This window comes from Streptomyces sp. NPDC048483, from assembly GCF_040651455.1.
In the GTDB taxonomy this organism is placed as follows: domain Bacteria; phylum Actinomycetota; class Actinomycetes; order Streptomycetales; family Streptomycetaceae; genus Streptomyces.
On the sequence record NZ_JBEZJZ010000003.1, the window covers coordinates 18,691 to 132,726 of the forward strand.

103 protein-coding genes, 2 tRNA genes and 1 riboswitch are annotated in these 114,036 nt (G+C 69.2%); of the genes, 53 read left to right on the forward strand and 52 right to left on the reverse strand.

Going from position 1 to position 114,036, the window contains the following annotated elements; all coding sequences use genetic code 11:
• Positions 1–213 (forward strand): hypothetical protein (locus AB0D04_RS02185; RefSeq protein ID WP_362698339.1); only part of this gene is annotated, 213 nt, incomplete at its 5' end.
• On the opposite strand, the gene AB0D04_RS02190 is transcribed toward AB0D04_RS02185, so the two are convergent.
• Together AB0D04_RS02190 and AB0D04_RS02195 are read right to left on the reverse strand one after the other, a co-directional pair.
• The gene (locus tag AB0D04_RS02190; RefSeq protein WP_362698341.1) at positions 158–1,069 is read right to left on the reverse strand and encodes an ABC transporter permease subunit; all 912 of its coding nucleotides are present in this window, start codon (positions 1,067–1,069) and stop codon (positions 158–160) included. The two genes, AB0D04_RS02185 and AB0D04_RS02190, sit on opposite strands and share 56 nt — an antisense overlap.
• On the reverse strand, positions 1,059–2,102 hold the full coding sequence (locus AB0D04_RS02195) for an ABC transporter ATP-binding protein (protein WP_362698343.1): 1,044 nt from the start codon (positions 2,100–2,102) through the stop codon (positions 1,059–1,061). Before AB0D04_RS02195 ends, AB0D04_RS02190 begins: the two co-directional genes overlap by 11 nt.
• A gap of 308 nt (positions 2,103–2,410) precedes the next feature.
• On the opposite strand from AB0D04_RS02195, the gene AB0D04_RS02200 reads away from it, so the two are divergent.
• The 4 genes from AB0D04_RS02200 (at position 2,411) to AB0D04_RS02215 (ending at position 7,232) form a co-directional block, all read left to right on the forward strand.
• Positions 2,411–3,277 (forward strand): M24 family metallopeptidase, encoded by an 867-nt coding sequence (locus tag AB0D04_RS02200; RefSeq protein ID WP_362698345.1) that lies wholly within the window; start codon positions 2,411–2,413, stop codon positions 3,275–3,277.
• Positions 3,274–5,082: an SDR family oxidoreductase gene (locus tag AB0D04_RS02205; RefSeq protein ID WP_362698348.1), complete on the forward strand. Its 1,809-nt coding sequence runs from the start codon at positions 3,274–3,276 to the stop codon at positions 5,080–5,082. Before AB0D04_RS02200 ends, AB0D04_RS02205 begins: the two co-directional genes overlap by 4 nt.
• A gap of 45 nt (positions 5,083–5,127) precedes the next feature.
• Positions 5,128–6,063, forward strand: a complete 936-nt coding sequence (locus AB0D04_RS02210; RefSeq protein ID WP_362698351.1) for a metal-dependent hydrolase — start codon at positions 5,128–5,130, stop codon at positions 6,061–6,063.
• A gap of 77 nt (positions 6,064–6,140) precedes the next feature.
• Positions 6,141–7,232: a MerR family transcriptional regulator gene (locus AB0D04_RS02215; RefSeq protein WP_362698354.1), complete on the forward strand. Its 1,092-nt coding sequence runs from the start codon at positions 6,141–6,143 to the stop codon at positions 7,230–7,232.
• Between the two features lie 32 nt (positions 7,233–7,264).
• On the opposite strand, the gene AB0D04_RS02220 is transcribed toward AB0D04_RS02215, so the two are convergent.
• Both AB0D04_RS02220 and AB0D04_RS02225 read right to left on the reverse strand, forming a co-directional pair.
• Positions 7,265–8,605, reverse strand: a complete 1,341-nt coding sequence (locus AB0D04_RS02220; protein WP_362698357.1) for a carotenoid oxygenase family protein — start codon at positions 8,603–8,605, stop codon at positions 7,265–7,267.
• A 4-nt stretch (positions 8,606–8,609) separates the two neighbouring features.
• On the reverse strand, positions 8,610–9,194 hold the full coding sequence (locus AB0D04_RS02225) for a hypothetical protein (protein WP_362698360.1): 585 nt from the start codon (positions 9,192–9,194) through the stop codon (positions 8,610–8,612).
• A 354-nt stretch (positions 9,195–9,548) separates the two neighbouring features.
• Here AB0D04_RS02225 and AB0D04_RS02230 point away from each other — a divergent pair, with 354 nt between their 5' ends.
• A complete protein-coding gene (locus tag AB0D04_RS02230) occupies positions 9,549–10,091 on the forward strand; it encodes an RNA 2'-phosphotransferase (protein WP_362698769.1) in 543 nt (180 codons plus the stop codon).
• Between the two features lie 79 nt (positions 10,092–10,170).
• On the opposite strand, the gene AB0D04_RS02235 is transcribed toward AB0D04_RS02230, so the two are convergent.
• Together AB0D04_RS02235 and htpX are read right to left on the reverse strand one after the other, a co-directional pair.
• Positions 10,171–10,734: a hypothetical protein gene (locus AB0D04_RS02235; RefSeq protein ID WP_362698363.1), complete on the reverse strand. Its 564-nt coding sequence runs from the start codon at positions 10,732–10,734 to the stop codon at positions 10,171–10,173.
• 84 nt (positions 10,735–10,818) lie between these two features.
• Positions 10,819–11,718, reverse strand: a complete 900-nt coding sequence (gene htpX / locus AB0D04_RS02240) for a zinc metalloprotease HtpX (RefSeq protein WP_362698366.1) — start codon at positions 11,716–11,718, stop codon at positions 10,819–10,821.
• A gap of 238 nt (positions 11,719–11,956) precedes the next feature.
• Here htpX and AB0D04_RS02245 point away from each other — a divergent pair, with 238 nt between their 5' ends.
• The gene (locus AB0D04_RS02245; protein ID WP_362698369.1) at positions 11,957–12,865 is read left to right on the forward strand and encodes an LLM class flavin-dependent oxidoreductase; all 909 of its coding nucleotides are present in this window, start codon (positions 11,957–11,959) and stop codon (positions 12,863–12,865) included.
• Between the two features lie 86 nt (positions 12,866–12,951).
• The gene (locus AB0D04_RS02250; RefSeq protein ID WP_362698771.1) at positions 12,952–13,821 is read left to right on the forward strand and encodes an HAD hydrolase family protein; all 870 of its coding nucleotides are present in this window, start codon (positions 12,952–12,954) and stop codon (positions 13,819–13,821) included.
• Positions 13,822–13,825: 4 nt separating this feature from the next.
• On the opposite strand, the gene AB0D04_RS02255 is transcribed toward AB0D04_RS02250, so the two are convergent.
• The 5 genes from AB0D04_RS02255 to AB0D04_RS02275 form a co-directional block, all read right to left on the reverse strand.
• Positions 13,826–14,941 carry a M23 family metallopeptidase gene (locus AB0D04_RS02255; protein ID WP_362698372.1) on the reverse strand — a complete coding sequence of 372 codons (1,116 nt, stop codon included), beginning with the start codon at positions 14,939–14,941 and terminating at the stop codon, positions 13,826–13,828.
• A gap of 147 nt (positions 14,942–15,088) precedes the next feature.
• Positions 15,089–16,768: a GAF domain-containing protein gene (locus AB0D04_RS02260; RefSeq protein WP_362698773.1), complete on the reverse strand. Its 1,680-nt coding sequence runs from the start codon at positions 16,766–16,768 to the stop codon at positions 15,089–15,091.
• A gap of 205 nt (positions 16,769–16,973) precedes the next feature.
• Positions 16,974–20,612 carry a thiol reductant ABC exporter subunit CydD gene (cydD, locus tag AB0D04_RS02265; RefSeq protein WP_362698375.1) on the reverse strand — a complete coding sequence of 1,213 codons (3,639 nt, stop codon included), beginning with the start codon at positions 20,610–20,612 and terminating at the stop codon, positions 16,974–16,976.
• A gap of 12 nt (positions 20,613–20,624) precedes the next feature.
• Positions 20,625–21,665 (reverse strand): cytochrome d ubiquinol oxidase subunit II, encoded by a 1,041-nt coding sequence (gene cydB / locus AB0D04_RS02270; RefSeq protein WP_362698378.1) that lies wholly within the window; start codon positions 21,663–21,665, stop codon positions 20,625–20,627.
• A 9-nt stretch (positions 21,666–21,674) separates the two neighbouring features.
• Complete coding sequence (locus AB0D04_RS02275; protein ID WP_362698381.1) at positions 21,675–23,183, reverse strand: cytochrome ubiquinol oxidase subunit I; 1,509 nt, start codon at positions 23,181–23,183, stop codon at positions 21,675–21,677.
• A 247-nt stretch (positions 23,184–23,430) separates the two neighbouring features.
• Here AB0D04_RS02275 and AB0D04_RS02280 point away from each other — a divergent pair, with 247 nt between their 5' ends.
• On the forward strand, positions 23,431–23,799 hold the full coding sequence (locus AB0D04_RS02280; protein ID WP_362698384.1) for a cyclophilin-like fold protein: 369 nt from the start codon (positions 23,431–23,433) through the stop codon (positions 23,797–23,799).
• A 69-nt stretch (positions 23,800–23,868) separates the two neighbouring features.
• Here the strand turns inward: AB0D04_RS02280 and hisC are convergent, their stop codons facing one another.
• Positions 23,869–24,948 carry a histidinol-phosphate transaminase gene (gene hisC / locus AB0D04_RS02285; RefSeq protein WP_362698387.1) on the reverse strand — a complete coding sequence of 360 codons (1,080 nt, stop codon included), beginning with the start codon at positions 24,946–24,948 and terminating at the stop codon, positions 23,869–23,871.
• 408 nt (positions 24,949–25,356) lie between these two features.
• Between hisC and AB0D04_RS02290 the strand changes: the two genes are divergently transcribed.
• The 3 genes from AB0D04_RS02290 to AB0D04_RS02300 all read left to right on the forward strand — a co-directional run bounded on the left by AB0D04_RS02290 (position 25,357) and on the right by AB0D04_RS02300 (position 28,985).
• Complete coding sequence (locus tag AB0D04_RS02290) at positions 25,357–26,457, forward strand: LacI family DNA-binding transcriptional regulator (RefSeq protein ID WP_362698390.1); 1,101 nt, start codon at positions 25,357–25,359, stop codon at positions 26,455–26,457.
• A 353-nt stretch (positions 26,458–26,810) separates the two neighbouring features.
• A complete protein-coding gene (locus AB0D04_RS02295) occupies positions 26,811–27,851 on the forward strand; it encodes a metallophosphoesterase (RefSeq protein ID WP_362698393.1) in 1,041 nt (346 codons plus the stop codon).
• Between the two features lie 213 nt (positions 27,852–28,064).
• Complete coding sequence (locus AB0D04_RS02300; RefSeq protein WP_362698396.1) at positions 28,065–28,985, forward strand: hypothetical protein; 921 nt, start codon at positions 28,065–28,067, stop codon at positions 28,983–28,985.
• Between the two features lie 114 nt (positions 28,986–29,099).
• On the opposite strand, the gene thiC is transcribed toward AB0D04_RS02300, so the two are convergent.
• On the reverse strand, positions 29,100–30,902 hold the full coding sequence (gene thiC, locus AB0D04_RS02305; RefSeq protein WP_362698399.1) for a phosphomethylpyrimidine synthase ThiC: 1,803 nt from the start codon (positions 30,900–30,902) through the stop codon (positions 29,100–29,102).
• Positions 30,897–31,053, reverse strand: a riboswitch (TPP riboswitch). It overlaps the preceding gene by 6 nt.
• Positions 31,054–31,123: 70 nt before the next feature.
• On the opposite strand from thiC, the gene AB0D04_RS02310 reads away from it, so the two are divergent.
• On the forward strand, positions 31,124–32,488 hold the full coding sequence (locus AB0D04_RS02310) for a YibE/F family protein (protein ID WP_362698402.1): 1,365 nt from the start codon (positions 31,124–31,126) through the stop codon (positions 32,486–32,488).
• A gap of 44 nt (positions 32,489–32,532) precedes the next feature.
• Here AB0D04_RS02310 and AB0D04_RS02315 read toward each other — a convergent pair whose 3' ends face one another.
• The 4 genes from AB0D04_RS02315 to AB0D04_RS02330 all read right to left on the reverse strand — a co-directional run bounded on the left by AB0D04_RS02315 (position 32,533) and on the right by AB0D04_RS02330 (position 34,888).
• Entirely contained in the window at positions 32,533–32,955 is a 423-nt protein-coding gene (locus AB0D04_RS02315; RefSeq protein ID WP_362698405.1) for an SsgA family sporulation/cell division regulator, read from the reverse strand.
• A gap of 104 nt (positions 32,956–33,059) precedes the next feature.
• Entirely contained in the window at positions 33,060–33,878 is an 819-nt protein-coding gene (locus AB0D04_RS02320) for an IclR family transcriptional regulator C-terminal domain-containing protein (RefSeq protein ID WP_362698775.1), read from the reverse strand.
• Positions 33,879–34,138: 260 nt separating this feature from the next.
• The gene (locus tag AB0D04_RS02325) at positions 34,139–34,363 is read right to left on the reverse strand and encodes a DUF5326 family protein (RefSeq protein WP_362698408.1); all 225 of its coding nucleotides are present in this window, start codon (positions 34,361–34,363) and stop codon (positions 34,139–34,141) included.
• 207 nt (positions 34,364–34,570) lie between these two features.
• Positions 34,571–34,888: a cupin domain-containing protein gene (locus AB0D04_RS02330; RefSeq protein ID WP_362698411.1), complete on the reverse strand. Its 318-nt coding sequence runs from the start codon at positions 34,886–34,888 to the stop codon at positions 34,571–34,573.
• Between the two features lie 50 nt (positions 34,889–34,938).
• Between AB0D04_RS02330 and AB0D04_RS02335 the strand changes: the two genes are divergently transcribed.
• The 5 genes from AB0D04_RS02335 to AB0D04_RS02355 all read left to right on the forward strand — a co-directional run bounded on the left by AB0D04_RS02335 (position 34,939) and on the right by AB0D04_RS02355 (position 38,765).
• Entirely contained in the window at positions 34,939–35,316 is a 378-nt protein-coding gene (locus tag AB0D04_RS02335; protein WP_362698414.1) for a phage holin family protein, read from the forward strand.
• Positions 35,317–35,419: 103 nt separating this feature from the next.
• The gene (locus AB0D04_RS02340; protein WP_362698417.1) at positions 35,420–35,965 is read left to right on the forward strand and encodes a low molecular weight protein-tyrosine-phosphatase; all 546 of its coding nucleotides are present in this window, start codon (positions 35,420–35,422) and stop codon (positions 35,963–35,965) included.
• Complete coding sequence (locus AB0D04_RS02345) at positions 35,962–37,092, forward strand: cystathionine gamma-lyase (protein ID WP_362698420.1); 1,131 nt, start codon at positions 35,962–35,964, stop codon at positions 37,090–37,092. Before AB0D04_RS02340 ends, AB0D04_RS02345 begins: the two co-directional genes overlap by 4 nt.
• Before the next feature lie 220 nt (positions 37,093–37,312).
• Entirely contained in the window at positions 37,313–38,212 is a 900-nt protein-coding gene (locus AB0D04_RS02350; protein WP_362698423.1) for a LysR family transcriptional regulator, read from the forward strand.
• Between the two features lie 73 nt (positions 38,213–38,285).
• Positions 38,286–38,765, forward strand: a complete 480-nt coding sequence (locus AB0D04_RS02355) for an NUDIX hydrolase (RefSeq protein ID WP_362698426.1) — start codon at positions 38,286–38,288, stop codon at positions 38,763–38,765.
• Between the two features lie 51 nt (positions 38,766–38,816).
• Here AB0D04_RS02355 and AB0D04_RS02360 read toward each other — a convergent pair whose 3' ends face one another.
• From AB0D04_RS02360 to AB0D04_RS02370, 3 genes are all read right to left on the reverse strand, one after another.
• Complete coding sequence (locus AB0D04_RS02360; RefSeq protein WP_362698429.1) at positions 38,817–39,707, reverse strand: pyridoxamine 5'-phosphate oxidase family protein; 891 nt, start codon at positions 39,705–39,707, stop codon at positions 38,817–38,819.
• 49 nt (positions 39,708–39,756) lie between these two features.
• Positions 39,757–41,610, reverse strand: coding sequence for a globin domain-containing protein (locus AB0D04_RS02365; RefSeq protein ID WP_362698432.1), 1,854 nt, complete (start codon positions 41,608–41,610; stop codon positions 39,757–39,759).
• 449 nt (positions 41,611–42,059) lie between these two features.
• Positions 42,060–42,695, reverse strand: coding sequence for an HAD-IB family phosphatase (locus AB0D04_RS02370; protein ID WP_362698435.1), 636 nt, complete (start codon positions 42,693–42,695; stop codon positions 42,060–42,062).
• A gap of 139 nt (positions 42,696–42,834) precedes the next feature.
• Here AB0D04_RS02370 and AB0D04_RS02375 point away from each other — a divergent pair, with 139 nt between their 5' ends.
• Positions 42,835–43,341: a DUF2269 domain-containing protein gene (locus tag AB0D04_RS02375; RefSeq protein ID WP_362698438.1), complete on the forward strand. Its 507-nt coding sequence runs from the start codon at positions 42,835–42,837 to the stop codon at positions 43,339–43,341.
• A 16-nt stretch (positions 43,342–43,357) separates the two neighbouring features.
• On the opposite strand, the gene AB0D04_RS02380 is transcribed toward AB0D04_RS02375, so the two are convergent.
• Together AB0D04_RS02380 and AB0D04_RS02385 are read right to left on the reverse strand one after the other, a co-directional pair.
• The gene (locus AB0D04_RS02380; RefSeq protein WP_362698441.1) at positions 43,358–43,804 is read right to left on the reverse strand and encodes a heme-binding protein; all 447 of its coding nucleotides are present in this window, start codon (positions 43,802–43,804) and stop codon (positions 43,358–43,360) included.
• A gap of 139 nt (positions 43,805–43,943) precedes the next feature.
• Positions 43,944–45,164, reverse strand: coding sequence for an MFS transporter (locus AB0D04_RS02385; protein ID WP_362698443.1), 1,221 nt, complete (start codon positions 45,162–45,164; stop codon positions 43,944–43,946).
• A gap of 133 nt (positions 45,165–45,297) precedes the next feature.
• On the opposite strand from AB0D04_RS02385, the gene AB0D04_RS02390 reads away from it, so the two are divergent.
• Both AB0D04_RS02390 and AB0D04_RS02395 read left to right on the forward strand, forming a co-directional pair.
• Positions 45,298–45,786 (forward strand): MarR family transcriptional regulator, encoded by a 489-nt coding sequence (locus AB0D04_RS02390; RefSeq protein WP_362698446.1) that lies wholly within the window; start codon positions 45,298–45,300, stop codon positions 45,784–45,786.
• A gap of 46 nt (positions 45,787–45,832) precedes the next feature.
• Positions 45,833–46,285, forward strand: a complete 453-nt coding sequence (locus AB0D04_RS02395) for a GNAT family N-acetyltransferase (protein ID WP_362698449.1) — start codon at positions 45,833–45,835, stop codon at positions 46,283–46,285.
• Between the two features lie 152 nt (positions 46,286–46,437).
• Here AB0D04_RS02395 and AB0D04_RS02400 read toward each other — a convergent pair whose 3' ends face one another.
• The 7 genes from AB0D04_RS02400 to AB0D04_RS02430 all read right to left on the reverse strand — a co-directional run bounded on the left by AB0D04_RS02400 (position 46,438) and on the right by AB0D04_RS02430 (position 54,477).
• Positions 46,438–47,193, reverse strand: coding sequence for a helix-turn-helix domain-containing protein (locus AB0D04_RS02400; protein WP_362698452.1), 756 nt, complete (start codon positions 47,191–47,193; stop codon positions 46,438–46,440).
• 312 nt (positions 47,194–47,505) lie between these two features.
• Positions 47,506–48,645 carry an aminotransferase class V-fold PLP-dependent enzyme gene (locus AB0D04_RS02405; protein WP_362698777.1) on the reverse strand — a complete coding sequence of 380 codons (1,140 nt, stop codon included), beginning with the start codon at positions 48,643–48,645 and terminating at the stop codon, positions 47,506–47,508.
• A gap of 138 nt (positions 48,646–48,783) precedes the next feature.
• Positions 48,784–50,343, reverse strand: coding sequence for a serine hydrolase domain-containing protein (locus AB0D04_RS02410; RefSeq protein ID WP_362698455.1), 1,560 nt, complete (start codon positions 50,341–50,343; stop codon positions 48,784–48,786).
• A gap of 112 nt (positions 50,344–50,455) precedes the next feature.
• Positions 50,456–51,175, reverse strand: a complete 720-nt coding sequence (locus tag AB0D04_RS02415) for a hypothetical protein (protein WP_362698458.1) — start codon at positions 51,173–51,175, stop codon at positions 50,456–50,458.
• A complete protein-coding gene (locus tag AB0D04_RS02420; protein ID WP_362698461.1) occupies positions 51,168–52,373 on the reverse strand; it encodes a MerR family transcriptional regulator in 1,206 nt (401 codons plus the stop codon). Before AB0D04_RS02420 ends, AB0D04_RS02415 begins: the two co-directional genes overlap by 8 nt.
• A gap of 143 nt (positions 52,374–52,516) precedes the next feature.
• A complete protein-coding gene (locus AB0D04_RS02425) occupies positions 52,517–53,233 on the reverse strand; it encodes a response regulator transcription factor (protein WP_362698464.1) in 717 nt (238 codons plus the stop codon).
• On the reverse strand, positions 53,230–54,477 hold the full coding sequence (locus tag AB0D04_RS02430; RefSeq protein ID WP_362698467.1) for a histidine kinase: 1,248 nt from the start codon (positions 54,475–54,477) through the stop codon (positions 53,230–53,232). The genes AB0D04_RS02425 and AB0D04_RS02430 overlap by 4 nt, the downstream gene beginning before the upstream one ends.
• Before the next feature lie 661 nt (positions 54,478–55,138).
• On the opposite strand from AB0D04_RS02430, the gene AB0D04_RS02435 reads away from it, so the two are divergent.
• The gene (locus tag AB0D04_RS02435) at positions 55,139–55,381 is read left to right on the forward strand and encodes a hypothetical protein (RefSeq protein WP_362698470.1); all 243 of its coding nucleotides are present in this window, start codon (positions 55,139–55,141) and stop codon (positions 55,379–55,381) included.
• Between the two features lie 266 nt (positions 55,382–55,647).
• The gene (locus AB0D04_RS02440) at positions 55,648–56,019 is read left to right on the forward strand and encodes a VOC family protein (RefSeq protein ID WP_362698473.1); all 372 of its coding nucleotides are present in this window, start codon (positions 55,648–55,650) and stop codon (positions 56,017–56,019) included.
• Here AB0D04_RS02440 and AB0D04_RS02445 read toward each other — a convergent pair.
• The 3 genes from AB0D04_RS02445 to AB0D04_RS02455 all read right to left on the reverse strand — a co-directional run bounded on the left by AB0D04_RS02445 (position 56,009) and on the right by AB0D04_RS02455 (position 57,238).
• Positions 56,009–56,140, reverse strand: a complete 132-nt coding sequence (locus tag AB0D04_RS02445) for a hypothetical protein (RefSeq protein WP_362698475.1) — start codon at positions 56,138–56,140, stop codon at positions 56,009–56,011. The genes AB0D04_RS02440 and AB0D04_RS02445 overlap by 11 nt on opposite strands.
• Positions 56,141–56,242: 102 nt before the next feature.
• The gene (locus AB0D04_RS02450; protein ID WP_362698477.1) at positions 56,243–56,581 is read right to left on the reverse strand and encodes a hypothetical protein; all 339 of its coding nucleotides are present in this window, start codon (positions 56,579–56,581) and stop codon (positions 56,243–56,245) included.
• Between the two features lie 78 nt (positions 56,582–56,659).
• Positions 56,660–57,238 carry a winged helix-turn-helix domain-containing protein gene (locus AB0D04_RS02455; protein WP_362698480.1) on the reverse strand — a complete coding sequence of 193 codons (579 nt, stop codon included), beginning with the start codon at positions 57,236–57,238 and terminating at the stop codon, positions 56,660–56,662.
• Between the two features lie 111 nt (positions 57,239–57,349).
• Here AB0D04_RS02455 and def point away from each other — a divergent pair, with 111 nt between their 5' ends.
• The gene (def, locus tag AB0D04_RS02460) at positions 57,350–58,045 is read left to right on the forward strand and encodes a peptide deformylase (RefSeq protein WP_362698483.1); all 696 of its coding nucleotides are present in this window, start codon (positions 57,350–57,352) and stop codon (positions 58,043–58,045) included.
• A 137-nt stretch (positions 58,046–58,182) separates the two neighbouring features.
• On the opposite strand, the gene dnaB is transcribed toward def, so the two are convergent.
• Positions 58,183–59,655 carry a replicative DNA helicase gene (gene dnaB / locus AB0D04_RS02465; RefSeq protein WP_362698779.1) on the reverse strand — a complete coding sequence of 491 codons (1,473 nt, stop codon included), beginning with the start codon at positions 59,653–59,655 and terminating at the stop codon, positions 58,183–58,185.
• A gap of 465 nt (positions 59,656–60,120) precedes the next feature.
• Between dnaB and AB0D04_RS02470 the strand changes: the two genes are divergently transcribed.
• Entirely contained in the window at positions 60,121–61,458 is a 1,338-nt protein-coding gene (locus tag AB0D04_RS02470; protein ID WP_362698486.1) for an MATE family efflux transporter, read from the forward strand.
• Between the two features lie 39 nt (positions 61,459–61,497).
• On the forward strand, positions 61,498–62,364 hold the full coding sequence (locus AB0D04_RS02475; RefSeq protein ID WP_362698489.1) for a trypsin-like serine protease: 867 nt from the start codon (positions 61,498–61,500) through the stop codon (positions 62,362–62,364).
• A gap of 88 nt (positions 62,365–62,452) precedes the next feature.
• On the opposite strand, the gene rplI is transcribed toward AB0D04_RS02475, so the two are convergent.
• The 4 genes from rplI to rpsF all read right to left on the reverse strand — a co-directional run bounded on the left by rplI (position 62,453) and on the right by rpsF (position 64,241).
• Entirely contained in the window at positions 62,453–62,899 is a 447-nt protein-coding gene (rplI, locus tag AB0D04_RS02480) for a 50S ribosomal protein L9 (protein WP_362698492.1), read from the reverse strand.
• Between the two features lie 18 nt (positions 62,900–62,917).
• Entirely contained in the window at positions 62,918–63,154 is a 237-nt protein-coding gene (gene rpsR / locus AB0D04_RS02485; RefSeq protein ID WP_003978893.1) for a 30S ribosomal protein S18, read from the reverse strand.
• A gap of 111 nt (positions 63,155–63,265) precedes the next feature.
• Positions 63,266–63,868 carry a single-stranded DNA-binding protein gene (locus AB0D04_RS02490; protein WP_362698495.1) on the reverse strand — a complete coding sequence of 201 codons (603 nt, stop codon included), beginning with the start codon at positions 63,866–63,868 and terminating at the stop codon, positions 63,266–63,268.
• Positions 63,869–63,950: 82 nt separating this feature from the next.
• Positions 63,951–64,241 carry a 30S ribosomal protein S6 gene (gene rpsF / locus AB0D04_RS02495; RefSeq protein ID WP_003978891.1) on the reverse strand — a complete coding sequence of 97 codons (291 nt, stop codon included), beginning with the start codon at positions 64,239–64,241 and terminating at the stop codon, positions 63,951–63,953.
• 230 nt (positions 64,242–64,471) lie between these two features.
• On the opposite strand from rpsF, the gene AB0D04_RS02500 reads away from it, so the two are divergent.
• From AB0D04_RS02500 to AB0D04_RS02510, 3 genes are all read left to right on the forward strand, one after another.
• The gene (locus tag AB0D04_RS02500) at positions 64,472–64,789 is read left to right on the forward strand and encodes a hypothetical protein (protein ID WP_362698498.1); all 318 of its coding nucleotides are present in this window, start codon (positions 64,472–64,474) and stop codon (positions 64,787–64,789) included.
• 130 nt (positions 64,790–64,919) lie between these two features.
• Positions 64,920–66,041, forward strand: a complete 1,122-nt coding sequence (locus AB0D04_RS02505) for a peptidoglycan bridge formation glycyltransferase FemA/FemB family protein (protein WP_362698501.1) — start codon at positions 64,920–64,922, stop codon at positions 66,039–66,041.
• A 78-nt stretch (positions 66,042–66,119) separates the two neighbouring features.
• Positions 66,120–67,151: an alanine racemase gene (locus tag AB0D04_RS02510; protein WP_362698504.1), complete on the forward strand. Its 1,032-nt coding sequence runs from the start codon at positions 66,120–66,122 to the stop codon at positions 67,149–67,151.
• Positions 67,152–67,233: 82 nt separating this feature from the next.
• Here the strand turns inward: AB0D04_RS02510 and AB0D04_RS02515 are convergent, their stop codons facing one another.
• Positions 67,234–68,724 carry a glycosyltransferase 87 family protein gene (locus tag AB0D04_RS02515; RefSeq protein ID WP_362698506.1) on the reverse strand — a complete coding sequence of 497 codons (1,491 nt, stop codon included), beginning with the start codon at positions 68,722–68,724 and terminating at the stop codon, positions 67,234–67,236.
• Between the two features lie 139 nt (positions 68,725–68,863).
• Positions 68,864–71,524 carry a transglycosylase domain-containing protein gene (locus AB0D04_RS02520; protein WP_362698509.1) on the reverse strand — a complete coding sequence of 887 codons (2,661 nt, stop codon included), beginning with the start codon at positions 71,522–71,524 and terminating at the stop codon, positions 68,864–68,866.
• 361 nt (positions 71,525–71,885) lie between these two features.
• Between AB0D04_RS02520 and AB0D04_RS02525 the strand changes: the two genes are divergently transcribed.
• The 4 genes from AB0D04_RS02525 (at position 71,886) to AB0D04_RS02540 (ending at position 75,638) form a co-directional block, all read left to right on the forward strand.
• Positions 71,886–72,560 (forward strand): PadR family transcriptional regulator, encoded by a 675-nt coding sequence (locus AB0D04_RS02525; RefSeq protein WP_362698512.1) that lies wholly within the window; start codon positions 71,886–71,888, stop codon positions 72,558–72,560.
• Positions 72,561–72,607: 47 nt separating this feature from the next.
• On the forward strand, positions 72,608–73,690 hold the full coding sequence (locus AB0D04_RS02530) for an inositol-3-phosphate synthase (protein ID WP_362698515.1): 1,083 nt from the start codon (positions 72,608–72,610) through the stop codon (positions 73,688–73,690).
• A gap of 77 nt (positions 73,691–73,767) precedes the next feature.
• A complete protein-coding gene (locus AB0D04_RS02535; RefSeq protein WP_362698518.1) occupies positions 73,768–75,027 on the forward strand; it encodes an MFS transporter in 1,260 nt (419 codons plus the stop codon).
• 434 nt (positions 75,028–75,461) lie between these two features.
• Positions 75,462–75,638: a hypothetical protein gene (locus AB0D04_RS02540; RefSeq protein WP_362698521.1), complete on the forward strand. Its 177-nt coding sequence runs from the start codon at positions 75,462–75,464 to the stop codon at positions 75,636–75,638.
• Between the two features lie 100 nt (positions 75,639–75,738).
• On the opposite strand, the gene AB0D04_RS02545 is transcribed toward AB0D04_RS02540, so the two are convergent.
• Positions 75,739–77,214 (reverse strand): CCA tRNA nucleotidyltransferase, encoded by a 1,476-nt coding sequence (locus tag AB0D04_RS02545; protein WP_362698524.1) that lies wholly within the window; start codon positions 77,212–77,214, stop codon positions 75,739–75,741.
• 183 nt (positions 77,215–77,397) lie between these two features.
• Here AB0D04_RS02545 and AB0D04_RS02550 point away from each other — a divergent pair, with 183 nt between their 5' ends.
• From AB0D04_RS02550 to trxA, 7 genes are all read left to right on the forward strand, one after another.
• Positions 77,398–79,716: a DUF6049 family protein gene (locus AB0D04_RS02550; RefSeq protein ID WP_362698527.1), complete on the forward strand. Its 2,319-nt coding sequence runs from the start codon at positions 77,398–77,400 to the stop codon at positions 79,714–79,716.
• A gap of 46 nt (positions 79,717–79,762) precedes the next feature.
• The gene (gene murJ, locus AB0D04_RS02555; RefSeq protein WP_362698530.1) at positions 79,763–81,997 is read left to right on the forward strand and encodes a murein biosynthesis integral membrane protein MurJ; all 2,235 of its coding nucleotides are present in this window, start codon (positions 79,763–79,765) and stop codon (positions 81,995–81,997) included.
• 107 nt (positions 81,998–82,104) lie between these two features.
• Positions 82,105–83,829, forward strand: coding sequence for a protein kinase family protein (locus tag AB0D04_RS02560; protein WP_362698533.1), 1,725 nt, complete (start codon positions 82,105–82,107; stop codon positions 83,827–83,829).
• Between the two features lie 147 nt (positions 83,830–83,976).
• On the forward strand, positions 83,977–84,672 hold the full coding sequence (sigM, locus tag AB0D04_RS02565; RefSeq protein WP_362698536.1) for an RNA polymerase sigma factor SigM: 696 nt from the start codon (positions 83,977–83,979) through the stop codon (positions 84,670–84,672).
• Positions 84,669–85,598, forward strand: a complete 930-nt coding sequence (locus AB0D04_RS02570; protein ID WP_362698539.1) for a zf-HC2 domain-containing protein — start codon at positions 84,669–84,671, stop codon at positions 85,596–85,598. The genes sigM and AB0D04_RS02570 overlap by 4 nt, the downstream gene beginning before the upstream one ends.
• A 113-nt stretch (positions 85,599–85,711) precedes the next feature.
• Positions 85,712–86,686 (forward strand): thioredoxin-disulfide reductase, encoded by a 975-nt coding sequence (gene trxB, locus AB0D04_RS02575; RefSeq protein ID WP_362698542.1) that lies wholly within the window; start codon positions 85,712–85,714, stop codon positions 86,684–86,686.
• A 49-nt stretch (positions 86,687–86,735) separates the two neighbouring features.
• The gene (gene trxA / locus AB0D04_RS02580; protein WP_362698545.1) at positions 86,736–87,062 is read left to right on the forward strand and encodes a thioredoxin; all 327 of its coding nucleotides are present in this window, start codon (positions 86,736–86,738) and stop codon (positions 87,060–87,062) included.
• 74 nt (positions 87,063–87,136) lie between these two features.
• Here the strand turns inward: trxA and AB0D04_RS02585 are convergent, their stop codons facing one another.
• From AB0D04_RS02585 to rpmH, 9 genes are all read right to left on the reverse strand, one after another.
• Positions 87,137–87,754, reverse strand: a complete 618-nt coding sequence (locus tag AB0D04_RS02585) for a GNAT family N-acetyltransferase (protein ID WP_362698548.1) — start codon at positions 87,752–87,754, stop codon at positions 87,137–87,139.
• Between the two features lie 307 nt (positions 87,755–88,061).
• Complete coding sequence (locus tag AB0D04_RS02590; RefSeq protein WP_362698551.1) at positions 88,062–89,162, reverse strand: ParB/RepB/Spo0J family partition protein; 1,101 nt, start codon at positions 89,160–89,162, stop codon at positions 88,062–88,064.
• Entirely contained in the window at positions 89,159–90,229 is a 1,071-nt protein-coding gene (locus AB0D04_RS02595) for a ParA family protein (protein ID WP_362698781.1), read from the reverse strand. Before AB0D04_RS02595 ends, AB0D04_RS02590 begins: the two co-directional genes overlap by 4 nt.
• Before the next feature lie 305 nt (positions 90,230–90,534).
• A complete protein-coding gene (gene rsmG / locus AB0D04_RS02600; RefSeq protein ID WP_362698554.1) occupies positions 90,535–91,260 on the reverse strand; it encodes a 16S rRNA (guanine(527)-N(7))-methyltransferase RsmG in 726 nt (241 codons plus the stop codon).
• A gap of 136 nt (positions 91,261–91,396) precedes the next feature.
• Positions 91,397–91,903 (reverse strand): R3H domain-containing nucleic acid-binding protein, encoded by a 507-nt coding sequence (locus AB0D04_RS02605; RefSeq protein ID WP_362698557.1) that lies wholly within the window; start codon positions 91,901–91,903, stop codon positions 91,397–91,399.
• A 14-nt stretch (positions 91,904–91,917) separates the two neighbouring features.
• Positions 91,918–93,084, reverse strand: a complete 1,167-nt coding sequence (yidC, locus tag AB0D04_RS02610; protein ID WP_362698560.1) for a membrane protein insertase YidC — start codon at positions 93,082–93,084, stop codon at positions 91,918–91,920.
• Positions 93,085–93,087: 3 nt separating this feature from the next.
• Positions 93,088–93,405 carry a membrane protein insertion efficiency factor YidD gene (gene yidD, locus AB0D04_RS02615; protein ID WP_006604423.1) on the reverse strand — a complete coding sequence of 106 codons (318 nt, stop codon included), beginning with the start codon at positions 93,403–93,405 and terminating at the stop codon, positions 93,088–93,090.
• Positions 93,402–93,860 (reverse strand): ribonuclease P protein component, encoded by a 459-nt coding sequence (rnpA, locus tag AB0D04_RS02620; protein ID WP_362698562.1) that lies wholly within the window; start codon positions 93,858–93,860, stop codon positions 93,402–93,404. Before rnpA ends, yidD begins: the two co-directional genes overlap by 4 nt.
• A gap of 24 nt (positions 93,861–93,884) precedes the next feature.
• Positions 93,885–94,022, reverse strand: a complete 138-nt coding sequence (gene rpmH / locus AB0D04_RS02625) for a 50S ribosomal protein L34 (RefSeq protein ID WP_030354375.1) — start codon at positions 94,020–94,022, stop codon at positions 93,885–93,887.
• Between the two features lie 376 nt (positions 94,023–94,398).
• Between rpmH and dnaA the strand changes: the two genes are divergently transcribed.
• From dnaA to AB0D04_RS02685, 12 genes are all read left to right on the forward strand, one after another.
• Positions 94,399–96,204 carry a chromosomal replication initiator protein DnaA gene (gene dnaA, locus AB0D04_RS02630; RefSeq protein ID WP_362698566.1) on the forward strand — a complete coding sequence of 602 codons (1,806 nt, stop codon included), beginning with the start codon at positions 94,399–94,401 and terminating at the stop codon, positions 96,202–96,204.
• A gap of 960 nt (positions 96,205–97,164) precedes the next feature.
• The gene (dnaN, locus tag AB0D04_RS02635) at positions 97,165–98,295 is read left to right on the forward strand and encodes a DNA polymerase III subunit beta (RefSeq protein WP_362698569.1); all 1,131 of its coding nucleotides are present in this window, start codon (positions 97,165–97,167) and stop codon (positions 98,293–98,295) included.
• 113 nt (positions 98,296–98,408) lie between these two features.
• Entirely contained in the window at positions 98,409–99,287 is an 879-nt protein-coding gene (gnd, locus tag AB0D04_RS02640; protein WP_362698572.1) for a phosphogluconate dehydrogenase (NAD(+)-dependent, decarboxylating), read from the forward strand.
• 43 nt (positions 99,288–99,330) lie between these two features.
• Complete coding sequence (gene recF, locus AB0D04_RS02645) at positions 99,331–100,503, forward strand: DNA replication/repair protein RecF (RefSeq protein WP_362698575.1); 1,173 nt, start codon at positions 99,331–99,333, stop codon at positions 100,501–100,503.
• On the forward strand, positions 100,500–101,033 hold the full coding sequence (locus AB0D04_RS02650) for a DciA family protein (RefSeq protein WP_362698578.1): 534 nt from the start codon (positions 100,500–100,502) through the stop codon (positions 101,031–101,033). The genes recF and AB0D04_RS02650 overlap by 4 nt, the downstream gene beginning before the upstream one ends.
• A gap of 381 nt (positions 101,034–101,414) precedes the next feature.
• A complete protein-coding gene (gene gyrB, locus AB0D04_RS02655) occupies positions 101,415–103,469 on the forward strand; it encodes a DNA topoisomerase (ATP-hydrolyzing) subunit B (protein WP_362698783.1) in 2,055 nt (684 codons plus the stop codon).
• Positions 103,470–103,519: 50 nt separating this feature from the next.
• Positions 103,520–106,147, forward strand: a complete 2,628-nt coding sequence (gene gyrA / locus AB0D04_RS02660; protein ID WP_362698581.1) for a DNA gyrase subunit A — start codon at positions 103,520–103,522, stop codon at positions 106,145–106,147.
• A gap of 87 nt (positions 106,148–106,234) precedes the next feature.
• A complete protein-coding gene (locus tag AB0D04_RS02665; RefSeq protein ID WP_362698584.1) occupies positions 106,235–106,861 on the forward strand; it encodes a DUF3566 domain-containing protein in 627 nt (208 codons plus the stop codon).
• An 89-nt stretch (positions 106,862–106,950) separates the two neighbouring features.
• Positions 106,951–107,024: transfer RNA gene (locus AB0D04_RS02670), tRNA-Ile, on the forward strand.
• A gap of 245 nt (positions 107,025–107,269) precedes the next feature.
• Positions 107,270–107,404: a DLW-39 family protein gene (locus AB0D04_RS02675; RefSeq protein ID WP_003958712.1), complete on the forward strand. Its 135-nt coding sequence runs from the start codon at positions 107,270–107,272 to the stop codon at positions 107,402–107,404.
• Between the two features lie 227 nt (positions 107,405–107,631).
• Positions 107,632–109,566 (forward strand): VWA domain-containing protein, encoded by a 1,935-nt coding sequence (locus tag AB0D04_RS02680; protein ID WP_362698587.1) that lies wholly within the window; start codon positions 107,632–107,634, stop codon positions 109,564–109,566.
• The gene (locus AB0D04_RS02685; RefSeq protein WP_362698784.1) at positions 109,566–110,969 is read left to right on the forward strand and encodes a hypothetical protein; all 1,404 of its coding nucleotides are present in this window, start codon (positions 109,566–109,568) and stop codon (positions 110,967–110,969) included. Before AB0D04_RS02680 ends, AB0D04_RS02685 begins: the two co-directional genes overlap by 1 nt.
• 28 nt (positions 110,970–110,997) lie before the next feature.
• On the opposite strand, the gene AB0D04_RS02690 is transcribed toward AB0D04_RS02685, so the two are convergent.
• Complete coding sequence (locus AB0D04_RS02690) at positions 110,998–112,368, reverse strand: serine/threonine-protein kinase (RefSeq protein WP_362698590.1); 1,371 nt, start codon at positions 112,366–112,368, stop codon at positions 110,998–111,000.
• A 42-nt stretch (positions 112,369–112,410) separates the two neighbouring features.
• Positions 112,411–112,959, reverse strand: coding sequence for a DNA-binding protein (locus AB0D04_RS02695; RefSeq protein WP_362698593.1), 549 nt, complete (start codon positions 112,957–112,959; stop codon positions 112,411–112,413).
• Positions 112,960–113,087: 128 nt separating this feature from the next.
• On the opposite strand from AB0D04_RS02695, the gene AB0D04_RS02700 reads away from it, so the two are divergent.
• Positions 113,088–113,163 (forward strand) — tRNA-Ala (locus tag AB0D04_RS02700).
• Positions 113,164–113,262: 99 nt separating this feature from the next.
• Here AB0D04_RS02700 and AB0D04_RS02705 read toward each other — a convergent pair.
• Positions 113,263–113,946: a transglycosylase family protein gene (locus tag AB0D04_RS02705; protein ID WP_362698596.1), complete on the reverse strand. Its 684-nt coding sequence runs from the start codon at positions 113,944–113,946 to the stop codon at positions 113,263–113,265.
• Between the last annotated feature and the right edge of the window lie 90 nt (positions 113,947–114,036).

The following is a 114,036-nucleotide window of genomic DNA, read 5'->3' on the forward strand; positions in this document are numbered from 1 at the left end:
CAGCGCGAAGCGATTCCTGCCGGGGTGGTGGCGGGCGACGGCGACAAGAAGGAGCAGCGCGAAGCGATTCCTGCCGGGGTGGTGGCGGGCGACGGCGACAAGAAGGAGCAGCGCGAAGCGATTCCTGCCGGGGTGGTGGCGGGCGACGGGCGGGCGGTCACAGGCCGGCCTTCCGGTAGCGGCGCATCAGCAGGGCGTAGGAGCCGGCGATGACCATCAGCGTGACGAGGAGATAGACGCATCCGGCGGCGGTCGTCGGCGGCAATTCGCCGGGGAAGGAGCTGCTTCCGCCGAGGAAGACCGACTGCACGCCGTCGATGAGCGTGATGGGGGAGAACAGCCCCAGCCAGCCGACGGCGGCTTCGCTGCCCTGGACCGAGGCGATGCCCTGGACGGCGGTCACGGCACCGTACGGAATGGTGAGGACGGCGATCACGGCGGCGACGCCGAAGCCGCGGCGCGGGGTGAGCGCGGAGACGACCAGGCCGATCCCGGCGAAGAGAAGGGAGAGCAGCGCGACGGAGACCAGCCCCTGGCCCAGCCCCCTGGTCTGGTCGACGAAGTCCAGCTTTGCCAGCAGCGCACCGACATAGAGCACCAGGAGAGGTGCGCCGGTGAGGATGAACAGGGCGCTCGCCATGGCCGCGAACTTCGCCACCACATAGTCGACGCGCTCGATGGGGCGGGAGAAGTACAGCGGCACCGACTTGAAGCGCAGATCGCGGGAGACGGACTGCGGTGCCTGGGCGGCGAGGTAGAGACCGATGACGGCCTGGAGGTAGACGGCGTATTGGGTGTACCCCACCTGGAGACTGGAGGCCTTGGTGAACACCGCCACCGCGACCATGATCGCGGCGGGCAGGCACATCACCGCGAATAGCAGCATCGGCAGCACCTTGGACTTGGCCGAGCGGCCGAGCCCGTAGGCGCCACGCAGGCTCTGCGAGAAGAGCGACCGGCGGGCGTAGGCGCGGCCCAGGCGGGGGCCGTCGTAGTGGCGGTAGCCGATGTTGTGGATGAAGGCCCCGCCAGGCGTGGCGGAGACGGGCGTCGTGGCGTCAGTGGGCATCGGAGGCGCCTCCGTCCTGGATGGCATGCGGGGCGCCAGGGGCGCCTGCGGTGGCGGGGGTGACGGGCCGCGCGGCGGCGGCCGAAGCCGCGTCCGCGTCGCGGAAGACCTCGGCTATGTGGTGCCGGCGCTGTTCCAGCCGGACCAGGCCGAGGCCCAGACCCGCGACGGTGTCCCGCACCAGGTCGTAGGTCTCCTCACCGGACGCCTCGACGTACAGCACATGGCCCGAGGCGGCCAGGCCCTCGGCGCCCGCGGCGTCGGTCACCACGGCGCCGGCCGCGACCAGCGCCGAGCGCAGCGCCGCCGTGCCGTCCGGGCAGCGGTCGGTGTCCGTGACCTCGACCGCCAGCGAGGCCGTGGCCTGCGTGAACTCGTCCGTGGAGGAGGAGCGCAGCAGCTTGCCGCCGTCGATGACGACGACATGGTCGCAGGTGCGCTCCAGCTCTCCCAGGAGGTGGGAGGTCACCAGGACGGAGATCCCGAAGTCGGTGTGGACGCGACGGATCAGGCCGAGCATCTCGTCCCGGCCGACCGGGTCCAGGCCGTTCGTGGGCTCGTCCAGGAACACCAGCTCCGGGTCGTGGACCAGCGCCTGGGCCAGCTTCACGCGCTGCTTCATACCCGTCGAATAGCCGCCGATGGGGCGGTAGCGCTCCTCGTAGAGGCCGACATGGCGCAGCGTGTCGGCGGTGCGCTCGCGCGCGGCGGTCGGCGGCAGGCCGGACATCCGGGCCATGTGCACCACAAACTCGGTGGCCGAGACATCCGGCGGCAGGCAGTCGTGTTCGGGCATATAGCCGACCCGCTCACGGATGGCGCCGCCGTCCTTGGTCACGTCCAGGCCGAGGACATGGGCGGTCCCTTCGGTGGCCGGGGCCAGGCCGAGAAGGATCTTGATCAGGGTGGACTTTCCGGCGCCGTTGGCACCCACCAGGCCGGTCACGCCGGGGGCGATGTCAACGGAGAGCCGGTCCAAGGCGGTCACCCGCGGGAACCGCTTGCTCAGGCTTTCGGTCACGATCACAGTCACGTCTACGACGGTAGAGGCGGCCCGCGCGCCGGTCGTCAACCCACGTAATGGTCTCTGCCCACCCCCCGCGTACCTCTCCGGTATTACGGACCCGTAGGGGACGTCATGCCTGAAGCGGACCTGATCTCAGGGTCCCTCGCCGCGGAGGCCGACCCGCACGGAGCCGGGCGGCAGTGCAGCGCGGTGCCGTGCGGTGTGCCACGCCGTTATGCACACCCCTTGACGCAGCCGCCGGTCATTGTCACATTCATCAGTGTCAAGTTACGAGCGCGTACCGCGATGAACCGCTTACGGACGGACGGTTGGCGATGGCCTCAGTCACCTCAGCGACCTCAGCAGGACCCGCAGAACTCACCGCCGAACTACGGGGATTCAGAGAGGTCCAGCGGCTCGCGTACGACTGCGCGGAGGCGGTGGCCGCCCAGCTCAAGCCCGGGGTCACCGAGCGCGCGGCGGCGCGGATGCAGCGGGAGTGGCTGCGCGAGCGCGGCGTGCGGGACTGGTTCCATCTGCCGTTCGCGTGGTTCGGCGACCGCACGGCCTTCGTCAATTTCCGCATTCCGCTCCAGTTCTTCCCCACCAACCGCGAGCTGGAACCGGGCATGGCCTTCATCCTCGACATGGCGCCGGTCCACAAAGGCTTCACCGCCGACATCGGCTACTCCGGCTGCCTCGGGCTCAACCCCGTGCACGACCGACTGCTCGCCGACCTCGAAGCGCACCGCGAGCTGATCCTGCGCGAGGTGCGTGAGCGCCGCTCGCTGCGCGAGATATACGAGGACGTGGAGCGGCTGATGGTGCGGCAGGGCTACGCCAACCGCCACCGCGCCTATCCCTTCGGCGTCATCGCCCACAAGATCGACCGGGTCAGGGAACGCCGCTGGTCCCCCACCCTCTTCGGCTTCGGCACCCAGTCCCTCAAGGGCCTCGCCTCCGATGCACTGCACGGCCACCGGGACGGCTGGTCGCCGCTGTGGAGCCCGTACACCTTCTCCGACCATCCGCCGCAGCCGGGGCTGTGGGCGGTCGAACCCCACCTCGGCTTCCGGGGTACGGGCGCCAAGTTCGAGGAGATCCTGGTCGTCACCGACTCCAAGGACCCCGAGGAAAGCGCCTTTTGGCTGGACGACGATCTGCCGCATGTGCGGCGCTGGCAGGAGGAGAAGGCCGCGTGAACACGGGACAGAGCCAGGGGCGGGGTCAGGGTCAGAGTCAGGGCGAGGGGCTCCAGGGTGCTCGGGAGCGCCGGGTGCGTACCGGCGGTGTCGAACTGTGCGTCGCCGAGCTGGGGGACACCGCGCGGCCCACGGTGATGCTGGTGCACGGCTATCCGGACAGCAAGGAGGTGTGGTCCGAGGTCGCCCGGCGGCTGGCCGAGCGGTTCCATGTGGTGCTCTACGACGTCCGGGGCTGCGGCCGGTCGACGGCGCCGAAGCCGCTGCGCGGCGGGTTCACCCTGGAGAAGCTGACCGACGACTTCCTGGCCGTCGCGGACGCCGTCAGCCCCGACCGGCCGGTCCACCTGGTGGGCCACGACTGGGGCTCCGTACAGGCCTGGGAATTCGCCACGGTCCGGCGTACGGAGGGGCGGATCGCGTCCTTCACCTCCATGTCGGGCCCGTCCCTGGACCACTTCGGGCACTGGATCAAGAAGCGGATGACGCGGCCCACCCCACGGCGCGCCGCCCAGCTCATCAACCAGGGCGCCAAGTCCTGGTACGTCTACATCCTGCATACGCCCATGCTGCCCGAGCTGGCCTGGAAGGGCCCGCTCGGCAAGCGCTGGCCAAAAATTCTGCAGCGGGTGGAGAAGGTGCCCGCCGGCGGCTATCCGACCCCCTCGCTGCCGACCGACGCCTCCCACGGTGCCTGGCTCTACCGCGACAACGTCCTCCCCCGGCTGCGCCGCCCGCGCGCCGACGCCTATGCACACTGCCCCGTCCAGCTGATCACCCCGACCGGCGACGCATTCCTGTCCCAGCGGCTCTACGACGACCTCGAGCAGTGGGCGCCCCAGCTGGTACGTCGCACCCTCCCGGCCAAGCACTGGGTTCCGCGCACCCGGCCCGACCAGCTGACCTCCTGGATCACCGAGTTCGTCGACGCCAAGGAGGAAGGCGACCCGGCGAAGAAGGTGGTGGCCACCGGCCCGTATGCCGACCGCTTCGGCGGCCAGCTGGTGCTGGTGACCGGCGCTGCCAGCGGCATAGGGCGGGCCACGGCATTCGCCTTCGCCGAGGCCGGCGCGCGGATCATCGCCGTCGACCGGGACGCCGAGGGCGCGGCGCGGACCGCCGACATGGCGCGGCTGATCGGCGCCCCGCAGGCCTGGGGCGAGACCGTCGACGTGTCGGACGAGGCGGCCATGGAGAAGCTCGCCGACACGGTGGATGCCGCTTACGGCACCGTCGACGTCCTGGTGAACAACGCCGGCATCGGCCTGTCCGGCTCCTTTCTCGACACCACCACCGAGGACTGGAAGAAGGTCCTGGACGTCAATCTGTGGGGCGTCATCCACGGCTGCCGGATCTTCGGCAAGCGGATGGCGGACCGCGGGCAGGGCGGCCACATCGTCAACACCGCCTCGGCCGCCGCGTTCCAACCGTCCAAGATCCTGCCCGCCTACAGCACATCCAAGGCGGCCGTCCTGATGCTCAGCGAGTGCCTGCGCGCCGAGCTGGCGGGCCAGGGCATCGGCGTCTCGGCCATCTGTCCGGGGCTGGTCAACACCAGCATCACCACCACCTCGCGCTTTGCCGGCGTCTCGGCGGACGAGGAGAAGCGCCGCCAGGCCAAGGCCGCGCGGATGTACGGGCTGCGCAACTACCCGCCGGAGAAGGTCGCCGACGCCGTGCTGCGCGCGGTGGCCCGCAACCAGGCGGTGGTTCCCGTCACCCCCGAGGCGCGCGGCGCCCATCTGATGTCCCGCTTCGCCCCGCGCGCCCTGCGCGCCATCGCCCGTATCGAGCCGCCGCTGTAGCCACCGATCCCCCTGGGAGAGAACTGCGCACGTCAGGAGCCGCGCATGAGCACATCACGCACGCCACGTACGCCACATCCGCAGGAGCGCCACCCGATCACGCCGCGGCGGGTCTCGTTCGACTGGCGCGAGACGCCGCTGCACTGGATCCCGGACGAGCCCACCGCCACGCACGTCATCAATGTGCTGCATCTGCTGCTGCCGGCGGGCGAGCGGTGGTTCGTCAAGGTCTTCAAGGAGGCCCTGCCGCTGGTACGGGACGAGCAACTCCTCAAGGACATCAAGGGCTTCATGGGCCAGGAGGCGACGCACAGCGTCCAGCACGCCTACGTACTGGAGCACCTGGCCCACCAGGGCCTCGACACCGGCCCCTACACCCGGCATGTCGATTTCCTCTTCGAGTACCTCCTGGGCGTGAAGCCACCGTTCGGCATACCCCTTCCCGAACAGGAATGGCTGCGCTTCCGCCTCTCCCTCATCGCCGCGATCGAGCAGTTCACCGCGGTGCTCGGCAACTGGGTGCTGGCCGCCGACGGCCTGGACCGCGCCGCCCCCGACCCGGTCATGCTCGACCTGCTGCGCTGGCACGGCGCGGAGGAGGTCGAGCACCGCGCCGTCGCCTTCGACATGTACCAGCACACCGGCGGCGAGGAACCCGCCCGCTATCTCCGCCGCGTCCTCGGCATGTCCGTAACGGCCCCCGTCCTGCTGTACCTCTGGGGCTGGGGCGCGGCCTACCTTCTCCGGCACGACCCCCGGCTCACCGTCCGCTCCCGCTACTCGCTGCGCGAGCACAACCGCGCCGTGGGCAAAGGCCTGCTGCCCACCTGGCGCGAGCTGGGAGCGGCGATACCGCGCTATCTGCGGCGGTCGTACCATCCCTCGCAGGAAGGGTCGCTGCGCACGGCCGTCGCCTACCTGGCGTCCTCCCCGGCCGCGCGGGCCGCGGCGGGTGCGGTGGGCCGCGCGGCCCTCTCGTAACGCGCGGCCGGGAACGCCCGGCCGGGAACGCACAGCCATCTTGTGAACCGGGCGGCCATCTTGTGAGGAGCACCGCAGTGACCGAGCAGCCGCCGGCGGCCGAATACCGCATCGAGGACCTGGCCCATCTCAGCGGCGCCACGGTCCGTACGATCCGCGCCTATCAGGACCGCGGGCTGCTCCCGCGCCCCGAGCGCCGCGGCCGGGCCAATGTCTACGGCGATGCCCACCTGGCCCGGCTGCGCCAGATCGCCGACCTCCTCGACCGCGGCTACACCCTGGCCAGCATCAAGGAACTCCTCGAGGCCTGGGACGCGGGACTCGATCTCGGCGGGGTCCTCGGCCTGGTCGCCGAGATCGACGGGCCATGGACCGACGAGAAGGCCTCCCGCATCAGCCGCGCCGAGCTGGACACCACCTTCGGCGGCACCTCCGACGAGGCGGCGGTGGCCGAGGCCGTCGAACTCGGTGTCCTGGAACGCATCCCCGGCCACGACGACGAGTTCCTCGTCCCCAGCCCTCAGGAACTCGCCGTCGCCGCCGAACTCCATTCCGCAGGCGTCCCGCTTCTGGCCATCTCCGGGCATCTGCGAGAGGTACGCGGCCAGGTCGAGCACATCGCCGCCCGCTTCGTCGACTTCACCTCCGAGCACATCTTCCAGCCGTTCCTCGACCACCCGCCCACCGAATCCGAAGCCGCCGAGGCCGCCGCCCTCGTACGACGCCTCCGCCCACTGGCCCAACAGACCATCGACGCCGAACTCGCCCGCGCCATGCGCACCCTGGCCACGCGATACCTCCGACGGCACCTTGCCGAGGCCCTACCGGGGGAGCCCCGCAGGACGGGCGAGGAGCCGGGGCCGCTCCCCCCCTCTGCCCCTGGCCCCGCGCAAGGCCCCGCACCCGAGGCCGTCGCGGCTCCCGCGCCTGGTTCCGCCCCCCGGCCGGTCGCAGACCCCCATACCGCGACCGGGCCGGAGACGGTGACGGTGACGGTGACGCTCCCCGCCGACACCGTCCAGGCCGTACGAGACCTTGTCGGCCCGGACAACACGGCCGCCTTCATCGCCGCCGCAGCCCACCGCGAGGTCCAGGCCCGCACCATGGATGCGCTGGCCGCCTCGGGCATACGGGATGGCTCGGCCGGCGACAGGGCACCCCGGCGCTGACCGACGGAGACCCCGGAGCCCTCAACCCGTCCTCACCTCTCGGGATCCGGCAGCCAGTTGCCGTGGAAGCCGTACGGCACACGCTGCGGAAGATGCACCGTCGCCACCGGGCCGGTGGATATGTCCTCCGCGTCCAGGATGACGAGGTCGCTGGTGTCGGTGGACGCGTCATAGACGTAGGTGAGCAGCCAGCCCGGCCCGCCGGGGCGGTCGTCCGCGGGGGCGAAGGCCGCCTCGGACGGGGTGCGGCCGGGGCCGAAGTCGTGCCGGGTCACCGCGCCGGAGCGCAGGTCGTAACGGAGCAGCGCACCGGGTATCGGCCCCGAGCCGGGAAGCTCGCCGGCTATGGCGTGGCCGAAGCGGGCGGGCAGTCCGGCGAGTCGGTCGTCGATGCGGGGAAACTCGCAGAACTGGTCGTCGAGCTGCTCCTCCGTCACGGTGCCGGACACGAGGTCGATGGTCCAACGCCACAGATGGGACGGGCTGCTGGTGCCGAATTCGGCGTAGCGGGCGACATGGAGGACGATGCGCTGCTCGCCGTCGTCATGAGCGTTGAGGCTGTGGAAGACATAGCAGGGATCGATGGGCAGCCAGCGCACCTCGCCGTACGGGTCGTCGCGGCGCAGTACACCCAGCCGGGCGCCGTACTCCGGGTCCCAGGCATACGGCATGCCGGGGTGGCTGCGGTCGAAGACGGCCGGGAGGTCCATGAAGACGACATGGCCAGCGGTCAGATGGAAGTCATGCATCATCGTCTGCGCAGGTACGTCGATGGGGCGGCTGACCACCAACTCCCCTGCCGCATCGGCACGGTGGTAGGTGAGATAGGGCGGGTTGGGGCCGCCGTACCCGAAGAAGTGGAGCTCGCCCGTGGTGGGGCAGGTCTTGGGGTGGGCGGTCATGGCGGTGGTGAGCCGGCCGCCGAAGTCATGGGCGCCGATGGTCTCCAGCTCATGTCCGGGACGGCAGTCGACCTCGTACGGGAAGGACGACTCGACCAGCGCCAGGGTGCGGCCGGCGTGCCGGACGATGTGGGTGTTGGCGGCTCCCGCCCGGAAGTTGCGGCGCCCCTGCTCGTCCACGGCGCGCGTGCCGTCGGTGAAGGAGTCGGTACGCACCCAGCGGTTGCGGTACGAGACGGCGCGGCCGCCCTCCAGGCGCAGCCCGTGCACCATGCCGTCACCGAAGAACCAGTGCCGGGAGGCGGCGTCGCGGGGGTTGGGGCCGTTGCGCAGAAACCAGCCGGTCAGCTCCGGGGGGACCGTGCCCGTGACCGGCAGGTCGTACGCGGTCAGCTCGTCCGTCACCGGCGCGAAGTTGCCTGCCATGTGAGGCGCGGACGCCGAGGATTCGGATGCGGTACTGGCGATCATGGCGTCATGCCTCCTGGAGACCGGGCCGCACACCGGACTGCTCCCGCAGGAACCGGGCGCGGGCCCGGTCCGGGTAGAAGGCGGTGAAGCGGGCAGGAAGGACGAATCCAGCGATCTGTACGGGTATCGAGATGAACAGGCTGAGATCGTTGGCCGTGATGACCGCCTGCGCGGCCGCACCGAGGGTGAAGGACAGCGCCCACGCGGCGGTGAGGACGACATTGATGCGCCGGAACAGCGGGGTGTGCCAGACCTCCGGCGGGGCCACCCGGCGCGCTATGACCATCGTGAAGGGGCGGCGGACGGCGATGGACAGCCAGGAGAAGAGCGCCAGCCAGCCCATCGAAAGGGACCCGCCGTAGAACCGGAGGCCACTGTCGGGCCGGGCGAAGGCCAGGATCGTCATGGCCACGAAGAACAGGATGGTTCCGTATTCCAGCAGCCGGGACTCCAGGGAAAGGCCCGCGGCGCGGTCGGCGACGAGCAGCCCCGCCGAGACCAGCAGCGCCGCCAGCGCCCCCCACTGCCAGCCGAGCGCCCCCACGCCTGCGAACACCAGCCACGGAATGAAACTCCGCAGATAGCCCATGATCCCCCTCGTTCCCGACGATCCCGTGCCGACTGATGGCGCCGGGATTACACTCCTACTTCGACATGTCAAAAATAGAAGATCCTGTCTTGACGTGTCAATAGTGGAAGGTAATTTGTGGGTCATGAGCCTGAGACACGCTGTGCCGGGTCTGCTCGCCGAGGCCCGGCCAGAGGCTACGACCCGATGAAGACGTTCAACGCCTCACTCGCGAACGTCCGGCCCGCCACACAGAGCCAGGTCTACGGAGAGCTGGGCAAGCTGACCACCAAATGGGGCCGGGGAGGCGGGCGACGCCAACGCCTGACCCGGAAATCAGGTGCCTTCGGGCGCGCCGGGCGGGACCCTGGAGCCATGAACAGTCAGCGCGCCGTGCGCATTTCCAAGTATCTGGCGAAACATCTCCGGCATGAGCCGGAACGGATCGGCATCACGCTCGACGCGCAGGGCTGGGTTGCGGTGCCGGCGTTGATCGATGCGGCCACGCGGCACGGATTCCGCTTCTCCCGGGCCGAGTTGGAGACGGTGGTCGCGGAGAGCGACAAACGGCGGTACGCCATCGAGGGCGACCGGATCCGCGCCAACCAGGGCCATTCGATCCGCGTCGACCTCGATCTGCCGCCGGCCGAACCGCCCGCGTATCTCTTCCACGGCACGGTGGCCCGCAGCATTGCTGCCATCCGGCGCGAGGGACTGCGGCCGATGTCCCGGCACGCCGTCCATCTCTCCCCCGACCGCGAGACCGCGACCCGGGTGGGTGCCCGGCGCGGCAAGGCCGTCGTGCTGACGGTCGATGCGGCCGCGATGCACCGGACCGGCCATGTCTTCCAGGTCAGCGCCAACGGGGTCTGGCTCACCGCCCACGTACCGCCGGAATACCTCCGCTTCCCCGGCTGAGCGGCGCCGCACCGTAAGGCCCACAGGCCACAGAAATCAATAGGCCCGCGCCCCCAAGCCCCCCCCCGCAAGCCCCGGCTCAAAGCCCCGGCGCCCCCCACACCGGGAACCACCGCGCCAGATCCGTCTCGATCTTCAGATCGTCCGCGAGCATCGCCCGCACCTGAAGCTCCAGTGGGTTGTCCCGCTTCTCGCCACCGCCCGGCTGCGGGGCGAACGGATAGAACGTGCCGCGTTTGTAGAGGTAGACCAGCGCCATCGGCCGGTCCCGCCCGTCGCGGAAGGCGACCAGCGAGCACAGCAGCTGCGGGCCGAAACCCGCCTCCTCCAGGGACGTATTGACCGCGTGCAGGTCGTTGACCAGGCCCGCCACATCATCTGGCGCCTGCCGTGCCATCAGCCAGGTATAGCCGTACATATCCTGCGTGAACTCCACCGAGCCGCCCAGGAGTCCCTGCGCCTCCTCCTGAATCCGCGAGAACGCTCCGCCCTCGACGCTCGCGAAGCACACCGATCCCTGGCCGGTGGGCCGAAAACCGGCCGCGGCCTGCAGCGTCACTGCCGCGGACGGCAGCGCGAAGAGCTGGTCGAGATCGGGGCGTACCGGCTTGCTGCGGCCCAGAATGGCGTCCAGAAATCCCATGCGTGACCTACTCTCCTTCACCTGACGATGACATTCCGGCGGCCGATGCCGTACGCCGGCCGATGCCTTCCGCTACGGAGCCCCTCACGACCGCCCCAGCTGCGCCGCGATCCGGCCGAGCTGGTCCAGCCGCTGTTCCAGCGTCGGGTGCGAGGACAGCAGCCGGCTGAAGCTCTCCTTGTTGAAGGCCGGGGCGAAGTAGAAGGCGTTGAACGGCTGGGCCTTGCGCAGATCCTCGGTCGGGATCCGCGCAATCTGCCCGGTGACCTTGGTCAGCGCGGAGGCCAGCGCCGACGGCCGGCCGGTCAGCATCGCGGCGGCGCGGTCCGCGGACAGCTCCCGGTAGCGGGACAGCAGCCGGGTCAGCAGGAAGCTGACGGCATAGACGGCTGCGCTGACAGCGGTGACGATCAGTACGGCGATGGCCGCGTTCTGGTCGCGGTTGTCGCGCCCGACGCCGCTCCACAGGGCGGCCCGGGTGATGATTCCGGCCAGTACGCCGAGGAACGACGCGATGGTCATCACGGCGACGTCGCGGTGCGCGACATGCGAGAGCTCGTGCGCGAGCACGCCCTCCAGCTCCTCCGGCTCCAGCCGCCGCAGCAGCCCCGTCGTGGCGCAGACCATCGAGTTCTTCTGATTACGGCCGGTCGCGAACGCATTCGGCACATCCGAATTCGCGATGGCGACCCGCGGCTTGGGCATATCGGCCAGCGCACACAGCCGGTCGACGGCGCCGTGCAGCTCGGGTGCCTGCTCCGGTGTGACCTCGTGGGCGCCCATGCTGAACGCCGCGATCCGGTCGCTGAACCAGAACTGTGCGACGAACAGGCCCCCGGCGATGATCAGCACCACCACCCAGGCGCCCTTCAGCAGCACCACCAGAACGCCGACGACCACGACGTACAGCAGTCCGATGAAGAACATCGTCGTGACCATGCGCGAGGTCAGCCCGCGGTCGGGGGCGAATCGGGTCTGTGCCATGGCTCCTCCAACGCACCGCGCTTCGCGCAGCCGCCGGATCGATTCCCGCGTCACCTCGCGCGCCGCGCCCTGCACTCTGCGCCGCTGCACTAATTCTCCCTCTTTGCAGCTCTATGCGGAGTAAGCGCAGGGCGGTCTGTTTCACGTGAAACAGACCTCCCGCGGACCGCCATCCGCCGAACGGCCCCGTAACCGGCATCACACCGGGCTTCACGGGCCTCCCCGTACCCTTTACGCCATGAGCGCTTCCCTCCGCCTGAGCACCCTGATCCTTCCCGTCCGCCGCTGGCACGAGGGCGGTCGCGAGCAGTGGCAGCGCGCCGAAGCGCTCGGATTCCACGCCGCGTACACCTATGACCATCTGGCCTGGCGGTCCTTCCGCGACCAGACGTGGTACGGCGCCGTGCCAACGCTGACCGCCGCCGCGACGGCCACCTCCCGGCTGCGCCTGGGCACGCTGGTGACCTCGCCCAATTTCCGGCACCCGGTCACCCTCGCCAAGGAACTGATCACCCTCGACGACATCTCCGGCGGCCGGATCACCCTCGGCATCGGTGCCGGCACCAACGGCTTCGACTCGAGCACGCTCGCCCAGGAGCCCTGGTCCCAGCGCGAGCGGACGGACCGCTTCGGCGAGTTCGTGCCGCTGCTCGACCGCCTGCTCACCGAGGACTCGGTCTCCCACCAGGGCACCTACTACTCGGCCGAGGAGGCCCGCAACATACCCGGCTGTGTGCAGCGGCCCCGTATCCCCTTCGCGGTCGCCGCCACCGGTCCGCGCGGGCTCAAGCTCGCCGCGCGCCATGGCCAGGCGTGGGTGACGACCGGCGACCCCAAGGTCTACGCGACGGGCACCCCCGAGGACTCCCTCGAAGCCGTCCGGGGCCAGGTGGAGAAGCTGGAGAAGGCATGCACGGAGGTCGGCCGGGACATCGCCGAGCTGGACAAGGTCTTCCTCACCGGCTTCACCCCGGACCGCGGCCGTCCGCTGGAGTCCCTCGACGCGTTCGTCGACTTCGCGGGCCGGCACATCGAGCTCGGCTTCAACGAGATCGTTCTCCACGCGCCGGTACCGGACTCCGATTTCGCCGCCGACCAGAAGGTGTTCGAGCAGATCGCCACCGAGGCGGTCGCACAGCTCGGGTGATCGGGCCGCAGAGCTCAAGTGCACGCCCCAGCGCACGCCTGTGCGGCGCGGTACGCGAAGATGGGCGCGTGACTGACGCCTCCGCGATGACGCCACCGGTGCCCGGGCCGCCCGTTGCGCCCCGGCCCACCCGGCTGATCGCCACCGACCTTGACGGCACGCTGCTGCGCGACGACAAGACGGTCTCCGACCGGACCATCGCCGCGCTCGCCGCCGCCGAGGAAGCCGGCATCGAGGTTTTCTTCGTCACCGGCCGCCCGGCCCGCTGGATGGACGTGGTCAGCGACCATGTGCACGGCCACGGCCTGGCGATCTGCGCGAACGGCGCGGCCGTCGTCGACCTGCACCGCGGCCGCCGTATCGTCGAGGTCAGCCCCCTGGAACACACGGTCGCGCTGAACGTCGTGACCGCGTTGCGCGGCGCCGCCCCCAGCACCTCCTTCGCGGTGGAGCGCACCAGCAGCTTTCACCACGAGCCGGGATACCCGCCGCTCCACCTGGACCCGACCGCGATCGTCGCCCCGGCGGAGAAGCTCCTGGACGAGGACTTCGCGGCATCCGTGGACCCGGACGGCGTCGGCCGGCCCGTGCTCAAGCTGCTCGCCCACCACCCCGACCTGGACCCCGACGCCTTCCTGGCGCTGGCCCGTACGGTCGCGGGCGATCTCGCGTCCTTCACCCGCTCCAGCCCCACCGCACTCCTGGAGATCAGCGGCGCCGGCGTCAGCAAGGCCGGCACCCTGGCCCACTGCTGCGCGGAGCGCGGCATCTCGCCCGCGGAGGTCGTCGCGTTCGGCGATATGCCCAATGACATAGAGATGCTCGCCTGGGCGGGTACCTCGTACGCGATGGCCAACGCCCACCCCGACGTGCTGGCCGCCACCACGCGCCGTACGGAATCCAACAACGACGACGGCGTCGCGGTGATCATCGAGCGGATCCTGCAGGCGCGCTGACGCCTCACACCACGACGCCGTGGTGCCGCAGCCACGGCACAGGGTCCACGCCGGACCCCAGATAGGGCGTGCGCCGCACCTCGAAGTGAAGATGCGGCCCGGTGGAGTTGCCGGTGCCCCCGGACAGCGCGATCCGCTCCCCGGGGGCGACCCGCTGTCCCGGTCGCGCCAACGGCGCCGACAGGTGCGCGTACTGCGTGTACAGACCGTCGCGATGCCGTACGACCAGGCTGATCCCGAAGCCGTCACCGCAGGTCAGGCTTTCGATACGGCCCTCGCCCACGGCCCGTACGGGGGTGCCGACCGGCACCGCGAAGTCCTGGCCCGTATGGGCGGATGCCCAGTGGGAGCCCGCGCCGCCGAAGGGGGCGGACAGCTCATAGCGCTCCACCGGGCGCATCCAGGGCGCGCTCGCGCCGGCCATGGGGGCGGCGGCCCTGGCGGCGGTGCTCACCTCGCTGGGCAGCGTGCCGCAGTTACCGCTCCGGGCCGCCTGCGACGCCAGCTGATCCAGCGCGACGCGGGCCGCGTCCAGACCGCGGTCGGCCTGCGCCTGCACCTCCCTGAACCGGTCGCGGTCCGCGGCGAGGGCGGCCGCACGGGCGGCCGCCCTCGCGCTGCCGACCGCCAGCCTGCGGCCCGCGCGCCGTACGGTCCCCACCCGCGCCACCAGCGCCCGCTCCCGCCGCGCCACCTCTTCGTACCCGCTGACCAGCGGCGTCCGGTGGTCAGCGGCCTTGTGGAGCATGTAGGCGACGCGGCTGCCGGTGCGGTACTGCGCCTCGGCGATCGCACCGGCCCGGCGGCGCAGCGCGTCGGCCAGCCGCCGCGCACGGTCCAGCTCCGTCCGCAGCCGGTGGCTTTCGGCCCGTTGTTCCTGCTCCGCGCGGCTTCTCGCTTCGTACGAACGGCTCGCCCGGCGCGCCGCCTCGCCCAGCCGGATCACCTCGAGGCTCACATCGGCCAGCCGCGTCCGGGACGAGTGGCCGGCCGCGGCGCGCAGACCGGCAACGGGGCGGTCGCCCACGGCGTGCTCACCGAGGGCGGTCGCCCTCGCGCTTGGGGTGTACGGCGAGGCGATCCCCACCGCCGCCGACACCGCCAGGGCAAACGCGCTCACCCCGCACGCCCCTGCCCGCCTTGCCCCCCGCTCCTTCCAGCACGCCCATGAACGCATAGGGCGAGATTGATCCTAAATATCCTGAAATCTACGGATTTTAGGCCCGCACAGCCCGTCCAACGCCCCGAACGGCGCAGTGCCGCCCCCTCACAGCGGCGCCTCCCACGTCACTTTCGTCCCGGTGCCGCCGTCGCCCAGCCCTGGTCCGTACGCACTGGATCCGCCGAGCGACTCCGCGCGCTTGGCGAGATTCTTCAGGCCGCTGCGACGGCCGCCCTCCGCGATGCCGATGCCGTCGTCGGCGACCGTCAGGCGAACCCCCTCCGACCCGTCCGGCAGGGTGATCGTCGCGTCGACGACGACCTCGATCCGGGAGGCCTGAGCGTGCCGGAAGGCGTTCGAGAGCGCCTCGCGCAGGGCGGCAACGAGGTTCTTGCCGGTCAGCTCGCCGACCCGGGAGTCGACCGGCCCGATGAAGTTGGCCGACGGCTGGAAGCCGAGAGGGACGGCGGCGGTGCCGATCTCGCGCAGCACCCGGGTGCGCAGACCGGACGGCGCCTCGGCCGGGCCCTGCTGGAGCGCGAAGATCGCGGTCCGGATCTCCTGAATGGTCACGTCCAGTTCGTCGACTGCCTTGCCGACGCCCAGCGTCACCTCCGGCACCAGGGCCTTACGGTGCGCGCTCTCCAGCATCATCCCGGTCGCGAACAGCCGCTGGATGACCAGATCGTGCAGGTCACGGGCGATCCGGTCGCGGTCCTCCAGCACCGCCAGCCGCTCACGGTCGCGCTGCGCATCGGCCAGCACCAGCGCCAGCGCGGCCTGCGCCGCGAACTGGATGGCCAGCGTCCGCTCGGCGGCGGTGTACGGGCGGGCACCGCGGTTGCGCGGGATCGCGAGCGTGCCCAGCACCCGGCCGCCGCTCTTGAGCGGCAGCATCATGCTCGGGCCGAAGCGCGGCGCGATGGCCGTCACCATGCGGGGGTCGGCGGCCGAATCGTCCACGAACACCGGCTCCCCGGCGAGCAGTTGCTCCGCCACCGGACTGTCCGGCGGAATCTGCGTGCCCATGATGCCGGTGGGGTCGTCCGCCGACACCGCGACGATCTCCAGCCCGCCCTCATCGTCGGGCAGCAGCACAATCCCGGCCGCCGAATCCGCCAGCCGCCGCGCCTGCTCGGCGACCACCGCGAGCGCATCGTCGACATCGCTGCCCGCCAGAAGCTCGGTGGTCACCGCGACCGAGCCGTCGATCCAGCGCTCCCGCTGACGGATCGCCGCATGCATCCGGGCGTTGCCGATCGCGATACCGGCCTCGGTGGCCAGCACCCGCACCATGTGCAGGTCCCCCTCGCTGAACGCGCCGCCGCCGCGCTTCTCCGTCAGATAGAGGTTGCCGAAGATCTCCCCCTGGACGCGGATCGGCACCCCCAGGAACGTCCGCATCGGCGGGTGCTCCGGCGGAAATCCGGCCGATCGCGGGTCCCGGGTGAGGTCGGCCAGGCGCAGCGGCTTCGGATCGTGGATCAGCGCACCCAGCAGGCCCTTGTGGCCGTCGGGCAGCGCGCCGATCTGCCGGTGCTGCTGCGCGGTCACGCCGTACGTCACAAAGTCCGACAGCCCCTCACGGGCTTCGTCGATGATCCCGATCGCGGCATAACGGGCATCGGCCAGCTCGGCGGCGGTCTCCACGATCCGGTCGAGAGTGATGTGCAGATCGAGGCCCGCGCCGACCGTCCGCATCGCCTCCAGCAACTGCGGGATCCGGGCGGTCAGCTCGGACGACAGTCCCTGCAGGCTGCGGGTGGCCTCGGTGGCCACGGCCATGGCGTCGCGGGCCGGGGACGCGTCCGTCTCCGCGCGGTTCGCCTGCCGACGGTCCGACTCTCCAAGATCCGCCTCTCCGCGATCCGTCCGGCCGCTGTCCCTGGGGTCCGGGGGTCCTGCCGTGACTGCCATGCCATGAGCCTAATAAGGGCCCATTTCCGGCGAAAGTCCGGTTATGCGGGGCCCGGCGGCCAGAAGGCAGGCCTTATGCGGGGACGCGAGCCGACGCGTGGCCCTCACCGTAGGCCGCATCGACCGCCCGCTCGCGCTCCAGCATCCGCCGGAACGGACCGTCGGCCGTCGCCAGCTCCGCGTATCCGCCGTGCTGTACGGCCCGGCCGCGGTCCAGGACGAGCACCTCGTCGACCGCATCGAGGCCGGTGAGCCGGTGGGTGATCAGGACCGTCGTACGACCCTCGGTCGCGGCCAGCAGATCCGCGGTCAGCGCGTCGGCGGTGGCCAGGTCGAGGTGCTCGGCGGGCTCGTCCAGGACCAGCACCGGGAAGTCCGCGAGCAGCGCGCGGGCCAGCGCCAGCCGCTGCCGCTGACCACCCGACAGCCGGGCGCCGTGCTCGCCGACCATGGTGTCCAGCCCGTCGGGCAGGCCGCGCACCCAGTCCGCCAGCCGCGCCCGCTCGAGCGCGTCCCACAGGTCCTGGTCGCCGGGATCCGCCGCCTCCGGGCCGCCCCGGCGGGCAAGCCTGAGGTTCTCCCTCAGCGAGCTGTCGAAGAGGTGCGCGTCCTGCGCACACAGCCCCACCAGCCGCCGCACCGCGTCACCGTCCATCGTCCGGGCATCCGTCCCGGCAAGGGTGTACGCGCCGGCCTCCTGGTCGAGGAAGCGCAGCAGGACCTGCGCCAGCGTGGTCTTGCCGGACCCGGACGGACCGACGACGGCCAGCCGTCGGCCCGCCGTCAGCGTAAAGCCGACGCCGTCCAACGCGGGCTCCGCCTGCCCCGGGTGGCGCGCGGCCAGGTCCTGTACGGCCAGCGGGAACGGGGCCTCGGGAGCCGTGACCGGCGAGGCCGGCTCCTGCACCGGCACCGGCGCGTCAAGCACCTCGAAGACCCGCTCGGCGGCGCGCCAGGTGCGCTGGCGGTACTGCACGGCGAGCGGCAGCCCGGCCACCGCCTCGAACGCCGCCAGCGGGATGAGGACAACGACGGCCAGCGCGACCCCGTGCAGCCGGCCCGCGTGCACCGCCTGGACTCCGGCCACCGCCGCCGCGGCGACGGTCAGCCCGCACAGCAGCGCCGAGAGCCCGGCCCCTGCTCCGGCCGCGGCGGCCGAGCGGGAGGCGATCCGGGTCAGGTCACGGTCCGCGCGCCGGGCCGCGTCCGTACGGGCCGGAAGGGCGCCGGCCACGGTCAACTCGGCCGTACCGGTGAGGAGATCGACGATGCGGGTGGACAGCACACCACGTGCCGGCGCCAGCTGACGCTCCGCCCGCCGGGCCAGCACACCCGAGAGCAGCGGCACGCCCGCGCCCGCGAGCAGCAGCCCGACGGCGAGGATCGCGCCGGCCTCCGGCAGCAGCCGGCCGGTGAACCCCACGGCACCCGCGCCGACCACCACCGCGGCCCCGACGGGCAGCAGCCAGCGCAGGAAGTAGTCCTGCACCGCATCGACATCGGCGACGAGCCGCGAGAGCAGATCGCCGCGGCTGCGCTCCTTGAGACCGGCCGGCGCCAGCCGCTCCAGGCGCCGGAAGACCGCGACGCGTACATCGGCGAGCATCCGGAACACCGCGTCGTGCGCGACCAGCCGCTCGGCGTAGCGGAAAACCGCCCGCCCGATGCCGAACGCGCGGGTCGCGGTGACCGCCACCATCAGATACAGCACCGGCGGCTGCTGCGCGGCCCGCGAGATCAGCCAGCCGGAGGTCGCCATGAGGCCGACCGCGCTGCCCAGCGCGAGGCTCCCGAGCAGAAGGGCCAGCGCGAAGCGGGACCGGCGGGTCCGGGCCATGCGCCGCAGGCGCGTCAGCGCCGGGGAGCCGGCCGGGACGGGCTCAACTGCGGCGTCATCGGCGGACGTTGTGGAGACCGCGGACCGCGCGGGCGGCCCCGCTGCTGTTTCACGTGAAACATCCGGCGCCGGCCCCGGGGCCACGCCCTCAACCGAAGCCGCGCGCGAAACCGTGTCCCGCCCCGCCAGCCGCACCACCCGGTCCGCCACCGCCAGCAGCGCCGGCCGGTGGACGACCAGCAGGACCGTACGACCGGCCGCGAGGCGGCGGACCGCCGCCACGACAGCTTCCTCGGTCTCACCGTCGAGATTGGCAGTCGGCTCGTCCAGCAACAGGATCGGGCGGTCGGCGAGGAAGGCGCGGGCGAGCCCGATGCGCTGGCGCTGGCCTGCGGAGAGTCCGGCGCCCAACTCGCCGAGGCGGGTGGCCGCGCCGTGCGGGAGCACGTCAACAAAGTCCAGCGCCCCGGCGTCGCGCAGCGCGGCCCGTACCGCCGCGTCGTCCGCGTCCGGGCGCGCCAGCCGGACGTTCTCGGCAATGGTGCCGGCGAAAAGGTGCGGGTGCTGCGGGACCCAGGCGATCCGTCGCCGCCAGCTTTCGGGGGAGAGGGACGCGATGTCCTGGCCGTCTGCCAGGGCGCGGCCCTCGGCCGGTGCGGTGAAGCCGAGCAGCACACTCAGCAGCGTGGACTTGCCGGCGCCCGAGGGGCCGACCAGGGCCACGGTCTCGCCGGGCCGGACCTCGAACGAGGTCGCGGGGAGCGAGTCGGCGGTGCGTCCGGGGTGGCGGACGACCAGGTTCTCGACGGCCAGCCCGGTGCCTTCGGGCGCGGGCGCGGTGCCGGGCGCGGGCAGCGGCGTCTCCAGCACCGCGAAGATCTCCTCCGCGGCGGACAGCCCCTCGGCCGCGGCGTGGTACTGCGCGCCCACCTGCCGCAGCGGCAGATACGCCTCGGGCGCCAGGACCAGCACCAACAGGCCGGTGTAGAGGTCGAGTTCGCCGTGCACCAGGCGCATTCCGATGCCGACCGCGACCAGCGCGACGGAGATGGTGGCAAGCAGTTCGAGGGCGAAGGACGAGAGAAAGGCGATCCGCAGGGTGCGCAGCGTCGCGCGGCGGTATTCACCGGTGATGGCACGGATCGAGGCGGCCTGGGCCTTGGCCCGGCCGAAGACCTTGAGGGTGGGCAGGCCCTCGACGACGTCGAGGAAGTGGCCGGAGAGCCGGGCGAGCAGCCGCCACTGGCGGTCCATCCGCGACTGCGTGGTCCAGCCGATCAGGATCATGAACAGCGGGATGAGCGGCAGGGTGACGACGATCGTCAGCGCGGAGATCCAGTCGCCCAGGACGATCCGGGCGAGTACGGCGACGGGGACGACGACCGCCAGGCCCAGCTGCGGCAGATAGCGGGCGAAGTAGTCGTCGAGGGCGTCGATGCCGCGGGTGGCGAGGGTGGCCAGTTCGCCGGTACGCATCTCCAGCGTGCCCGCGTCGCCCTCGGGGCTGTGCGCGTCCGGTGCCTGCGCGCCGGCGCCCGCACGGCGGACCGTGGCGCCGGGGCCCAGCCGCGCCGCCCGTTCGATCAGCCGCATCCGCAGCTCGGACTTGACCGCGGCGCCTGCCCGGTGCGCGGCCAGTTCGGTGAGCCAGGAGACCAGCCCCCGGCCGGCCGAAACCGCGGCGAGCAGCGCGACCGGTGTGGTCAGAGCGCCGAGATCGAGGTCGTGCAGGAAGGCACCGACCACGATCTCGGCGATCAGCATGGCCTGTCCGACGACCAGCCCCGCTCCGGCAAGCCCGAGTGCCACCACCGCGACAAGGAAGAGGCGGGTGGCGCGGGCGTATCGGAGCAGGCGCGGGTCGATCGGTTTCACGTGAAACCTCCGTCAGCTGGAGGGCGTTGGGGCAGGAGCGTCGGCCGTCGGCGTATGGGCGTCGGCGATGTGCTGGGTGCCGATCCGCTTGCGGAAGACCCAGTACGTCCACCCCTGGTAGAGCATCACGAGAGGCGCAGCGATCGCCGCACCCCAGGTCATGATCTTCAGGGTGTACGGGCTGGACGAGGCATTGGTAACCGTAAGGCTCCAGCTCTCGTTCAGCGTCGACGGCATGACGTTCGGGAACAGCGTGAGGAACAGCATGGCGACCGCGGCCGCAATGGTGATCCCGGAGAACGCAAACGCCCATCCCTCGCGGCCGAGCCGGTTGGCCCCGAGCGCCGCGATCAGCGCGACCACCGCGACGATCATGGCGATCAAGCTGCCGCCGTCACCCCTGCTGGCCTGGGTCCAGGCCAGGAACGCGATCGCCGTCACGGCCGCGAGCAGCCCGAGTACGGTCGCCATCCTGCGCGCCCGCTCCCGGATGTCGCCCACCGTCTTGAGCGAGGCGAACACCGCACCGTGGAAGGTGAACAGGGTCAGGGTGACCAGGCCGCCCAGGATCGCGTACGGGTTCAGCAGGTCCAGGAGGGTGCCGACGTACTCCTTGTGCGCATCGATCTTCACGCCGTGCACGATGTTGCCGAACGCGATGCCCCACAGGACGGCGGGCAGCAGCGAGGTCCAGAAGATCGCCGTCTCCCAGTTGCGCTGCCATGCCTCCTCGGCCCGCTTGGCGCGGTACTCGAAGGCGACGCCGCGCACGATCAGGCAGACCAGGATCAGCAGCAGCGGCAGGTAGAAGCCGGAGAAGAGGGTGGCGTACCAGTCCGGGAAGGCGGCGAAGGTCGCGCCGGCCGCGCTGAGCAGCCAGACCTCGTTACCGTCCCAGACCGGGCCGATGGTGTTGATCAGTACGCGCTTCTCGAGCCGGTCCCGGGCGAGGAGCTTGGTGAGCACGCCGATCCCGAAGTCGAACCCTTCGAGGAAGAAGTACCCGGTCCACAGAAAGGCGATGAGGACGAACCAGATGTCGTGGAGTTGCACAGCCGCCTCCTAGTACGAGAAGGCCATCGGCCGGTCGGCGTCCGTGGGGTCGCCGCCGATCTTGGTGGGCGGGTTGAGGTCGGAGTCGGTGAGCTCCTGGGGGCCGGCCTTGACGTACTTCACCAGCAGCCGGACCTCGACCACGGCGAGGATCGCGTAGAGCGTGGTGAAGACGGCCAGGGAGGTGATCACCTCGCCCTGCGAGACGCCCGGGGACACCGCATCCGAGGTGCGCAGCACGCCGTAGACGACCCAGGGCTGGCGGCCCATCTCGGTGAAGATCCAGCCCCAGGAGTTCGCAATGAGCGGGAAGCCGAGGGTGAGGAAGGCGAGCGACCAGTACCACTTGCTCAGGCGGGCGCCGAGTTCCTTGTTCTTGGTGAGCGCGAGCCGGGGTGGTTCCTCGTCTCCGGTACGCAGCCCCGGCGCCAGCCAGAACTTCTTCCGGGTGAGCCAGAGCCCGGCCAGTCCGATGGCGAAGGACGACATACCGAAGCCGATCATCCAGCGGAAGCCCCAGTAGGCGACCGGGATGTTGGGCCGGTAGTCGCCGGGCCCGAACTTCTGCTGCTCGGCCTTGTTGACGTCGTTGATGCCGGGGACCGGCGAGGTGAAGTCGTTGTGCGCGAGGAAGGAGAGCAGGCCGGGGACCTCGACGGCGACGGTGTTGTGGCCCTTTTCGACATCGCCGTAGGCGAAGACCGAGAACGGCGCCGGCTCTTCCTTGTCCCACAGAGCCTCGGCGGCGGCCATCTTCATCGGCTGCTGCTTGAACATGACCTTGCCGAGCTCGTCACCGCTGATCGCGGTGAGCAGTCCGGAGACGACCAGCGTGACCAGGCCGAGCCGCAGCGACGTACGCATCACCTTGATGTGCTTCTTGCGCATCAAGTGGTACGCGGAGATGCCGACCATGAACGCGGCGCCGGTCAGGAAGGCGGCGGTGAGCGTGTGGAAGGCGACGACCAGAGTGGTGTCCTGGGTGAGCACCTGCCAGAAGTCGGTGAGCTCGGCACGGCCGGTGTGGGCGTTGTAGCGGTAGCCGACCGGGTGCTGCATCCAGGAGTTGGCGGCGAGGATGAAGTACGCGGACAGGATCGTGCCGATCGAGACCATCCATATGCAGAAGCAGTGGATCTTCTTGGGCAGCTTGTCCCAGCCGAAGATCCACAGTCCGATGAAGGTGGACTCGAAGAAGAACGCGATGAGCGCCTCGAAGGCGAGCGGGGCGCCGAAGATGTCACCGACGAACCGCGAGTAGTCGGACCAGTTCATGCCGAACTGGAACTCCTGGACGATGCCGGTGACGACACCCATCGCGATGTTGATCAGGAACAGCTTGCCCCAGAACTTGGTCGCCTTGAGGTACTTCTGCTTCGCCGTGCGCACCCATGCGGTCTCCAGTCCGGCCACGAGAGCGGCAAGGGAGATCGTCAGGGGAACGAACAGGTAGTGGTAGACGGTGGTGATGCCGAATTGCCATCGCGCCAGAGTCTCTGGCGCCAACGCCAGCTCCACGTCGCTTCCTCCTTACGTCGCCGTTGCACCACGGCAAAGTCCCTGTTCTGCCCCCATGGACAAGACAGAGCGGGTGCGCTTGTGAACGCGTTCACATTCACAAGCATTATTACCCATGCACCTTCACCCTTCGATAAGGGGGGTACGTGACCGCCGTCACGCTGGAATCCATGGCATATGAATCCTTATTCCGCGCTTACTGCACACCCCTTCCCCCGGGCTTCAACATATTGTTGAATTCGTCGCCATGAGAATCCGTATCTCCTGGCCCGCAGGGCATGTGACCGCCACCCTCGACGACACCCCGACCGCCGCGGCACTGGTCGCGGCGCTGCCCATCGCCGGCACCGCCCACACCTGGGGCGAAGAGGTCTACTTCGACACCGGGCTCACGCCCGCGCTGGAGGCCGGCGCCCGCCAGGTCGTCGAACCCGGCACGGTCGCTTTCTGGACCGAGGGCAACGCCCTGGCGCTGCCGTACGGGCCCACACCGATCTCCCGGGGCGACGAGCCCCGCCTGGCCTCGCCCTGCAATGTGCTGGGCCGCCTCGACGGCGACCCGCGCGCGCTGGCCACCGTCCGCGGCGGCGACGCCATTCACGTACAAAAAGCCTGAGGCCGCAGGTCAACGACCCACGGCCCCAGCGCAGGACCTTGCCAAGGCCCTGACGGCGCGTCCCGCGCCCTACAGCGCCTTGCGGAACTCCTGCGCGGCCTCCAGGAACAGATCCATCGCCGCGCTCTCGCCGATCGTCACGCGCACCCCCTCACCAGGGAACGGCCGCACCACCACCCCGGCGCGTTCACACGCCGCCGCGAAGTCGACGGCACGGTCCCCCAGCCGCAGCCAGACGAAGTTGGCCTGCGACTCGGGGACCGTCCACCCCTGCCCGGCCAGCGCGTCCGCCACCCGTGCCCGCTCGGCCACCAGTGCGTCGACCCGCTCCAGCAGCGCCGCCTCGCTGCGCAGCGACGCCACCGCCGCCTCCTGCGCCAGCTGGCTCACCCCGAACGGCACCGCCGTCTTGCGCAGCGCCGCCGCCACCGGCTCATGCGCCACCGCGAACCCGATCCGCAGCCCCGCCAGGCCGTACGCCTTGGAGAAGGTCCGCAGCACACACACATTGGGCCGGTCGCGGTAGAGCTCGATACCGTCCGGCACCTGCTCGTCCCGGATGAATTCGCGATACGCCTCGTCCAGCACCACCAGGACGTCGCTCGGCACCCGGTCCAGGAAGGACTCCAGCTCGGCGCGGCGTACGACGGTGCCGGTGGGGTTATTGGGGTTGCAAACGAAAATCAGCCGGGTCCGGTCGGTGACCGCTGCGAGCATCGCGTCCAGGTCGTGCACCTCGCCGGAGGTCAGCGGCACCTGTACGGGAGTGGCTCCGGAGACCCGGGTGATGATCGGGTACGCCTCGAACGACCGCCAGGCGTAGATCACTTCATCGCCGGGCCCGGCCGTGGACTGCACCAGCTGCTGCGCCACTCCCACCGAGCCGGTCCCGGTCGCCAGGTGGGAGAGCGGCACCGAGAAGCGCTCGGCCAGCTCCGCCATGAGGCCCGTACAGGCCATGTCCGGGTAGCGGTTGAAGGACCCGGCGGCGGTCACCGCGCTCTCCAGGACGCCCGGCAGCGGCGGATAGGGGTTCTCGTTGGAGGACAGCTTGTAGGCCGCAGGGCCGTCCGCCGCGGCGGGCCGGCCCGGCTTGTAGGTCGGAATGCCGTCCAGCGCAGCACGCAGCTTCGGGGTCTTCTCGCTCACCGCAGGTCCTCCTCGACCGTCCCGCTCGACTCCAATACTGCACACCTTATGAGGATTGGCCCGTCCGGCGGCAGCCCCCGCCCCAGCGGCGGCGCCCGGCGGGCAACCGCGCCAGCACCCCGCGCCAGCACCCCGCGCACAGGCTCTACGGAGCGCTCCCCACTCTGTTACGCGCCGGTGGCTTGCGCCCTGGCGCGCATCCCCCGTGAAGGTGACTTGAGACCTCTTCGAGACCTCTCCCGATCGACAGGCAAGCGCGGCAGAAATCCCCCCGTATGATCATTTTGAGCGCCAACTACCTGTGTTTCAAAGGGTATTGATGGGTAGTCACCATGCAGAAACGTACCTTTTGACAAGCCTCGGTGGGGCCCCGCGAATGGCCCTGCCGAGCCCTACTATCGGCTCGCCATGACAGCAGCAGGGAAGCACCAGGTGAGCCGGTCGACCGGTCGCCGGCTGGGACGGGCGGGCATCCGGGACGTGGCCGCCGCAGCCGGTGTGTCCATCACGACTGTCTCCGACGCGCTCAACGGCAAGGGCCGGCTTCCGGATGCCACCCGTAGCCATGTCCGCGAGGTGGCCGACCGGCTGGGCTACCGCCCTTCCGCCGCCGCCCGCACCCTCCGTACCGGCAAGTCAGGGCTCCTCGGCCTGACCGTGACCACGTACGGGGATGAACCTTTCACCTTCACCGAATTCGCGTACTTCGCCGAGATGGCCAGAGCCGCCACCTCCGCGGCACTGGCCCGCGGCTATGCGCTGGTCATCCTGCCCGCGACCTCCCGCCACGACGTGTGGTCCAACGTTGCCCTGGACGGCACCGTCGTCATCGACCCCGCCGACGGTGACCCCGTCGTCACCGAACTCGTCCGGCACGGCATCCCCGTCGTCTCCGACGGCCGCCCCGGCGGCGCGCTCCCCGTCACCGGCTGGGTCGACAACGACCACGAGGCGGCCGTCCTGGGCCTGCTCGACCATCTCGCCGACGCCGGCGCCCGCCGCATCGGCCTGCTGACGGGCAACACCACCGACACCTACACCCGGCTTTCCACCACCGCGTATCTGAGCTGGTGCGAGCGGGTCGGCCAGGACCCGGTGTACGAGTCCTACCCTGCCCACGACCCCTGCGCGGGCGCCGTCGCCGCCGACCGGCTGCTGGCCCGCCCCGACCGGCCCGACGCCGTCTACGGACTCTTCGATCCCAACGGCACGGACCTGCTAGCCGCCGCCCGGCGGTACGGCCTGCGCGTCCCCGAGGACCTGCTGCTGGTCTGCTGCAGCGAGTCCACCGTCTACGCCACGACCGAGCCGCCGATCACCACCCTCTCCCTCAAGCCCCGTCGGATCGGCACCGCCGTCGTCCAGATCCTCATCGACGCCATCGAAGGTCTCGACCACGGTCGGCCCATCGAACAGGTGATACCGACCGATCTGATCGTGCGGACCTCGTCCCAGCGACGCTCCCACCGCACGACCGTGAGCCCACCGAGGGGACCGGCCGGCGCCTGAGCGCGTGCCGTCATACGACGAATCACGCGTAACATCGGCGCCCACCTGCCTCCTTCGGGCAGGAAAAAACAGGGCGATCCTGGGAGAAATCAGCCGCGAACGCCGGGCTCTGGCTGATTGATCACCCCCTGGTGCGTCACAACCCGCTACCGGCATTCCTATGATGGGCGCACGACACCGCGGACCGCCGTCGACCAGGCAAGGTCCGAGAGGTGCACGGCGGCGCGACGGTGGAGGGGTCGATGACTCAGGGGGCCAGTCAGGGACCCATGGTGTGGACCATGGCGGGACACAATCCGGCGTCTCCTGTGCCGCCCGGACCGCGCTCCGGCGCGCCCGCGGGGCCACCTCCGATGCCGCCGGTCGGACCGCCGGTCCATCTGCCCGCCGGGCCCCCGACCGCACCGCCACTGGTGCCGACGCCCGCCGCGCCGGTCGAGCTGCCCGAGGAGTACACCCCGACCGTCCGCGACCTCCCGGTCATCGGCGCGGGCCGCACCGACACCCTCATCGACCGCCCGGTCTCCGACCTGATCCCGTCGGCCCAGACCGCCGCCGACCAGGACGCGCCCGAAGGCATGGGCCCGCTGTATGTCGTCGGTGACGTCCACGGCTATTACGACGAGCTGCGCGAGGCGCTCGCCGCCGAGGGGCTGATCGACGCCGACGGCAACTGGGCGGCCGGCAACGCCCGCCTCTGGTTCCTCGGCGACTTCACCGACCGCGGCCCGGACGGCATCGGCGTCATCGATCTGGTGATGCAGCTCTCCGCCGAGGCCGCGGCGGCCGGCGGCTACTGCAAGGCCCTGATGGGCAACCACGAGCTCCTGCTGCTGGGCGCCAAGCGGTTCGGTGATACCCCCGTCCAGTCCGGCGCCGGCACCGCCTCCTTCCAGGCCGCCTGGCTCCTCAACGGCGGCCAGAAGTCCGACATGGACCGCCTGGAGGACCACCACCTGCAGTGGATGGCCCGCCTGGACGCCGTCATGGAGGAGGACGGGCATCTGCTCGTGCACTCCGACACCACCGCCTACCTCGAGTACGGCGACTCCATCGAGGCCGTCAACGACACCGTCCACGACGTGCTGACCCGCAGCGACGCCGACGAAGTCTGGGACCTGTTCCGTAAGTTCACCAAGCGCTTCGCCTTCCGCGACGAGGCCGGCTCGCAGGCCGTACGCGAACTCCTGGACGCCTACGGCGGCGAGCGCGTGGTGCACGGCCACAGCCCGATCCCGTATCTGCTCGGCGAGGTCGGCACGGAGGACGGCGAGGGCGACGGCACCGCGGTCGACGGTCCGCACGTCTACGCCGACGGACTCGCCATCGCCATGGACGGCGGCGTCACCATGGCCGGAAAACTGCTGGTGGTTCAACTTCCCCTGAGTGGCTGAGCGTTCCGCGGGCAGGTGTACACCGGGCCGGTGGGCGGGCGACGGGCCTTGGGTTGGGGTGGATTCCGGTCGCGGCATTACTCAAATTCCGCAAACTCACTGTCACCCCGTGCCGGAGTCGCTCTACCATCGGGCTATCCGTAGCAGGCTCTCCTCCGTTTCCGCCCACTGCCCGGCCCAGCCGGCCATTACGGCCCTACGGAGCATCGGGGGATGCACATGAACAGCGCTCCGCACCTGCTGAACGAGGACCGCGAGGAATTCGCGCGGCTCCTCGATGAGGCACTGCGCACCGCCGGACAGCGCCCGGACGGCCTCACCGCCGCCACAGGCAAGCACCTCAACGCTGAGCAGTTGCGCACGATGGCCCTCAGCGCCACCGCGGCCATCGCCGCCTGCGCCACGGCCGAATACCAGCGCTATGTCCAACTCCGCGCCGCCCTGCGGGCGCCCGCGACGGCGCCGTCGGGGGGCGTGGCGGCGGGCGCGGAGCAGGACGAGGCCGCGGGTGAGGCGACAGGATCGGCCACCGGTACGGACTCGGACGACACCACGGCCCTGCCTGGGGCCACGGAAGCGGCCGGCGCCGGACTGGCCGCCATGGTCGCCGTGCTCGTCCCGGTCCTCGCCGGCATCGCCGCCGTCCTTTTCCTGCTCATCGGCTACATCCTGCGCGCCGTCAGCCCCGACCGGTCCATGGCTCAGCCGCTGATCAGCGTCGGCTGGATATTCGCCGCGCTGACGGCGGCGGGCTCCCTCGTCGCGATGGCCGGCCTCGTCGTCACGGCCCTGCGCAACGGATCGACGTCCGCCCGTACCGGCAGAGCGGAAGAGCTCCTGACTGTGGACCTCGACCGCGCCCACGACGCCTGGCGCCACGCCCTCCTGGAACGCGGCCTGCTCCCCTTCCTCCGCGAGGCCCTCACCGACCCTTCGCCCACCACCGACCCCGCCCCCTACGTCCCCCGCCCCGCCCCGCAACACCGCATCCCCACCCTCGGCTACACCCGCCCCAAGTTCTCGAGCCCCGACAGCGGCTCGTCGGGTTCGCGTCCGCGCTACTCCAGCCCGGATTTCACGAGTCCGGAGTACGGGGGCCCGGGGGCGGGGCCGGAGGGTGCGCCGTCGGAGTAGGCCGGTACGGCTGCCTCCGGGAGCTTGGTGAGCCTGCGCGAAAACTGGCGCTGCCACAGGGCGTTCAGCCCCGAGCAGCGCCAGTTCCTGCGCATGCCGGTCCGCCTGCGGACGTCAGTCCGCCAGCGGCAGGTACACCCGGTTCCCGCTCGCTGCGAACTCCTTGGACTTCTCCAGCATCCCCGCCTCGACCTCCTCGGGGGTGGCGTCCTTCTCGCCGCCGAACTGCTCGGTGATGCTCCGGCTGATCTTCATCGAGCAGAACTTCGGGCCGCACATCGAGCAGAAGTGAGCCGTCTTCGCCGGCTCGGCAGGCAGCGTCTCGTCATGGAACGAGCGTGCCGTGTCCGGGTCGAGGGCCAGGTTGAACTGGTCCTCCCAGCGGAACTCGAAGCGGGCGTCGGAGAGGGCGTCGTCCCAGTCCTGGGCGCCCGGGTGGCCCTTGGCGAGGTCCGCCGCATGGGCCGCGATCTTGTACGTGATGACGCCGGTCTTCACGTCGTCACGGTCGGGCAGGCCCAGGTGCTCCTTGGGCGTGACGTAGCAGAGCATCGCAGTGCCCCACCAGGCGATCATCGCGGCGCCGATACCGGACGTGATGTGGTCGTAGGCGGGCGCGATGTCGGTGGTCAGCGGGCCGAGCGTGTAGAACGGGGCCTCTTCGCAGATCTCCTGCTGGAGGTCGATGTTCTCCTTGATCTTGTGCATCGGGACATGTCCCGGGCCCTCGATCATCGTCTGGACGCCGTGCCGCTTGGCGATGGTGTTGAGCTCGCCGAGCGTACGCAGCTCCGCGAACTGGGCCTCGTCGTTGGCGTCCGCGATGGAGCCGGGGCGCAGGCCGTCGCCGAGCGAGTAGGTGACATCGTAGGAGGCGAGGATCTCGCAGAGCTCCTCGAAGTGGGTGTAGAGGAACGACTCCTGGTGGTGCGCCAGGCACCACGCGGCCATGATCGAACCGCCGCGGGAGACGATGCCGGTCTTACGGCGGGCCGTGAGCGGGACGTACCGGAGCAGCACACCGGCGTGCACCGTCATGTAGTCGACGCCCTGTTCGGCCTGCTCGATGACGGTGTCCTTGTAGATCTCCCAGGTCAGCTCCTCGGCCTTGCCGTCGACCTTCTCCAGCGCCTGGTAGAGGGGAACGGTGCCGATGGGGACGGGGGAGTTGCGCAGCACCCACTCGCGGGTGGTGTGGATGTTACGGCCGGTGGAGAGGTCCATGACCGTGTCGGCGCCCCACTTGGTGGCCCAGGTCATCTTGTCCACCTCCTCCTCGATGGAGGAGGTGACAGCGGAGTTGCCGATGTTGGCGTTGACCTTCACCAGGAAGTTCTTGCCGATGATCATCGGCTCGATCTCCGGGTGGTTGATGTTGGACGGCAGTACGGCGCGGCCGGCCGCGATCTCGTCCCGTACGAACTCGGGGCTGACGTTCTCGCGGAGAGCGACGTACTCCATCTCCGCGGTGACCTCGCCGCGCCGGGCATAGGCGAGCTGGGTCACCGCGGCGCCACCCCGGCCGCGGCGCGGCTGGCGTGGACGGCCGGGGAAGACCGCGTCGAGATTCTTGAGGCCACCGCGCGGTGAGGTGTGCTTGAGGCCGTCGTCCTCCGGCCGCATCGGGCGGCCCGCGTACTCCTCGGTGTCGCCGCGGGCGATGATCCAGTTCTCCCGCAGCGGCGCGAGGCCGCGGCGGACGTCGGTGTCGATGTTCGGATCGGTGTACGGCCCGGACGTGTCGTAGAGCGTCACGTCCTTTCCGTTGGTGAGGTGCACCTTCCGGACCGGGACCCGGAGGTCGGGCCGCGAACCGGAGACATAGCCCTTGTGCCAGCCGGTCAGCGGCTGACCGCCGTCGCCGTTCTCGCTGCCGTTGGCACGGTTTTCGGGCGTGCGTGCATCCTGCAGAGTCATAAAGACCCAACTCCCTACGCCGGCATTACCCGGTAACAGGTTCGGCGGTCGACGCAGCGGCTTCCGTCCGCCGACGTTTCACGTGAAACGCCGCTGGGACGAAGGTCAGCGCCCTCTCAGCCCGGTGCTCCGAGCTCCCGCGATTGCAAAGGTGCCACCACGGTAGCGGCCCATGTGGCGGAGTGAACAGGGGGCCCCAGAGTTCTTGCAATGATCGTGCCGTGCACCCATCCGAGCCCTCACTCGAGCCCCCTCAGCATTCCGTGGCGCACTCACACGCCCACAGCCACGGGCCTGCCTCGCCCGTCTCCCGCCATCTGCGCAAAGTCATCGCGGCGGTTTTGATCCCGTTCGCGGCAGCGGTCGTGATCGGCCTGGTCGTGTTGTGGCCGGGCGGCGCGCCATCGCACAAACCGTCCGGGGTCGGCTTCGACCAGCCCACCGAGCAGGCCCGGGTGATCAAGGTCGAGGAGGTGAACTGTGCCGCTGTACACGCGGAGCAGCAGCCGCAGCCACCAGGGCCGCAGGGGCAGCCGCCGCCCGGGGGAGCGGCGCAGGGCAAGGACTGCGAGCAGGCGACGATCAAGGTCACCACGGGAAAGAACGCCGGGCGCACCTTCCGGACAGTGGTGACGCCGGACACCCTGCGGCATTACACGACCGGCCAGGACGTGGTGGTGACGTACTCCCCCAAGGCCCCGAAGGATCTCCAGTACTCGGTCAGCGATGTCGACCGGACGTTCCCGATGTGGGTATTGGCGGCAATCTTTGCGTTTGCGGTCGTAATCGTCGGGCGGCTGCGCGGGGTGCTCGCACTGGTGGCGCTGGCGGCCAGCTTCGTCGTTCTGACGCTGTTCATCCTCCCTGCCATCCTCCAGGGCTCCAATCCGCTGGTGGTGGCGGTGGTCGGCGGCAGCGCGATCATGCTGATCGCGCTCTATCTGTGCCACGGCCTGACGGCCCGTACCTCGGTGGCGGTGCTCGGCACGCTTGCCTCGCTGCTGCTGATCAGCCTGCTCGGCTCGGTGTTCATCGGGTGGGCGCTGCTGACCGGCAATACGGACGACACGACCGGACTGGTCCACAGCCTCTACCCGGGCATCGAGATCCGCGGCCTACTGCTGGCAGGGATCATCATCGGGTCGTTGGGTGTGCTCGATGATGTGACGGTGACGCAGACCGCCGCGGTGTGGGAGCTCAAGGAGGCGGATCCGTCGGCGGGTTGGCGCAAGCTCTACAGTGCGGCGATGCGGATCGGCCGGGATCACATCGCGTCCGTGGTGAACACCCTCGTACTGGCCTATGCGGGCGCGGCGCTGCCGTTGCTCCTGCTCTTCTCGATCGCGCAGAGCAGCGTCGGCACGGTCGCCACGAGCGAGGTGGTCGCGGAGGAGATCGTGCGCACGCTGGTGGGCAGCATCGGACTGGTCGCCTCGGTGCCGCTGACGACGCTGCTGGCGGCATTGGTGGTCTCCGCGGACCGCCGGGAACAGGGCACGCCGGGGTCCGCCTCGGCGACGTCGCCTGCCGCCGAGGGTGGCCGGTCCGGACGGCACGGCTCGCGCGGCAGGCGCCGTAAGCGGTGATTGCCGTGAGGGATGGTGGCCGTAAGCGGTGAACGTGAGCGAGGTCAGCCCGCCGGCGCCTCCGTGAGGATCCGGTCCAGCACGGCCTCCAGGGTGTCGCACACCTCTTCCTCGCCGAGCGGGACCAGCCGGTCCGTACGGTCCAGGAAGGCCACCAGCGGCGGCGCGCCGGCCCGGAACAGGGCCCGCTCGGCGCCCACTTGGAGGCTGATGAAGACGTCGCCGAGGTGGTCCGCGGACGCCGGCTCGATGCGTACATCCCCCTCACCGGACGGCCGGCCGAGCCCGTCCAGCAGCAGTTCACGGCTGAATACCCAGGTCACAGGCATATCGCCGGGGAGATCAAAGGTGAAACGGACGGCAAACGGATCGGCGATGTCGAAATCCAGCTGTACCGGGATCCGGAACGCGAGCTCCTCGGAAACGAGGAAACTCATGATCACTTCTGCCTGAACGGTGTCGGTCATCAACCACTGCCCCGCAATTGATCGGAGATGGCCGGGAAACATCCCCACAAGCCCTATTGACGCCATCGTCTGTCACGTGCAAGCAGATCACAAGGAGTGAGTTTTCAGATACTGATAGAGAACGCGAGTGTCGTTAGTGTCGCCTCCGCCATTGTTCGTAGTTGTTCTGTCACGGTCCGCAATCGATGCAGTTCGTGGACGGGAAGGGACAGGGCCAGCGCCGCGGCCGCCGAACCGACCTGTACGGGGATCGCGGAGCACACCGTGCCCAAGGCATATTCCTGTTGGTCATACGCGACATGGCCGCGACGCACCGTGTCCAGGCGGTGCAGCAGATCGTCCTCAGTCCGTACCGAGAACGGGGTGACGGACTGCACGGGATAGCGCGCCAGATGCTCCCTCCGGGCCTCGTCGTCGAGCTGCGCGAGCAGACACTGGCCCATCGCATGGGCATGTGCCGTGGTACGGAAGTCCACCCACTCCTCGACCGGCGGGCGTTCGGGGTCGTCGGTGACGGCCACCACCTCCACTTCACCCTCCCGGTAGACGGCGAAGTAGACGGCGGCCCTCAACTCCCGGCCCGCAAGTGCCAGCGCCTCGGCGATATGGGTGCGCTGCCGGCGCCGCGCCCCCGCCTGACCGATGGCCTCGGCCGCCTCACCCAGGACGAAGACGCCGTTCTCCCGGCGCAGATAGCCCTCGTGGGTCAGGGTGCGCAGCAGGTGATACGTCGTCGGGAGCGGGAGTCCGGTCTCCCTGGCGAGCTGCTTTGCGAGCGCCCCGTCGGCGTGGGCGCCGACTGCTTCCAGGAGACGGAGTGCGCGTTGCACCGATCCGATCAGGGTGGGCTGAGAAGCGGATTCGCCGTTCCCGACTGCCAACGCCAACCCCCCAGGACCCGCTGTTTTCCGGAATGCCGTCATCCGGAAGACATCTGCGATCCGCACTCTAGCCGCGGTGATCCGGCCGGTACGGCGAAAGCCGACGGGTTAACTCACCTGGCGCACGTCATGACCGGAAAGGGCATTACGTGATGCCACACGTGCGTCCGGGGAACGCGCGACGCCCCACTCCTGGGCCGGAGCAGGGCGTCGTCGGACGGGTGTTCGGACGGAGATCGGACGGCAATCGGACGGCGTCGGCCGGGCCGGCAGGTGCCTGCCCGTGGCCGGTGGCCGATGACCTACCAGTCGCCCTTCGACGAGGACGACGAGGATCCGCTGAACCTGCGCACGAGATAGATGACTCCGGCGATCAGGGCTGCCGCTATCAGGATCTTGAACAGCAGACCGATCAGGAAGCCGACCGCCGTGGCGATCAGTCCGCCGAACACCACGATCAGGATGACGGGCACCACGACCCACGTGACCCACCACGGAAGTCCTGCGAGTATCCCCTTACCAGCCACTGCTCTGCCCTGCTTTCTCTGTCGTTCTGTCGCGTCGGTCTGTCGCGTCGGCCTGTCACGTCCGTGGCACCGTCCGCAGCCTTCGCGGCCGCCGCGTCGCGTCTCCCGTCCCCTTCACCTCGATGCTAGGACGCCGAAGGCGGCTGTGGGGGCTCCCCGGCCCTGGCTCTCCCCTGACCCGACCCTTACGGGTTCGGGGCCCCGCCCTCAGCTCTCAGGCGGAGAAAAGACAACCATCACCCTGAGGTCCTCGCTGATGTGGTGGAACTTATGGGGCACCCCGGCCGGTACATAGACCACGCTGCCGCGCGCCACCGACTGCGTCTCCGTTCCCACAGTGATCGCCGCCCGGCCGCTGACCACGAGATACACCTCGTCCTGGGCGTGCGGCTGCTGCGGATCGGTGCTGCCGGCAGCCAGCGCGTACAGTCCGGCCGACATGTTGCGCTCCTGGAGGAACTGCAGATACGCGCCGTCGTTTGCAGCTCTCTCCGCTTCCAGTTCATCCAGTCTGAAGGCCTTCATGCCGTTCGCACCCCTCGAGGATTCAGAGAGTCGTCTGCGACGATCTCACCATGAAGCATTTTCTGGTCAAGACGATCGCCAATGCCGCGGCGCTTGCCGTGGCCATCTGGCTGCTCAAGGACATCACGCTCACCGGCGACAACACCGGCCGCAAGATACTCACGCTGATCCTCGTCGCGCTGATCTTCGGGCTGGTCAACTTCATCGTCAAGCCGGTGGTGAAGCTGCTGTCCTTCCCCCTGTTCGTCCTCACCCTCGGACTGATCACTCTGGTCGTCAACGCACTGATGCTGCTGCTGACGTCCGTCCTCGCCGACTCATTCGATCTGGCCTTCCGGGTGGACGGCTTCTGGACCGCAGCGCTCGGCGGCGTGATCATCTCCGTCGTCTCCTGGGCGATGCACATGATCCTTCCCGACAACGACTGACCGCCCCAGGCCCCGCCCGGCCAACAAACGGCCAACAAACGGCCGACCACCGACCCATCCGACGACGCTCGACCGCCTCCCGCCCCGACAAGGACCGACCCTCGTGAATGCCCCCTTCCGCATCTGCTTCGTCTGCACCGGCAACATATGCCGCTCGCCGATGGCCGAGTCCGTCTTCCGCTCCCGTATCGCGGAAGAAGGCCTCGACGGCCTGGTCGAGGTCGACAGCGCGGGCACCGGCGGCTGGCACGAGGGCCACGGAGCCGACCCGCGCACGGTCGCCGTACTGCGCGCGGGCGGCTATGAACACACCCACACCGCCCGGCAGTTCCACGCCTCCTGGTTCACCGAGCGGGACCTGGTGATCGCGCTCGACTCCGGCCATCTGCGCGCGCTGCGCCGCATGGCCCCCACCGCGCAGGACGCCGCCAAGGTCCGTCTGCTGCGCTCCTACGCGGCCGACGCGGCGCCCGCCGGGGAGACCGGCCTCGATGTGCCGGATCCGTACTACGGCGGATTCGAGGGCTTCGAGGAGTGCCTGGAGATGATCGAGAAGGCCGGCGACGGCCTCCTGGAAGCGGTCCGCACCACCCTCCACACCGAAGAACCCCTCCCGCTCAGCACCCCGGGGACGAAGGAGAACACATGACGGGCGACGGCACGCGCGTCGTACGGGCCGGGCTTCCGGAGCCCGCAGCCTACGAACCGTCCCTCCCCGGTCCGGTCTTCGCGGCCCACTTCCACCTCCCCGGCGATGCCACCGGCCCCTATACGTACGGCCGCGACGCCAATCCGACCTGGACCCATCTGGAACAGGCCATCGGCGAGCTCGAATCGCCGGAGGAGCCCGCACACACCGTCGCCTTCGCCTCGGGCATGGCGGCGATCACCGCCATCCTCTTCTCCCAACTGCGCACCGGTGACGCGGTGGTGCTGCCCAATGACGGCTATCAGCTGCTGCCGGCCGTCCGCGACCGCCTGGAGAGCTACGGCATCGAGGTCCGTACCGCGCCGACCGCGGGCGACGCGCAGCTCCATGTGCTGGACGGTGCCCGGCTGCTGTGGATCGAGACGCCCTCCAACCCCGGCCTCGACGTCTGCGACATCCGGCGGCTGGCTGACGCCGCGCACGCCCGCGGCGCGCTGGTCGCAGTCGACAACACCCTCGCCACCCCTCTCGGCCAGCGCCCGCTGGACCTCGGCGCCGACTTCTCGGTTGCCAGCGGCACCAAGGCCCTGAGCGGCCACGGCGACATTCTGCTCGGGTATGCCTGCACCCGCGACGCCGCGCTGGCCGATGCCGTACGGCTCTGGCGCAAGACCGTTGGCGCGATTCCCGGGCCCATGGAGAGCTGGCTCGCCCACCGCTCGCTCGCCACCCTCGCAGTGCGCGTCCGCCAGCAGGCCGCCGGCGCCCTGCTCCTCGCCGAGACACTGGCCGGCCGCCCCGAGATCACCGGCCTGCGCCACCCCGGCCTGCCCTCCGACCCGTCCCATGCACTGGCCGCAGCGCAGATGCGCCCCGGCCGCTTCGGCTCCGTCGTGTCCTTCACACTGCCCGACAAGGCGCATGCGGAGCGGTTCCTGGCCGCGCTGACCTTGGTGGACGATGCGACGAGCTTCGGCGGCGTACGGTCCACCGCCGAGCGTCGGGCCCGCTGGGGCGGCGATGCCGTGCCCGAGGGGTTCATCCGCTTCTCGGTCGGCATCGAGGAGCCGGAAGATCTGATCGCGGACGTCGTACAGGCGCTGGATGCGGCACAGCTCAAGAGCTGAACCCGAAACGGAACCGGCCGGCAGGGTATCCCCCCTCGTCACCCTGCCGGCCACGGTGTTTCACGTGAAACCAACCGCCGCGGTGTTTCACGTGAAACTACCCACTTCAACAAGGCTAGTTGACTGAGCGTCAGTGTCCAATCACGCTAGCGACACATCCCTATCGACCAATTTATAGTTGGCCCGCGACCAGGCTTCCGAGGGGCGCAGGAGGTACGCGATGGATCTGACGCTGCTGCGTACCTTCGTCACGGTGCACCGGGCCGGTTCCCTCACCCGCGCCGCGGTGCTGCTCGGGCTCTCCCAGCCCGCCGTGACCAGCCAGATCCGGACGCTGGAACGCCAGTTGGGCCGCCCGCTCTTCCTGCGTAACGCGCGCGGCGTCACCGCCACCACCATCGGCGACGAGCTCGCCCACAAAGTGGCCCCGCACCTCGACGCGCTCACCGAGATCACCGAGGCCGGCCTGGACGCGGACTCCGTCGCCCGCACCCTGCATCTCGCGGGGCCGCCAGAGTTCACCGCCGAACGCGCGCTCCCCGCACTGACCCCGCTCATCGCCCAGGGCCTGTCCATACGCGCCGCCTTCGGCCCCGCCGAGGAGCTGCTGAGCGGTCTCGCCGCCGGCCACCACGATCTGGCCGTCACCACCGTCCGGCCGCGCGGCGGCCTGCTGACCGCAACGCCGCTGTGCGACGAGGAACATGTGCTGGTCGCCGCGCCACGCTGGGCCGCCCGGCTGGGCGGCCCAGCGGTCCTCCAGGTCCGGGGCGTGCGCGCGCTGGATCCCGTACCACTCGTCGAGGTCCATGAGAGCCTCCCGCTGATCACCCGCTACTGGTCGGCAGTCTTCGATGCCAAGCCCGCGGCCGCCGCCGCCGCCGTCATCGCCGCCGATCTGCGTGCGGTGCTGGGCTGTGTCACGGCGGGCGCGGGGCTCGCCGTACTGCCCCGCTACCTGTGCACCAACGCGCTGGACAGCGGCGAGATCGTCGCGCTCCTCGACCCGGTGGTACCCCCGCTGCGCACGTATTTCCTGGCCGTACGGACCGGAACGCTCGGCCTGCCGCATATCGCGCGGGCGCATGAGTGGCTGCTGCGGACGGCCGTGGGCTGGTGAACGGGGGAGCACCGGGCCCAGCGCGATGCCGGGCGCGGGTTTCACCGACCCATCACTGCGGCATCTGTCCTCTATGACCGTACGGCCAGTCGTCAAACGCACCGCCCGCGCGATTCTGCTCGACGGCGCGGATCTCCTTCTGATCAAGCGCACGAAGCCGGGCCGGGCCCCGTACTGGATCACTCCGGGCGGCGGCGTGGAGCCCGAGGACGCCACCGTCATCGACGCCCTCCACCGCGAGCTGGACGAAGAGCTGGGCGCCAAGGTCAAGGACGTGGTGCCGGTCTTCGTCGACACCGTCGAGCACTTCAGCGACGGCGGGGTGGACGGGGTGAAGGTGCAGCACTTCTTCGTCTGCCGACTGGACTCGATGGACCCCACCCGCCGGCACGGCCCCGAGGTCGAGGAGCCGTGCGGGGATTACGAGATCGTGCGGGTGCCCTTCACCCGGGTCGGGATCGCCTCCGTCGAGGTCGTACCGCTGTCGCTGCGGCACTATCTCGACGGCAACATCGAGGGCGTACGGGCGATGCACGCACCGGACCTGGGCTGAGGCCGACAGCGGAGGGTGACCGGGGAAAATCGGCGGTGCACGCCGTCCGGTTCAGGCGAACCACCCGCGGAACTCCGGATCGTCCTCCGCGGGCCGCCGCGGCTGCGCCTGGGCGAGTACCTGCTCGACCCGGTCGAGGAACTCCTCGTTCAGCTGCTCCGCGAAGCTGCGCCGCATGGGCGTCACCGCCCGCTCGCGGCCGTCCTCGTGCCGGCCGTAGGCGTCCTCGTGGCCGCCGTATGGAGCCTCGTGCCGCTCGTACGTGTCCTCGTGCAGCCCGCCCCGAAGATGCTCGTTCTTGTGTTCCGTGCGCTGGAAGGGCGGACGCCCCGGCGCCTCGGCCGCGGCGCCGAAGAAGTCGCCGCCCTTGCGCTTGAAGTCGTCCGTGCCCCACGCCCGCGCCCCGCGCTCCCGCGCCGGGACCTTCTGCAGATGCGGGATGTGCTTGGCGCAGTGGATGTACGCCTCCTCGACCTCGACCGTCACCCACAGCTGCGCGCGCCGCCCCGGTATCGGGTCGACCGGCAGATCGGGACGGCCGGCCCGCATCTCCTCGTCCAGCACCACCCGCGCCCGGCCGTTGATGTGCAGCCCGATGCGGTCACGGGCGAAGTCGATCATCAGGATGCCCAGCCGCGGGTTCTCCGAGATATTGCCGATGGACGCCATGACACCGTTGCCACGGTATTCCGGGTAGGCCAGCGTCCGCTCGTCCAGCACCTGGACGAAGCCGGGCGGCCCGGCGCGGAAGGTGGAGTCGCATTCGCCGTGCCGGTCGGCGGTGGCCAGGAAGAACATCTCCTGCCGGGCCACGAACTCCTGCATCCGGACATTGAGATGGTCCAGGACCTGGTCACCGTAGAAACGGTCGGCGCGCTCGGTCGTGCCGAGTCTCTGCTGCACCAAGTGCTCGCCGTCGCTCCCGGGGCGCTGCCCGCGCATGCCCCGTTCGTCCCCTGTCCAACCGAATTCGCCCTGTGCTGCCAAGACCTCAATCTCCTGCCGAGACCAGCTCTTCTATGGAGTCATGCCGTATGCGGTCGGTCGGGATGCCGACCCCCATCAACGCGTCCACGCCGCTGCGGATCAGTCCGGGCGGGCCGGAAAGATAGGCGTCGTACGCCACGAAGGGGCCGTATTGGCGTACGGCGTCCGGGAGCTGACCGGTCACGCTGCTCGCGCCGCCGCGGCCCGTCGGCCCGTTGGCGACCACCGGACGGACCGAGAGCCAGGGGTGTTCCTGCTCCATGCGCAGCATGGTGTCGATGTCGTAGAGGTCGTGGTCGCTGCGGGCGCCGTAGAAGACGTCGACGGGGCGGCGGATGCCGCGCTCGGCGACATCCTCGACCAGCGCCTTGATGGGGGCGATGCCGGTGCCGCCGCCGACGCACAGCAGGCCGTTGCGGGTGGTGTGGTCGACGGTCATCGAGCCGGCCGGGGCACCGAGGCGGATGACGTCACCGGGGCGGGCGCGGTGCACCATCGCGTTGGAGACCCAGCCCGCCGGGACCGCCTTGACATGGAACGAGAGCAGGCCGTCGGAGCGGGGCGCCGAGGCGAAGGAGTAGTGCCGCCAGACCCGCGGCCACCAGGGGGTTTCCAGGCTGGTGTACTGCCCGGCGAGGAACGGGTACGGCTGGTCGGGACGGACCGTCACCACCGCGATGTCCGGCGTCCGCAACTCGTGCGAGACGACCTCGGCCTGCCACCAGGCGGGGGCGACCGCTTCGTTCTCGGCGGCCGCGTCAATCATGATCTGCGAGATCGCGGTGTACGCGCGCACCCACGCGGCCTCGGTCTCCTCGCTCCAACTGGACGTCGCATACCGCGAGAGCGAGCTGAGCAGGCACTCGCCGACCGCTGGGTAGTGGTCGGGGAGGGTGCCGTATTTGCGGTGACCGCGGCCGAGATGGGAGAGGTAGTCGGTGAGCACATCGGCGTCGTCGACATGCTTGGCTGCGGTGAGCAGCGCCCTGAACAACCGGTCGCGCTGCGTGTCCATCGAGGCGGGGAACAGCGCCCGCAGATCGGGATGCTGGACGAACAGCAGTGCATAGAAGTACGAGGTCACCTTGTCGGCGACCGGCTCGATCTCCGCCATGGTGCGACGGATGAGTATCGCGTCGGGGGAGGCGGGAGGTTCGGTGGATGCGGCTGCTTCCACCGCGTCCAGGGTGGGCTCTGGGGCGGGACGGCGTACGGCGGTCTGCTGTGGCAGCTGCTGCGCGCGCTGTTCCGGCCGGGGCTCGGCCTGGCGCTCCGGCGGAGCGAAGAAGGCACGGGGGGCGGACTCGGCGGCGGGCTCCGGGGTGGCAGGTGTGGCGCGTGCCGACTCGTGTACGGGCTCGGGCTCCCGGTACGGCGTGGGCTCCGGGTACGGCCGGTGGTCCTGGTAGGGCGTGGGCTCCGGGTACGGCCGGTGGTCCTGGTACTGGCGAGGCTCCGGTCGCGGCTGGGGCTCCGGGTACGGCCGGGTCTCCCGCAGCGGCTGCGATTGTTGCCGCGGCTGAGGCTCTTGCTGCGGCTGAGGCTCTTGCCGAAGTGGGGTCTCCTGCCGCCGCGGGGCCTCCTGCCGCGGCTCCGGTACGCGCTCACGCTCGGCAGCGGTGCCTACCGGTCGGATCGGATTGACCGGCCGGCTGGGTATCCGGCTGTCCTGCTCCTCCTGGCCACGGGCATCGTCCTGATCACCGTGACCGCCTTGGCCGCTCGGCGCCTCTTGGCTGGAGTGGCGGTCCTGCTGATCTTCGGGGGACTTCTTCGACGGCGGAGTGAACCAACCCCAATTGCCACTGCTGCCGCCAGAAGAGCCGTTATCGGCCGATGTGGTGGTCGGAGCGTCCATGGTCTGCCTCGCCTCGAACGTCTTTCGGTTGTCTTCGCACTTCCGTTGATCGGAACTGCCCGGAATTCCCCCGCCCTGCCCCGGAATTCTTCATCGTGTCAAGCTATTCCGGCAACATCCCCCCAAGCTGACAAACCTCACTTCCCTGCGGCAATCTACGTGGACACTGACTCGGCAGCATGCCACCCCGACTCAGCACATCGGACAAATAGCCGGAAGTTCGGTCGTCGCGGGCGGCTTCACCGGTAGGCTGGCGGGCTTGCACGCCCCTCACGCGCCCGCGGAAGCACTCGCCCCGCCAAGCCGGACTCGACCATACCGGCACCGGTTGAAACCACAAGCCCTGATCTGGGAACACTCAGCGCGCCTCCTCCGATAACAGTGAGACTCCCCACAGATCGCATTTTCCGCCCTTACCATGGACGAATGCCGCCGTAGAAAGCTCCTAATTACCGGCCGGTACGCACCAGTTCATATGCCTCGCGCAGATCACGCCCCACATACGTATATGAGGCGACGTCACCGACATGGTGGTCCGCATTGACGGCCACCGATGCCGGAACCACCGCGAACAGGTCAGTGTCCGACATTGAGTCGCCGTATGCCACGCAGTCCGCGCGCGTCAGCCCGTACTGCACGCAGAGTTCATCCGCGATCGCTACCTTCGCCGCCGAGGTGAGGATCCCGGCCGGCTCCACCGGCTGACGGATCGGCACCGCAGGCCAGCGCGAGCCGCGCGCCGCGTCGGCACCCCAGGCCAGCAGCCGCTCGACGAAGAAGTCCGGCGACAGAGAAATCACCGCGCACCGTTCGCCACGTGAACGAATGTCCGCCCAGACCTCCTGGATCCCGGCCAGCCAGGGCGCATTGTCGAATGCCGCCGCGAGGTGAGCTTCGGTCAGCTCGGCGGCCCATAAATCGGCTGCCAGCTGGGCAAACCGCGCCGGTGCCAGCTCGCCCGCCAGGAAGCCGCGCTCCAACTCGGCGATCTCCCGGTCCAGCCCGAGCTGCCGGGAGATCTCGACGGCGGCCGCGGACCCGTACAGCAGGGTCCCGTCCATGTCGAACACATGCAGCTTGGTCATGCGGCGGAGGGTACCTGGGAGGGGCTCGGCGCGCTCCGGCCGGGCGCATCGCGCACTCTCGCCGTACTCAACGCCGCGTACGCGGGGATACTCCCGCCGTCAGATGTACCGCGCGGCGCCGCCCGCCACCGTGGAGCGCATGCCACAGCTCAGCCGCCCCGCCCGCCGGGCCGTCCTCGTCGTCCATGTCGCCGTCTCCGTCAGCTGGCTCGGGCTCACGCTCGGGCTGCTCGCCCTGAGCATCACCGGTTACACCACCGCCTCCCCTGATATGGCGGCGGTCGCCTACCGGGCGATGAAGATCTTCAGCGACTGGCTGGTCCTCCCGGTTGCACTGATATCCCTGGTCAGCGGGCTGGTGCTGGCCCTCGGTACGCCATGGGGGCTGGCCCGCCACCACTGGGTCCACGTCAAGTTCTGGCTGACCCTGGTCACCGTGCTGCTCTCGGTCTTCTCGCTCCGGCCGGGCATCGACCACCTTGCGGCGCAGGCCGCCGCGGGTGCCCCCGCGACCGACGTCGGCCTGCTGGTGGCGCCGTCGGTCGCGACGGCCACCTACGTCTTCATCACCGCCGTCTCCGTGCTCAAGCCCTGGGGCCCGACCAAACGCGGCAGCCGACTGCGCCGCCGGGCGCAGTCGGCCTAGTGGAGCCTCATCGCCTCTAGGCGAGCCCTGCCTCTGCCGCCGTCGCGGCGACGATCCGGTGATCCTGCTCCGGGGCACCGCCGCCGAAGCCGAGCGCGCCGATCAGCCGACCGTCCCGGTGGAGCGGCACCCCTCCCGCGATGAAGAGCAGCGGCCGGTCCAGCCCAGTGGGCAGGGTGTGGAAGAGCCCGTCGGGCCGTACGAGATCGACGAGGTCGGCGGTCGGCGCGTCCAGCTGGAGCGCGGTGCATGCCTTGCGGGTGCTGGTCTCGCCGGAGATCAGCACGGCCTGGTCGTCCCGCCGGAAGCCGAGCAGGTGGCCGCCCGCGTCCAGCACGGTGACGCTGCCCCGGACGCCGAGGCCGTCGGCGGCCCGTACGGCGGCCTCGATGAGCGCGTCGGCGTCGCGGGTGGTGAGGGAACGGACGGTGGGGGTGGTGGTTGCGGGCGTGGTGGTGCTCATGGGGGGTGCTCCTTGAGGGGCTGTGCGTTGGTGCGGTGGTTCAGTTGGTTCAGTTGGTTCAGTTGGTTCAGTTGGTTCAGTTGGTTCAGTTGGTTCAGTTGGTTCAGTTGGTTCGGATGGTTCGGATGGTTTTCGTCGGTTACGCGGCCTGGCTGGCCACCGGCTGGTCGGTGACCGCGCCGGGCCCGCCGCCGGCCACGACCTGGCTGCGGCTCGCTGTCCGGCGCTCCAGTGCCGAGGCGAAGACCGCCACACCGAGCGCCGCGACGGTCATCAGCGCGCCGACCCAATTGGTCGCGGTGTAGCCGAGCCCGGCCGAGATGACGAGCCCGCCGAGCCAAGCGGCCAGGGCGTTGCCGAAGTTGAAGGCGGCGATATTGCCCGCCGAGGCGAGGGTGGGGGCCGAGGCGGCCTGGTCCATCACCCGCTTCTGCAGCGGTGGCACGGTCGCGAAGCCGAAGAAGCCGATCAGCGCGATGGTGAGGGTGGCGGCGGCCTTGTTGTGCGCGGTGAAGGTGAACGCGGCCAGCACAACGGCCAGGCCGGTCAGCGCCACGTACAGCATCGGCATCATGGCGCGGTCGGTGAAGCGGCCGGAGATCAGGTTTCCGCCGACCATGCCGAGACCGAAGACGGCCGTCAGCCAGATGACGGAGGACGGGGCGAAGCCGGTGACCTCGGTCATCATCGAGGCGAGGTAGGTGACGGCCGCGAAGACGCCGCCGAAGCCGAGGACGGTCATCAGCATCGCGAGACCGACCTGCGGGTTGCGGAATACCGCGAGCTCGCTGCCGATGCGCGCGGCCGCCTTCGCCCGCTGCGCGGGGACGAGCTTGACGACGCCCAGCAGGGCGAGCACACCGAGCGCGGCGACGGCGTAGAACGTCGTCCGCCAGCCGAACTGCTGGCCGAGCAAGGTGCCCGCCGGGACACCCACGACGTTGGCGACGGTGAGGCCGCTGAACATCAGCGAAATGGCAGTGGCGCGCTTGTTGGGCGCGACGAGGTCGGCGGCCACCAGGGCACCGATGCCGAAGAACGCGCCGTGGGTGAACGAGGCGACGATCCGCCCGGCCAGCATGAGCCCGAAGTTCGGGGCCAGGCCCGTCAGCAGATTGCCGACGATGAACAGACCCATCAGCAGCATCAGCATCTGTTTGCGGGTGAACCGCGTGCCGAGCGCGGTCATCAGCGGCGCTCCGACCACCACACCCATGGCGTAGAGGGTGGTCGCGTATCCGGCGAGCGGGATGGAGACGCCGAAGCCGGCCGCCATGTCGGGCAACAGGCCCATGACCGCGAACTCGGTCGTTCCGATCCCGAAGGCGCCGATCGCGAGCGCCAGGAGTGCGAGAGGCATGACGGATCCCTTCAAATGATTGCGTCCGTCGCTAACAAGCGCCCACAATAATTGCAGACGCGCTTTACTTGCAAGCGCGGGCTATTTCGAAAGTGTCCTATCCTGGTTCGTACGACCCATGAGGAGGTCTCCGATGACGCAGCAGACGCAGGCGACGCCGCAGGCGGCAGCCGCACGGACACCCGGCAGTGGGCTTGCCCAGGGCTGGTGCGCGCTCTCCGCCCTGCACGGCCGTATCGAGTCGCACATCGAGCGCGCGCTCCAGGCCGGGCACGACCTCAGCGTCCGTGAGTTCTCGGTCATCAATGTGCTCAGCGAGCAGCACAGTGGGCCGGGCGGTCATCTGCGGATGAACCAGGTCGCAGACACCGTCGTACTCAGCCAGAGCGCCACCACCCGGCTGGTCACCCGACTCGAGGAGCGCGGGCTGCTGGAGCGCTATCTGTGCCCGGACGACCGGCGCGGCATCTACACCAACGTCACGCCGGACGGGCTCGCTCTCCTGGACGAGGCACGGCCGACGCATGACAGCGCGCTGCGCGAGGCCCTTCGGGACGCCGCGAAGCGCCCCGAGCTGGCGCCGCTGGTCACGGCCGTCGAGACGCTCGCGCCGTCGGCGTAACGCGGAGACGGCCGTCGGCTCCCGGGCGGCGCGTAGGGTCCCGCGCATGAGCGATATCGAGATACGCCGCGCGACCGAGGCCGACCTGCCCGCCATCATCGCGATGCTGGCCGACGACCCACTGGGCGCCACCCGTGAGTCGCCGGACGACCCGACGCCCTACCGCGCCGCGTACGACGCGATCGCCAGCGATCCCCAGCAGCACCTGGTCGTCGCGGTGCGCGAGGGCCGTACGGTCGGCACTCTCCAGCTCACCGTCATCCCCGGCCTCTCCCGCCGCGGCGCCGCGCGCTCGCTCATCGAGGGTGTACGGGTCCACGCCGACGAGCGGGGCGGCGGCCTGGGCACCCAGCTCATCAAGTGGGCGATCGAGGAATCCCGCGCACTCGGCTGCGCTCTGGTGCAGCTCACCTCCGACGCGACCCGCATCGACGCCCACCGCTTCTACGAGCGCCTCGGCTTCGAGGCTTCCCACCTGGGCTTCAAGCTTCTGCTGTGAAGGCTGCTGGGCCGGAAGTTACTGGGCCTGCGGCTTCTTGCCCGGGGCTTGTGGGCTGCGGCTTGTGGGCTGGGGTCTGTGGGCTGGGGTCTGTGGGCTGGGGTCTGTGGGCTGGGGTCTGTGGGCTGGGGTCTGTGCTTGGGGGCGCGGCGCTACCGGTCGCTTCCGGCGCGCTCCCGCGCTCGTGCCCGGTGCGCCTTCTGCCGGCAGGCCGCACCGCAGTAGCGCGCGGGCCGGCCGGTACGGGCCGCGGCGACCGGCCCGTCACACACCTCACACCTGGTTTCGTTACGGCCGGCAGCCTTCGTCGGCAGTTTCGTTACGGTGCGGCCCGCCCGCAGCCCGTCGCACATCAGCGCTGTCATCCGGCCCGGCGCCCCCGCCGCGCCTCCTGTGCCGGACCGCCGCCGCTCCATCGACATGCACCCGACCAGCACCGCGCGAACATCGCCCAACTCCACGTCCGGCCGTACAGCGCCTGCCTGTTGAGCCCGCACCAGGAGTACGTCCAGGGCCTCCGCAAAGTCCCGCTCGGGCCCCGCCGTTACCTCCGTACCCACCTCGCCCGGCGCCTCCAGCGCATCGCACAGCGCTTTGTTCTGCGCGGCGAGCCGAACCACCGATGCCAGGAAGCGAAAGAACACCCCGCCGGCGTCCTCGGCAAGGGCCAAGTCCCTTGCCGTATCGGTGAAAAGCTGTACCCGGTCCACGACAGCCGCCCTGAACAGGGCTTCCTTGGAAGGGAAATGGCGATACACGGTCCCCGCGCCCACACCGGCACGCCGCGCGATCTCGCCGAGCGGGACCCCCAACCCCTGTTCCTCAAAGGCGGATCGAGCCGCCTGAAGCACCAGCGCACGATTGCGCCGGGCATCCGCGCGAGAGGGAACCGGCCCGCCGCCCGCCATCCGTACGCCTCCTGAGACCGCCCGACTCGACCGTGGAGCACACCCGGAAATCAACCGGGCCGTTCATTCCGATTCTACGAGGGGCCTGTGAGGGGGGTGCGGAGGCCCCGCCGGGCCGCGGCACCGGCTGGAGCACGGCACGGGGCCGGGCCATGGAACGGGGCCGGGCGCGGATGCACGGCCGTGTTTCACGTGAAACACGGCCGTGGACCACGGGCCAACGCGAAAGGGGTGGGCCCGTTTCACGTGAAACATGACCCACCCCATCGCCTCCGCCGGCCCCGGGCCGACGTCAGCAGTGCCCCACGCCCGTCAGCGTGCGGCGACAACCTCATCCCACGCCGCGCCCGCCGCCCCGGCCGCCGCGTCCTCGTCCACGTCTGCGCCCAACGCCCGCAGGCCGACGGCCAGCGCCGCCAGCGAGGCCAGCACCATGCCCTGGTCCGCGGCGCGGCCGTAGTGGTTCACCCGGATCATTTCCTTGGCCAGCGCGCCCGCGGCGGCCTGCACCGGCACCGAGCCATCGGCAGCGAGCGCGGCGGACACCACCTCGCGAGCATCCAGTCCCTGCGGTGCGCGCAGCGTCGTCGCGGCCGGCGCCGCGTCCTCGTCCCGGATCACATACGGCACCGGCCCGCCCAGCGCCTGTACGCCCGCCCGGACCGCCGCGGCCGCCGCACGGTGACGCGCAATGACCTCGTCCAGCCCCTCGGCCTGGATGCGGTCCACGGCCTGCTCCAGGGCGAGCATCTCCAGCTGCGCCGGAGCGTGGGGCAGGGCGGTACGGCCGCCGTCGATCCAGCGCTCCTTCCAGTCCCGCAGCGAGAGGTACGAGCGCCGCGGCGCCTGCTCGTTGGCCACGATCCGCTCCCAGGCGCGGGCGCTGACCGATGCCACGGAAACACCGGCCGGCCCGGCCAGCGCCTTCTGCCCTCCGATCACACACAGGTCCACACCCCACTCATCGGTGAGCAGCGGCTCGGCACCGACGGATGCGACCGCGTCGAGCATCAGCAGCGCCCCGTGCTCGCGCACCACGGCGCCGATCTCGGCGACCGGGTTGGTGTTGCCGGTCGCTGCCTCGGCATGCACCAGGCTCACAAAGTCGATCTCCGGGTGCTCCTGCAACGCGTCCGCCACCTGCTGGGGGCTCACGGCACCCGTGAACGGCGCGGTGAGAGTGACGACCTCGGCACCGCAGGACCGCAGCCAGCCGCCGAAGGTCTCGCCGTACGGACCGGTGATGATGTTGAGCGCGGTGCTGCCGGGCCGTACGGCCGAGCGGATGCAGGCTTCCAGCGGCAGCAGCGCCTCGCCCTGCATCGCCACGACGTCGCAACGGGTGCCCATCAGTGCGGCGACCTTGTCCTCGATACGCGCGAAGTGGGCGGCGGTGAGCGGCGGCAGGTCGAGCAGGTCCGGGGCGGCAAGGGTCGCGGTCGGGTCGGACACGGCAGTCACAGGGCGAGCCTTCCAGGGGTTGCGAGCCGCGCGCTCCGGTGCGGCTCCTGACATTTCGCTCGACTGTACGTCCGCCGACCACACCCGCGCCGTACAGGCCCCGGCCCCGGCCCGGTCCTGCCAGGCCGCTCAGACCCGCCAGCCCTCCGCATCGACGCCGCCCGGCACCGGGTCTGCGGGCTCGTACGGGCCGTGGGTAAAGACAAAGGTCCCCAGGTCCAGATGGCTGACCGAACCGTCGTCCGCGCGTACCACCCGCAGCGTCTCGCCCGCGTAGTAGCCGTCCAGGCCGGTCCAGCTGCCGTCCGGTTCCGGCCGGAAACGCGAGCCACGCCCGGCGCCCGACAGCGGTGTCAGCTCTAGCCCGCGCTCCGCCGTCAGCCGCAGCACGAACGGCCGCGCGCCCCAGTACCACGGCCCGGTCAGCGCCAGCAGTTCCCGGTCGAGCGGCCCGGCCAACGGGCGCCAGGGCTCCGGAATCCGCGGCTCACGATCGGCCACGATCTCCAGGAGATCCGCCCCGATGCCCCCGACCGCGGGCCCCGAGGTGCAGTTGGCCAGTGCGATCCCGGCGACGTCCTCCTCTGCGTCCACCCACAGGGCCGCCAGAAAACCCGGCATGGAGCCGGTGTGCCCGGCCAGCCGGCGCCCGCCCGATGTCCCCTCTCCGCCGGTCCGCCGTGGATCCGTCCGTACAAGCTGCAACCCCAGGCCGTAGCCCGCATCCCAGCCGTCCCCCTCGGGCGGCACGGCCGGGGTCCGCATCTCGGCCACGCTCGACGCGGCGAGCACCCGCTCATCGCCCCGCAACAAAAACGCCGCCCACCGGCACAGGTCCTCCAGCGTGGACCAGAGCTGTCCCGCCGGGCCCATCAGCCTGGTGTCCTGGGCCGGTTCGGGCAGCATCGCATCGGCCCACGGGTGTACCGCCCAGCCGCCCGCGTGTGGCATCTCGGGGTGCAGCGTCGTACGCGCCATGCCCAGTGGTTCCAGCACCTCACGCCGCAGGACCTCGCCCCACGGCTCGCCGCCCCGCAGCCGTTCGACGAGCCCGCCGAGCAGGGCGTAGCCGGGATTGGAGTAGTGGTGCCGCTGTCCGGCCGGGAGGCGCTGCGGTCGCTCGCCGAAGAGATCGGCCGGTTCGGGCCGCAGGTCGCCCGCGGTCCGCTCCCACCACGGCCCCCGCGCCTCCGCCGCCAGCCCCGAACTGTGCGCCAGCAGCTGAGCGACCGTCGCATCCGGCACCGGGGTCCCCTCCAGATACCTGCCGATCGGGTCCGTCAGCCCCAGCAGTCCTTCGTCCCGCAGCCGCAGGACCATCACCGCGACAAAGGTCTTGGTGAGCGAGCCGATCCGGTACTGCACATCGCCGTGCGGCACCTCCCCAGGCACCGAGGTCCTGGCTCCCGTCCACACCGTCCGGCCGTCGCGGACGACCGCACCCATCATCGAGGGTGCCCGCCCCTCGGCCTGCCCGACCGCCAGCCGGCGCAGCAGCGCCCGCCGTGTCTCGGGCAGCAGCTCGGCATACGCCTCACCGGTGTCGGCTGCCCCCGTCCGGACGGCCGCGGGCCCCGGCTCGCCCGCACGCGGCTCGGGCAGCGCCTCGGTCTCCTGAGTCCCGGAATCTCCCGCGCCGGACTCAGGCCACTCGGGTGTCTTGGACGCGGCGGAAGCGGCGATGGTCATGGTGCTCCTCAACGGCCGATGCGACTGGCGGGCGTGCTCCTGCCCACCGCGGATCACCTTCTCGCGACCACCGCCCGGCACGCGAGGCCATAACGCCCCGCCACCCGCCTCATCACCGCAACGCAGCCGCCCCGATCACCGCGCCGAGCGTGCTCTGCTCGTCCTCCGGCAGCCGACGCGCCGCATGCACCATGTGCAGCGCGGTCCGCAGCCGCATCCGGTCCTCGTCCGTCCCCAGGTAACCGAGATAGACAGGGAGTGTCAGCCCCAGCGCCGTGAGATCGGCCCGTGCGCACCACTGCGACAGCAGCGCCCGGATGCTCGCATCGACGCCCTCCTCTACGGACCGCCGCGCCGCGGACTCGCCCTCGGTCCCGACCGCTGACGTCCCCTGCGCCGTGGTCCGCAGCCCCTCCGCGATCGCAAACCGGTTCCAGTCCCTGTACTGGCCCTCGGGGAGCTCATCCACCCGCTCGGCGGCCCGTACGAAATACCCATACGCCAGGGCTGGGAGCCCCAGCTCCCCGTACGCCTTCCCCATGTTCAGGTACAGCGAGGGATAGAACCCCCGCACCCGCTCGTCCGCCACCCGGTCGGCCCGGTCCAGGCACTCTTGGTTCCAGCGGAGCGTCTCTTCGGGCGAGTTCTGGTGCCGCGCGAGGTAATGCGCGGCGATGCAGGCCTCGTAGTCGTCAGCGGCCACGTCCCAGGCCTGCTGGAAGAGTTCGTATGCCGCATCGGCACGTCCGTCCGCTTCAGCCTGCATGCCCGCCACACACAGCCGTACGACCGGCAGTTCCGGATCCATCCCCTGGTTCCCCTCGTCAGTCATGGGCGCGCCCGGCGTGCGTACGACCATCGGCCCGTTCACTCACCGGCATCACCAGCGTCGTAAAACTCCCCTGGTCGGCGGAGCGAACCACCACGGGCCGGTCCGCCGCGGAGATCTCCAGCAGCACATCGGGCCCGACCCCGGCCTCCAGCGCAGGTACAAGAACCGCCGGGTCAAAGGCGATCCGCGGCGCCTCCGCATGTTTCACGTGAAACACCGCCCGCAGCCGAACGGGCTCCCGCTCCCCGCCCGCCACCTCGAGGTCCCGCTCACCGCCGTGCCCCGCTCCCATGGCGAGCGACACCACGCCGCCCCGCCCGGCAACCGCGTCCCGCAGCCCGCCCCGATCGACGACGACCCGGTACCGCCAGGCCTCCAGTCCCTCCAGCATCAGCCGGTAGTCCGGAAACGCCTCAGGATCCGGCCTCGGGTCCCGGCCCTGTCCCTCGTCCCGCTTCTGCACCCACTCCTGAGGGTGCTCCCCGCGTTCCCCCTCCACAACGCCCCGGAACCGGAGCCCCGACGAGCCCCCCGCATCCACCACCCCCGCCCCGCACTCCACCTCGACGTTCATCTGCCGTACCGCCCACTCCGCCAGGCCCCGGGCCGTCTCCGCTCCGATCAGCGCCTTGCCCGGCCCGCCTTCGAAGTCCGCGGTCCGCAGCACCCGCACGGCCAGCCGGTAGCGGTCCGTGGCCGCCAGCCGCACCTCGCCGTCGATGAGTTCGAGCAGCACACATCCCAGCACCGGGAACTCCTCGCGCGCGGCCCCGACCGCCGCAGTGGGCGCCACCTGCCGCACCGCACCGGCAAGCTCGGCACCGTCGACGCGGGCCCGTACCCAGCAGGACCCGGCGTCCCCTTTCACCTCCCGCAGCAAGCCCTCCACCATGGCCTGCGCCTCATCCGCCGTACGCCGCGTCCGCTCCAGATGCGCCCGCAGCACGTCCCGCGCCTCGTCCTGAGACCCGTCCAGGACCACCGCGACATCCGCCAACGGCAGCCCCGCCACCCGAAGCTGTCTCAGCAGCACGCCCCGGGCCGTCTGCCCAGCCCCGTAGAACCGGTATCCCGTCGCCGTATCCACCCGGGCCGGCCGCAGCACCCCGCAGTCGTCGTAGAACCGCAACGCACTCGGCGCCAGCCCCACTCGCCGCGCAAATGCGCCGATCCCCAACAGCTCTTGACCGTCATCCATGAGCGGGATTGTCGGGCTTCAACCAACCTGAAGGTCAAAGACCTCGCCGCGGAAGATCATTTACAGCATCTGCCGAAGAAATTGCCACGCGGCGCAGCCTCACAGCCATCGACCACACCATCCGACCGGCATCGGACGCCGCGTTACGGGCCGCTCGCCCCCGGCCCCACCAGCCCCGACTCATACGCCAGGATCACGGCCTGGGTACGGTTCCGGGCGCCGAGCTTGGCCAGCACATTGCCTACGTGGGTCTTCACGGTCTCCAGGCTCACCATCAGCTCGGCGGAAATCTCCTGGTTGGTCAGGCCCTTCGCCATCCGGCGCAGGATGTCGGTCTCGCGGCGGGTGAGTGCGGCCAGCTTGCGGGCGGCATCGCGACGTACGGGGCGGCTGGTGGCCAGCCGTCGGACCGCCTCGGGGAACAGCACGGAGTCGCTGGTGGCGACCAGCCGGATGGCGTGTGCGATCTGCTGCGCCGGCGCGCGTTTGAGGACGAATCCGCCGGCCCCGGCCTGCAGGGCGTCGTAGACATACTCGTCGTTCTCGAACGTGGTGATCACCACGACCTTGGGGGGATCGGACAGCTCGGCCCGCAACCGCCGGGTGGCCTCGATGCCGTCCACCCGGGGCATCCGTACATCCATCAGTACGACGTCCGGCCGCAGCCGCATGACCAGCGGAAGCACGTCCGCGCCGTCGGCGGCTTCGCCGACCACATCCAGGTCGGTCTTGGCCGACAACAGCGCCCGCAGCCCGGTACGGGTGAGCTCCTCGTCGTCGGCGATGAGCACGCTCACGGGTGCGTCCATGGCCGCATCCGGCCCGTCCGGGGCTGCGTTCGCGGCGTTCGCCAGGCTCATGGCGCCGACCGCAGCGGAATCCGGGCCAGGAGGCGCCAGCGTGTGCCGCCCTGCTCATCTCCCTCGCCGTCCCCGCTCTGCGTTGTTCCGGCGGACATCTCACCGCGCAGCAGCCGCACCCGCTCCGCGATCCCGGCCAGGCCGTTCCCCTGCCCCCGCCGGTCGCCCGACCGGAAGCAACCGGCACCGGAATCAACGGGGTTGGTGAGCTCCACCGTCAGCCAGCCGTCCTGTTCGGCGACCTTCAGCACAACCCCCGTCTTCGTGCCGTATCGCAGGGCATTGGTCAGCCCCTCCTGAACGATCCGGTACGCCTCCCGGGAAGCGGTGGCCGGTATACGGTCCACCGCGCCCAAGGTCTCGACGCTCAGCTCGGCGCCGGCCCGCCGGACCCGCTCCACCAAGGGGCCGAGGTCGCCCAGCGTGGGCTGCGGTGCTCGGGGCGAACGGCCCTCCCGGAGGACGCCGAGCACATGGTCCAGGTCGTCCATCGCGGCGCGGGAGGTCTCCTCGATGCTGCTGAGGGCCCGGCGCGCCGCGTCCGGATCGCGCTCCAGCAGCTCCCCGGCCACGGCGGCCTGGATGGTCGACGCCGTAAGGGTGTGTCCAATGGAGTCGTGCAGCTCCTGAGCCAGCCGGTTGTGCAGGGCCAGCTGACGCATCCGTTCCTCGACGGCGGCCAGCCGCTCTGCCGGACGGTGGTCGAGGAAGACCAGTGCGAGCAGCCGGAGTGCGGCAGCCGCGCCGGCGCAGACCGCCACGATCACCGCCAGGCATCCGGCGACGGCGCCCCATGCCCACAGGCCCGGCAGCCCGGAGTCCACCGTGAGGGGCTGCCCCAAAGCGTCGACGGTGCCTCCGCCGCTCATCCAGACCGAGGCAAAGGTGACGGCAGTGAACATCAGCAGACCCGTCAGCCCCGTCACCACCCCGCCCAGCGCCATATGCGCCACCAACCACGCCGCCGTACGAAGCCTGTTGACCCATCGGCCTCCGGGCGATTCCCCGGCGCGGAGCTCCAGCGGAGCGGGCAACTCGGCCCCCAGCAGGCGATTGGCCAGCCGCACGCTTCCCCGACGCGCCGCGCGGGGGCAGGCCATGGCCACGATCACCGCCGCGAGCGCGAGCGTGAAGCCCACGATCCGCAGCGCGGTCGGCCACGCCGGCGGCGCGAACAGCAGCGCAGTCACCAGCGGCACCACGCCCAGCACCGCTCCGAGGAACGCGTGGCTCCAGCCTGTCATGCCTCGTTTCGTGGCCCTGCCGAAAAGCGGGCGATTCATTCTGCGCACGGCCCGATGATGGCAGCCGGCCGCACCGCATTCCTCCCCCGAAAGAGCCAGAACGGCCTCCCGATTTCCGGGACTTCGCCATTTCCTCATCGTGAAGATGTGTGCGCCGGTACCCAATGCAACGATCACCACTCGGGATTCCCGAATGGCCTGCACCGGCCCTCCTGACGCTGGTGAATCCCGCGGCCACGTTGCCTCCCGCCCCATGGCCGCAATCAGCGTGTGGGGCATCCTCGGCCGGGGCTTGACGCCCCCTCACGAGCGTGCCCGGCCGCCTGCTGGAGCGTCCGTGGACTCGTCAGAGACGAGCGGGCAATCGAGTGAGGGACCTGACCAGCCGTGCCGGGCCTCGCCGCCTGCCCCATCTGGCACCGCTCTGACCAGCGGTCTCTCACCATGACGTCCCGTCCAATGCCGCCCCCGTCCCACGAAGTTGGCGTCGATCTCGGCACCCCGGCGGCCGGACTCGGTGCGTTGCGCGCCACGGGTGGCCAACCCCGGACGACCCGTATGCCAGCCCGACGAGCGGGCGGGCAGTTTTCATATTATCTTCCCGGTAACTGTACGAAGTGGATCTGTTACAGAACGCATCCGCTCAATCCATGGAGGACACATGCGCAAGCTTCGCAACGCTGCCGTCGTGGCGGCCATCCTCGGCAGCGTCAGCTTCGTCGGCGCCGGCACCGCCTCCGCCGAGGGGCACGGCGGCGGCAACTGGTGCCGGTCGCACGACCTGAACGTCGCCGTCCTCAACCAGATCGGAGTCCTCAACGGCCTGGCGGCCAACATCCTCAACGGCGAGGGCGGCCCGGGTGGGCAGTTCGGCGGGGTCGGCTCGAGCATGGGCTGCAACTGAGCGTCAGACAGTCGCGTAGATAGCTGAAATGGGTCTCGGTGTCCGGCCACAGGGCCGGCGCCGGGGCCCCTTTCTCTGCTGCCTCCGTGACCTGCACCAACGCCACCCATGAGACCGCACCCGCGAGGCGAGACCCAGTCGTCCGTGTGGGCCCTCATCTCGCCGCCGGCGGCCTGCGGGTCGGGCCGGGTCGGTCGGGTCGGCAAGCAGGCGGCCGCCTCTAGGCTCTGACCTCGCGAGAGCTCACCCACCGGTCCGGAGTTGCCATGCCCCCGCAGATGAAACTCAGCGCGATCACACTCGACTGCCCCGACCCGCTGTCACTGGCGGCGTTCTATCAGCAGGCCACCGGCCTCGAACCGCATCCGAAATCCGATGCCGACTTCGCCGCTCTCAACCGTGCGGACGGACTCTTCATCGGCTTTCAACGGGTCGACGACTACCGGGCTCCCAGCTGGCCCGACCAGACCGTTCCCCAGCAGCTCCACCTCTGCTTCGCGGTCGACGACCTGAACGAGGCCGAGACCCGGCTGCTCGAGCTGGGCGCCGGCAAACCGGATCACCAGCCGCATGAAGAGAGGTGGCGGGTCCTCACCGACCCGGCTGGGCATCCCTTCTGCCTGGTGGTCAGTGGCTGACCCCCGTCCCCGGCCTGACCAGCCAGTCGTGGAGGGTCTCGATGGCGTCGAGGAGGTCCTCGACGGTGCGGAGATCACGATGCTGCTGCCTGACCTGGCCGGTGCGGATGCTGGACGTCACCCGTGATTCCGCAGGATCGCTGGCGTTCCTCGTGCTCGGCGGACCAGGCCTGGAGCCCCTGAGGCAGCTCGACCGGGATGCGCCGAGCTTCTGCGCTGTGTCTCATGGCTGGGCGACGAATCCTGCGGACCGGTCGAGCGGGAACGGAGAACCGGCCTGGTCGGGATCCCAGCCTTGGTTCCGCGCTTCCCGAATGCTCGCAGCAACGTCAGCTGGGCGAATGGGCGCTGCCGCGACACCCAACCAGTTAGTGGGATGGGCCTGGCCGCTGGTGACGATCAAGGTCGTGCCCGACTGGTTGGCGTTGGCTGCCTCGACCGCGTAGCTCATGGGTGCCCAGCAGAGTCCCTGCACGTAGGAGGGCTTCCTGCGGATCCGCCAGCGGTACTCGATCCCGTCAACGGTGATGCGCCGGGACCCCTTCTTGTTCAGCACCATCATTTCCCCTCTCCTGTCTCGGACCGTGGCGGCCTGCCAACCGTCCTGTCCCCGGATATTGCCGGGCCCGGCGGCAACTCCTCAGTCCTGGTCCGCATCACCGGTCGCATGAGGAAGCAGGGGGAACAGCCGGGTGATGAGGGCCACCGGCCGAGCGCCATCGGGCCGGGCCAGGGGGCGTTGTTCGCGGTCCTGGTAGGGCGCGAGCGCCCGTCGGATCGCGTCCGCGACCCGGCTCATCTCGTCGGGTGTCAGGTAGGCGACGGCACTGAAGGCCTCGCCATGGCGCCATTCGGACGGTGCCTCATCTCGCTGGGTCAGCCATCGCTGCCAGCTTTCGTCCTCCAGCCCTCGGGCCAAGTCGCCGAACTGCTCCGCTGTGGACTTGCCGGCAGCGGGAGTTCGCTGCCTCATGCGCCAGGGGCGTGCGCGGCCCCCGCTGTGGGGGGCCTCTTCGATGTATCCGTGACGTGCGAGCTGCCGTAGGTGAAATGAGCAGAGGCCAGAGCTGTAGCCCAGCCGGGAGGCGGCTTCCGTCGCCGTGACGGTGCCCACTTCGGCGAGCAGGTCCAGCAGGGCCGTGCGGACCTCGTGCTCGCGCAATTCTTCGCCGGTGCTGCCCGGCTGGTCGTGCGGGGTGTTGACGTCATCCTGAGTCACTTTGCAAAGTCTGCTACTTTGCAAAGAGGCTTGCAAGCGGTCCTTACTCGAAGGCATCAGGCTGCGGTGACGTCCGCGGCATCTGTGGCGTGCGCAGAAGGGGAGACAGCGATGTCTGTTCGTCACGAGCGGTCCCGTCCCATCGACCGGCGAGTCCGTGTGCAAGGCCGCCCGGTCGACTCCTGTCCGGCTCTGCCGCCGGAGGCGGAACGGGGTTCGGTGCGCCGGGTCACGGTGGTGGGTGAGGAGATTCTGAGCCGTCCGTGCCAGGAGGTGACCGAGTTCGGCTCCCCCGAGTTGTCGAGCCTGATCGACGACATGTTCCTGACGATGTATGTGGCCGACGGCGCCGGCCTGGCTGCCAACCAGATAGGCGTCGGCCTGCGGCTGTTCGTGTACGACTGTCCGGACGACTACGGAATCCGGCATGTCGGCCACATCATCAACCCGGTTCTGGACCAGCCCGATCCGGGCAGCCGCCGGCTCGTTGACGACGTCGAGGGCTGCCTGTCCGTGCCTGGCGCCACCATGGCGGTTCCCCGCACCGATCGTGCCGTCGCCCGCGGGTTCGACAAGGACGGCAACCCTCTCGTCATCGAGGGGGAGGGTTACTTCGCCCGGTGTCTGCAGCACGAGACCGACCACCTCTTCGGTCACACGTATCTCGACCGGCTCTCCAAGCGGGACCGCAAAGATGCGCTGCGGCAGATGGCGGACCGCCGTGAGGATGTCTTCGCCCAACGCGCGATCAAGGCCGCCCGCCTGGTCACCGTCGCTGGAGAAGACCGCAAGCGCCCACACGACTGAGCGAGCCCGGAGGGACTCCCCTTGGCGCGCGCCGACGGCCGCGATGACGACACGGGGCGTGTGAGCCTACGGGCGCCGTCAGCGGCAAGATCGCGTGAGACCGCGCCGCGCGAAGCGAGACCAAGCCGCCCGAGACCTCACGTCTGCGCCATGTCCACAAACCGCGAGTAGTGCCCCTGGAACGCCACGGTGATCGTCGCCGTAGGACCATTACGGTGCTTCGCCACGATCAGGTCGGCCTCGCCCGCGCGCGGCGACTCCTTCTCGTAGGCATCCTCGCGGTGCAGCAGGATGACCATGTCGGCGTCCTGCTCGATCGAACCGGATTCACGCAGGTCGGAGACCATCGGCTTCTTGTCCGTGCGCTGCTCGGGGCCACGGTTGAGCTGGGACAGCGCGATGACCGGGAGCTCCAGCTCCTTCGCCAGCAGCTTGAGGTTTCGGGACATGTCCGAAACCTCCTGCTGACGGCTCTCAGCGCGCTTCGAGCCGCCGGACTGCATCAGCTGCAGATAGTCGATGACGACCAGCTTGAGTTCGTTGCGCTGCTTGAGCCGGCGGCACTTGGCGCGGATCTCCATCATCGAGAGGTTGGGCGAGTCGTCGATGTAGAGCGGCGCGGCCGAGACATCCGGCATCCGGCGCGCCAGCCGCGTCCAGTCCTCGTCCGTCATGCTGCCGGAGCGCATGTGGTGCAGCGCCACCCGCGCCTCGGCGGACAGCAGACGCATCGCGATCTCGTTGCGCCCCATTTCGAGCGAGAAGATGACGCTCGGCAGATTGCTCTTGATCGAACAGGCCCGCGCGAAGTCCAGCGCAAGGGTCGACTTACCCATGGCGGGACGGGCCGCGATCACGATCATCTGGCCCGGGTGCAGGCCGTTCGTCAGGGAGTCCAGGTCGGTGAAGCCGGTGGGCACACCCGTCATCTGGCCCTGGCGCGAGCCGATCGCCTCGATCTCGTCGAGGGCGCCCTCCATGATGTCGCCGAGCGGCAGATAGTCCTCGCTGGTCCGCTGCTCGGTGACGGCGTAGATCTCCGCCTGTGCGCTGTTGACGATTTCGTCGACGTCGCCGTCCGCGGCGTATCCCATCTGCGTGATCCGGGTGCCGGCCTCGACCAGCCGGCGCAGCACGGCCCGCTCGTGAACGATCTCCGCGTAGTACTCGGCGTTCGCAGCCGTCGGCACGGACTGGACGAGGGTGTGCAGATACGAGGCGCCGCCGACCCGGCCGATCTCGCCGCGCTTGGTCAGCTCCGCCGCGATGGTGATCGGGTCGGCCGGCTCGCCCTTGGCGTACAAGTCGAGGATCGCCTGGAAGACCAGCTCATGGGCGGGGCGGTAGAAGTCTTCGCCCTTGAGGACCTCGACGACGTCGGCGATGGCGTCCTTGGACAGCAGCATGCCGCCCAGCACCGACTGCTCCGCGTCCAGATCCTGCGGGGGGACCCGCTCGAAGCCACCTGCCCAGGAGCCGCCGTCATCGTCGCCGCGGTCCTGGCGGTCGCCGCGGCCACGCCCCTTTCCGTCGCCTCGGCGGGAGCGGGGGGCCGGCAGCCGGTCGCTCGGACCGGAGTCCGCCCAGGGGTCCTCCATGGGCTCGGGCATACTCACCCCGGCACCTCCTCCCGTCCGCGACGCGGACCTTGCTGTGCTCTTCTTTCTTACGGCACAGCTCTGACAATCGAGACGCCCGACTTCCGGTTACGGCGCGTCGAGTTCGGACGAGGTCTCGGACCGGAACAGGCGGCGGGTGCCGGACAACGGTAGGCCCGCGGGCACCGTCCGCCAATCTGGTTATCCACAGGCCATGTGGATGACGGGCCTCTAGCTGTGGAGAAGTCCCCGGATCCTGTGCACGGGCCGGGGGAAACTACTGTGGACAAGCACACAATCACCCCGCCCGTACGCCCCTGACCTGCAACTTTCTCATCCATAGCCTGTGGGGGAGAAAAACTTCGGCGACCCGTTCAAGATCACGATAAACGGCACGCAGACGAGGACTCCGCACAGCGGAAAGTAAGGATCACAAGGCGGTTGCATCTCTTACCTGTGGAAGATTAGATTGCCCGCATGACACAGGCTCCCGCGACGCCACGGCGCGCCCACCGCCGCCATGACCGCGAGATCGTCGCCCTCGCCCTGCCGGCCTTCGGCTCGCTCGTCGCGGAACCGCTCTTCGTCATGGTCGACAGCGCCGTCGTCGGCCACCTCGGCACCCCCCAGCTGGCCGGCCTCGGCATCGCCGGCGCCCTGCTGCTGTCCGCCGTCTCCGTCTTCGTCTTCCTCGCGTACGCCACCACCGCCGCGGTCGCCCGCAGGGTCGGCGCCGGCGATCTCCCCGCCGCCATCCGACAAGGCATGGACGGCATCTGGCTCGCCCTTCTCCTCGGCGCCGCGGTCATCGCCGCCGTACTGCCCACCGCCCCCGGGCTCGTCGAGGCCTTCGGCGCTTCCGGCACCGCCGCCCCGTACGCCACCACCTACCTTCGCATCAGCGCCCTCGGCATCCCCGCGATGCTCGTCGTGCTGGCCGCCACCGGCGTGCTCCGCGGCCTCCAGGACACCAGAACCCCGCTGTACGTCGCCATCGGCGGCTTCTCCGCCAACGCCGCACTCAACGCGGCTCTGGTCTACGGTGCCGGCCTCGGCATCGCGGGTTCCGCCTGGGGCACCGTCATCGCCCAGTGCGGCATGGCCGCCGCCTACCTCGCCGTGGTGATCCGCGGGGCACGGCGCAACGGCGCCTCGCTCCGCCCCGACGCGGCGGGGATACGCGCCTGTGCACAGGCCGGCGTCCCGCTGCTGGTGCGGACCCTCTCCCTGCGCGCGGTGCTGATGATCGCCACCGCCGTCGCCGCCCGCCTCGGTGACGCCGAGATCGCCGCCCACCAGATCGTGCTCACACTCTGGTCGCTGCTGGCCTACGCCCTGGACGCAATAGCCATAGCCGGCCAGGCGATCATAGGGCGCTGTCTCGGTGCGGGCGACCGCAACGGCGCCAGGGCCGCCTGCCGCCGCATGGTCCAGTGGGGCATCGCCTCCGGCCTGGTCCTCGGGGTGCTGGTCGCGCTCTCCCGACCGCTGTTCATCCCCTTGTTCAGTGCCGACCCCGCCGTCCACCGTCCCCTGATGGCCACACTCCTGGTCGTCGCGCTCACCCAGCCGATCTCCGGCGTCGTCTTCATACTCGACGGCGTCCTCATGGGCGCAGGTGACGGCCCGTATCTCGCCCGGGCGATGGTGGTGACGCTCGCCCTGTTCGCGCCGGTGGCGCTGGCCGTGCCCGCCCTCGGCGGTGGACTGGTCGCCCTCTGGTGGGCGATGGCTTTGATGATGACCGTGCGCATGCTGACGCTCTGGCTGCGCACCCGCTCCGGCCGGTGGATTGTGACCGGGGCCTCCCGCTGAACTGTCCCGTAACCGCGAGTGGCTGTCGATAATGACCCTGTGCGCGCCCTCGCCAGGAAATCCGTCCTGCCCCTGACGTTCCTCGTCATCGTGACAGCCGCTGTGGTGGGCTACGCCACGGAGGACGCCGATTCGATCAACAGCAACGGCGGCCGCAGCAGCTTCGGGAAGTCCGGCGAATCGGGCCAGGATCCCCAGGACCAGGACCCCGCCGCGACGGCCCCGGCCGACGACGGCAGCGCCTACACCCCGCGCAGAACAGAGCAGAACGCCCGGGTCGGCGTGGTCTTCGAGAAGGACGACCGCGGCGACCACTTCTGCACCGCGAGCGTCGTGCAGAGCCCCGGCCGGAACATGCTGATCACCGCCGCACACTGCGCTTTCGATGCCGACGCCGGGACCACGGTGGACGACCTCGTCTTCGCCCCCGACTACCGAAACGGCAAAGAGCCCACCGGCCTGTGGAAGGTCAAGAAGGTGATCGTCGACCACCGCTGGGCCAAGTCGCAGGATGAGGACCTCGATGTCGCCTTCCTCATACTCGACAAGAACGACGGCACGCAGATCCAGGACGTCCTCGGCGGCAACACCCTCGGCATCGACCGCGGCTTCGACAACGAGGTCAAGATCACTGGCTATCCCACCAGCCGCAATACCCCGATCTCCTGCCAGAACCGCACCACAAAGTTCAGCAACACCCAGCTGCGCATCCAGTGCACCGACTTCGAGGGCGGCACCAGCGGCAGCCCCTGGCTGGCCGACTACGACCCCAAGAGCCACACCGGCACGGTCATCGGTGTGCTGGGCGGCCATGAAGGCGGCGGCGACGAGGACGATGTCTCCTACGCCGCGTACTTCGACGACGACGTCGCCGAGCTGTACAAGCACGCCCAGGACATGGACTGATCCCCGGCCTGCCTCACCCGAGCACGGCGAAGGGCCGTACCCCCTTGTGAGGGGTACGGCCCTTCAGCGTTGTGCTGTGGTGCTGCGATTACGCGGCAACGACCTCGACGCCGAGCTTCGCAACAACGTCGGCGTGCAGACGCACGGACACCTGGTGCGCGCCCAGGGTCTTGATCGGCGAACCGAGCTCGACACGACGCTTGTCGACGTCCGGACCACCGGCAGCCTTGATCGCCGAGGCGACGTCGGCCGGGGTGACGGAGCCGAACAGGCGGCCCGCGTCGCCGGCACGCACGGCCAGCTTCACGTTGACGCCCTCGAGCTGGCCCTTGACCTCATTGGCCTGCTCGATCGTGGCGATCTCGCGGATCTTGCGACCGCGACGGATCTGCGCGACGTCCTTCTCGCCACCCTTGGTCCAGCGGATCGCGAAACCACGCGGGACCAGGTAGTTACGGGCGTACCCGTCCTTGACGTCAACGACGTCGCCGGCGGTGCCGAGGCCAGAGACCTCGTGGGTGAGGATGATCTTCATTTGTCGGTCACCCTTCCCTTATCGCGCGGTGGACGTGTAGGGCAGCAGCGCCATCTCACGGCTGTTCTTCACGGCCGTGGCGACGTCACGCTGGTGCTGAGTGCAGTTGCCGGTGACTCGGCGGGCACGGATCTTGCCGCGGTCGGAGATGAACTTCCGCAGCAGGTTCGTGTCCTTGTAGTCAACGTAGGAGATCTTCTCCTTGCAGAACACGCAAACCTTCTTCTTAGGCTTGCGAGCAGGCGGCTTCGCCATTGTCTCTCTCCAGTGAGTTCAAGAAGTTTGTGCTGACGCCCTCAAGGCCCCCGGCCGTTCCACGACGTTGTTTCACGTGAAACAACGCGGAGACGCGCCGGCTGTACGGACCTAGAAGGGCGGCTCGTCCGAGTAGCCGCCACCGGAACCGCCGGAACCGCCGGAGCCACCGCCCCAGCCACCGCCGCCACCCTGCTGGCCACCGCCGGCAGGAGCGCTGCTCGCCCACGGGTCGTCGGCGGGAGCACCGCCGCCCTGCTGACCGCCGCCGGGGCTTCCGCCCCAGCTGCCGCCACCCTGGCCGCCGCCCTGCTGACCGCCGCCGAAGCCGCCGCCCTGGCCACCGCGACCACCAGTCTTGGTGATCTTGGCCGTGGCGTTCTTCAGGCTCGCGCCCACTTCCTCGACGTCGAGCTCGTAGACCGTGCGCTTCACGCCCTCGCGGTCCTCGTACGACCGCTGCTTGAGGCGGCCCTGCACGACCACGCGGGTACCCCGCGTAAGGGACTCGGCGACGTTCTCCGCCGCCTGACGCCACACCGAGCAGGTCAGGAACAGGCTCTCGCCGTCCTTCCACTCATTGGTCTGACGGTCGAAGGTGCGGGGGGTGGACGCGACGCGGAACTTCGCGACCGCCGCACCGGACGGGGTGAAGCGCAGCTCGGGGTCGTCGACAAGATTGCCGACAACCGTGATGACGGTCTCGCCTGCCATTAGGGGAACCTCTCGGCGGGTGTGCTGCTGGCTGCTGGTGTTGCTGCTACTCGAACCCGGTTACCGCTGGACGCTTGCGCGCTCAGTGGGTCTCGGGACGGAGGACCTTGGTCCGAAGGACCGACTCATTCAGGTTCATCTGACGGTCGAGCTCCTTGACGACCGCAGGCTCGGCCTGCAGGTCGATGACCGAGTAGATGCCCTCGGGCTTCTTGTTGATCTCGTACGAGAGACGACGACGGCCCCAGGTGTCGACCTTCTCGACCTTTCCGTTGCCCTCACGGACGACGGAGAGGAAGTTCTCGATCAGCGGGGAGACAGCGCGCTCCTCGAGATCGGGGTCGAGGATGACCATCACCTCGTAGTGACGCATGTAGAACCCACCTCCTTTGGACTCAGCGGCCACGGTCGTTCCGTGGCAGGAGGGTCATGATGCGTTCCGCACCGAGCCCGGCCGGAGTATCCGGACAGACAGAGGCGCAGATCGTACAGAGTACCTGCCGCAGGCCTTCCGGTTGAAATCCGAGGGGTACACCCCTCAACCTGGAACACAACGGGTGTGAGCGGCGTTACAGTGCGCCGCCTTGTCATCGGAGGTGCCGTATGGCACAGGCAGTAAGGACCCAGCGCAGCCTGATCTCGCTGCTCAACAGCGACGGTCAGGCTCATCCCGTCGAGAACACCCTCGCCGTCGTGACCGTAGTCCTCGGCGCGATCGCCGCCTTCGCCACTCTTTCCCCCAGCCTGCACCTGCTCAGCTCCTGGGTCGGCCTGGTCGGAATCGGCACCGGCCTCTGGGGCCAGTTCATCTCGTCGACGACGGGCGAACGCTTCCTGTTGATCATCGGGCTCGGGGCAGCGGCCTTCGGCTTCTACCTCGGCCTGGCACACGGCGGCCTCTTCGGCGGCATCATCGGTTAGCACAACGGATCAGGAGCCGTACGGGCCCGTGCCTGCACGGCCCAGTCGGGGCGCTCCCCGGTCACAGTAGGCTTCGGCGCGAGAGCCGGAGCCCCGACAATGGGGACACACCTGCCGAGGAGCGCCCCGCATGACCCTGACCCTGAGGACCATCAGTCGAGAGCAGCATCTGGCATACATCCAGAGCCTGCCCGCGGCCAGCCACATGCAGGTCCCTGCCTGGGCGGACGTCAAGGCCGAATGGCGGTCGGAGAGCCTGGGCTGGTTCGACACGAGCGGCGAGCTGGTCGGCGCGGGTCTGGTCCTCTACCGCCAGGTCCCCCGCGTCAAGCGCTACCTCGCCTATCTCCCCGAGGGCCCGGTCATCAACTGGTTCGCGCCGAACCTCAAGGACTGGCTGCAGCCGATGCTCACGCACCTCAAGCAGCAGGGCGCCTTCACCGTGAAGATGGGCCCGCCGGTCATCATCCGGCGCTGGGACGCCGCGGCGATCAAGGCCGGCATCCAGAACCAGGACGTCAAGCGCCTGCGCGACGTGGAGGCGACCCACATCGAGCCGCGCGCCTTCGAGGTGGCCGACCAGCTGCGCCGCATGGGCTGGCAGCAGGGCGAGGAGGGCGGCGCCGGATTCGCCGATGTACAGCCCCGCTATGTCTTCCAGGTGCCGCTGGCAGACCGTTCCCTGGAGGAGGTCCACAAGGGCTTCAACCAGCTGTGGCGCCGCAACATCAAGAAGGCCGAGAAGGCTGGCGTCGAGGTCGTCCAGGGCGGTTACGACGATCTGGCCGAATGGCAGCGGCTCTACGAGATCACCGCGGAGCGTGACCGGTTCAAGCCGCGGCCGCTCAGCTACTTCCAGCGCATGTGGAAGGCCCTCAACACCGAGGACCCCAACCGCATGCGGCTGTACTTCGCGCGGCACGACGGCGTAAACCTCTCCGCCGCGACGATGCTGGTCGTCGGCGGGCACGTCTGGTATTCCTACGGCGCCTCCGACAACATCGGCCGGGAGGTCCGCCCCTCCAACGCAATGCAGTGGCAGATGCTGCAGGACGCCTACAAGCTCGGCGCCTCGGTCTATGACCTCCGCGGCATCAGCGACTCCCTGGACGAGAACGACCATCTCTTCGGCCTGATCCAGTTCAAGGTCGGCACCGGTGGGCAGGCAGCGGAGTACCTCGGCGAGTGGGACTTCCCGCTCAACAAGCTCATGCAGAAGGCGTTCGACATCGCGATGTCGTACCGCCGATAGCCTGCGCAACGCCGACAGCTCCACCGCACCGTTCGTACCCTGAGACACCCAGCTACGAGAAAGGTCCCGGGCCCGGCCATGGCGCTCACTCTCTACGTCGACACCGCGCGCTGGCGGGCACACCAGCAGAGCGTGCTCCAGCAGTTCCCCGGGCTGGTCCCGGTCTGCAAAGGCAACGGTTACGGCTTCGGCCATGAGCGCCTCGCCGAAGAGGCGACCCGCCTGGGTTCCGACATTCTCGCGGTCGGTACGACCTACGAAGCGGCCCGGATCAAGGACTTCTTCAGCGGCGACCTGCTCGTCCTGACCCCCTTCCGGCACGGCGAGGAGCCGGTGCCGCTGCCGGACCGGGCGATCCGCTCGGTCTCCTCGGTCGAGGGTGTCGGCGGCCTGGTCGGCGCCCGGGTCGTCATCGAGGTCATGAGCAGCATGAAGCGGCACGGCGTCAAGCCGGAGGACCTGCCGAAGCTGGCCGCGGCCATCGAGGACGTCCGGCTCGAAGGGTTTGCGATCCATCTGCCGCTGGACCGCACCGATGGGTCCGACGCGGTCGAGGAGGTCATCGGCTGGATGGACCGGCTGCGCGCCGCCTGTCTCCCGCTGCACACCATGTTCGTGAGCCACCTCAAGGCCCAAGAGCTCGCCCGGCTCCAGCAGCAGTTCCCGCAGACCCGCTTCCGCGCGCGGATCGGCACGTATCTGTGGCTCGGCGACCATGAGGCCACCGAGTACCGCGGCTCGGTCCTCGATGTCACCCGTGTCGCAAAGGGTGACCGCTTCGGCTACCGCCAGCAAAAGGCGGCCTCCGACGGTTACTTGGTCGTGGTGGCCGGCGGCACGTCGCACGGCGTGGGCCTGGAGTCGCCCAAGGCGCTGCACGGGGTGATGCCCCGTGCCAAGGGCGTGGCCCGGGCGGGTCTGGCGACCGTCAACCGCAATCTGGCGCCATATGTATGGGCCGGTAAGCAGCGCTGGTTCGCGGAGCCGCCGCACATGCAGGTGTCGATCCTGTTCGTACCGGCGGATGCGCCCGAGCCGCAGGTCGGCGAGGAGCTGGTGGCCCATCTGCGGCACACCACCACCCAGTTCGACCGCATCGTGGACCGCTGAGCCGTCCTCCGTAACGCCAAGGGCCCCGTGCCGCAGACATCCTCTGCGGCACGGGGCCCGATACGTATCCGCCGACCGAGGCCTACTTCCGTACCGCGCCCCAGCGCACCGTTGCAGCCTCTTGGAAGTGCGCCGCGTGCCGCGGCTCGTGAGCGGCCTGGCCGAGCACAAACGCATCGGGCGCCCGGTCCAGCACACCGCCGGACGGATCATCGTCACCGTCCCTGCGCACCACATCGCGCTCCGGCATCAGGATGTCCCGTACGACCACGGCGCAGAGGTAGAGCGTGCCCAGGAGGTGCAGCACGATGGCGAGCTGATAGCCCTCCGGCGGCAGCCCCTGGTGCTTGTCGCCGTTGCTGGTGTAGGCGAGGTACATCCAGATCCCCAGGTAGTACATGACCTCACAGCCCTGCCAGATCAGGAAGTCCCGCCAGCGCGGGCGGGCCAGGGCGGCAAGCGGGATCAGCCACAGGACGTACTGCGGCGAATAGACCTTGTTGGTGAGGATGAACAGCGCCACGACAAGAAACGCGAGCTGCGCGAAGCGCGGCCGCCGTGGTGCATAGAGAGTCAGCAGTCCGATGACGCCGCAACCGACGATCATCAGCAGCGTGGCATAGGTGTTGGCATTCTCCAGGGGGTTCCCGGTGCGCTGCGAAATCAGGAGCCAGAGCGAGCCGAAGTCGATCGGCCGCTCCTGACTGAAGGTGTAGAACTTCGCCCAGCCCTCCCGGATGTGGAATCCGGTCGCATTGTGCGTGATCATCACCGGCAGATTCACCACGAGCCAGGCTGCCACCGCCCCGGCCGTGGCTCTGCCGTACGCCCGCCACGCTCCCGCGCGCCAGCACAGCACCAGCAGCGGCCCCAGCAACAGCACCGGGTACAGCTTCGCGGCGGTCGCCAGGCCGATCAGGACGCCGGCCGTCAGCGGGCGGCTGCGGGACCACATCAGCATTCCCGCAGCGGTCAGGGCGACCGCCAGCAGGTCCCAGTTGATGGTGGCGGTGAGGGCGAAGGCCGGCGCCAGGGCGACAAGCAGACCGTCCCAGGGACGGCGACGGTGGGTACGGGCCACGCAGACCGCCATGATGGCGGCGCAGACCATCAGCATCCCGGCATTGACCAGCCAGTAGATCTGCTCACTGGGTACGCGTTCCTGGATCGATCCCGGGTGCGGGGTCATCCACGAGGCGACCTCCATGAAGAGACCGGTCAGGACGGGGTACTCGAGATACTCCATGTCGCCGGGCAGCCGCTGGAAATACGGGATCAGCCCGTCGGCGAAACCCCGCCCCACATAGAGATGGGGAATGTCGGAATAGCAGGCGTGGGTGTACTGGGTCGTGGCGCCGAAGAACCACCCGCCGTTGTAGCAGGGCAGCTTCTGGACCATACCGAGTGCGAACATGCCGATGGCGACCAGCGCGATGACCCGCACCGGTGTCAGCCAGTTCGTCCCGAGCAGCGCGCGCCGACCGATCGGCCCTCCGATCAGCTCGCTCCCGGCCGCCGCCACCTCATCCCGCTTCGTCGGCCGTACAGGCTCGTCCTGTCGCACGCTCGTCATGGCCCCATCCTGCCGTACAGGCCTCGGCCGAAGACGGCGAAGCCCCCGCCCGGTCATCCCGGGTCGGGGGCTTCATGAGTCCATGTTTCACGTGAAACAGTCTGCGTGTTTCACGTGAAACATCTCGCGGTCATGGTCGCTAGCTGCCGCTGGGGCCACCGAAGATGCCACCACCGTCGGTGGGATCAGGCGTCGGACTTGTGTCGCCTCCGGTGCTACCACCAGGTCCGCCACCATTGCCTCCGCCGTTACCCATACCGCCACCGTTGTCTCCACAGTTGATGTCCCACCTGGAGCAGGTATCGCTCGGGGAGGGGCTCGGCGAGTCACCCGGGGAGGCGGACTCGCTCGGTGTCTCGGACGGGGATTCCGACGGCGTCTCCGACGGCGTGGGAGTGGGCGTCGGAGAGGGCATGCCCGCCTCGTCCACTCGCTCGCCGATGGGCACGGCAGCCGGGAACGGCTCCGCGGGGACGTTCTTCATCGCCTGCAGCATGTACTCGGTCCACACCTCGGTGGGCAGTGCGCCACCGTGGATCGAGTCGAAGCCACCGACACCGTTCATGGAGAGCTGACGCGGATTCTGCGCATCCTCACGGAACATCGTGATGGCCGTCGACAGCTTCTTGGTGTAGCCGACGAACCAGGCCGACTTGTTCTCGTCAGTGGTACCGGTCTTGCCCGCGGCCGGCTTGCCCAGTCGACGGGCGTCCTTCGCTGTACCGTTCTTGATCACGTTCTGCAGCACGCTGGTCACGTTGTCGGCGATTTGGGGATCAATAGCCGATTCCGACCTGGGCTTCTCGAATCCCGCCTTGCTCTCGCCCTTGTACGTCAGCTGGGTCACGGAATACGGCTCGTACTTCTCCCCCGAGTTGGCGAAGGTCGCATAGGCGTCGGCCATCCGGATCGCGCTCGGCGTGGAGGTGCCCAGGGCGAACGACGGGTTGAGGTTCTTGTCGAAGCTCTCTTTCGAGATACCCGCCAGCTCTGCCGTTTCCTTGACCTTGTCCATCCCGACATCCATCGCGAGCTGGACGAACGGGGTGTTCACGGACTGCTCCATCGCCTTGGTCAAGGGGATATAGCCCCAGCGATGGGCGCTCTCGTTCTCCTGAAAGAAGGGCGAGTTGTCCCGCTTCGTCACATAGCTGCCATCGGCCTTCATTACCTTGAGATGGTCATTGCCGTTGTAATGGCTCGCCTGCGAGATCCCCTGACCATTGCTCTTGACGGTGCCGTACTTCATCGCGGCCGCAAGCACAAACGGCTTCCACGTCGAGCCGACCGGCACACCGTAGGTGTCGGCGTTGTTGCTGAAGTGTCCCTTGTCGTAGCCCTCACCGCCATAGAGCGCGACGATCTTGCCATCTCCCGGCACCACGGAGGCACCACCGAACTGGACGTATTTGTCCTTGGCGCGCTTGTCCGGGTCGATGTACCGCTTGTTGACCTTCTTCACCGCGGCCGCGAGCTGGTTGGTCTTCTTCTCGTCGAAGGTCGTACGGATCGTGTATCCGCCCTTGTCGAACTTGGCCTCGTTCAGGTCCCCCGCCGCGTGCTTCAGCACATACTTCTTCGCCGTGTCCATCAAGTAGCCGATCTGGCCACTCTTGCTGGCCACCGGCTTCGGCTGTTTGGGCGTGGGGAACTTGTCCAGCGGGTATTGGGCCCGGTCCTTCTTCGTCATGTGGCCATTGGCAACCTCGCGGTCGAGGATCCAGGTCCACCGCGCCTTGGCCCGTTTGGTGTTCGCCTCCCGGGTGGCGTTCTGGCCGGTTCCGCCTGCCGGGTCGTAGAGGTTGGCGCCCTTGAGCACGGTCGCCAGGAAGGCGCTCTCGTCCGGTTCGAGGTCCTTTGCGTCCTTGCTGTAGTACGCCTGAGCCGCTGCCTGGATCCCATAGGCGCCGCGACCGTAGTAGCTGGTGTTCAGGTACCCCTGGAGGATCTCGTCCTTGGACATCCGCCAGCCGACCTTGATCGAGATGAACAGCTCCTTGAACTTGCGGTCGAGGGTCTGCTCCTGGCTCAGCATCGCGTTCTTGACGTACTGCTGAGTGATGGTCGACCCGCCCTGGGTCTCGCCGCCCTTGGCCATGTTGACCAGGGCACGCGCGATACCCATGGGGTCCACACCCGAGTCGTCGCGGAACGACGCGTTCTCCGCAGAGATCGCCGCATTCTGCATAGAGGGAGGAATATCGCCTATCGTGATGTTCTGTCGGTTTGTCTCACCATCGCGGGCCATGACCGAGCCGTCGGACCAGAGGTAGACGTTGTTCTGCGCTCGGGCCGCGTCGTTTTCGTTGGGAACGGTCACCATGGCCAGCGCAACACCGGCCGCTCCGACGATCAGGCCGGTGAAACCGACACACAGACTGGCAACCTGCTTCCACGACGGCACAAAGCGGCGCCAGCCACTGCGATTGGCGCGCGGATAGTCGATGAAGCGCTTCTTGGCGGGTTTCCCGCTGCCGCGTCCGCGCCCTCGGCCTCCTTCCGGCCCGCCTCCGCCACCACCGCCACGACGGCCGCCGCCGCCATGACTGCCGGACCCACCACCGGCCATCGCAGCGGAATCGGGTGCCCGCCGGCGGCCGCCGCGCTGCGCGGCCCGGCGGGCCTCGGCGCGTCCACCGAACGGTTGCTCCTGATCATGCGGATCGGAACTGGGCGGAGGACCGGCAGCAGAGCCACGTGAGGGCGCGGCACGACGCCCTGATGACTGCTGTGCGGCGCGTCGGGCCGCGGCACGTCCGCCACCTTGCGGCTGCGGCGGTTTGCGACGGTGCTCGCTCATGGAACGGTTACTCCTCGGGCAGGCGCGCTTTCTCGTCGCCTGAAGGCGGCAGTTGTCTTCAGGTCCCCCCGATGTGCGGCCCACTCGTGGGGTGAGGGCCGCACTACACCGGGGACGAGGACGCCAAATATGGGCCCGCGGTTCCCGGCAGTCTGCATGCCGCACAGACTACGCACCGCCAAAACCTGCCCAGGGTTGAAATTCACTCCAAATCAGTCAGGCCACGTAGAGCGAATCGGTGATGTGATGCCGTTCACCGCACCCCCGCTTGTTCCATTCGGGTCACCGTTCTATCGTCTGGATGTATCGAGTCGATACATCAGCACGAGATAAAGAACGCACCGGGCCGAGGAGGCGGAGGATGAGCAGACGTTCCGGCATCCTCGAGTTCGCCGTCCTCGGTCTGCTCCGCGAGTCTCCGATGCACGGCTATGAGCTGCGAAAACGGCTCAACACCTCGCTCGGGGTCTTCCGGGCGTTCAGCTATGGCACCCTCTACCCCTGCCTCAAGGCGCTGGTCGCGAGCGGCTGGCTCATCGAGGAGACGGGCGACGCCCCGGAGGGCGCGCCCGCCGCGGCGCTCACAGGGCGCCGGGCGAAAATCGTCTACCGATTGACCGCAGCGGGCAAAGAGCACTTCGAGGAGCTGCTCGCCCACTCCGGACCGGATGCGTGGGAGGACGAGCACTTCGGCGTCCGCTTCGCATTCTTCGGTCAGACGTCGCGGGATGTCCGGATGCGTGTGCTGGAAGGCCGGCGCAGCCGGCTGGAGGAGCGCCTCGAGAAGATGCGCACCTCTCTGGCCAGGACCCGCGAGCGGCTGGACGACTACACCCTCGAACTTCAGCGTCACGGCATGGAGTCTGTGGAGCGCGAGGTCCGTTGGTTGAACGAGCTCATCGAGAGTGAGCGCACCGGACGCGATCAGCGCGTACCGGATCCCGCAGAGCAGGACAAGAAGTCAGAAGATGCGGGCGGCCTGCCCCGGCACCGGGGTGGTACCCGGCCGGATCCGTCCGATGACACCACCACATGAGGCCCTGCAGCGCCAGGACCTCATCGAGAACACAGGGAGCAACCGGAATGGGTTCGGTTCGCGTAGCCATCGTCGGCGTGGGCAACTGCGCCGCCTCGCTGGTACAGGGCGTCGAGTACTACAAGGACGCCGACCCGAAGAGCCGCGTGCCCGGCCTCATGCACGTGCAGTTCGGCGACTACCACGTGCGTGACATCGAGTTCGTGGCGGCCTTCGACGTCGACGCCAAGAAGGTCGGCCTCGACCTCTCGGACGCCATCGGCGCCAGCGAGAACAACACCGTCAAGATCTGCGATGTGCCGCACGCCGGCGTAACGGTCCAGCGCGGTCACACCCTCGACGGCCTGGGCAAGTACTACCGCCAGACCATCGAGGAGTCCGCTGAGGCCCCGGTCGACATCGTCCAGGTCCTCAAGGACAAGCAGGTCGACGTTCTGGTCTGCTACCTCCCTGTCGGCTCCGAGGACGCCGCGAAGTACTACGCCCAGTGCGCCATCGACGCCAAGGTTGCGTTCGTCAACGCCCTCCCGGTCTTCATCGCCGGCACCAAGGAATGGGCGGACAAGTTCACCGAGGCCGGTGTCGCGATCGTCGGTGACGACATCAAGTCGCAGGTCGGCGCCACCATCACGCACCGCGTGATGGCCAAGCTCTTCGAGGACCGGGGCGTCGTCCTGGACCGCACGATGCAGCTGAACGTCGGCGGCAACATGGACTTCAAGAACATGCTCGAGCGCGACCGCCTCGAGTCCAAGAAGATCTCCAAGACGCAGGCCGTCACCTCCCAGATCAGGGACCGCGAGCTGGGCGAGGACAACGTCCACATCGGCCCGTCGGACTACGTGGCCTGGCTGGACGACCGCAAGTGGGCCTACGTCCGCCTCGAAGGCCGCGCGTTCGGTGACGTTCCGCTGAGCCTGGAGTACAAGCTCGAGGTCTGGGACTCCCCGAACTCCGCCGGTGTCATCATCGATGCCGTGCGCGCCGCGAAGATCGCGAAGGACCGGGGCATCGGCGGCCCGATCCTTTCGGCGTCCTCGTACTTCATGAAGTCCCCGCCGGTGCAGTACTTCGACGACGAGGCGCGGGAGAACGTCGAGAAGTTCATCCAGGGCGAGGTCGAGCGCTAAGGCGTTCGCCACACCCTCCTCCGCAGGCCCCCGGGAATTCCCCCCGGGGGCCTGCGGCCTGTGTGAGGCTGTGCGCCATGCATGCAGTGCGCGTTCTCCGCGTATTACTCCGGCTACGCGACTTCCGTTCCCTCCTTGCCGTACGGCTCCTGTCCCAGGCTGCCGATGGCGTCTTCCAGGTCGCGCTCGCCACATACGTCGTCTTCTCACCCGAGAAGCAGACCTCGCCTGCAGCCATTGCCTCCGCCATGGCCATCCTGCTGCTGCCGTACTCCCTCCTAGGACCGTTCACCGGAGTACTGCTCGACCGCTGGCGCCGCCGCCAGGTGCTGCTGTACGGAAATCTGCTGCGCGCACTGCTGGCCGCCGCGACGGCCGCATTGATCGTGACCCATGTCCCCGACTGGCTCTTCTACGCCTCGGCCCTCTCCGTGACGGCCGTGAACCGCTTTGTTCTGGCCGGAATTTCGGCCGCGCTGCCCCGCGTGGTCGACGGCGAACAGCAGCTGGTGATGGCCAACTCCGTCGCCCCCACGGCCGGGACACTGGCCGCAACGGCCGGCGGCGGGCTGGCATTCGCCGTCCGGCTGGCCGGTTCGCATGTGGATGCCTTCGTCGTGCTGCTTGGCTCGGCCCTTTATTTCTGTTCGTCCCTCACTGCCCTGCGCATGGCGCCGGAGCTCCTCGGGCCCGACCCTTCCCGGCTCCAACCGCACCTGAGGGAAGCCCTGTTGAGTACCGCGCGGGGACTTGTGGACGGCCTGCGCCACCTCAAGGAGCGGCACACACCCACCCGCGCCCTGACGGCGATGACGGTGATCCGTTTCTGCTACGGAGCCCTGTTGGTCACGGTGCTGATGCTGTGCCGCTACTCCTGGGCCGACACCGAAGCCGATGGCCTGGCCCTGCTCGGGATCACGGTCGTGGTGTCCGGGGTGGGCTTCTTCGCGGCCGCTCTCGTCACTCCCTGGGCGGTCGATCGGCTCGGCCCGTTCCGATGGATTGCCTGCTGTGCGGCCATGGGAGCCGTGCTGGTGCCGGGCCTTGGGCTGTTCTTCGCCCCCGAGCCGATGCTCACCGGCGCGTTTGTGCTCGGCCTCAGCACACAGGGGACCAAGATCTCCACGGACACGGTGGTGCAGTCGTCGGTCGACGACGCCTTCCGCGGCCGGATCTTCGCCATCTACGACGTGCTGTTCAATGTTGCCTTCGTCGGTGCGGCGGCGGTCGCGGCCCTCATACTGCCGCCGAGCGGACGGTCTGTCGCGCTGGTTGTCGTGGTGACCGTTCTCTACGCGATCGTCGCCGCGGCATTGATCCGCTTTGGGCGCCGTTAGGCACCGCCCCCTCGGGGCCTGGGGGCCACTTTACGGGCGTCCTACATGAGCCAACACATCTGAATATCGGGGGATCCCATGGCCACGCCGCCTCAAGGCCAGGATCCGTATGGTCAGGCGCCTTACGGTCAGCAGCCGTACGGTCAAAGCCCTTATCCGCAAGCTCCCCATGCCCCGTACGGCCAGCCGCAAGGTCCGGCCGGCGTGCAGTACGCCCCGCACCCTGCGCCGTACGGCCAGCCCGGCGGCTACCCAGGGGCTCCGGTCCCTCCGCCGGCCCGACGGTCCGGGGTGTCCTTCAAGACCGTCAAGTCCATTGCCTACGTCGTGCTGTTCGCCGTGGTGGTGGTAGGCGGATGGATCGCGAGCCAGGACGATGCCGAGACCGCGGCGTGGGCGACTGCCTGAAGGCGGCGTCGTCGTCCACAGAGCGCATGGAGGTCGTGGACTGCTCCTCCTCCGAAGCGGAGTCCAAGGTCGCGAAGAAGATCGACGGCTTCTTCACCCAGTCGAGCGCCGAGACCGAGTGCCGCAAGGTACCTGACGCCACCGGGTTCTACGCCGAGACCGGCGAGGGTCCCGACTTCCTGCTCTGCACGAAGGGCGTCTGAGGCAAGCGCTTCAAGCCGCGGGGCGGTGTTTCACGTGAAACACCGCCCCATGTTTCACGTGAAACATGTCGGTTCATCGACGCATGTTTCACGTGAAATATCAGCCCTGAGCCGCCCACCACTCCTTCAGAGCGGCAACGGCCTCGTCCCGCTCCATGGGGCCGCGCTCCAGTCGCAGCTCCAGCATCTGCTTGTAGGCCTTGCCGACCTCCGGCCCTGGCGCAATCCCCAGGATCTGCATGATGTCGTTGCCGTCCAGGTCCGGACGGATCGCATCCAGCTCTTCCTGCTCTTGGAGCCGCGCGATGCGCTCCTCAAGTCCGTCGTACGCACGCGACAGCGCACTGGCCTTGCGCTTGTTCCGGGTGGTGCAGTCCGAGCGCGTCAGCTTGTGCAGACGCTCGAGCTGCGGGCCGGCATCCCGCACGTAGCGACGGACCGCGGAGTCCGTCCACTCGCCCGTCCCGTATCCGTGGAAGCGCAGGTGCAGCTCGACCAGACGCGAGACGTCCTTGACCATGTCGTTGGAGTACTTCAGCGCGGTCATCCGCTTCTTGGTCATCTTCGCCCCCACCACCTCGTGGTGGTGGAACGAGACCCTGCCGTCCGACTCGAAACGCCGCGTCCTGGGCTTGCCGATGTCATGCAGCAGAGCCGCCAGCCGCAGCACCAGATCGGGCCCGCCCTCTTCGAGATCGATGGCCTGCTCCAGGACGGTCAGCGAGTGCTCGTAGACGTCCTTGTGGCGGTGATGCTCATCACTTTCCAGCTGCAGCGCGGGCAGCTCGGGCAGCACCCGGTCCGCCAGCCCGGAATCGACGAGCAGCCGCAGGCCCTTGCGCGGGTGCGCCCCGAGGATCAGCTTGTTCAGCTCGTCCCGTACGCGTTCCGCAGAGACGATGTCGATCCGCTCCGACATCGCCTTCATCGCGGCAACCACCTCGGGGGCGACCTCGAAGTCCAGCTGAGCGGCGAAGCGAGCCGCGCGCATCATCCGCAGCGGATCGTCGGAGAACGACTCCTCCGGTGTCCCCGGGGTCCGCAGCACACGCGCCGCCAGGTCCTCCAGCCCGCCGTGCGGGTCGACGAACTCCTTCTGCGGCAGCAGCACCGCCATGGCGTTCACCGTGAAGTCCCGGCGGACCAGGTCCTGCTCGATGGAGTCGCCGTAGGACACTTCGGGCTTGCGCGAGGTGCGGTCGTACGCCTCGGAGCGGTAGGTCGTGACCTCGATGTCGAATGAGCTCTTCTTGCAGCCCACCGTGCCGAAGGCGATGCCGACCTCCCACACCGCGTCCGCCCACGGCCGGACGATCTTCAGGACGTCCTCGGGGCGGGCATCGGTGGTGAAGTCCAGATCGTTGCCGAGCCGGCCGAGCAGCGCATCCCGCACCGAACCACCGACCAGGGCAAGCGTGAACCCGGCCTCCTGGAATCGGCAGGCCAGGTCGTCCGCAACGGGGGACACCCGCAGCAGCTCGCTCACGGCACGGCGCTGGACATGGTTCAGCGCGTTCGTCGACTGCGGCATCCGCTCGGTCGGCGGGGCGGGGAGGTCATTGTTGGCGTTCGGCACAACAGAACAGGGTACGTGGCCGCGCCGTAGGAAGCGTCACGTTAAGAGAGGGGACGCGGTGTCCGGCCGCCGTCGTGGCGATCATGTGGAGCAGTCCCCGGCACTACGACACACCGGGCCTCGTTACCATTCGGGGACGCACATTCCGACGACCACTGACGACGACGAGGGACGGGCGAGCGCGTGGCCGAGGCGGCAGGGTTCCAGGGGACTGAACGGCCGCGCGGCCGATGGCTGCGCAGAACCGTGGCGCTGTTCACCGGAACACCCCTGCTCGCAGGCCTGCTGCTGGCCCCGCAGGCCCCCTCCGCACAGGCCGCCCCCACGGGCTCCCGCACGGTCGACATCGCCATCGAGTCGATGACACCGTCTGCCCCCACGAAGGCGGATACGGTCACCGTCTCCGGCACGCTGACCAACGACGGCAGCAGCACCATCACCCACGCGCACATCGGAATGCACCGTGGCTCATCTCTCAGCGGCCGCAGCGCCATCGACCGCGCCTCCCAGCACACCGGCTATGTACCGGGCGTCGACGGACCGGAGGTCAAGGGGCACAAGGAGAAGATCGACAATCTGGATCCCGGCGACCGCCGCTCCTTCTCCCTCAGCGTGCCGGTGAAGGATCTCGACCTCGGTGACGACGGTGTGTACCGGCTCGGTGTCTCGCTGTCAGGGCGCACCCAGACCGCGCCCCTCGAGCAGGTGCTGGGCATCGACCGGACCTTCCTGCCTTGGCAGAGCGGAAGCGCCGACAAGAAGACACAGCTCACCTACCTGTGGCCGCTGGTCTCCTCCACCCACCTCACCGCCGAGACCGACGCCGCACAGACACCGGTCTTCCGCAACGACGACCTCGCCGCGGAACTCGCGCCCGGCGGCCGACTGCAGCAGATGGTGGCGCTCGCCAAGAACCTGCCAGTGACCTTCGTCATCGATCCCGACCTGCTCGCCAGCGTTGACGCGATGACCAGGACGTACAAGATCGACGGCCCCGACGGCCCCACGGGCAGGAATCAGGCAGTCGCCAAGCAGTGGCTGAACGACCTCCAGAAGGCGGTGAAGACGCACGAGGTCATCGCGCTGCCGTTCGCCGACCCCGACCTGGCCTCGCTCGCCCACCACGGCAAGAGCGTCCCGAGCGCGCTCAGCCACCTCGGTCCGGCCACCGACCTCGCTGCCAGCACCGTGAACACCGTCCTGGGCGTCACGCCGCGTACGGATTTCGCCTGGCCCGTCGACGGTGCCATCGACTCCTCGATCGTCGATGTCGCTACCTCCGCCGGCGCGCACAACCTCATCACCCGCAGCGACAGCCTGCGCGAGACCGGCGGACTGCCCTATACCCCGACGGCGGCCCGGCCCATCGGCGGCGGCAACACCGCCATCGTCGCGGACGCGCGGCTCTCCCGGGCGTTCGAGGGCGATATGTCGAAGGCGGACAAGGCCTCCCGCGCGGTCCAGCAATTCCTCGCCCAGACCCAGATGATCAACCTCCAGGCCCCGGACCGGCAGCGCAGCATCGTCGTCGCACCGCAGCGCATGCCGTCGTCCGCCCAGGCTCACGCAATGGCCACCGCGCTGCGGAATCTGGAGGACTCGGCGCGGTGGACGGAGCCGCTGGACCTCAGCGACGCGACCAGCGCCAAGCCCGACCCCGCGGCCACCCGCCGCGTGCCCGGCGGCGGCGCCTACCCGGGCTCGCTGCGCAGGGAGGAACTCCCCACCAAAGCCTTCCGGCAGATCCAGGACACCCAGTCCGCGCTGGACGACTACCGGGTGATCCTGGCCCAGCCCGAGCGGGTGGTGACCCCGTTCGGCACCGCCATAATGCGGGAGATGTCGACCGAGTGGCGGGGCGACCCGACCGGCGCCGGCGCCGGCGCCTTCCGTAACTCCGTGCGCGGCTATCTCGACGGCCTGACCAAGAAGGTCCATCTGATCCAGAAGTCGGATGCGACACTTTCCGGGCGCAGCGCGACGATTCCTGTGACCGTGCAGAACAACCTCGTCCAGAGCGTCGAGGGCATGACACTGAAGCTGACCTCGTCCCAGCCCAACCGCTTGGACGCGGGGCAGTCGCAGCAGATCAAGGTGGACGGCGGGCACAGCCAGTCGTTCAAGTTCGACACCACCGCGAACGCGAATGGTCGTGCCTGGGTGACCGCCCAGCTCTACACGGCGGACGGAAAGCCCTACGGTGACCCGATGACGTTCCAGGTGAATGTCACCGAGATCACCGCGACAGTGATGCTCGTCATCGCCGGCGGCGTCCTGCTGCTGGTCCTCGCCGGCGTACGGATCTACCTCCAGCGCAAGCGGATGGCCGCAGCGCCCGCCGAGGACGGGCCCGACGGTGAAGGCCCGGACGGCGAGGAAGGCACGAACGGCGACAACGGCGGCACGGACGGCAACCAGCCCGAGCAGCCGAGTGACCCCACGCCGGACACCGGTTCGGAAAACCCCGACCCGTCCGGCTCAGGTGAGAAAGTGGACCGTTGATAGATGGCGGGGCCGGATGGCCCGCAACGGATGAGATGGGGCAGCGATGAACGCGCCGTACGACGGTGACCGCAGCCGGGACGCCCATGGCGACCCTGCTGGGCCGGTCCCTGCGACGCCCCAGGTGCCCGCAGCTCCCGGTCCCTACGCCCAGGACCCCTATGTCCAGGACGCCTACCGCAACGACCCGCATCTCGCTCAGGGCCCGGCGGCCCAGGATCCGCTGACCGAGGCACCGTACGACCGTGCCGGCCACGCCCCGCCGCCTCCCGGCCACACCACGCAGCCCCTCTACCAGCAGCCTCCCGCGGCGCGGCACACCCCGGACCCGCAGTTCTCGGCGGCGCCTCCGTCGCCCGACTCCCGTGCCGCACGGCCCGACCCGCAGTACGGCGACGCCCCGACCACGCAGTTCGTGGGTGTGGACGACCTGATCACCCAGGCCTCCGACGAGAGCCCGGAGCCCGATGCCTTCGCGCATCTCTTCCGGGACCAGCAGCCGTACGAGCCCCAGCGCCCCGCACCGGCCCCCGTGGCACCCACCCCGGCCGCGGCCGGGGGAGCAGGGGCGCCGGGACCGGAAGCCGTACCGCCGCAGCCCGCGCCGACGCCGGATCCTGCCCCCGCAGCCGCGGGCAAGACGTCCGGCGGCCGCGCCTCCGGCCTGCTCAAGTCCAGCGCCGTAATGGCCGCCGGCACGATGGTGTCCCGGCTCACCGGCTTCATCCGCTCCGCGCTGATCGTCGCGGCGCTCGGCGGTGCGGTCCTCGGTGACTCCTGGCAGGTCGCCTACCAGCTGCCGACGATGATCTTCATCCTGACCATCGGCGGCGGTCTGAACTCCGTCTTCGTCCCGCAGCTCGTCCGCGCGATGAAGGAGGACGACGACGGCGGCGAGGCCTACGCCAACCGCCTGCTCACGCTCGTCATCGTGATCCTCGGAGTGCTCACCGTCCTGGCCGTGTTCGCCGCACCGCTCTTGGTGAAACTGGTCTCGTACGACATCTCCCGCGATCCCGCTGCCAACGAGGTCGCTGTCGCGTTCACCCGTTACTGCGTGCCGACGATCTTCTTCATGGGTCTGCATGTCGTGATGGGACAGATCCTCAATGCCCGCGGCCGCTTCGGCGCGATGATGTGGACCCCGGTCCTCAACAACATCGTCATGATCGCCACCTTCGGCCTGTTCATCTGGGTCTACGGGTCGGCCAAGACATCCCAGATCGGCGTCACGACCATCCCCGCCGAAGGCATCCGGCTGCTGGGCCTCGGCACCCTCCTCGGCCTTGTGGTCCAGGCTCTGGCAATGATCCCGTACCTGCGTGACGCCGACTTCAAGCTCCGGCTGCGCTTCGACTGGCGCGGCCACGGCCTGGGCAAGGCCGCCAAGCTCGCCAAGTGGACGGTGCTGTTCGTCCTCGCCAACCAGGCGGGCGTGCTCGTCGTCACCCAGCTCTCCACCTGGGCGGGCAACACCGCCGACCAGCAGGGCCACCCGGGCACCGGCTTCATCTCCTACGCCAGCGCGCAGCTGATCTGGAACATGCCGCAGGCGATCATCACCGTCTCCGTGATGGCGGCGCTGCTGCCGCGCCTGGCACGCTCCGCGAACGACGGCGACACCGCGGCCGTCCGCGACGACATGTCCCAGGGTCTGCGGACCTCCGCCGTCGCCATCGTCCCGATCTCGTTCGGCTTCCTGTCCCTCGGCATCCCGCTGTGCACCCTGGTCTACGGCTCGTCCGGCGCCGGTGTCCCGATGGGCTACATGCTGATGGCCTTCGGCGTCGGCCTGATCCCGTTCTCGGTGCAGTACGTCGTCCTGCGCGCCTTCTACGCGTACGAAGACACCCGCACCCCCTTCTACAACACGGTGATCGTCGCCGCCGTCAACGCAGTCGCCTCCGCCCTCTGCTTCCTGATCCTTCCCGCACGCTGGGCCGTGATCGGCATGGCGGCCTCCTACGGTCTGGCATACATCATCGGCGTCGGCGTGGCCTGGCGCCGCCTGAGCAAGCGGATGGGGGGCGATCTCGACACCGCCCGCGTCGTGCGCACCTACGCACGGCTGGCCGGCGCCAGCGTCCCGGCCACGATCGTCTCCGGGGCCGTGGTGTACGGCATCATGCAGGCACTCGGCACCGGGGTCACCGGCTCGCTCGCCGCTCTCGTCGGCGGCAGCGCCGCACTTCTGGCGGTCTTCTACGCGGCAGCCCGCAAGATGCGGATCCAAGAGCTGAATGCCCTGGTCGGGATGGTCCGCGCCAAGCTGGGGCGCTGACCGGGCACAACCATCGGCCGCCACCGTGTGTCGTGCATAGTGGCGGACTGTGGGCACAATTGTCTTGGCTCATTGAGCCTGCAACGGATGGGGAGGCAGGAACGACGGTGGCGGAACGGAGCACGGCTGCCGTCGACGTGGCCGACACGAGCGGTGAGGAACCGCTGACCGCCCAGGCGGGTCAGGCCACGGACGACGGAGCGGAGGCCGAGAAGGTATCCGGCGGGGAAAAGGACACCGCAAGCACCGATGAGACCGGTGCCGCGGCGGCCGACACCCAGCCACCGGAACTGCACAGTGGCCACAAGCTCGCCAGACGCTACCGCCTCGAGGAGTGCGTCACCCGTCTGGACGGGTTCAGCAGTTGGCGCGCGGTCGACGAAAAGCTGCGCAGAGCCGTCGGCGTGCACATCCTGCCCGCCGACCACCCGCGGGCCCGTCCGGTGCTGTCCGCCGCCCGCTCCTCCGCGCTCCTCGGCGACCCTCGATTCGTCCAGGTCCTCGACGCCGTCGAGGAGAACGACCTCGTCTACGTCGTCCACGAATGGCTGCCGGACGCCACCGAGCTCACCACGGTCTTCGCGAACGGCCCGCTCGAAGCGCACGACGCCTACCAGCTCGTCAGCCAGGTCTCCCAGGCCATGGCCGCCGCCCACCGCGAGGGCCTGGCGCATCTGCGGATCACGCCGAGCTCGGTACTGCGCACGGAGTCCGGCCAGTACCGCATCCGCGGCCTGGCCGTCATGGCCGCGCTGCGCGGCATCACGTGCGAGCACCCGCAGCGCACGGACACCGAGGCGATCGGCGCACTTCTGTACGCCGCCCTGACCCAGCGCTGGCCGTACGAGAACGATGCCTACGGCCTCACCGGCCTGCCCAAGGGCGTCGGGCTGATCGCGCCCGACCAGGTGCGTGCCGGGGTCCACCGCGGGCTGTCCGAACTCGCCATGCGCGCGGTCGTCAACGACGGCGCCACAGCTTCCCGGCAGGAACAGCCCTGCACCACGCCGGAGGAGCTGGCCAAGGCCGTTGCGGCGATGCCGCGCATCCGGCCTCCGGAGACGTCCTTCAGCACGCCGCCGCCCTACCAGCGCACCGGATACCAGCAGGGCACCTACCGCCAGTCGTCGGCCCGCAACGGCCAGCCCGGCGGCCGAGCGACACAGTCCATCCCCACTCCACCACCCCCGCTGCAGAGCCGTACCGGCAAGGCGCTGAAGTGGTCGGTCTCCGCGCTGCTCATCGCAGCACTGGGGCTGGGCAGCTGGCAGCTCGCGGACACCCTGCTCAAGCTGGAAGGCGACCAGGACAGCCCGAGCAGCTCGCACACCACCGGGGGCAAGGCCAAGACGTCGGCCAACAAGCCAATCAAGATCGCAAAGGTCGGGGAGTACTACCCGGACGGCCAACCGCAGCACCCCGACCAGGCCCAGGACTCCCACGACGGGGACCCCAGCACCTACTGGCGCAGCAAGACCTTCAAGGAAGGCCCCGACCTCAACCCGGCCTTCAAGCAGGGCGTCGGCCTCGTCTACGACCTGGGCTCGAAGCAACAGATAAGCAGCGCGTCGGTCGGGCTGCACTACGGCGGCAAGCACACCACCGTGACGCTGTACGCGGCCAACTCGCTCTCGACGTCGGAGCCGCTGAGCTCCATGCAGCAGCTCGGCACCACCACGACGTCGCAGACGAAGGCCGAGATCAAGCTCAAGAAGCCCGCGAAGGCGCAGTACGTCCTGGTCTGGATCACCGCCATGCCGTACTCCCCACGGGAGGGCTACAGCGAACCCGGCTACAAGCAGGGCGTGACGGAGGTTTCCTTCACCAGCTGAGTCGGCGGCACGCTCAGCCGCCGTCGAGAAATGCTGCGGGCCCCGGCCGGATGGAACGGCCGGGGCCCCGATTTCATCGGCATTTACTTTCCTGACCTGGCGGGCTTCAATGGGATCCGAGATCAGGCAGCTACGGCCGGGGGGCCCGTGTCCACCGACAGCGATGAGGCTTCGACACCAACCGACGCCGATCTCCTTGCCCTGCATGTGAAGGGCGACCCCGATGCCTTTGGGGAAATCGTCCGACGCCACCGCGACCGCCTCTGGGCCGTGGCGTTGCGCACCCTCAGCGATCGCGAAGAAGCGGCCGACGCCGTGCAGGATGCTCTGGTCTCCGCCTATCGCGCGGCCCACACCTTCCGCGGGCAGTCCGCCGTCACGACCTGGCTGCACCGCATTACGGTGAATGCCTGCCTGGACCGGGCCCGCAAGGCCGCCTCCCGGCGCACCTCGCCCGTGGCCGAGACCGAGCGACTGGAACAGCTCCTCGCACCACAGGAATCCGCCGCCGTCCCCGCCGAGCGACAGGATCTGTACCGGCAACTGCTGAGCGCACTGCGCACCCTCCCCGAAGAACAGCGCGCCGCACTCGTCCTCGTCGATATGCAGGGCTACCCCGTCGCCGAGGCCGCCGCGGTCCTCGGTGTCCCTACGGGAACGATCAAGAGCCGTTGTGCACGGGGCCGCGCTCGGCTCCTTCCGTTGGTCACCCATCTGCGCGCAGATGACGGGGATAGCCGGCCCGCGAGCGGGGGAAGGAACCGGGCGCAGGGGACATCCGTCCCACCGACGGCAGGACCGAACGACGCAGGTGCCGTGAAGGGCGGAGGTGAGCGAGCGTGACGTCGACGACCGGCTCGGACGAGCACCCGGAGGTCTCCGAGATCTCCGACCTCACGGACGGACTGCTGTCCCCGTCCCGCACCACGGAGCTTCGCGGCCATCTCAGTGGCTGCCCGCTGTGCGCAGATGTCTATGCGGCCCTGGAGGAGATTCGGGGGCTGCTCGGCACGCTCCCCGAACCGTCGCGGATGCCCGCCGATGTCGCCGGGCGCATCGATGCCGCCCTCGCAGCCGAGGCACTGCTGGACTCCACCACTCCCGCCACGCGGACCCTTGTTTCACGTGAAACATCGATCGCCGCCGGTTCGGTTTCACGTGAAACCGATGTGGAATCGCCCACACGCGGCACACCCCTGGATCGTCCGGCGGGCCGTCCCCGGGGCGCTTCAGGACCCGGCCGCCAGACGCCCGGCGGCCGCTCGTCCCGTTCGCGCCGTTGGCCTCGCATCCTGCTCGGCACGGCAGCGGCCGCGGTGGCCATCAGCATCGGCGGACTCCTCGTCCAGAACGCCATCACCGGCGGTACGACGGCCACCAACCGGGACCGGACCAGCGCATCGGCCGGGCAGAGCCCCGGCGGTTCGGAGCTGACCTCCGCGTCTCTCGGGGCGCATGTCCGCGGCCTGCTCGCGGCGAAGCATGGAAACAAGTCCCCGGAGATCAGCACCCGCAGCTCCCCGGAAACACCGCTGCGCGGCGGAATCGACACCGTCCCGTCGTGTGTGCGCCATGGCACCGGCCGCACGGAAACGCCGATCGCGTCCAGCCACAACACCTACAAGGGCAAGGACGCCTACCTCGTGGTGCTGCCGCACCCGTCGGACCCGTCACGCGTCTCCGCCTACGTCGTGTCTTCCTCATGTGTCTCTGCCGTCCCACCGGCCCCCGGGAAGGTCCTGCTGACCCACTCGTACCAGCGAGACTGAACGACGAGATGTGCGCTGTGACACTCCGGGAATGCTCGACCCGTAGGATCCGTTGGGTGGGGTGAGAGTTCCCAGACCCCAGCAAGCAGTCGGCAGAGACAAGGAAGACACCCGTGAGCGACGTCCGCAACGTGATCATCATCGGCTCCGGGCCCGCGGGCTACACCGCAGCGCTCTACACCGCCCGCGCGTCCCTGAAGCCGCTGGTCTTCGAAGGTGCCGTCACCGCCGGCGGCGCGCTGATGAACACCACCGACGTGGAGAACTTCCCTGGCTTCCGCGACGGCATCATGGGGCCGGACCTCATGGACAACATGCGCGCCCAGGCCGAGCGCTTCGGTGCCGAGCTCGTTCCGGACGACATCGTCGCGGTCGACCTCTCCGAGGAGATCAAGACCGTCACCGACACCACGGGCACCGTCCACCGGGCGAGGACCGTCATCGTCAGCACCGGATCCCAGCACCGCAAGCTCGGGCTGCCCCGCGAGGACGAGCTGTCCGGCCGCGGCGTTTCCTGGTGCGCAACCTGCGACGGGTTTTTCTTCAAGGGCCAGGACATCGCCGTCATCGGTGGTGGCGACACCGCGATGGAAGAGGCCACCTTCCTCTCCCGCTTCGCCAGCTCCGTCACGGTCGTCCACCGCCGCGACACCCTGCGGGCGAGCAAGGCGATGCAGGATCGTGCCTTCGCCGACCCGAAGATCAAGTTTGTGTGGGACAGCGAGATCGCCGAGATCCACGGCGAGAACAAGCTCAGCGGTCTGACGCTGCGCAATGTCAAGACCGGCGAGACCTCCGAGCTGCCGGTGACCGGCCTGTTCATCGCGATCGGTCACGACCCGCGGACCGAGCTCTTCAAGGGCCAGTTGAATCTGGACGACGAGGGTTACCTCAAGGTCGAGGCGCCCAGCACCCGTACGAACCTGGCGGGAGTCTTCGCCGCCGGCGACGTCGTCGACCACACCTACCGTCAGGCGATCACCGCGGCCGGCACGGGGTGCTCCGCCGCCCTCGACGCCGAGCGGTTCCTCGCGGCCCTGACGGACGGCGAGGCCACGGCCGAGCCGGAGAAGACCGTCTCCGCCTGACCCTCGCCACCCCCCAGCTTTTCACCACCCACCCAGTAAGGAGATTGCCATGGCCGGCGCCACGGTGACCGTGACGGACGACAACTTCGAAGAGGTCGTCCTCAACAGCGACAAGCCCGTTCTCGTGGACTTCTGGGCCACCTGGTGCGGCCCGTGCCGCCAGATTGCCCCGTCCTTGGAGGCCATTGCCGCCGAGCACGACGAGATCGTCATCGCCAAGCTGAACACCGACGAGAACCCGGCGACCACCGCCAAGTACGGCGTCATGTCCATCCCGACCATGAACGTCTACCAGGGCGGCGAGGTCGTGAAGACTATCGTCGGCGCCAAGCCGAAGGCCGGGATCGAGCGCGACCTGGCGGACTTCCTCGCCTAGTAGCGACATCACGTTTCACGTGAAACATCGGGCCCGCCCCTCGTGGGGCGGGCCCGATGCTTGTTCCAGCACCCTTACAGCGGCCGCAGCGCGGGTTCCTTCTGGACGGCCCCCAGCAAGCGGTCGAGGGCCAGTTCCACGTCTTCCTTCCACGAGATGGTGGCCCGCAGCTCAAGCCGCAGCCGCGGAAAGCGCGGGTGGGGGCGCACAGTCTTGAAGCCCACCGCGAGGAGATGGTCGGCGGGCAGCACACACGCCGGCTCGCTCCAGCGGGCATCGCCGAAGGCCTCGATCGCCTTGAACCCGCGCTGGATGAGGTCCTTGGCAACCGTCTGCACCATCACCCGGCCCAGCCCCTGCCCCTGGTAACCAGGCGTCAGCCACGCCGTGAGCAGCTGCACCGCATCCGCCGACACGGGGCTGGTAGGAAACGCCATGGACCGCGGAACGTAGGCCGGCGGGGCGTACATCACAAAGCCGACCGGGACGTCGTCGACATAGACCACCCGCCCGCAGGATCCCCACTCCAGCAGTACCGCCGAGATCCAGGCTTCCTTCTCGAGCTCGGGCCGGCCCGCCTTTACTGCGGCTTCGCCGCTGACGGGGTCGAGCTCCCAGAAGACACAGGAGCGGCAGCGCTTGGGGAGATCCGGAAGGTTGTCCAGCGTGAGCGGTACGAGCCGACGGCCCATGAAGCCAGGTCCTCACTTCCCTCGCCTGCCGCACCGCGCAGCGCCGTCAGCGCCGCCTGCTCCCTGAGCAGACCGCCGACGAACCCTCCGACGGCAGCGAGGCCGAACCCCGCTGCCAACAGTCCGGTGCGGCTCACTGATCGCATGGCCTCTCCTCGTTGTGAGGTCTCTCCATGTGGATGCGTGCCATACCCGATCGCATCGTATCCACCCTTTACGGGCGCGGGTACCGGCAGAGAGCAAAGGGCGGGTCGTGTTCCGGTTTGGATTCCGGAACACGACCCGCCCGTGAGCCGAACCCGTCAGCTCATTCCTTGGCGTCATCCTCGTCGGCGAGCGACTTGCCCAGGACCGGACCCTCGCCCGGGGCCAGCGTGCCGAGAATGCGCTCCAGATCATCCATTGAGGCGAACTCAACGACGATCTTCCCCTTCTTCTGGCCGAGATCGACCTTCACCCGAGTCTCGAATCGGTCGGACAGCCGCGTGGCAAGACCGGTCAGCGCTGGGGAGACCCGGGTGCCCGCCCGCGGCTTCTTGGCTTTGGTCGTGCTCTTGGGGTCCGACCCCAGCAGCTTCACGATCTCTTCGAGGCTGCGCACCGACAGCCCCTCTCGCACGGTGCGGCTCGCGAGGTGCTCCTGCTCCTCGTGGTCCTCCACGGCAAGCAGGGAACGGGCGTGACCCGCGGAGAGCACACCCGCCGCGAGCCTGCTCTGGACGGACGGCGCCAGCTTCAGCAGTCGCAGCGTGTTGGTGACCTGCGGACGCGACCGCCCGATCCGGTCGGCCAGCTCGTCATGCGTGCACTTGAAGTCCTTCAGCAGCTGGTCGTAGGCGGCCGCCTCTTCCAGCGGATTGAGCTGTGCCCGGTGCAGATTCTCCAGAAGCGCATCGAGCAGCAGCTGCTCGTCTTCCGTGGCCCGGACGATGGCGGGAATCTTCTCCAGCCCGGCCTCACGGCAGGCCCGCCAGCGGCGCTCACCCATGATGAGCTCATACCGATCCGGCGTGGTCTGACGGACCACGACCGGCTGGAGCAGGCCGACCTCCTTGATGGAGACCACCAACTCGGCGAGCGCATCCTCGTTGAACACCTCCCGCGGTTGCCGCGGGTTCGGCATGATCGCATCCAGCGGCACCTCGGCGAAATGCGCGCCCGCAACCTCTGCTACGGCCTGAGGCATCGTCTCCGGCTCGGCCGGTGCCTCTGTTTCACGTGAAACACCGTTCGCCGGCAGCGCGGTGACCTTGGCGGCCGCCACCCCCCGGTCTGGTGCCAGTACCGGTACGGCCGACGGTGACGTCGCCCCCCGTCCCACCACAGGCCCGGCATTGTCCGTGCTCTGCGGTGCTGCGGGGATCAGCGCACCGAGCCCACGGCCCAGTCCTCTACGTCGTTCACTCACTGAGTCCCCTCCGACATGCTGTGCTGTCCTTCATAGTTGACCGCGAGGCCCTGACCACCGGTCTGAGGAACCCCACGCAACGCGATCTCTCTGGCCGCTTCGAGATACGAGAGCGAACCACTGGATCCCGGGTCATAGGTGAGCACCGTCTGCCCATAGCTGGGCGCCTCGGAGATACGCACCGAGCGCGGGATGCTCGTACGGAGCACCTCGTTGCCGAAGTGGCTGCGCACCTCGTCGGCGACCTGCGAGGCCAGCCGGGTGCGCCCGTCATACATGGTCAGCAGGATCGTCGAGACATGGAGCTTGGGGTTGAGATGGCCCCGCACCAGGTCGACGTTCCGCAGCAACTGTCCCAGGCCCTCCAGCGCGTAGTACTCGCACTGAATCGGGATCAGCACCTCGGCGCCTGCGACCAGAGCATTCACGGTCAGCAGGCCCAGCGAGGGCGGGCAGTCGATGAGGATGTAGTCCAGCGGCTGCTCGTATGCCTTGATGGCCCGATCCAGCCGGCTCTCCCGGGCCACCAGCGAGACCAGCTCGATCTCCGCGCCGGCCAGGTCGATGGTGGCGGGCGCACAGAACAGGCCCTCCACATCCACCACCGGCTGGACCACGTCGGAGAGCGGCTTGCTGTCCACCAGCACGTCATAAATCGAAGGCACTTCGGCGTGATGGTCGATCCCCAGTGCTGTCGAGGCATTGCCCTGGGGGTCGAGGTCGACCACCAGAACCCGTGCCCCGTGCAAGGCCAGCGAGGCCGCGAGGTTCACCGTGGTCGTGGTCTTGCCGACCCCGCCCTTCTGGTTGGCAACCACCATGACCCGGGTCTGCTCGGGCCGGGGAAGGCCGTCGCCCGCGCGGCCGAATGCCTCTACCGCCAGCTGAGCTGCACGACCGATCGGGGTGTCGTCCATCGGGGGCGGCGTTTCACGTGAAACGTCGTCCCCGAACGACTCGTTACGGGGACCGGGGACCGGATCGGTCATCGGTCCCGCGATGTTGGCGTCGGACCGCAAGGATTCACTCTCCTCGACATCAGGCTCGCAATGGTCAGAGCCTGCCATGCTTTCGGTGTCGTGAACCAGTGAGGTCCGTTCTCCTGTGGACGAATCCACATCTGTGGATACTTCCGTGACCCTTGTGGGTTTACGGTCGCGCGGCGCGGCGGCCGCGCGACCCCGGTCAATGATCCCTTGCAGCAGAGAACGACGTTTCACGTGAAACACGATGCCAGCGCCGCGCCCGATTAAGCCGCGACACTCCGTCTTATGACGCTTTGATGGCGTTTATGGAATTTGCCCTATTCGTTGCCGTACAGACACCACAGACGCAGCAGCGACGCCGGCCTGGGAAGCTCCGGCCTGGGGCATCAGCGGCGGCGCCCCCTCGACACACGGCTGTCGCGCGCCGCCTTCGCCCGCTTGGCCGCAAAGCGCACACCGCCAGGGCTCTCGCCCACCTCGACCCGCACCACCGTCGACGGGGGATCCACAATCCCCTCGCCCACGTGCACCACCGAGGTCTCCACCACACCGAGCTTGCTCAGCGCCGCCCGAGCCCCCTTGAGCTCCTCCTCCGCAGCATCGCCCTTGAGCGCCAGCATCTCGCCGTACGGACGCAGCAGCGGAACCCCCCAGCCCGCCAGCCGGTCGAGCGGGGCAACGGCTCGCGCCGTCACCACATGCACCTGCGGAATCTTGCCCATGACCTCTTCGGCCCGCCCCCGCACCACCGTCACATGGTCCAGTCCGAGCAGCTCGACGACCTCCTCCAGGAATGTCGTACGACGCAGCAGCGGCTCCAGCAGCGTGATCTTCAGATCCGGGCGCACCAGCGCCAGCGGGATGCCGGGCAGCCCCGCCCCCGAACCCACATCGCAGACCGAGACGCCCTCCGGAACCACCTCCGAGAGCACTGCGCAGTTCAGCAGATGCCGCTCCCACAGCCGCGGCACCTCACGTGGGCCGATCAGCCCCCGTGTCACCCCGGCGTCGGCGAGCAGTTCGCCGTACCGCACAGCCTCCGGAAAGCGCTCACCGAATACCTCCTGCGCCGCCTTCGGCGCAGGAGGGAGCTCCACTGCTGCCTCCGTCACGGGAACCGCCCTTCCTCTGAACTGCTTTTCCTGCCGGGAACCCAGGCCTACGCACCCGGAATAACACAGAACGCTGACAACTTTTGGCCCCGCCTGCGAGCAGACGGGGCCAAAGAAAAACGGAAGCGCTGAGCGGTCAGGCCGGGAGGACGACCACGCAGCGCTGCGGCTCCTCGCCCTCGGACTCGCTCCGGAGACCGGCCGCGGCCACCGCGTCGTGCACGACCTTGCGCTCGAACGGCGTCATCGGGTCGAGCTTCACCGGCTGACCGGTCCCCTTGGCCTCCTCCGCCGCCTTGGCACCGATCTCCGTGAGCTGCTCACGCTTGCGCGCACGGAAGCCGGCAATGTCCAGCATCAGACGGCAGCGGTCACCGGTCTCGCGGTGCACGGCCAGCCGGGTCAGCTCCTGCAGCGCCTCCAGCACCTCACCATCACGGCCCACCAGCTTCTGCAGATCGCGGCTGGTCGAGTCGCTGATGATCGACACCGCGGCACGGTCGGCCTCAACGTCCATGTCGATGTCACCGTCGAGGTCGGCGATGTCCAGCAGGCCCTCGAGGTAATCGGCCGCGATCTCGCCTTCCTGCTCCAGGCGGGTCAGGGTGTCGGTGCCCTTGGTGCCAGGGGTCGTGTCCGTCACGAAAGGACTCCTTCTTACTTCTTGGACGGGTGCTTGGGGCGCTGCTGGCCCTTGCGCTGTCCGGACTTGGTGTTACGGGACCCGGAGGCGGAGGCGCCCTTCTCGGACGCGCCGCCCTTCTCCTCGCCGGCCTGCTTCTTCTCCAGCGACTGCTTCTTCGCGGCACCCTGACCGGACGATTCACCGGCGCCCGTCGAACCCGCCCGCGTACGGGTCTGCGCACCACCGGAGGCACCGGTGTCGGCCGTGGGGGTGTGCTGCCGCTTGGCCTTCGTCTGGCGCTTGGGCTGCTGGCGGTTCTGGCGCGCCTCCTCGGCCGCCTTCTTCACCTCGATCTCGGCCGGGTCCTCGACCAGCTTGCCCTTGGCCCGCAGCCGCTCCTGGCGCTCGGTGAAGGCCTTGCTGCCCGGGGTCGGGTTACGACGGATGACGAACATCTGCTGGCCCATGGTCCACACGTTGGTGGTCAGCCAGTAGACGAGAACACCGACGGGGAAGTTGATACCGAAGACGGCGAACATGACCGGGAAGACGTACATCAGCATCTTCTGCTGCTGCATGAACGGCGTCTTCACCGTGAGGTCGACGTTCTTGGTCATCAGCTGGCGCTGCGTGTAGAACTGCGACGCCGACATCAGGACGATCATGATGATCGTGACGACGCGGACGTCGGTCAGGGAAGCGCCGAGGCTCTCGATCTTCTCCGCGCTGTCCATGAACTTCGCGGCCAGCGGGGCACCGAAGATGTGCGCCTTGTTCGCGCTGTCCAGCAGCGACTGGTTGATGACGCCGACGGTCTGGTTGTTCGCGATGTGGTTCAGGACCTGGTACAGCGTGATGAAGAACGGCGACTGCGCCAGAATCGGAAGACAGCTCGAGAGCGGGTTGGTACCCGTCTCCTTGTAGAGCTTCATCATCTCTTCGGACTGGCGCTGCTTGTCGCTCTTGTAGCGCTCCTGGATCGCCTTCATCTTCGGCTGAAGCGCCTGCATGTTCCGCGTCGACTTGATCTGCTTCACAAAGAGCGGGATCAGGCAGATACGGATCAGCACCACCAGCGAGACGATGGACAAACCCCACGCCGCGCCACTGTTCGGGTCAAAGATCAGGCTGTAGAACGAGTGGAACTGGACGATGATCCAGGAAACAGCGGTATAGAGGGGACCGAGGATCGTGTCCACGAATCAGGCTCCTTGGGCGTTGGGCTGAGTCTCGGGCTGGGCGACAGGCTCAGGGACGGTGGGCCCGCCCAGGCGGCTCCTCAGCCGCTGATGCCAAACCGGACGCTTCCGGGGAGGGACGTGGTCGACCCCACCAAGCGACCACGGATTGCAGCGCAGGATGCGCCAGGCAGTCAGCGCAGTCCCTTTCACCGCGCCGTGCCGGTCGATGGCCGTATAGCCATAGTGCGAGCACGACGGGTAGTACTTGCAGACCGGGCCCAGCAGGGGGCTGATGGTCCACTGGTAGATCTTGATCAAAAGCAGCAGCGGGTACTTCACTGTGCGCTCCCTCCCGGGTCCCGTCCGGGTTTCCCGGGGCCCGCGGCGTAGCCGCCGTCGGTCACAGCCGCGGTGGGATTGCCGCCTTTCGGCGCCCCTCCCAGCAGCCGCTGGAGCGCGGCGTCCAGGTCGCGGGCCAGCTGGTCGTGCTCCGCCGCACCCGCGCCGGGCAGGGCCCGTACGACAACCAGGCTACCGGCGGGCAGCCGGTCCAGCCGATCACGCATGAGGTGACGAAGCCTCCGCTTGACCTTGTTGCGTACGACGGCGACGCCAACGGCCTTGCTCACGACGAAACCCGCACGCGTCGGGGGAACACGTTCCCCCGCTGCGTGCGGGTCCGTTGCACCGCTACGAAAATGAACGACAAGGAGCGGGCGCCCGGCCCTGCGTCCCCGGCGTACCGCGGTCGCAAAGTCCTCGCGCCGCCTCAGCCGATGTTCGGTAGGCAGCACGTCATGGACCTAGGTTCAGGCTGCTCAGGCCGACAGGCGGGCGCGACCCTTGCCACGACGGGTCGCCAGAATCGCGCGACCGGCGCGGGTCCGCATGCGCAGACGGAAGCCGTGGGTCTTCGCGCGACGGCGGTTGTTCGGCTGGAAGGTGCGCTTGCTCACTCGGGGGCTCCAGGAATGCTTGTTGTCTCAGGCGAGACAGATGTGGGGCGTCGATTGGCTGTCACCGTGCGCCCACGAGTAGCTCGCAACGCCCAAGTGCACCGCTTCACGATCACCAGAGCGCGATCTTTGCCCATCGGAGGCAGGCGGCAGCAGCCATCGACAACTCGACCTGGTCACGGTACGCGCGGCTGCGCCATCCGGTCAAACCGGCTCCGGGCCACCACACACAGTCCCTTGTCAGGACACACTATGCACAGCCTGTGGACAACAACTTGAATCCGCAGGCCCGGCCTGACTACCGTTGCTGAACTCCGATTCCTTCCCGCCCGTCCTGAGAATCACACATTCGTGGGACTGTGAGAGAGCGTGCCTTGTGGCTGAAGTTCCTGCTGATCTTGCCGCAGTGTGGCCGCGCGTACTCGACCACCTCCTGCGTGCCGAGGCCGACGGCCTCAAGCCCAAGGACCAGGACTGGCTCAAGCGCACCCAGCCGCTGGCGCTGGTCGCCGACACTGCACTGCTCGCCGTCCCCAATGAATTCGCCAAGGGTGTGCTCGAAGGTCGGCTCGCGCCACTGATCGGGGAGGCGCTCAGCCACGAATGCGGGCGGCCGATCCGGATTGCGATCACCGTTGACGACTCCTCCGAGGAGCCTCCGCCGCAGTCCGCCCCGCAGCACCAGCAGCCGTCGCACCAGCCGTCACATCAGGCGCATCCGCAGCACGACCCGTACGACAGCTACGACCGGCATGACAGCCGGCAGGGCTACGGCCACCAGGGCGACGAGCTGCCCAGTGTCCGGCCCGCCTACCCCGACTACCAGCAGCCGCGGCACGAGCCCGGATCCTGGCCGCAACACCCCACCACCATGGGCGGCGGCCCCGGCCCCCGCGACGACTACGGGTGGCAGCAGCAGCGCCTCGGCGGCTTCCCCGACCGTGACGCGCCCCCCGAGCCCTGGCGTGAGCAGTACTCCTCGCCGCCGCCCTCGCACGCACAGCAGCAGAACGACTACCGCTCGCCGCGCCGCGATCTGTCCGAGCACCAGCCGCCCGGACGCGGCGGCGGTCCCGCGCTGCCCGCGCCCAGCGGTGCGCCCAGCCCGCTCGCCGCGCAGCCCGCGCCGGCCACCGGTCCCGGCGAGCCGACCGCCAGGCTGAATCCGAAGTACCTCTTCGACACCTTCGTCATCGGCGCCTCCAACCGCTTCGCGCACGCCGCAGCGGTCGCCGTTGCCGAAGCGCCGGCCAAGGCGTACAACCCGTTGTTCATCTACGGGGAATCGGGCCTGGGCAAGACCCACCTGCTGCACGCCATCGGGCACTACGCGCGGAGCCTGTATCCGGGCACCCGGGTGCGGTACGTGAGCTCGGAGGAGTTCACCAACGAGTTCATCAACTCCATCCGCGACGGCAAGGCAGATGCGTTCCGCAAGCGCTACCGCGACATGGACATCCTGCTGGTCGACGACATCCAGTTCCTGGCGAGCAAGGAGTCGACGCAGGAGGAGTTCTTCCACACCTTCAATACGCTGCACAACGCCAACAAGCAGATCGTGCTGTCCTCGGACCGGCCGCCCAAGCAGCTGGTCACCCTGGAGGACCGGCTGCGCAACCGCTTCGAGTGGGGTCTGATCACCGACGTCCAGCCGCCCGAGCTGGAGACCCGGATCGCGATCCTGCGCAAGAAGGCAGTGCAGGAGCAGCTGAACGCGCCGCCAGAGGTGCTGGAATTCATCGCCTCCCGCATCTCGCGCAACATCCGCGAGTTGGAGGGCGCACTGATCCGGGTCACCGCGTTCGCCTCGCTCAACCGGCAGCCGGTGGACCTGGGGCTGACCGAGATCGTGCTGAAGGATCTGATCCCCGGGGGCGAGGACGCCGCGCCGGAGATCACCGCCACCGCGATCATGGCGTCCACCGCCGACTACTTCGGGCTGACCGTCGACGACCTGTGCGGCTCCTCACGCAGCCGGGTGCTGGTCACCGCCCGCCAGATCGCCATGTATCTGTGCCGCGAGCTGACCGATCTCTCGCTGCCGAAGATCGGCGCGCAGTTCGGTGGCCGGGACCATACGACCGTGATGCACGCCGACCGCAAGATCCGCGCGCTGATGGCCGAGCGGCGCTCCATCTACAACCAGGTCACCGAGCTGACCAACCGCATCAAGAACGGCTGACCGCCGGCCACGGCCGGTCGCCACAGGCGCGCTCAGGGCGCTCCGGAGACGTACGTCCGGGGCGCCCTTCGTCGTCCGGGGCGCCTGAGCGAGGCCTCCAGGGCGCCTGATCAAGCCCCCGGGGCAGCTGACGAAGCTTCGTCGGGCCCTTGTGTACGCCCTCGGGGCACACCCCGCCGCCATCCCAAACCTGTGGAGCGGGCTGAGCGTGTTCGATTCCGTACCAGGTCACGGCCTCTCTCCACAGATTGGGCAAGAATCTTCCATCCACACCCTGGGGAGAGCAGAGTTATCCCTGGGGAATCCACAGGGTGCTCTCCCGTCAGGGCATCGGGGGAGGTCAGCCGGGTGTGGATTTGTGGCCAACCACAATCCACAGGCTGTGGATGAAAATTTCGTCCACAGCCGGGCGCTCGGCTTGTCCACCGGCTGCCCACAGGAAGGGTGGCGTTGTCCCCAGTGATCCCCAGCTTCTCCACACCCCTGTCCACTGTTCGGCAACCCAACACCCGTCCTCACTGGCCCGAGTGAAAGCCGTCACATCAAGTTGGTCGGTTGGGCTGTGGGGAACCGGGGTAAAGCTGGGGATGGCACTGGGGAGAACTACCCCTCTCCTGTGCATCGGGTGTGCAGAACTTTCGGCGGTCCACAGATCCGCCCGCTTATCCACCGCTGCCGCCCACAGGGCCGGTGGACAAAAAAGCCGCGTTGACCTGCGCAAAAGCAGTTGTCCACGGTTTCCACAGGCCCTACTACTACGACCAGGGATATCTACCGGGGACTTCGCTTGAAAGCGGGGGCTGTGCACAAGTTGGCCGCCGAGCGCCCGGACCGGGTCGAGTCGACTTGACCCCGAGCCGCACCGACTGTCGGTGGCGTACGTCAGACTGGTCTCCGGCAACCCAGCCGACGAAGAAGGCCAGCAGGGCGCAAGCCAGCAACAGCAGGAGGCGGTTTCCGGTGAAGATCCGGGTGGAGCGCGATGTACTCGCGGAGGCAGTGGCCTGGGCGGCCAAGAGCCTCCCGGCCCGTCCGCCGGTGCCCGTCCTCGCGGGCCTGCTGCTGAAGGCGGAGGACGGCGCGCTGAGCCTCTCCGGCTTCGACTACGAGGTCTCGGCGCGGGTCTCGGTGGAGGCCGAGGTCGAGGAGACGGGCACGGTCCTCGTCTCCGGCCGGCTGCTCGCCGACATCTGCCGGGCGCTCCCCAACCGACCGGTGGAGATTTCCACCGACGGTGTACGGGTAACCGTGGTCTGCGGCTCCTCCCGCTTCACCCTCCACACCCTGCCTGTGGAGGAGTACCCGTCCCTGCCGACGATGCCCACCGCCACCGGCACCGTCCCCGGTGAGGTCTTCGCCGCGGCCGCCGCCCAGGTGGCCATCGCCGCCGGCCGTGACGACACCCTCCCGGTGCTCACCGGTGTACGGATCGAGATCGAGGGCGACACCGTCACCCTGGCCTCCACCGACCGCTACCGCTTCGCAGTACGCGAGTTCCTGTGGAAGCCGGAGAGCCCGGACGCCTCCGCGGTCGCGCTGGTGCCCGCCAAGACGCTGCTGGACACCGCCAAGTCGCTGAGCAGCGGCGACACCGTCACGCTGGCGCTGTCCGGCTCCGGCGCCGGCGAGGGTCTCATCGGCTTCGAGGGTGCCGGGCGCCGTACGACCACGCGGCTGCTGGAAGGCGACCTGCCGAAGTACCGCACGCTCTTCCCGACCGAGTTCAATTCGGTCGCCGTGATCGAGACCGCCCCGTTCGTCGAGGCCGTCAAGCGTGTGGCGCTGGTGGCGGAGCGGAACACCCCGGTGCGGCTGAGCTTCGAGCAGGGCGTGCTGATCCTGGAGGCCGGCTCGAGCGACGATGCACAGGCTGTGGAGAGGGTCGACGTCGACCTGGACGGCGACGACATCTCGATCGCCTTCAACCCGGGCTTCCTCCTGGAGGGCCTGTCGGCCATCGACTCGCCGGTGGCGCAGCTGTCGTTCACGACGTCGACCAAGCCCGCGCTGCTGAGCGGCCGGCCGGCCAAGGACGCCGAGGCGGACGACGCGTACAAGTACCTGATCATGCCCGTGCGGCTGAGTGGATGAGTCGTGGCTGAGGGCCCCCGATGAGCGGCTGAGCCCACAGCTGTGCACGGGGTCGCGGGCGTAGGCTCGGCCCCGGGTACAACAGCAACGACTACGTGCAAAGAGGTTCTCTGATGGAGCTCGGTCTCGTCGGTCTCGGCAAGATGGGCGGCAATATGCGCGAGCGCATTCGCCGCGCCGGCCACACCGTCGTCGGATACGACCGCAACCCGGACCTGGCTGATGTCAACAGCCTCAAGGAGCTTGTGGACAAGCTCAAGGGCCCGCGGGTCGTCTGGGTCATGGTGCCGGCCGGTGCCGCCACCCAGTCGACGGTCGACGAGCTCGCCGAGCTGCTCTCCCCCGGCGACGTCGTGGTGGACGGCGGCAACTCCCGCTGGACCGATGACGAGAAGCACGCCGAGGAGCTCAAGGCCAAGGGCATCGGCTTCGTCGACTGCGGCGTCTCCGGTGGCGTGTGGGGCCTGGAGAACGGCTATGCGCTGATGTACGGCGGCGAGAAGGACCACGTCGCCAAGGTGCAGCCGGTCTTCGACGCCCTCAAGCCCGAGGGCGAGTTCGGCTCGGTGCACGCCGGCAAGGTCGGCGCCGGCCACTTCGCCAAGATGGTCCACAACGGCATCGAGTACGCGATGATGCAGGCCTTCGCCGAGGGCTGGGAGCTGCTGGAGAAGGTCGACTCCGTCACGGACGTGCGCGAGATCTTCCGCTCCTGGCAGGAGGGCACGGTCATCCGCTCCTGGCTGCTGGACCTCGCCGTCAACGCCCTCGACGACGACGAGCACCTGGAGAAGCTGCGCGGTTTTGCACAGGATTCCGGCGAGGGCCGGTGGACTGTGGAAGCCGCCATCGACAATGCCGTGCCGCTGCCCGCGATCACGGCCTCGCTCTTCGCGCGATTCGCCTCCCGGCAGGACGACTCCCCGCAGATGAAGATGATCGCCGCGCTGCGCAACCAGTTCGGCGGCCACGCGGTGGAGAACAAGAAGTAAGCCAGCAACAACCAGCAGCCGGGGGAGGTCGGCGCACCAAGCCATGCACGTAACGCATCTTTCGCTCGCCGACTTTCGCTCGTACGCCCGGGTCGAGGTCCCGCTCGACCCGGGCGTCACGGCTTTCGTGGGCCCCAACGGCCAGGGCAAGACCAATCTGGTGGAGGCCATCGGGTATCTCGCGACGCTCGGCAGCCACCGGGTCTCCTCCGATGCGCCGCTGGTGCGGATGGGCGCCGAGCGGGCGGTCATCCGGGCCGCGGTCGTCCAGGGCGATCGGCAGCAGCTGGTGGAGCTGGAGCTCAACCCGGGCAAGGCGAACCGCGCCCGGATCAACCGGTCCTCGCAGGTCAGGCCGCGGGATGTGCTGGGGATCGTACGGACCGTGCTGTTCGCGCCGGAGGATCTGGCGCTGGTCAAGGGCGACCCGGGGGAGCGCCGGCGGTTCCTGGACGAGCTGATCACGGCGCGCTCGCCGCGGATGGCGGGCGTGCGCTCCGACTACGACCGCGTCCTCAAGCAGCGCAACACCCTGCTGAAGACGGCGGCGCTGGCGCGCAGGCACGGCGGGCGGAGGGGGGCACCTTCCGCGGGAGCGGATTCGAGTGCGGGGGCGGACCTGTCGACGCTGGATGTGTGGGATCAGCATCTGGCCCGTGCGGGTGCCGAGCTGCTGGCGCAGCGGCTGGACCTGATCGCGGCGCTGCAGCCCCTGGCGGACAAGGCGTATGAGCAGCTGGCGCCCGGTGGCGGGCCGCTGGCGCTGGAGTACCGCGGGTCGGCGGGCGAGGCAATGGCCGCCGCGACCACTCGCGAGGAGCTGTACGGCGTGCTGCTGGCGGCGCTGGGTGAGGCCCGTAAGAGCGAGATCGAGCGCGGGGTGACGCTGGTCGGCCCGCACCGCGACGATCTGGTGCTGAGGCTGGGACAGCTCCCGGCGAAGGGCTACGCGAGCCACGGCGAGTCCTGGTCGTATGCGCTGGCGCTGCGGCTGGCCTCGTACGACCTGCTGCGCGCCGAGGGCAATGAGCCGGTGCTCGTCCTCGACGATGTCTTCGCGGAGCTGGATGCGCGCCGCCGGGAGCGGCTGGCGGAGCTGGTGGCGCCGGGCGAGCAGGTGCTGGTGACGGCAGCGGTGGACGACGATGTCCCGCGGGTGCTGACCGGGGCGCGTTATGCGGTCTCCGACGGGACCGCGCAGAAGGTGACACCGTGAGCGACCCGCAGCCGGAGCGGCCCAAGGCACCGGAGCTGTCCGGTGTGGATCTGGCCCGCCAGGCGCTGGTGGCCGCCAAGGAGCAGGCGCGCGCCCGTGGGGCGGCCGCGCAGCAGAAGAAGCAGGCCAGGCGCGGCGGGCTGCGTTCGGGGGCGCGGGCGGACGGCCGCGACCCGCTGCCGCTGGGTGCGGCGATCAACCGGCTCATCACGGAGCGCGGCTGGGAGACCCCGGCGGCGGTCGGCGGGGTGATGGGGCGCTGGCCGCAGCTGGTCGGACCCGAGGTGGCACAGCATTGCGAGCCGCAGCGGTACGACGAGGACGCGCGGGTGCTGACCGTGCAGTGCGATTCGACGGCGTGGGCGACGCAGCTGCGGCTGCTGGCGCCGCAGCTGGTGGCCCGCCTCAACCAGGACCTGGGCCAGGGCACCGTAAAGATGATCAAGGTGCTGGGGCCCGGCGGTCCCGCGCGGCGCTACGGGTCGCTGCGGGCGCCCGGCAGCAAGGGCCCCGGCGATACCTACGGCTAGGTCCGGCCGGTGGACGGATGCGATGTTTCACGTGAAACAGCCGCCCCGTCCTGCTTACGGACCGTTTCACGTGAAACATCGCACCCCGTATGCCCCCTGTAAACACATGAGGCGGGTGAGACCCCGCTCACGGTAGCCGGTGGTTGACAGTCGGAAGCGCTGAGTGCCCGTGTGAGCGTCCTGAGGCCCCGTCTCGAATATGGGGAGTCGGCGGACGTCAGTTCAGGGCGGCACATGACGACTCAGGTGCCTGCAAACCCCCATGAGTGTCAGCGCTACCGGTAGACTGGTGGCAATCCCGCCCACTCGCGGAACATGTCGAACGACGCAGCCGTTCTCGCCTGTCTTTTCTGGGGATGCCCCACAGGCGCGGAAGGGCTTGTGCTGTGCCAGAAAGGGCGCTTCGTGGCCGACTCCGGCGACCTCAACGAGAACAACACGGCTTCTACTGAAGAGGGGGTTCCTGCCGGCGCCATGGGCGACTCCTCGGTGGCGAAGTCGTACGACGCCAGCGCGATCACCGTCCTCGAAGGCCTGGACGCGGTCCGTAAGCGCCCCGGCATGTACATCGGCTCGACCGGCGAGCGCGGTCTGCACCACCTGGTGCAAGAGGTCGTCGACAACTCCGTCGACGAGGCGCTGGCCGGTCACGCGGACACCATTGACGTGGCGATCCTGCAAGACGGCGGTGTCCGCGTCGTCGACAACGGCCGTGGTATCCCGGTCGGCATCGTGCCGTCGGAGAACAAGCCGGCCGTCGAGGTCGTGATGACGGTGCTGCACGCCGGCGGCAAGTTCGGCGGCGGCGGTTACGCGGTCTCCGGTGGTCTGCACGGCGTGGGTGTCTCGGTCGTGAACGCGCTGTCGCAGCGGGTGGCGGTCGAGGTCCGCACGGACGGCTACCGCTGGACGCAGGAGTACAAGCAGGGCGTGCCGACCGCCCCGCTGGCCAAGCACGAGGCCACCGAGGAGTCCGGCACGTCGGTGACGTTCTGGGCCGACGGCGAGATCTTCGAGACCACCACGTACAGCTTCGAGACGCTGTCCCGGCGCTTCCAGGAGATGGCGTTCCTCAACAAGGGGCTGACCATCTCGCTCAAGGACGAGCGCCCGGATCATGTGGACGAGGACGGCAAGCCGCTCTCGGTGCGGTACTGCTACGAGGGCGGCATCGTCGACTTCGTGAAGTACCTCAACTCGCGCAAGGGCGAGCTGGTGCACCCGACGGTGGTCTCGGTGGAGGCCGAGGACAAGGAGCGGAACCTCTCCGTCGACCTCGCGATGCAGTGGAACACCCAGTACAGCGAGGGTGTCTACAGCTTTGCGAACATCATCCACACCCACGAGGGCGGTACCCACGAGGAGGGCTTCCGCGCCGCGCTGACCGGCCTGATCAACCGCTACGCGCGCGACAAGAAGCTGCTGCGCGAGAAGGACGACAACCTCACGGGTGAGGACATCCGCGAGGGCCTGACGGCGATCATCTCGGTCAAGCTCGCCGAGCCGCAGTTCGAGGGCCAGACCAAGACCAAGCTGGGCAACACCGAGGTGAAGACCTTCGTCCAGAAGGTGGTCCACGAGCACCTCAACGACTGGCTGGACCGCAACCCCAACGAGGCCGCGGACATCATCCGCAAGGGCATCCAGGCGGCGACCGCCCGGGTGGCCGCCCGTAAGGCCCGCGATCTGACCCGTCGCAAGGGCTTGCTGGAGACCGCGTCGCTGCCGGGCAAGCTGAGTGACTGCCAGTCCAACGACCCGACCAAGTGCGAGATCTTCATCGTCGAGGGTGACTCCGCCGGTGGCTCGGCCAAGTCCGGCCGTAACCCGGAGTACCAGGCGATCCTGCCGATCCGAGGAAAGATCCTCAACGTCGAGAAGGCGCGGGTCGACAAGATCCTCCAGAACAACGAGGTCCAGGCGCTGATCTCGGCGTTCGGCACGGGTGTGCACGAGGACTTCGACATCGAGAAGCTCCGCTATCACAAGATCATCCTGATGGCGGACGCCGACGTCGACGGTCAGCACATCAACACCCTGCTGCTGACGTTCCTGTTCCGCTTCATGCGCCCGCTGGTCGAGGCCGGACACGTCTACCTCTCCCGCCCGCCGCTGTACAAGATCAAGTGGGGTCGGGACGACTTCGAGTACGCCTACTCGGACACCGAGCGGGACGCGCTGGTCGAGCTCGGCAAGCAGAACGGCAAGCGGATCCGTGAGGACTCGATCCAGCGGTTCAAGGGTCTCGGCGAGATGAACGCCGAGGAGCTGCGGGTGACGACCATGGACATCGACCACCGTGTCCTGGGCCAGGTCTCGCTGGACGACGCGGCCCGCGCGGACGACCTGTTCTCGGTGCTGATGGGCGAGGACGTCGAGGCACGCCGCTCGTTCATCCAGCGCAACGCCAAGGACGTCCGCTTCCTCGACATCTGAGCCCTGTCGGCCCTCACAACAGCCGCAGCTCGAAAGGACTTTGATCAGCAATGGCCGACGAGAACCCCCCTGTGACCCCGGACGGCGTGACCGCCGAGGGCGCGCCCGCCGCCATCGAAGGCGTCGGGATGCGCGTCGAGCCCGTCGGGCTCGAGACGGAGATGCAGCGCTCCTACCTCGACTACGCGATGTCCGTCATCGTCTCGCGTGCGCTGCCGGACGTACGGGACGGCCTCAAGCCCGTCCACCGCCGCGTCCTGTACGCGATGTACGACGGCGGCTACCGCCCCGAGAAGGGCTTCTACAAGTGCGCCCGCGTCGTCGGTGACGTCATGGGTACGTACCACCCGCACGGCGACTCCTCGATCTACGACGCGCTCGTCCGCCTCGCGCAGCCGTGGTCGATGCGGATGCCGCTGGTGGACTCCAACGGCAACTTCGGCTCTCCGGGCAACGACCCGGCCGCGGCCATGCGGTACACCGAGTGCAAGATGAAGTCGCTGTCCATGGAGATGCTCCGGGACATCGACGAGGAGACCGTCGACTTCCAGGACAACTACGACGGCCGTAACCAGGAGCCGACGGTCCTGCCGGCCCGCTTCCCCAACCTCCTGATCAACGGCTCGGCCGGCATCGCGGTCGGTATGGCCACGAACATCCCGCCGCACAACCTGCGCGAGGTCGCGGCCGGTGCCCAGTGGGCGCTGGAGCACCCGGAGGCCTCCCACGAGGAGCTGCTGGACGCGCTGATCGAGCGCATCAAGGGCCCGGACTTCCCCACCGGCGCGCTGGTGGTGGGCCGCAAGGGCATCGAGGAGGCCTACCGCACCGGCCGCGGCTCGATCACGATGCGCGCGGTGGTGGCGGTCGAGGAGATCCAGAACCGCCAGTGCCTGGTGGTCACCGAGCTGCCGTACCAGACCAACCCGGACAATCTCGCGCAGAAGATCGCCGACCTGGTCAAGGACGGCAAGATCGGCGGCATCGCGGACGTCCGCGACGAGACGTCCTCGCGCACGGGCCAGCGGCTGGTCATCGTCCTCAAGCGGGACGCGGTCGCCAAGGTCGTTCTCAACAACCTCTACAAGCACACCGACCTCCAGACCAACTTCGGCGCCAACATGCTCGCCCTGGTGGACGGGGTGCCGCGCACGCTGTCGCTGGACGCGTTCATCCGTAACTGGGTCACCCACCAGATCGAGGTCATCGTCCGCCGGACGAAGTTCCGGCTGCGCAAGGCCGAGGAGCGGGCGCACATCCTGCGCGGTCTGCTCAAGGCGCTGGACGCGATCGACGAGGTCATCGCGCTGATCCGGCGCAGCGAGACGGTCGAGGTGGCGCGCGAGGGCCTGATGGGCCTGCTGACCATCGACGAGATCCAGGCGAACGCGATCCTGGAGATGCAGCTGCGCCGGCTGGCCGCCCTGGAGCGCCAGAAGATCACCGCCGAGCACGACGAGCTGCAGCGCAAGATCACCGAGTACAACGCGATCCTGGCCTCGCCGGAGCGGCAGCGCCAGATCATCAGCGAGGAACTGGCCGCGATCGTCGAGAAGTTCGGCGACGACCGGCGCTCCAAGCTGGTGCCCTTCGAGGGCGACATGTCCATCGAGGACCTGATCGCCGAGGAGGACATCGTCGTCACGATCAGCCGTGGCGGCTATGTGAAGCGGACGAAGGCCGACGACTACCGCTCGCAGAAGCGCGGCGGCAAGGGCGTGCGGGGCACGAAGCTGAAGGAAGACGACATCGTCGACCACTTCTTCGTCTCCACCACCCACCACTGGCTGCTGTTCTTCACGAACAAGGGCCGGGTCTACCGCGCCAAGGCGTACGAGCTGCCGGACGCGGGCCGCGATGCGCGCGGTCAGCATGTGGCCAACCTGCTCGCCTTCCAGCCGGACGAGCAGATCGCGCAGATCCTGGCGATCCGCGACTACGACGCCACGCCGTATCTGGTGCTCGCCACCAAGGCCGGCCTGGTGAAGAAGACGCCGCTCAAGGACTACGACTCGCCCCGCTCCGGCGGTGTGATCGCGATCAACCTGCGCGAGCAGGAGGACGGCAGCGACGACGAGCTGATCGGCGCCGAGCTGGTGTCGGAGACCGACGATCTGCTGCTGATCAGCAAGAAGGCACAGTCGATCCGCTTCACCGCGACGGACGAGGCGCTGCGGCCGATGGGCCGGGCCACCTCCGGCGTCAAGGGCATGAGCTTCCGTGAGGGCGATGAGCTGCTCTCGCTGAATGTGGTGCGTGCGGGTACGTTCGTGTTCACCGCGACGGACGGCGGCTACGCCAAGCGCACGGCGGTGGACGAGTACCGAGTCCAGGGCCGCGGCGGCCTCGGCATCAAGGCCGCCAAGATCGTGGAGGACCGGGGTTCGCTGGTCGGCGCGCTGGTGGTCGAGGGGACCGATGAGATCCTGGCGATCACCTTGGGCGGTGGCGTGATTCGTACGCGGGTCAACGAGGTCAGGGAGACCGGCCGTGACACCATGGGCGTCCAACTGATCAACCTGGGCAAGCGAGATGCCGTTGTCGGCATCGCACGGAACGCCGAGGCCGGTCGTGAGGCCGAAGAGGTCGACGGGGTCGAAGGCACCGAAGAAGAGACCGACGAGGCCGCAGGGACCGAGCCGGCGGCGGCCGAGGGCGAGCAGCCCGCGGCGGAGTAGCACGAGGAGTAGGTCGTGAGTGGAGCCACGGGCGCTGCAGCGGGTGGACCGGGAGTCAAGAAGGGCTCCTCGTCCGGATCCGCAACCGTGACGGAAGACGGCGCCCGTGGCTCTGCCGCGTCCGAAGGCCCCCGAGACGAGGGCTCCAACCAGGGGGGAACCGTGACCGATACGCGTCAGCCGCAACCTCAGCCGCAACCGCAGCCCCACCAGCAGCCTCCGCAGCAGCCCCAGGGCGGCCAGGGGCAGCCATATCAGCCGCCGCAGGCCTACCGCCCGGGCACCGGCACCGGCGGCGGCCAGGCCGTGCGCAAGCCCCGCACGGGCGCCGGCACGGTGCCGCGGACCCGCAAGGCCCGGTTGCGGGTGGCGCGCGTCGACCCCTGGTCGGTGATGAAGGTCAGCTTCCTGCTGTCCATCGCGCTGGGCATCTGCACCGTGGTGGCCGTGTCGGTGCTGTGGATGGTGATGAATGCGATGGGCGTCTTCTCCACCGTCGGCAGCACGATCAGTGAGGCGACCGGCTCGGGCGACGGCGGCGGATTCGATCTGCAGTCGTTCCTGTCGCTGCCGCGGGTACTGCTGTTCACCTCGGTCATCGCGGTGATCGATGTGGTGCTCGCGACGGCGCTGGCGACGCTGGGTGCGTTTATCTACAACCTGTCGGCGGGCTTCGTGGGCGGGGTGGAGCTCACCCTCGCCGAGGACGAGTAGCGCCCCTGGTGGGAGGCCCACCGGGGGCCCGGCGGAACCGATTTTGGGAACGCCTCTGAAGTGCGCTAATCTTTCGGTGCAGCGAACGCGCGGCTATAGCTCAGACGGTTAGAGCGCTTCCCTGATAAGGAAGAGGCCCCAGGTTCAAGTCCTGGTAGCCGCACTGCACACTCGGCCCGGCCGGAGATTTCTCCGGCCGGGCCGATGCGTTTGGGGCCGCGAGGCGATTCCGCGGCGCCGGGTCCGAGCCGGGGCCGATTCGCCCTACGGGAAACGGAAGTTGAGCCTCCTACGAGATCAGGACGCTGGGTTGCAGCCGAGCTCGGCCTAGATAACCGATCGGTATCGGTCGGTGTGTATCATCGGCCGACATAGGTCCCCTACGTCAACGAAAGACGAGGTCGCGCGGTGAAGAAGCTTCTCCTGGTCGCACTGGCCGCCATCGGCGGGCTCCTCGTGTACCGCCAGATCCAGGCGGATCGCGCCGAGCAGGATCTGTGGACGGAGGCGACCGACTCCGTGCCCGCAGGTTCGGGTGTGTGAGACCCCAACGCACAGCAGTTTGTACGGACCCCGGTTGCCCTAGGGCGACCGGGGTTTCGTGCGTCTGGGGGCCGGTGTTGTTGCAGGCCTGTGACGCCCAACGCCTTGAATTTGCTATAGCACATTACTAACTTGCAGTAGCAAAGTTCTTGTGTGTGGTATTCGATGTGCGTGAGGTGCGGGATGAGCCGCACGGTACGCAGCGGTACGCAAGGGGGACGAGGGACATGGCACGACGACACCGCAAGGGGGCGGTGGCGTTGCTCGGCGGACTGCTGCTGGCGCTCGCCGCCGCTCCGCTGCAGACAACGCCGGCCGCGGCGAACGCACCGGCCGCGCCGCCCCCCGCCGAGGGCACCGGCATGGTGATGGTGCTGGACTCCTCCGGCTCCATGGCCGAGAAGGACGGCTCCGGCGGTACCCGGATTGCCGCCGCCCGTAAGGCCGTCGGCACGGTCGTCGACGCACTGCCCGCCGGTTACCCCACCGGACTGCGCCTCTACGGCGCCGACAAGCCCAAGGGCTGCGACGACACCCGGCTCGCCCAGCCCGTGTCCCCGCTCGACCGGGCGGGCCTCAAACGGGCCGTCGACGACGTGCGGCCCAAGGGCGACACCCCCATCGGGCTGTCCCTCGAAAAGGCCGCCCAGGACCTGCCCAAGCCCTCCAGCGGGTCGATCGGCAAGCGCACGATCCTGCTGATCTCCGACGGCGAGGACAACTGCCAGGCGCCGCCGCCCTGCAAGGTCGCCGCCCAACTCGCCGCGTCCGGCGTGGATCTGCACATCGACGCCATCGGCTTCCAGGTCGCCGGCAAGGCCCGACGGCAGCTGGAATGCATCGCCAGGTCCGGCAACGGCCGGTACTACGACGCCCCCGATGCCCAGGCGCTGGCCAGGCAGCTCCAACGGGCCGGCCAACTGTCCGCGGACGGATACCGGTTCAAGGGCGCCAAGGTCCGGGGCACACCCACCAAGTCGAATGCGCCCGGCATCGCCCCGGGGCAGTACCTGGACAGCATCGGGCCCAACGAAAAGCGCTACTACGCCACCGATCTGGACGCGGCTTCCACGGTCGACTACTCGGCAACCGTGGTGCCGCAGCCCGGCGCGGCGGTCGGCCTCCTCGACTCCCTGCACACCGAGATCGCCTACGGCATCGACAGCACCTGTGACTCCACCACCTCGCAGTTCGGGCAGCAGGAAGGCGCCACCCCGCTCACCTCCGGCATCAGCCGTGTGCCCTCGGAGGACGGCACCGACGGCTGCGACAAGGCAGGCCGCTACTGGTTCGTCGTCGAGCGCAAGGCCGACAAGGGTTCGGACGCCTCGCGCTGGCCGCTGGAGCTGATGTTTCACGTGGAACATCCTCTGAAGAAGGGCGTCACGCCCGCACAGTCGGAGCCGGAGTACGGCGCGGGCGGCAAGGAGGCCACGCTGCCCACCGGCACCCCCAAGGCCGTCACCGGCGGCACGAGCTTCAACGACGCCCGCCCCCTGACCCAGGGCGTCTGGCGGGACAAGGTCCTGCCCTCGCAGACCCTCTGGTACAAGGTGCCGGTCGGCTGGGGCCAGCAGCTGCGTTACGACGTGGAATTCGCCAACGAGCCCACGGTCAGGGGCTATAGCGCGGTCAGTTCCTACGGCGGCACCGAGGTCTACACGCCCGCTCGTATGCCGGTCGGCCGGGGGACGGGTGAGTTCAGCCCGCATGTGCCCTACAACGGGCGGCCGGCGGCGCTCAGCATGGGGACGGTCCCCGTCGCTTGGACCAATCGCTACGAGAGCGACATCAACGTCGTGCCCGTGCACGGCAAGGGCAGCTTCTACATCGCCGTGACGCTGGGGGCCCAGGCCTCCGAGATTGCGCAGAACCCACAGATCGGTGTGGTGCTGCGGGTCGCCGTACTGGGCAAGGCGAAGTCCGGTCCGCAGACCGGTGCCGCCGTCGTCAAGAGTGCCGCCGACGGTGGACCGGGCTCCTCGGCGGACGGCTCGCAGAGCGGCGGTGGAGGATGGACGGCCGGCCCGGTGGTCGCGGCCGTCTCCGGCGGCATCGGCATTCTGCTGCTGGCCGGACTCATGGTCGGTTTGCTGCGGGCTCGCAGGAAGGCGCGGCCCAGCGGCGCCGATTCGGATGCGATAAGGGGTGGTTCGTGGTGATGGGGCGCGGGACGCGCACAGGGCTCGCCGGGCTTGCGGCGCTTGCCATGGTGACGGTCATGCCGGGGGCGGTGGGGGTGGCCGCCGCTGAGGACGTGCCCACCTACAAGCCGGCGAGCGGCGCCACCAAGATCAACGGCACGGTTGTCGCCACGGACGCCCCGCAGCTCGAGAAGGGACTGCACACCGACTCCATCGATCGCGGCGAGGAGAAGTACTACGCCGTCGATCTGGACGCCAGGTCCAGCGCCTACTTCTCGGTGGTCTCCGCACCCACGCCCGGTACCAAGGTCGAGGAGTACCGGGACAAGCTGAGCATCAGGGTCCAGAAAAGCGACGGCACCACCTGCGGTTCGGATACGTCGCAGTACTTCCACGCCGGCGGGACGGCCTACCCCATCGCCGCCTACACCAGCCGCGACATCGGCAAGCAGGAGACGCAGTGCCAGGACCCCGGTCCGTACTACGTCGTGGTCACCCGCGAGGGCTCGCCCACGTCCGGGACCGACCAGTGGCCGATCGAACTGGGCTATCTCAACGAGCCGGCCCTCAAGGGCGGCACCCCGGCCCAGCCGGGCGAGACGAGCACCACGCCCCCCAAATTGCGTACCGATCTTGCCAAGCGCAGGGCGGGCGGCACGGGCTTCAACGACGCGGCTTCGGTCAACACCGGCGTCTGGAAGGACAGGATCAGGCCCGGCGAGACCCGGTTCTACCAGGTGCCGGTCGACTGGGGCCAGCGGCTCAACCTGAGCGCGGAGCTGCCGAACGCATCCTCGTCCAAGCCCGGTTCGTACCTCTCGGACGCCCTTGGGCTGCACGTCTTCAACCCCGCACGCGGCGTTGTCGTCGACGACAACTTCTCCTCGTACAACGGCGAAGGGGCCGAAGCCACGGAGTTCACCGCCCCAGTCGCCTACGGCAACCGCCTCAACGCCTCCGAGAAGGTCCGGGCCATGCGGTTCGCGGGCTGGTACTACCTCGAGGTGACCCTGAACTCCAAGGCAGCGCAGTTCTTCTCCAAGGGCACCGACTTCACCCTGCGGGTCGATGTACGGGGCGCTAAGCATGCCGGACCGGCCTACTCCGAGGCCGCCCCCGACTTCACCGTCACGAACGAGGACCGGGAGATGGCCAGGACCGGCCGCACCCCGGAGGAGATGGAAGAGAGCGGCACCCTGCGGATCGTCGCCTACGCCGGGATCGGCACGGGCGTGGTGCTGCTGACCGGGCTGGGAGCCTGGACGCTGGTGGCCCGGCGCAGGGCCGCGGGCGCTCCAGGGGCGCCCGGAACGCCTGGGCCGGCCGGGGCGCTCCCCCAACAGGCCCATCAGCCACCACACCCACAGCAGACCCAACAGGGCGACCAGACCCTGCAGTCCGGTCCTCCGCAGGGCCGGTAGGCACCGCGGAGGCCGAGACGGCGCGCCGTCAGGAGGCCAACAGCGCCCAGACACCCACCGCGATGCACAGCAGCGCGACGATCAGCACCGGGACCGCCACCTTTGTGGGCGGTCCCGGTCGCCGTTCCCGGACGGGAGCGAAAGCCGACTGCGTGACGGGCGGCGTGCCCACGGGAGACGCCAGGTGGGCAACGGGGGCCTGCTGCCCGGCCGGCGGCTGACCGGGAACGGGGAGCGGGCCCGCCGTATACGGCCGGGTCGCGGAAACCTCCGGCCGGACGGCCGCCGTCGGCTCGTACGACGGCATCGGCGCCGGCGGCGGCGTGGCCGGGGCGGCGGGCGCGCCCTGGCCCGGGGGCGTACCGCCCGGAGATGTGCTCGGCGTCGGCGTCGGGGTCGGCGGGGTGCTCGGCTGCTGCGGCATCGGCAGGCTCTGTTCCGGCGGCGCGAGCTGGAAGCTCCCGGTGTCGGACAGGGAGCCCTGCCCGGTGGCCGCGTCCGCGGACGAGATCCGGGAGGCCAGCGGCCCGGTCGGCCCGAACCCGCCGGGCAGCGGCCCGATGTGGTCGAAGACCTCGACGACCTCTTCCTCGATCGTCGCGTCCGGCAGCATCTCGGCCGCCGACAGCACCGCCTTGCGCGCCCCCGTGGCCGTCCTGAACCGCGACTCCGGATCCGGGTGCAGCAGAGCGGCCAACACCTGCCACAGCGGCTCCGGCACACCCTCAGGGGCGTGGGGAATACCGCGCTCGGCGAAGTGCCGGATCAGCGCCTCGGAGTCCGGCTTGGTGCCGGTGATCAGATAGAGCCCCACCAGGCCGACCGCGAAGAGGTCGGCCGGGAAGTCCGGCTCGGCGCCCAGCATCTGCTCGGGCGCGAAGTAACCAGGCGTCCCCACCACATAGTTGGTCTCGGTGAGCCGCGGCTCACCCTTGCGCATCGCGATGCCGAAGTCGCTCAGCCGCAGATGCGGACGGCCGGTGCCGGTGGCCTCGAGCAGGATGTTCGCCGGCTTGATGTCGCGGTGCACCACGCCCTCGGCGTGCACCGCCGTCAGCCCCGCCAGCAGCTGGTCCAGCAGCAGGCACACGAACCGCGGCGGCAGCGGGCCGTAGTCCCCGATCAGATGCGCCAGCGAGCCGCCGTTCACCAGATCCATGGTGAACAGCACCTTGTCGTCGTCCGCGGCCCAGCTCGCCGGAGCCAGCACATGCGGATGGTCGATCCGCAGCGCCTGTTCCCGCACGAAGCGCAGCAGGGTGTGCGCATCGCTCTGCTGCAGCACCTTGGCCGCGACATAGCGCCGCCGCCGGTGGTCCCAGGCGCGCCAGACGGCGCCCACCCCGCCTCGTCCGATCGGGTCGATCAGCTCGTACCGACCGGCGAAGATCTCACCCATGACGCCCCGTTCCGCTCCCGGACTGCGCAAGCTCCGTTGTGGCTAGCTCTGGTGCGCCTCATAGTGCGCGACCGCGTCCGCGGTGCGGCCGGCACCGTAGACCCTGAGGAACTCTGCCAGTTCGGGGTGAGTGGGGGCGAGGGTGTTCGCCGCATCGATGATGTCGCCGGCGTCGGAGACCGAGCGCAGCAGCGACTGAATCTCGCGTACCACCCGCCGTACGGTGGTGGCCCCCGTCGACGTCGTCTGCTGCGCGGTGTTGTTGAGTACCGAACCGCCGGCCGTCTTCTTGATCTCGTCCATCCGGTCCGTGGCCTCGGCGGCGCTGACGCTGCCGTCCGCCACCTGTCCGGCCAGGTCCTGCAGCGCCTGGACGCGCTGCACCACGGCCGGGTTGCCTATCTTCGCGCGCTGCCCGCTCATCAGCTGCGACAGCATCGGGGCGGACAGGCCGAGTACGGCGGCGAGCCGGGCCTGGTTGAGCCCGAGATCATCGATGAGGCGACGGAACAGCGCACCCAGAGGCTCCCCGTACCAACTGCGCTGCAGCTCCCTGGCCCGCGCGGTGGCTTCCTGCTGTGCTGCGTCCATGCGTCTCCCCTGTCTCCCCGATGGCGCTTCGCTGCCGCGAATCTCGCGAAGCATCCTACGGAGAGTGGCGGGGTGCGGCGATACCCGGTCGGGAAAGCGGCCGGGTACCAGGTACCCTGGTCCGCGAAGGGGCCTTAGCTCAGTTGGTAGAGCGCTGTCTTTGCATGGCAGATGTCAGGAGTTCGACTCTCCTAGGCTCCACCATCCGATGCCTTCTGATCTGCGAAATTGCAGGTCAGGGGGCATTTTTGGGATTCTGGGGAAAACGGTGGGCGCCGGGGGTGCGGGGCGGTGCGCCGCCGGTCATTGGTGCAGGCGCAGCTTCTGTCCCGGGTAGATGTGGTCCGGGCCCTCGTCGAGCGTCTTCTTGTTCAGTTCGTACAGAGCCTGGGCGCCGCCGCGAATGTGGTGATGGTCCGCGATGGCTGAGAGGCAGTCGCCCCGGTGTACGACGTAGGTGCGGTCGGCGCGGGTGCCGGAGGCCTTGTGGGTGCGCGGATGTGCCGGGGTGTGGGCCGACGGGGCCCGGTGGGGCTGGTACTTCTGGTGTGAGTGGTGGGTCGCCGACGGGCGCCGGTCGGTGGTGACAGCTCCGTCGTCGTCGGCCTCCAGGTCACCGGGACCGAGCAGGCCGAAGCGCCCGCAGTTCGGCCACGGCGCCATACCGCGGTCCTCGGCGATGCGCTCGCCGACCGCGATCTGCTGCGACCGGGAGGCGAGGTGGGCGCTCGGGGCGTAGCGCTCGCCGCCGTATGCCCGCCAGGTGGTGGGGGCGATCTGGAGGCCGCCCTGGTAGCCGTTGCCGGTGTCGATGTGCCAGCGGCCGCTGCTCTCGCAGGCAGCGATCCCCTCCCAGTCGGTGTCCGCCGGGACCGTTGGCGGAGCAGCCGCCGCGCCGGCCTGGCTTGCGAGGCCGAGGGCGCTCAGCAGCACGATCAGCACGGACAGGATCGCTTCGACGGACCGTTTGACGAAACGCAACGACATGACGGTACTCCTCCGCTGTGCTCCGGCAGCCGTGGCGCAGTGCACGCCACGACCGGTGGGCAGGCACGAGGTAACCGGCCAATATGCTTT

Bases quoted from the DNA above. Each gene is read 5' to 3' on its own strand.
- AB0D04_RS02190 (WP_362698341.1), bottom strand. From the start codon at position 1,069: ATGCCCACTGACGCCACGACGCCCGTCTCCGCCACGCCTGGCGGGGCC.
- AB0D04_RS02200 (WP_362698345.1), top strand. From the start codon at position 2,411: ATGGCCTCAGTCACCTCAGCGACCTCAGCAGGACCCGCAGAACTCACC.
- AB0D04_RS02210 (WP_362698351.1), top strand. From the start codon at position 5,128: ATGAGCACATCACGCACGCCACGTACGCCACATCCGCAGGAGCGCCAC.
- AB0D04_RS02220 (WP_362698357.1), bottom strand. From the start codon at position 8,605: ATGATCGCCAGTACCGCATCCGAATCCTCGGCGTCCGCGCCTCACATG.
- AB0D04_RS02225 (WP_362698360.1), bottom strand. From the start codon at position 9,194: ATGGGCTATCTGCGGAGTTTCATTCCGTGGCTGGTGTTCGCAGGCGTG.
- AB0D04_RS02230 (WP_362698769.1), top strand. From the start codon at position 9,549: ATGAACAGTCAGCGCGCCGTGCGCATTTCCAAGTATCTGGCGAAACAT.
- AB0D04_RS02235 (WP_362698363.1), bottom strand. From the start codon at position 10,734: ATGGGATTTCTGGACGCCATTCTGGGCCGCAGCAAGCCGGTACGCCCC.
- htpX (WP_362698366.1), bottom strand. From the start codon at position 11,718: ATGGCACAGACCCGATTCGCCCCCGACCGCGGGCTGACCTCGCGCATG.
- AB0D04_RS02245 (WP_362698369.1), top strand. From the start codon at position 11,957: ATGAGCGCTTCCCTCCGCCTGAGCACCCTGATCCTTCCCGTCCGCCGC.
- AB0D04_RS02250 (WP_362698771.1), top strand. From the start codon at position 12,952: ATGACGCCACCGGTGCCCGGGCCGCCCGTTGCGCCCCGGCCCACCCGG.
- AB0D04_RS02260 (WP_362698773.1), bottom strand. From the start codon at position 16,768: ATGGCCGTGGCCACCGAGGCCACCCGCAGCCTGCAGGGACTGTCGTCC.
- AB0D04_RS02280 (WP_362698384.1), top strand. From the start codon at position 23,431: ATGAGAATCCGTATCTCCTGGCCCGCAGGGCATGTGACCGCCACCCTC.
- AB0D04_RS02290 (WP_362698390.1), top strand. From the start codon at position 25,357: ATGACAGCAGCAGGGAAGCACCAGGTGAGCCGGTCGACCGGTCGCCGG.
- AB0D04_RS02295 (WP_362698393.1), top strand. From the start codon at position 26,811: ATGCCGCCGGTCGGACCGCCGGTCCATCTGCCCGCCGGGCCCCCGACC.
- AB0D04_RS02300 (WP_362698396.1), top strand. From the start codon at position 28,065: ATGCACATGAACAGCGCTCCGCACCTGCTGAACGAGGACCGCGAGGAA.
- thiC (WP_362698399.1), bottom strand. From the start codon at position 30,902: ATGACTCTGCAGGATGCACGCACGCCCGAAAACCGTGCCAACGGCAGC.
- AB0D04_RS02315 (WP_362698405.1), bottom strand. From the start codon at position 32,955: ATGACCGACACCGTTCAGGCAGAAGTGATCATGAGTTTCCTCGTTTCC.
- AB0D04_RS02320 (WP_362698775.1), bottom strand. From the start codon at position 33,878: ATGACGGCATTCCGGAAAACAGCGGGTCCTGGGGGGTTGGCGTTGGCA.
- AB0D04_RS02330 (WP_362698411.1), bottom strand. From the start codon at position 34,888: ATGAAGGCCTTCAGACTGGATGAACTGGAAGCGGAGAGAGCTGCAAAC.
- AB0D04_RS02335 (WP_362698414.1), top strand. From the start codon at position 34,939: ATGAAGCATTTTCTGGTCAAGACGATCGCCAATGCCGCGGCGCTTGCC.
- AB0D04_RS02345 (WP_362698420.1), top strand. From the start codon at position 35,962: ATGACGGGCGACGGCACGCGCGTCGTACGGGCCGGGCTTCCGGAGCCC.
- AB0D04_RS02350 (WP_362698423.1), top strand. From the start codon at position 37,313: ATGGATCTGACGCTGCTGCGTACCTTCGTCACGGTGCACCGGGCCGGT.
- AB0D04_RS02355 (WP_362698426.1), top strand. From the start codon at position 38,286: ATGACCGTACGGCCAGTCGTCAAACGCACCGCCCGCGCGATTCTGCTC.
- AB0D04_RS02360 (WP_362698429.1), bottom strand. From the start codon at position 39,707: ATGCGCGGGCAGCGCCCCGGGAGCGACGGCGAGCACTTGGTGCAGCAG.
- AB0D04_RS02365 (WP_362698432.1), bottom strand. From the start codon at position 41,610: ATGGACGCTCCGACCACCACATCGGCCGATAACGGCTCTTCTGGCGGC.
- AB0D04_RS02370 (WP_362698435.1), bottom strand. From the start codon at position 42,695: ATGACCAAGCTGCATGTGTTCGACATGGACGGGACCCTGCTGTACGGG.
- AB0D04_RS02375 (WP_362698438.1), top strand. From the start codon at position 42,835: ATGCCACAGCTCAGCCGCCCCGCCCGCCGGGCCGTCCTCGTCGTCCAT.
- AB0D04_RS02380 (WP_362698441.1), bottom strand. From the start codon at position 43,804: ATGAGCACCACCACGCCCGCAACCACCACCCCCACCGTCCGTTCCCTC.
- AB0D04_RS02385 (WP_362698443.1), bottom strand. From the start codon at position 45,164: ATGCCTCTCGCACTCCTGGCGCTCGCGATCGGCGCCTTCGGGATCGGA.
- AB0D04_RS02390 (WP_362698446.1), top strand. From the start codon at position 45,298: ATGACGCAGCAGACGCAGGCGACGCCGCAGGCGGCAGCCGCACGGACA.
- AB0D04_RS02395 (WP_362698449.1), top strand. From the start codon at position 45,833: ATGAGCGATATCGAGATACGCCGCGCGACCGAGGCCGACCTGCCCGCC.
- AB0D04_RS02400 (WP_362698452.1), bottom strand. From the start codon at position 47,193: ATGGCGGGCGGCGGGCCGGTTCCCTCTCGCGCGGATGCCCGGCGCAAT.
- AB0D04_RS02410 (WP_362698455.1), bottom strand. From the start codon at position 50,343: ATGACCATCGCCGCTTCCGCCGCGTCCAAGACACCCGAGTGGCCTGAG.
- AB0D04_RS02415 (WP_362698458.1), bottom strand. From the start codon at position 51,175: ATGACTGACGAGGGGAACCAGGGGATGGATCCGGAACTGCCGGTCGTA.
- AB0D04_RS02420 (WP_362698461.1), bottom strand. From the start codon at position 52,373: ATGGATGACGGTCAAGAGCTGTTGGGGATCGGCGCATTTGCGCGGCGA.
- AB0D04_RS02425 (WP_362698464.1), bottom strand. From the start codon at position 53,233: ATGAGCCTGGCGAACGCCGCGAACGCAGCCCCGGACGGGCCGGATGCG.
- AB0D04_RS02430 (WP_362698467.1), bottom strand. From the start codon at position 54,477: ATGACAGGCTGGAGCCACGCGTTCCTCGGAGCGGTGCTGGGCGTGGTG.
- AB0D04_RS02435 (WP_362698470.1), top strand. From the start codon at position 55,139: ATGCGCAAGCTTCGCAACGCTGCCGTCGTGGCGGCCATCCTCGGCAGC.
- AB0D04_RS02440 (WP_362698473.1), top strand. From the start codon at position 55,648: ATGCCCCCGCAGATGAAACTCAGCGCGATCACACTCGACTGCCCCGAC.
- AB0D04_RS02450 (WP_362698477.1), bottom strand. From the start codon at position 56,581: ATGATGGTGCTGAACAAGAAGGGGTCCCGGCGCATCACCGTTGACGGG.
- def (WP_362698483.1), top strand. From the start codon at position 57,350: ATGTCTGTTCGTCACGAGCGGTCCCGTCCCATCGACCGGCGAGTCCGT.
- dnaB (WP_362698779.1), bottom strand. From the start codon at position 59,655: ATGCCCGAGCCCATGGAGGACCCCTGGGCGGACTCCGGTCCGAGCGAC.
- AB0D04_RS02470 (WP_362698486.1), top strand. From the start codon at position 60,121: ATGACACAGGCTCCCGCGACGCCACGGCGCGCCCACCGCCGCCATGAC.
- rplI (WP_362698492.1), bottom strand. From the start codon at position 62,899: ATGAAGATCATCCTCACCCACGAGGTCTCTGGCCTCGGCACCGCCGGC.
- rpsR (WP_003978893.1), bottom strand. From the start codon at position 63,154: ATGGCGAAGCCGCCTGCTCGCAAGCCTAAGAAGAAGGTTTGCGTGTTC.
- AB0D04_RS02490 (WP_362698495.1), bottom strand. From the start codon at position 63,868: ATGGCAGGCGAGACCGTCATCACGGTTGTCGGCAATCTTGTCGACGAC.
- rpsF (WP_003978891.1), bottom strand. From the start codon at position 64,241: ATGCGTCACTACGAGGTGATGGTCATCCTCGACCCCGATCTCGAGGAG.
- AB0D04_RS02500 (WP_362698498.1), top strand. From the start codon at position 64,472: ATGGCACAGGCAGTAAGGACCCAGCGCAGCCTGATCTCGCTGCTCAAC.
- AB0D04_RS02505 (WP_362698501.1), top strand. From the start codon at position 64,920: ATGACCCTGACCCTGAGGACCATCAGTCGAGAGCAGCATCTGGCATAC.
- AB0D04_RS02510 (WP_362698504.1), top strand. From the start codon at position 66,120: ATGGCGCTCACTCTCTACGTCGACACCGCGCGCTGGCGGGCACACCAG.
- AB0D04_RS02515 (WP_362698506.1), bottom strand. From the start codon at position 68,724: ATGACGAGCGTGCGACAGGACGAGCCTGTACGGCCGACGAAGCGGGAT.
- AB0D04_RS02520 (WP_362698509.1), bottom strand. From the start codon at position 71,524: ATGAGCGAGCACCGTCGCAAACCGCCGCAGCCGCAAGGTGGCGGACGT.
- AB0D04_RS02525 (WP_362698512.1), top strand. From the start codon at position 71,886: ATGAGCAGACGTTCCGGCATCCTCGAGTTCGCCGTCCTCGGTCTGCTC.
- AB0D04_RS02530 (WP_362698515.1), top strand. From the start codon at position 72,608: ATGGGTTCGGTTCGCGTAGCCATCGTCGGCGTGGGCAACTGCGCCGCC.
- AB0D04_RS02535 (WP_362698518.1), top strand. From the start codon at position 73,768: ATGCATGCAGTGCGCGTTCTCCGCGTATTACTCCGGCTACGCGACTTC.
- AB0D04_RS02540 (WP_362698521.1), top strand. From the start codon at position 75,462: ATGGAGGTCGTGGACTGCTCCTCCTCCGAAGCGGAGTCCAAGGTCGCG.
- murJ (WP_362698530.1), top strand. From the start codon at position 79,763: ATGAACGCGCCGTACGACGGTGACCGCAGCCGGGACGCCCATGGCGAC.
- trxA (WP_362698545.1), top strand. From the start codon at position 86,736: ATGGCCGGCGCCACGGTGACCGTGACGGACGACAACTTCGAAGAGGTC.
- AB0D04_RS02585 (WP_362698548.1), bottom strand. From the start codon at position 87,754: ATGGGCCGTCGGCTCGTACCGCTCACGCTGGACAACCTTCCGGATCTC.
- AB0D04_RS02595 (WP_362698781.1), bottom strand. From the start codon at position 90,229: ATGGCAGGCTCTGACCATTGCGAGCCTGATGTCGAGGAGAGTGAATCC.
- gnd (WP_362698572.1), top strand. From the start codon at position 98,409: ATGGAGCTCGGTCTCGTCGGTCTCGGCAAGATGGGCGGCAATATGCGC.
- recF (WP_362698575.1), top strand. From the start codon at position 99,331: ATGCACGTAACGCATCTTTCGCTCGCCGACTTTCGCTCGTACGCCCGG.
- gyrA (WP_362698581.1), top strand. From the start codon at position 103,520: ATGGCCGACGAGAACCCCCCTGTGACCCCGGACGGCGTGACCGCCGAG.
- AB0D04_RS02680 (WP_362698587.1), top strand. From the start codon at position 107,632: ATGGCACGACGACACCGCAAGGGGGCGGTGGCGTTGCTCGGCGGACTG.
- AB0D04_RS02685 (WP_362698784.1), top strand. From the start codon at position 109,566: ATGGGGCGCGGGACGCGCACAGGGCTCGCCGGGCTTGCGGCGCTTGCC.
- AB0D04_RS02690 (WP_362698590.1), bottom strand. From the start codon at position 112,368: ATGGGTGAGATCTTCGCCGGTCGGTACGAGCTGATCGACCCGATCGGA.
- AB0D04_RS02695 (WP_362698593.1), bottom strand. From the start codon at position 112,959: ATGGACGCAGCACAGCAGGAAGCCACCGCGCGGGCCAGGGAGCTGCAG.
- AB0D04_RS02705 (WP_362698596.1), bottom strand. From the start codon at position 113,946: ATGTCGTTGCGTTTCGTCAAACGGTCCGTCGAAGCGATCCTGTCCGTG.